The organism is Croceivirga lutea (genome assembly GCF_014235875.1).
GTDB lineage: Bacteria > Bacteroidota > Bacteroidia > Flavobacteriales > Flavobacteriaceae > Croceivirga > Croceivirga lutea.
Genome location: NZ_JACJUK010000004.1, coordinates 1 through 115343, shown reverse-complemented (window position 1 = coordinate 115343; position 115343 = coordinate 1). Strand labels below are relative to the sequence as shown.

General features: G+C 37.7%; 92 protein-coding genes, 1 tRNA gene and 1 pseudogene (1 of these 94 running past the window's edge). 35 read left to right on the top strand and 59 right to left on the bottom strand.

The window, feature by feature from the left end; translation table 11 throughout:
- Positions 1 to 268: the end of an outer membrane beta-barrel protein gene (locus tag H5V42_RS08875; protein ID WP_185782805.1), read on the top strand. Its footprint begins 767 nt before the window's first position; only the last 268 of its 1035 coding nucleotides appear in the window; the start codon falls outside the window, past its left edge; its stop codon occupies positions 266 to 268.
- Between the two features lie 60 nt (positions 269 to 328).
- Here the strand turns inward: H5V42_RS08875 and H5V42_RS08870 are convergent, their stop codons facing one another.
- The 3 genes from H5V42_RS08870 to H5V42_RS08860 all read right to left on the bottom strand — a co-directional run bounded on the left by H5V42_RS08870 (position 329) and on the right by H5V42_RS08860 (position 2933).
- Complete coding sequence (locus tag H5V42_RS08870; protein ID WP_185782804.1) at positions 329 to 970, bottom strand: DUF1684 domain-containing protein; 642 nt, start codon at positions 968 to 970, stop codon at positions 329 to 331.
- A gap of 64 nt (positions 971 to 1034) precedes the next feature.
- Positions 1035 to 2456, bottom strand: a complete 1422-nt coding sequence (locus tag H5V42_RS08865; RefSeq protein ID WP_185782803.1) for an alpha/beta hydrolase — start codon at positions 2454 to 2456, stop codon at positions 1035 to 1037.
- A gap of 36 nt (positions 2457 to 2492) precedes the next feature.
- Positions 2493 to 2933 carry an Lrp/AsnC family transcriptional regulator gene (locus H5V42_RS08860; protein WP_185782802.1) on the bottom strand — a complete coding sequence of 147 codons (441 nt, stop codon included), beginning with the start codon at positions 2931 to 2933 and terminating at the stop codon, positions 2493 to 2495.
- A 128-nt stretch (positions 2934 to 3061) separates the two neighbouring features.
- Here H5V42_RS08860 and H5V42_RS08855 point away from each other — a divergent pair, with 128 nt between their 5' ends.
- The 3 genes from H5V42_RS08855 to H5V42_RS08845 all read left to right on the top strand — a co-directional run bounded on the left by H5V42_RS08855 (position 3062) and on the right by H5V42_RS08845 (position 5115).
- Entirely contained in the window at positions 3062 to 3460 is a 399-nt protein-coding gene (locus H5V42_RS08855) for a hypothetical protein (protein WP_185782801.1), read from the top strand.
- Between the two features lie 88 nt (positions 3461 to 3548).
- Positions 3549 to 4397 carry a formyltetrahydrofolate deformylase gene (gene purU, locus H5V42_RS08850; protein WP_185782800.1) on the top strand — a complete coding sequence of 283 codons (849 nt, stop codon included), beginning with the start codon at positions 3549 to 3551 and terminating at the stop codon, positions 4395 to 4397.
- Between the two features lie 13 nt (positions 4398 to 4410).
- Positions 4411 to 5115, top strand: a complete 705-nt coding sequence (locus tag H5V42_RS08845; RefSeq protein WP_185782799.1) for a DUF4197 domain-containing protein — start codon at positions 4411 to 4413, stop codon at positions 5113 to 5115.
- Between the two features lie 171 nt (positions 5116 to 5286).
- Here the strand turns inward: H5V42_RS08845 and H5V42_RS08840 are convergent, their stop codons facing one another.
- Positions 5287 to 6069: an alpha/beta fold hydrolase gene (locus H5V42_RS08840; RefSeq protein ID WP_185782798.1), complete on the bottom strand. Its 783-nt coding sequence runs from the start codon at positions 6067 to 6069 to the stop codon at positions 5287 to 5289.
- A gap of 178 nt (positions 6070 to 6247) precedes the next feature.
- Here H5V42_RS08840 and H5V42_RS08835 point away from each other — a divergent pair, with 178 nt between their 5' ends.
- On the top strand, positions 6248 to 6436 hold the full coding sequence (locus H5V42_RS08835) for a hypothetical protein (protein WP_185782797.1): 189 nt from the start codon (positions 6248 to 6250) through the stop codon (positions 6434 to 6436).
- Here the strand turns inward: H5V42_RS08835 and pyrF are convergent.
- From pyrF to H5V42_RS08795, 8 genes are all read right to left on the bottom strand, one after another.
- Positions 6433 to 7245 carry an orotidine-5'-phosphate decarboxylase gene (gene pyrF, locus H5V42_RS08830; RefSeq protein WP_185782796.1) on the bottom strand — a complete coding sequence of 271 codons (813 nt, stop codon included), beginning with the start codon at positions 7243 to 7245 and terminating at the stop codon, positions 6433 to 6435. The genes H5V42_RS08835 and pyrF overlap by 4 nt on opposite strands.
- Entirely contained in the window at positions 7245 to 8321 is a 1077-nt protein-coding gene (gene prfA / locus H5V42_RS08825; protein ID WP_185782795.1) for a peptide chain release factor 1, read from the bottom strand. The genes pyrF and prfA overlap by 1 nt, the downstream gene beginning before the upstream one ends.
- Positions 8322 to 8380: 59 nt before the next feature.
- A complete protein-coding gene (locus tag H5V42_RS08820) occupies positions 8381 to 9640 on the bottom strand; it encodes a DUF3570 domain-containing protein (protein WP_229665664.1) in 1260 nt (419 codons plus the stop codon).
- Between the two features lie 128 nt (positions 9641 to 9768).
- A complete protein-coding gene (locus tag H5V42_RS08815) occupies positions 9769 to 9984 on the bottom strand; it encodes a DUF4266 domain-containing protein (RefSeq protein WP_185782794.1) in 216 nt (71 codons plus the stop codon).
- Positions 9981 to 10991, bottom strand: a complete 1011-nt coding sequence (locus H5V42_RS08810; RefSeq protein ID WP_185782793.1) for an FAD:protein FMN transferase — start codon at positions 10989 to 10991, stop codon at positions 9981 to 9983. The genes H5V42_RS08815 and H5V42_RS08810 overlap by 4 nt, the downstream gene beginning before the upstream one ends.
- Entirely contained in the window at positions 10988 to 11422 is a 435-nt protein-coding gene (locus H5V42_RS08805) for a thioredoxin family protein (RefSeq protein ID WP_185782792.1), read from the bottom strand. The genes H5V42_RS08810 and H5V42_RS08805 overlap by 4 nt, the downstream gene beginning before the upstream one ends.
- Before the next feature lie 6 nt (positions 11423 to 11428).
- Entirely contained in the window at positions 11429 to 11887 is a 459-nt protein-coding gene (locus H5V42_RS08800) for a Rieske 2Fe-2S domain-containing protein (protein ID WP_185782791.1), read from the bottom strand.
- A gap of 172 nt (positions 11888 to 12059) precedes the next feature.
- Positions 12060 to 13238 carry an AIR synthase related protein gene (locus tag H5V42_RS08795; protein WP_185782790.1) on the bottom strand — a complete coding sequence of 393 codons (1179 nt, stop codon included), beginning with the start codon at positions 13236 to 13238 and terminating at the stop codon, positions 12060 to 12062.
- Positions 13239 to 13419: 181 nt separating this feature from the next.
- On the opposite strand from H5V42_RS08795, the gene H5V42_RS08790 reads away from it, so the two are divergent.
- Both H5V42_RS08790 and H5V42_RS08785 read left to right on the top strand, forming a co-directional pair.
- Positions 13420 to 14007: a fasciclin domain-containing protein gene (locus H5V42_RS08790; protein WP_185782789.1), complete on the top strand. Its 588-nt coding sequence runs from the start codon at positions 13420 to 13422 to the stop codon at positions 14005 to 14007.
- A gap of 123 nt (positions 14008 to 14130) precedes the next feature.
- Complete coding sequence (locus H5V42_RS08785; protein ID WP_185782788.1) at positions 14131 to 14907, top strand: 3-keto-disaccharide hydrolase; 777 nt, start codon at positions 14131 to 14133, stop codon at positions 14905 to 14907.
- A 78-nt stretch (positions 14908 to 14985) separates the two neighbouring features.
- Here the strand turns inward: H5V42_RS08785 and H5V42_RS08780 are convergent, their stop codons facing one another.
- From H5V42_RS08780 to H5V42_RS08705, 16 genes are all read right to left on the bottom strand, one after another.
- Positions 14986 to 15663, bottom strand: coding sequence for a HupE/UreJ family protein (locus H5V42_RS08780; protein WP_185782787.1), 678 nt, complete (start codon positions 15661 to 15663; stop codon positions 14986 to 14988).
- Between the two features lie 2 nt (positions 15664 to 15665).
- A complete protein-coding gene (locus H5V42_RS08775) occupies positions 15666 to 16682 on the bottom strand; it encodes a DUF4198 domain-containing protein (protein ID WP_185782786.1) in 1017 nt (338 codons plus the stop codon).
- Between the two features lie 107 nt (positions 16683 to 16789).
- Positions 16790 to 18154, bottom strand: coding sequence for a Gfo/Idh/MocA family protein (locus H5V42_RS08770; RefSeq protein ID WP_185782785.1), 1365 nt, complete (start codon positions 18152 to 18154; stop codon positions 16790 to 16792).
- A 1-nt stretch (position 18155) separates the two neighbouring features.
- On the bottom strand, positions 18156 to 18749 hold the full coding sequence (locus tag H5V42_RS08765) for a gluconate 2-dehydrogenase subunit 3 family protein (protein WP_185782784.1): 594 nt from the start codon (positions 18747 to 18749) through the stop codon (positions 18156 to 18158).
- A 2-nt stretch (positions 18750 to 18751) separates the two neighbouring features.
- A complete protein-coding gene (locus tag H5V42_RS08760) occupies positions 18752 to 20452 on the bottom strand; it encodes a GMC oxidoreductase (protein ID WP_185782783.1) in 1701 nt (566 codons plus the stop codon).
- A gap of 71 nt (positions 20453 to 20523) precedes the next feature.
- A complete protein-coding gene (locus tag H5V42_RS08755) occupies positions 20524 to 20865 on the bottom strand; it encodes a zinc ribbon domain-containing protein YjdM (RefSeq protein ID WP_185782782.1) in 342 nt (113 codons plus the stop codon).
- 54 nt (positions 20866 to 20919) lie between these two features.
- Positions 20920 to 21477 carry a DUF1572 family protein gene (locus H5V42_RS08750; protein ID WP_185782781.1) on the bottom strand — a complete coding sequence of 186 codons (558 nt, stop codon included), beginning with the start codon at positions 21475 to 21477 and terminating at the stop codon, positions 20920 to 20922.
- A gap of 6 nt (positions 21478 to 21483) precedes the next feature.
- Entirely contained in the window at positions 21484 to 22086 is a 603-nt protein-coding gene (locus H5V42_RS08745; protein WP_185782780.1) for a sugar-binding protein, read from the bottom strand.
- Positions 22087 to 22098: 12 nt separating this feature from the next.
- On the bottom strand, positions 22099 to 23082 hold the full coding sequence (locus H5V42_RS08740; RefSeq protein WP_185782779.1) for a serine/threonine dehydratase: 984 nt from the start codon (positions 23080 to 23082) through the stop codon (positions 22099 to 22101).
- Between the two features lie 43 nt (positions 23083 to 23125).
- Positions 23126 to 24643 carry a carboxypeptidase-like regulatory domain-containing protein gene (locus H5V42_RS08735; RefSeq protein WP_185782778.1) on the bottom strand — a complete coding sequence of 506 codons (1518 nt, stop codon included), beginning with the start codon at positions 24641 to 24643 and terminating at the stop codon, positions 23126 to 23128.
- A gap of 17 nt (positions 24644 to 24660) precedes the next feature.
- A complete protein-coding gene (locus H5V42_RS08730) occupies positions 24661 to 26046 on the bottom strand; it encodes a CsgG/HfaB family protein (RefSeq protein ID WP_185782777.1) in 1386 nt (461 codons plus the stop codon).
- A 25-nt stretch (positions 26047 to 26071) separates the two neighbouring features.
- The gene (locus H5V42_RS08725; protein ID WP_185782776.1) at positions 26072 to 26473 is read right to left on the bottom strand and encodes a curli assembly protein CsgF; all 402 of its coding nucleotides are present in this window, start codon (positions 26471 to 26473) and stop codon (positions 26072 to 26074) included.
- A gap of 1 nt (position 26474) precedes the next feature.
- Positions 26475 to 27248, bottom strand: a complete 774-nt coding sequence (locus H5V42_RS08720) for a CsgE family curli-type amyloid fiber assembly protein (protein ID WP_185782775.1) — start codon at positions 27246 to 27248, stop codon at positions 26475 to 26477.
- Positions 27249 to 27254: 6 nt separating this feature from the next.
- Complete coding sequence (locus H5V42_RS08715) at positions 27255 to 27764, bottom strand: hypothetical protein (RefSeq protein WP_185782774.1); 510 nt, start codon at positions 27762 to 27764, stop codon at positions 27255 to 27257.
- Positions 27765 to 27848: 84 nt separating this feature from the next.
- Positions 27849 to 29066, bottom strand: a complete 1218-nt coding sequence (locus H5V42_RS08710; protein WP_185782773.1) for a hypothetical protein — start codon at positions 29064 to 29066, stop codon at positions 27849 to 27851.
- A gap of 557 nt (positions 29067 to 29623) precedes the next feature.
- Positions 29624 to 31768 carry a glutamine synthetase III family protein gene (locus tag H5V42_RS08705; RefSeq protein ID WP_185782772.1) on the bottom strand — a complete coding sequence of 715 codons (2145 nt, stop codon included), beginning with the start codon at positions 31766 to 31768 and terminating at the stop codon, positions 29624 to 29626.
- A 253-nt stretch (positions 31769 to 32021) separates the two neighbouring features.
- On the opposite strand from H5V42_RS08705, the gene H5V42_RS08700 reads away from it, so the two are divergent.
- Positions 32022 to 33032 carry a glutamine synthetase beta-grasp domain-containing protein gene (locus H5V42_RS08700; protein WP_185782771.1) on the top strand — a complete coding sequence of 337 codons (1011 nt, stop codon included), beginning with the start codon at positions 32022 to 32024 and terminating at the stop codon, positions 33030 to 33032.
- Between the two features lie 52 nt (positions 33033 to 33084).
- Here the strand turns inward: H5V42_RS08700 and H5V42_RS08695 are convergent, their stop codons facing one another.
- Positions 33085 to 34023 carry a calcium/sodium antiporter gene (locus H5V42_RS08695; protein ID WP_185782770.1) on the bottom strand — a complete coding sequence of 313 codons (939 nt, stop codon included), beginning with the start codon at positions 34021 to 34023 and terminating at the stop codon, positions 33085 to 33087.
- Positions 34024 to 34163: 140 nt separating this feature from the next.
- Here H5V42_RS08695 and H5V42_RS08690 point away from each other — a divergent pair, with 140 nt between their 5' ends.
- The 4 genes from H5V42_RS08690 (at position 34164) to H5V42_RS08675 (ending at position 38777) form a co-directional block, all read left to right on the top strand.
- Complete coding sequence (locus tag H5V42_RS08690) at positions 34164 to 34523, top strand: BlaI/MecI/CopY family transcriptional regulator (protein ID WP_185782769.1); 360 nt, start codon at positions 34164 to 34166, stop codon at positions 34521 to 34523.
- Positions 34523 to 36682, top strand: a complete 2160-nt coding sequence (locus tag H5V42_RS08685; protein WP_185782768.1) for a M56 family metallopeptidase — start codon at positions 34523 to 34525, stop codon at positions 36680 to 36682. The genes H5V42_RS08690 and H5V42_RS08685 overlap by 1 nt, the downstream gene beginning before the upstream one ends.
- A gap of 527 nt (positions 36683 to 37209) precedes the next feature.
- Positions 37210 to 38544, top strand: coding sequence for a cell envelope integrity protein TolA (locus H5V42_RS08680; protein ID WP_185782767.1), 1335 nt, complete (start codon positions 37210 to 37212; stop codon positions 38542 to 38544).
- Positions 38545 to 38627: 83 nt separating this feature from the next.
- Positions 38628 to 38777: an SsrA-binding protein gene (locus H5V42_RS08675; RefSeq protein WP_185782766.1), complete on the top strand. Its 150-nt coding sequence runs from the start codon at positions 38628 to 38630 to the stop codon at positions 38775 to 38777.
- On the opposite strand, the gene H5V42_RS08670 is transcribed toward H5V42_RS08675, so the two are convergent.
- A complete protein-coding gene (locus tag H5V42_RS08670; RefSeq protein WP_185782765.1) occupies positions 38774 to 39286 on the bottom strand; it encodes an adenine phosphoribosyltransferase in 513 nt (170 codons plus the stop codon). The two genes, H5V42_RS08675 and H5V42_RS08670, sit on opposite strands and share 4 nt — an antisense overlap.
- 65 nt (positions 39287 to 39351) lie before the next feature.
- Here H5V42_RS08670 and H5V42_RS08665 point away from each other — a divergent pair.
- Positions 39352 to 39425, top strand: a tRNA-Arg gene (locus tag H5V42_RS08665).
- 414 nt (positions 39426 to 39839) lie between these two features.
- Here the strand turns inward: H5V42_RS08665 and H5V42_RS08660 are convergent.
- The 4 genes from H5V42_RS08660 to H5V42_RS08645 all read right to left on the bottom strand — a co-directional run bounded on the left by H5V42_RS08660 (position 39840) and on the right by H5V42_RS08645 (position 46522).
- On the bottom strand, positions 39840 to 40559 hold the full coding sequence (locus tag H5V42_RS08660; protein WP_185782764.1) for a hypothetical protein: 720 nt from the start codon (positions 40557 to 40559) through the stop codon (positions 39840 to 39842).
- A gap of 16 nt (positions 40560 to 40575) precedes the next feature.
- Positions 40576 to 42147, bottom strand: a complete 1572-nt coding sequence (locus H5V42_RS08655; protein WP_185782763.1) for a RagB/SusD family nutrient uptake outer membrane protein — start codon at positions 42145 to 42147, stop codon at positions 40576 to 40578.
- Positions 42148 to 42158: 11 nt separating this feature from the next.
- Positions 42159 to 45263: a SusC/RagA family TonB-linked outer membrane protein gene (locus H5V42_RS08650; protein ID WP_185782762.1), complete on the bottom strand. Its 3105-nt coding sequence runs from the start codon at positions 45261 to 45263 to the stop codon at positions 42159 to 42161.
- 218 nt (positions 45264 to 45481) lie between these two features.
- Positions 45482 to 46522: a GntR family transcriptional regulator gene (locus H5V42_RS08645; protein ID WP_185782761.1), complete on the bottom strand. Its 1041-nt coding sequence runs from the start codon at positions 46520 to 46522 to the stop codon at positions 45482 to 45484.
- A 159-nt stretch (positions 46523 to 46681) separates the two neighbouring features.
- Here H5V42_RS08645 and H5V42_RS08640 point away from each other — a divergent pair, with 159 nt between their 5' ends.
- The 10 genes from H5V42_RS08640 to H5V42_RS08595 all read left to right on the top strand — a co-directional run bounded on the left by H5V42_RS08640 (position 46682) and on the right by H5V42_RS08595 (position 59641).
- Positions 46682 to 48781: a bifunctional aldolase/short-chain dehydrogenase gene (locus H5V42_RS08640; RefSeq protein WP_185782760.1), complete on the top strand. Its 2100-nt coding sequence runs from the start codon at positions 46682 to 46684 to the stop codon at positions 48779 to 48781.
- 71 nt (positions 48782 to 48852) lie between these two features.
- Positions 48853 to 50133, top strand: coding sequence for a sugar isomerase (locus tag H5V42_RS08635; RefSeq protein WP_185782759.1), 1281 nt, complete (start codon positions 48853 to 48855; stop codon positions 50131 to 50133).
- 8 nt (positions 50134 to 50141) lie between these two features.
- The gene (locus H5V42_RS08630) at positions 50142 to 51515 is read left to right on the top strand and encodes an FGGY-family carbohydrate kinase (RefSeq protein ID WP_185782758.1); all 1374 of its coding nucleotides are present in this window, start codon (positions 50142 to 50144) and stop codon (positions 51513 to 51515) included.
- Between the two features lie 6 nt (positions 51516 to 51521).
- On the top strand, positions 51522 to 52673 hold the full coding sequence (locus H5V42_RS08625) for an alpha-hydroxy acid oxidase (RefSeq protein ID WP_185782757.1): 1152 nt from the start codon (positions 51522 to 51524) through the stop codon (positions 52671 to 52673).
- Between the two features lie 10 nt (positions 52674 to 52683).
- On the top strand, positions 52684 to 54096 hold the full coding sequence (locus H5V42_RS08620) for a purine-cytosine permease family protein (protein ID WP_185782756.1): 1413 nt from the start codon (positions 52684 to 52686) through the stop codon (positions 54094 to 54096).
- 8 nt (positions 54097 to 54104) lie between these two features.
- Positions 54105 to 55391: a class II aldolase/adducin family protein gene (locus tag H5V42_RS08615; RefSeq protein WP_185782755.1), complete on the top strand. Its 1287-nt coding sequence runs from the start codon at positions 54105 to 54107 to the stop codon at positions 55389 to 55391.
- 138 nt (positions 55392 to 55529) lie between these two features.
- Positions 55530 to 56576, top strand: coding sequence for a sugar kinase (locus H5V42_RS08610; RefSeq protein ID WP_185782754.1), 1047 nt, complete (start codon positions 55530 to 55532; stop codon positions 56574 to 56576).
- A 7-nt stretch (positions 56577 to 56583) separates the two neighbouring features.
- Positions 56584 to 57249 (top strand): bifunctional 4-hydroxy-2-oxoglutarate aldolase/2-dehydro-3-deoxy-phosphogluconate aldolase, encoded by a 666-nt coding sequence (locus H5V42_RS08605; RefSeq protein ID WP_185782753.1) that lies wholly within the window; start codon positions 56584 to 56586, stop codon positions 57247 to 57249.
- Positions 57250 to 57262: 13 nt separating this feature from the next.
- Positions 57263 to 58660: a glucuronate isomerase gene (uxaC, locus tag H5V42_RS08600; RefSeq protein ID WP_185782752.1), complete on the top strand. Its 1398-nt coding sequence runs from the start codon at positions 57263 to 57265 to the stop codon at positions 58658 to 58660.
- Between the two features lie 12 nt (positions 58661 to 58672).
- Positions 58673 to 59641, top strand: a complete 969-nt coding sequence (locus H5V42_RS08595; protein ID WP_185782751.1) for a Gfo/Idh/MocA family protein — start codon at positions 58673 to 58675, stop codon at positions 59639 to 59641.
- A 14-nt stretch (positions 59642 to 59655) separates the two neighbouring features.
- Here the strand turns inward: H5V42_RS08595 and H5V42_RS08590 are convergent, their stop codons facing one another.
- The 8 genes from H5V42_RS08590 to H5V42_RS08555 all read right to left on the bottom strand — a co-directional run bounded on the left by H5V42_RS08590 (position 59656) and on the right by H5V42_RS08555 (position 67299).
- The gene (locus H5V42_RS08590) at positions 59656 to 60951 is read right to left on the bottom strand and encodes a TRAP transporter large permease (protein WP_185782750.1); all 1296 of its coding nucleotides are present in this window, start codon (positions 60949 to 60951) and stop codon (positions 59656 to 59658) included.
- A 3-nt stretch (positions 60952 to 60954) separates the two neighbouring features.
- The gene (locus H5V42_RS08585) at positions 60955 to 61416 is read right to left on the bottom strand and encodes a TRAP transporter small permease (RefSeq protein ID WP_185782749.1); all 462 of its coding nucleotides are present in this window, start codon (positions 61414 to 61416) and stop codon (positions 60955 to 60957) included.
- Positions 61417 to 61433: 17 nt separating this feature from the next.
- Positions 61434 to 62411 carry a TRAP transporter substrate-binding protein gene (locus tag H5V42_RS08580; RefSeq protein ID WP_185782748.1) on the bottom strand — a complete coding sequence of 326 codons (978 nt, stop codon included), beginning with the start codon at positions 62409 to 62411 and terminating at the stop codon, positions 61434 to 61436.
- Positions 62412 to 62417: 6 nt separating this feature from the next.
- Positions 62418 to 63494, bottom strand: a complete 1077-nt coding sequence (locus tag H5V42_RS08575) for a DUF4861 family protein (protein ID WP_241731869.1) — start codon at positions 63492 to 63494, stop codon at positions 62418 to 62420.
- A 108-nt stretch (positions 63495 to 63602) separates the two neighbouring features.
- Positions 63603 to 64397: a gluconate 5-dehydrogenase gene (locus H5V42_RS08570; RefSeq protein ID WP_185782746.1), complete on the bottom strand. Its 795-nt coding sequence runs from the start codon at positions 64395 to 64397 to the stop codon at positions 63603 to 63605.
- 4 nt (positions 64398 to 64401) lie between these two features.
- A complete protein-coding gene (gene kduI / locus H5V42_RS08565) occupies positions 64402 to 65241 on the bottom strand; it encodes a 5-dehydro-4-deoxy-D-glucuronate isomerase (RefSeq protein WP_185782745.1) in 840 nt (279 codons plus the stop codon).
- A 16-nt stretch (positions 65242 to 65257) separates the two neighbouring features.
- Positions 65258 to 66451 (bottom strand): mannonate dehydratase, encoded by a 1194-nt coding sequence (gene uxuA, locus H5V42_RS08560; protein ID WP_185782744.1) that lies wholly within the window; start codon positions 66449 to 66451, stop codon positions 65258 to 65260.
- Between the two features lie 17 nt (positions 66452 to 66468).
- Complete coding sequence (locus tag H5V42_RS08555) at positions 66469 to 67299, bottom strand: SDR family oxidoreductase (protein ID WP_185782743.1); 831 nt, start codon at positions 67297 to 67299, stop codon at positions 66469 to 66471.
- Positions 67300 to 67549: 250 nt separating this feature from the next.
- Between H5V42_RS08555 and H5V42_RS08550 the strand changes: the two genes are divergently transcribed.
- From H5V42_RS08550 to H5V42_RS08525, 6 genes are all read left to right on the top strand, one after another.
- The gene (locus tag H5V42_RS08550) at positions 67550 to 71656 is read left to right on the top strand and encodes a hybrid sensor histidine kinase/response regulator transcription factor (protein ID WP_206682541.1); all 4107 of its coding nucleotides are present in this window, start codon (positions 67550 to 67552) and stop codon (positions 71654 to 71656) included.
- Between the two features lie 188 nt (positions 71657 to 71844).
- Positions 71845 to 74859 carry a SusC/RagA family TonB-linked outer membrane protein gene (locus H5V42_RS08545; RefSeq protein ID WP_185782741.1) on the top strand — a complete coding sequence of 1005 codons (3015 nt, stop codon included), beginning with the start codon at positions 71845 to 71847 and terminating at the stop codon, positions 74857 to 74859.
- Positions 74860 to 74869: 10 nt separating this feature from the next.
- Positions 74870 to 76384: a RagB/SusD family nutrient uptake outer membrane protein gene (locus H5V42_RS08540; protein WP_185782740.1), complete on the top strand. Its 1515-nt coding sequence runs from the start codon at positions 74870 to 74872 to the stop codon at positions 76382 to 76384.
- Between the two features lie 199 nt (positions 76385 to 76583).
- Positions 76584 to 77630: a glycoside hydrolase family 88 protein gene (locus H5V42_RS08535; RefSeq protein ID WP_229665667.1), complete on the top strand. Its 1047-nt coding sequence runs from the start codon at positions 76584 to 76586 to the stop codon at positions 77628 to 77630.
- Positions 77631 to 77734: 104 nt separating this feature from the next.
- Positions 77735 to 80143 carry a glycoside hydrolase family 2 protein gene (locus H5V42_RS08530; protein WP_185782738.1) on the top strand — a complete coding sequence of 803 codons (2409 nt, stop codon included), beginning with the start codon at positions 77735 to 77737 and terminating at the stop codon, positions 80141 to 80143.
- 4 nt (positions 80144 to 80147) lie between these two features.
- Entirely contained in the window at positions 80148 to 81293 is a 1146-nt protein-coding gene (locus tag H5V42_RS08525) for a lactonase family protein (RefSeq protein WP_185782737.1), read from the top strand.
- A gap of 9 nt (positions 81294 to 81302) precedes the next feature.
- Here H5V42_RS08525 and H5V42_RS08520 read toward each other — a convergent pair whose 3' ends face one another.
- From H5V42_RS08520 to H5V42_RS08445, 16 genes are all read right to left on the bottom strand, one after another.
- On the bottom strand, positions 81303 to 82310 hold the full coding sequence (locus H5V42_RS08520) for a Kelch repeat-containing protein (RefSeq protein WP_185782736.1): 1008 nt from the start codon (positions 82308 to 82310) through the stop codon (positions 81303 to 81305).
- Positions 82311 to 82312: 2 nt separating this feature from the next.
- Positions 82313 to 83344: a Gfo/Idh/MocA family protein gene (locus H5V42_RS08515; RefSeq protein ID WP_185782735.1), complete on the bottom strand. Its 1032-nt coding sequence runs from the start codon at positions 83342 to 83344 to the stop codon at positions 82313 to 82315.
- Entirely contained in the window at positions 83345 to 84613 is a 1269-nt protein-coding gene (locus H5V42_RS08510; RefSeq protein WP_185782734.1) for an MFS transporter, read from the bottom strand. It lies immediately after the preceding gene.
- Positions 84610 to 85989 (bottom strand): four-carbon acid sugar kinase family protein, encoded by a 1380-nt coding sequence (locus H5V42_RS08505; protein WP_185782733.1) that lies wholly within the window; start codon positions 85987 to 85989, stop codon positions 84610 to 84612. The genes H5V42_RS08510 and H5V42_RS08505 overlap by 4 nt, the downstream gene beginning before the upstream one ends.
- Positions 85990 to 85995: 6 nt before the next feature.
- Positions 85996 to 86640 carry a cyclase family protein gene (locus H5V42_RS08500; RefSeq protein ID WP_185782732.1) on the bottom strand — a complete coding sequence of 215 codons (645 nt, stop codon included), beginning with the start codon at positions 86638 to 86640 and terminating at the stop codon, positions 85996 to 85998.
- 5 nt (positions 86641 to 86645) lie between these two features.
- Entirely contained in the window at positions 86646 to 87707 is a 1062-nt protein-coding gene (locus tag H5V42_RS08495) for an isocitrate/isopropylmalate dehydrogenase family protein (RefSeq protein WP_185782731.1), read from the bottom strand.
- Between the two features lie 123 nt (positions 87708 to 87830).
- A complete protein-coding gene (locus tag H5V42_RS08490) occupies positions 87831 to 89750 on the bottom strand; it encodes a hypothetical protein (RefSeq protein ID WP_185782730.1) in 1920 nt (639 codons plus the stop codon).
- Positions 89751 to 89884: 134 nt separating this feature from the next.
- Positions 89885 to 90199 (bottom strand): L-rhamnose mutarotase, encoded by a 315-nt coding sequence (rhaM, locus tag H5V42_RS08485; protein ID WP_185782729.1) that lies wholly within the window; start codon positions 90197 to 90199, stop codon positions 89885 to 89887.
- Positions 90200 to 90209: 10 nt separating this feature from the next.
- Positions 90210 to 91532 carry a Gfo/Idh/MocA family protein gene (locus tag H5V42_RS08480; protein ID WP_185782728.1) on the bottom strand — a complete coding sequence of 441 codons (1323 nt, stop codon included), beginning with the start codon at positions 91530 to 91532 and terminating at the stop codon, positions 90210 to 90212.
- 28 nt (positions 91533 to 91560) lie between these two features.
- Positions 91561 to 92769: an alginate lyase family protein gene (locus H5V42_RS08475; protein ID WP_185782727.1), complete on the bottom strand. Its 1209-nt coding sequence runs from the start codon at positions 92767 to 92769 to the stop codon at positions 91561 to 91563.
- Positions 92769 to 93866, bottom strand: coding sequence for a glycoside hydrolase family 88/105 protein (locus tag H5V42_RS08470; protein WP_229665669.1), 1098 nt, complete (start codon positions 93864 to 93866; stop codon positions 92769 to 92771). Before H5V42_RS08470 ends, H5V42_RS08475 begins: the two co-directional genes overlap by 1 nt.
- Before the next feature lie 50 nt (positions 93867 to 93916).
- Positions 93917 to 96172 (bottom strand): glycoside hydrolase family 3 N-terminal domain-containing protein, encoded by a 2256-nt coding sequence (locus H5V42_RS08465; protein ID WP_185782726.1) that lies wholly within the window; start codon positions 96170 to 96172, stop codon positions 93917 to 93919.
- Between the two features lie 24 nt (positions 96173 to 96196).
- The gene (locus tag H5V42_RS08460) at positions 96197 to 97504 is read right to left on the bottom strand and encodes a family 43 glycosylhydrolase (RefSeq protein ID WP_390809401.1); all 1308 of its coding nucleotides are present in this window, start codon (positions 97502 to 97504) and stop codon (positions 96197 to 96199) included.
- A gap of 72 nt (positions 97505 to 97576) precedes the next feature.
- Positions 97577 to 98296, bottom strand: coding sequence for a hypothetical protein (locus H5V42_RS08455; RefSeq protein ID WP_185782724.1), 720 nt, complete (start codon positions 98294 to 98296; stop codon positions 97577 to 97579).
- Positions 98297 to 98337: 41 nt separating this feature from the next.
- Complete coding sequence (locus tag H5V42_RS08450) at positions 98338 to 101205, bottom strand: alpha-L-rhamnosidase (RefSeq protein ID WP_229665670.1); 2868 nt, start codon at positions 101203 to 101205, stop codon at positions 98338 to 98340.
- Complete coding sequence (locus H5V42_RS08445) at positions 101202 to 104483, bottom strand: glycosyl hydrolase (protein ID WP_185782723.1); 3282 nt, start codon at positions 104481 to 104483, stop codon at positions 101202 to 101204. The genes H5V42_RS08450 and H5V42_RS08445 overlap by 4 nt, the downstream gene beginning before the upstream one ends.
- Positions 104484 to 104758: 275 nt before the next feature.
- Between H5V42_RS08445 and H5V42_RS08440 the strand changes: the two genes are divergently transcribed.
- Entirely contained in the window at positions 104759 to 106111 is a 1353-nt protein-coding gene (locus tag H5V42_RS08440) for a TrkH family potassium uptake protein (protein WP_185782722.1), read from the top strand.
- A gap of 13 nt (positions 106112 to 106124) precedes the next feature.
- Here H5V42_RS08440 and H5V42_RS08435 read toward each other — a convergent pair whose 3' ends face one another.
- Complete coding sequence (locus H5V42_RS08435) at positions 106125 to 109223, bottom strand: glycoside hydrolase family 2 TIM barrel-domain containing protein (protein ID WP_241731867.1); 3099 nt, start codon at positions 109221 to 109223, stop codon at positions 106125 to 106127.
- 159 nt (positions 109224 to 109382) lie between these two features.
- Between H5V42_RS08435 and H5V42_RS08430 the strand changes: the two genes are divergently transcribed.
- From H5V42_RS08430 to H5V42_RS15215, 5 genes and pseudogenes are all read left to right on the top strand, one after another.
- Entirely contained in the window at positions 109383 to 110309 is a 927-nt protein-coding gene (locus H5V42_RS08430; protein WP_185782721.1) for a hypothetical protein, read from the top strand.
- 57 nt (positions 110310 to 110366) lie between these two features.
- Positions 110367 to 111371, top strand: a complete 1005-nt coding sequence (gene yiaK, locus H5V42_RS08425) for a 3-dehydro-L-gulonate 2-dehydrogenase (RefSeq protein WP_185782720.1) — start codon at positions 110367 to 110369, stop codon at positions 111369 to 111371.
- 19 nt (positions 111372 to 111390) lie between these two features.
- On the top strand, positions 111391 to 112308 hold the full coding sequence (locus H5V42_RS08420; RefSeq protein WP_185782719.1) for a sugar phosphate isomerase/epimerase family protein: 918 nt from the start codon (positions 111391 to 111393) through the stop codon (positions 112306 to 112308).
- A gap of 720 nt (positions 112309 to 113028) precedes the next feature.
- Positions 113029 to 114066 (top strand): annotated as a pseudogene (locus H5V42_RS15380) (hypothetical protein); the annotation flags it as partial.
- A 45-nt stretch (positions 114067 to 114111) separates the two neighbouring features.
- Positions 114112 to 115343 (top strand): galactose-binding domain-containing protein (locus H5V42_RS15215; protein ID WP_241731866.1); only part of this gene is annotated, 1232 nt, incomplete at its 3' end.

The following is a 115343-nucleotide window of genomic DNA, read 5'->3' as shown; positions in this document are numbered from 1 at the left end:
CGGTTTAGCATTATACCCACAATTATCTACTTCTGATAGTTTTGCTATCGGACTTAGAGGTGAATATTTTGCAGCAACTGCTGATGGTGGCGATAATTATGATGATGTTTTAGCACTTACCCTAACAGGAAGCTTTACTAAAGACAACTTAATTATAAAACCAGAAATTAGATTAGATAGTGCTGATGGTGCCTTTTTAGATTCAGATGGATTGGCTTCAGACAGCTTATCATCTTTTGCAATAGCAGCAATTTATTCTTTTGATTAATTGAATTCCGTTTATAGATAGTTGCAAATGAAATCCCTCAGCAGTTTGTTGAGGGATTTTTTAGTTCTTTTTAAAGTCTCGTACTCCTGCCATCACTTTGGTTTCTAAATAATTTTGCCTTGGCACCAAGGGGCAGGAGTATTTTTTATTATAGACACAATAGGGATTGTAAGCCCTATTAAAGTCAATAACCATGGTATCCCCTTCTGGCAATTTTAAATCTATATACCTACCTCCACCATAAGTTTCATTACCATTTGTTTGATCTAAAAACGGCAAAAACAAATAATCTTCAAAACCCTCTTCTTCCAATAAATCTAAACTTTGATAAATTTCTAATTGATGTTGTTTTCCGTTTAAACTAAAACGAGCAATGGCATAAACTTTCTCCATACTCTTTCTATCTGTTGTTGTAGGCATAAAAAAAGGTTCGGAATCTGGCGTTTTTTCTAATTTAGCCGTTACCACATAATTGGTGTCTGGCTCAAAAAAATCTAAGGTTTCAAATTTTGCACGCAACCTGTCTGGTAACGGGGAAGTTTCTGGATTTTTGTATTCCTCATTCAACTCTTTTTGAAACTGAAGTATAGCTGCAATTGCAGCAGGTGTTTCTTGGGTTAGCACTGTATTCTCATCATGATATTTTTTACCATTATTACAGGCTAAAATCAACAGTAAAAAAAATACGAAATAGCTTTTCATTAGCAAGAAATTTATTGTTGAGCACTTCAAAAATACAACCTCTTATAATGATATTGGAAAGCTGTTATTCCTCCTTAATTTCATATCGAGCATCAGTTAAATACTCGGCAATTAAATCATTGTACTCAGGCATTATTCTAAGTAAGGCTGTATGCTCTAAATTATAAAGTTTATCCTTGTCTTTGAAACCATTTTTAAGCAATTCTTCTAAATAGAAAATTGCCGTGCCATATTCCTCATATTTTGAACTTAATGCTATTACATCTAAATAGTAGTTATAATCTTTAGGAGCAACAATAGTTTTTAACATGCTTAATAGAATAACTGCTTCATCATCAACCTCTGCATTTGCTTTAAAAAGGTCTATTTGGTCAGCAACAATGGCGTTAATAAAACCAATTAAGCGCTTACCCATTTGTTGTTCTGCCAAGGTTTTACCATTTACAAATTTTTGCAATTCTTTTATCTGGTAATTCCACCAGCCTAAATTATTGTAATTGTAAGTTAATATGTCATCCTCTAATGCAAACTGGTAATCCTCTTTTAGAAATTCTTCTTTGAAAAAAGCGGCTTCTTGGTTTCTGTTTAATTGTCTAAAGTCTTTATCTTTTTTCAATGCTTTTATTCTATTTTCAATAGAATCTATTGGTTTTAAATCTCGATATGCATTTTGCATCTCAATAAGTGCACGGTAGGCCATCAATTTTTTTCCTTCTCTTTCTAGGGATGCAACCGCATTAAAATCATTTAAAAAACTTGAGGATATAAAAGTGGAATCTTTGGTAGCAAAATCTCTAGCCATAGCTCTTAGCGTGAAATATTGAAAACCCTTAGATAACAACTCTAAACTAGGCCATTCTTTACCGCCATTAAAAGACAGAATATTATTATCAAATTTTAATCTATTCAACAATTTTTCGGTTTCTAAAATTTCGGTATAGGTAAAATCTTCTTTACCAACTATACCGATAAAATGAAAAGGATTTTTTCTAGTAATTAATTCCGTATTTGCAAAAGTAGCTCCACAAGCTAAAACACCAGAAACTGAATTATAAATTATAGGAATAACATTTGCCAACCTTGCACCTGCATCAAAACCACCTACATAAATTCTACTGCTATTGATATTGAATAGACCTGTTCCAGTATTTATTGCTCTACCAATTTTTTTGACATTTTCATCTAACCCTATGGTGTCTTTTAGTGTATTTGGGGCTATTAAAACATAATTATGCTCTTCTGCTGCAGCTCTGAATTTAGTAATTACTTCTGCTCCTTTTCCATTAACGTCTATTGCCACAAATAAGGGCCAAGTACCTTTATTTTCATAGTTTTTGGGTAAATACAAAGCAAAGGTTTCACCTTCAACATTTATAATGTTAAGACTATCAATGATTACTCCTTTTTTAAGCGTAATATCTTGGGCGTAATTATAGTGGCTAAAAAATAGTACAACTAGTGAGGTGAGCAGTAGTTTTGTTTTCATAATGCTGAATCATCAAAAATCTTACCAAAAACTTATTTACTTATTAACTTTTTTAACTTGAGCATTAGAAATCACATTTGATAAAATTATATGTGTTCTAGTTTCGCCATAAGTTATTAAGGTATCAATAAATTTTTCAAGATGCGATTGATTTTGCAAAACTACCTCCATAATTATGTTTTCGTTACCTGTAATTCGATAACAATTTAAGACTTCATCAAAGTTTTTTACATGCTCTAAGAAGGGCTTTAATTTACCCACGAAGGCTCTTAAAGTTATTATTGCCCGCAATTGAAACCCTAAATGTGTGTGGGATACTACGGTTTTAAAGTCTTGAATTATACCTGCGTCTTGCATTTTAGCAACTCGTTCTTTTACGGCTGGTGATGTGAGCCCAACCTTGCGCCCAATACTAGAAAAAGACTCTCTCGCATTGACCTGTAAACAGGCTAAAATTTTCCAATTCAATTCATCCATAGATTTTAAAGTATTTTACAAAAATAACTTAATAATTATATTCTATTATTTCATATTGCTTTAATATTTAAATTGATATTGCCTAAAATGAACGTAATTTTATAAGATAAATGCTATGAAATTTAATGATGAATAAGTCTAACCTTTCATCTTTGCCGGTTTATCAAAAGTCTTTAGAAGTTAACGATTTAAGTTTAGCTTTAGAGGCCTATTTTTCTTTGGAAAAATCTTCTCCACTTTTTAAACGAAGAAAAATAGCTTCTTTACGTTCAGAAATTGTCAGCGCTATTAAAGACGATGCCCAACTAATTTCGAGATTTATTTCAGAGACTGTGGATACAGACTGTGTTGAACTACGTTCGAAGCACCTTACCTTTATTAATACTATTACTAAAAATATTCTTTCTTATTGTAACGGTCTAGACAGAGATGGCGTTAGAGAAAAGGAGTATGTTAATTTATTACGACAAGAAATAAAGTTGTTTAGAAGACACTTTAAGTCTTGGAGAAAATCGTTGCTTGCTTAGTCACAAGCCATCCACTTTTTGTTTGCTTTTATGTTTTCATTGTTGGGCTTAGCGCTATGCTATACCTTTGAGCTTTAAATTTAAAGTCTTGAATCAAATAATCCTTATTAATTGCCCAGATACTGCTGGCATTATAAGTACCGTTACCAATTTTATCTTTAAAAAAAATGGTAACGTAGTGTATTTAGATCAACACGTTGACAAAGAATCTGGAGTTTTTTTCATGCGAGTTGAAGCTGAATTTGACAGTGATTTTAGCAAATCAGGGTTTTCTACCGCTTTTAAAAATGAATTAGCCGACAAGTATCAAATGGTTTGGCAGCTTTTTGAGCAAGAACATACCCCAAAAATGGCCTTGTTTGTTTCTAAATACAACCATTGCTTGTATGATTTGTTGAGTAGGTATAAATCAGGAGAATTAAGAGTTGAAATTCCTTTTATACTCAGCAATCATAGAGACTTAGCATATATTGCTGATCAGTTCAACCTACCTTTTCATCATATACCTGTTTCTAAAAACAATAAGTTAGCAGCTGAAGAAAAACAAATAGCACTTTTAAACCAACATCAGGTAGATTTTGTGGTTTTAGCTAGGTACATGCAAATTATAGGACCTAATTTAATTTCTCATTATCCCGATAGGATTATAAATATTCATCATTCTTTTTTACCAGCTTTCGCAGGGGCAAAACCCTACCATGCGGCCTTTGAACGTGGCGTAAAAATTATTGGAGCTACTAGCCATTACGTCACTGAAGAACTAGATGCCGGCCCAATTATTGAACAAGATGTTGTACCTGTATCTCATACTCATAGTATTAAAGATTTTATTGCTAAAGGAAGAGACTTAGAAAAAATAGTGCTTTCTAGAGCGGTGCAGCTTCATATTAGCCGAAAAACCATGGTATATAATAACAAAACTGTAATATTCACCTAAAACTTAATCCCCAATGAAAAAACATGTAGTAGTATTTATTTCACTATTTGCGCTGGTTTCCTGTGCAGAATTACAACAAGTTGTTAATCAATTACCACAAGGCACTTTGAGCAATGACCAAATTGCTACTGGTCTAAGACAAGCTTTAGATTTTGGGATAGATAAGCAGGTTAATAAACTTACCAAGGAAGACGGATTCTACAAAAACGAGCTGGTAAAAATTGTATTGCCAGAAGAACTTACCAAAGTTGACAATACCTTAAGAAAAATTGGGTTGAGTTCATTGGCGGATGAAGGACTCAAAATATTGAATAGAGCTGCAGAAGATGCTGTGAACGAAGCTATTCCGATTTTTGTAAGTGCCGTAGAGGATATCACTTTTGCTGATGCAAAGACTATTTTGTTGGGCGAAGATAACGCAGCAACTCAATATCTAGAGCAGCGCACACAAACTCAGTTGTATGATAAATTCAACCCGGTAATAGAAGCTTCATTTAAAAAGGTTGGTGCAGATGCTATTTGGAGTGAACTCATAACAAAATATAACAATCTTCCACTTACGAATGATGTTAATCCAGACCTAACTGATTACGTTACGCAAGAAGCTCTTAAAGGGGTTTTTACCATGATTGAACTTGAAGAAAAAGAAATCAGAAATAACTTAAATTCTAGAACTACAGACCTTCTAAAAAAGGTGTTTGCTTTACAAGACAACTAATTCAAAAAAAACTACAATAAAAGCAATAACCATTTTTATAAATCGTTATAACTATATAATAACAAGACAATTATAAATACTACATAGTTTTTATAAAAAGTTATTTGAGTTAGCATTTTTTGAGTTAGTTAGTTAAAAACCGGTTACCCAACCGGTTTTTTTGTTTACATTCTACCCTAACTCTTGTAAATAAGCTAATGTGGTCGTATTAAATACTTCAGGTTGCTCTACGTTTACTACATGGCCACAATTATCTATAACCACCAACGAAGATTGTAAGTGTTGCTCCGCAATTTTTCTAATTGTTGGTAAAAAAAGATAGTCTTCTTCTCCCATAATATATAAGGTAGGTATACCTACATCTGCTGATCTAAAAAAACGAAGTAAAGGATTTATCTCAGAAGCCAACTTAAACCAACGTATAAATTCTTGTTGGTAAAGCTTTCTTGCTTCATTTACAAATAACAATCGTGACTCCTTATGATTTTTGTTGGGCATAATTATAAAAGCAAAAAACTTATATAACCATAAGTAAGGTACTATGGATTTAAAAACCACTCCCAACTTCATTAATACTTGTGAACGCAAATTGAGTTTCATAATTGCGCCACCCATTATCATACTACTTACCTTTTCAGGATATTTCTCTGCCAAATTTCTAATTAGAATGGTTCCAAGAGATATTCCAATAAAATGAGACTTTTCAATTTTCTCATGATTAATTACTTCTATAATATCATCAGTAATACTATCAAAAGTGTATTTATCATTTAAAGCCTCCTTTAAATTCAATTTTGAATTTCCATGCCCTCTTAAGTCTAAGAGCAGAATATTGAAATGTTTTTTATAAGCTCGTAATTGCTTAAACCAAATGGAAGAACTACCTCCTGCACCGTGCACAAATGTAACCCATGGCGCGTTTGGCTGCGTGTCGTAAACCGTGTAATGAAGCAAAAGTTTTTCTTTTAAAAATAGGTTAAAAAATCTTGCTAAACCCACAAGATTTTTTCTCAGACTTATAAAACAACGTTAAATTTAGACAAACTGCCTGATTTTTAGGTGTATACCACATCTAAACAGCAACAACTTATCGTAATTACTTCTAAATTCGTAACAACAAACCTAAAGTCCCATGAACAATCAAAATTGCCGTATTGGAGCTGTGACTCCAGTTGAACAACTAAACGAAGCCGTAACAGCTTTAGAATATCACTATCACGGTTTTGTAGAAAAAGCTGCTTCAACCTTAGATTCAAGATTAGCTGACTTTTTTGAGGGTAAAGCAAATAGCTTCAAAAAGCTATTAGACCAAATGGCTTAAACCATAAGTTTAGCCATTTTTTCTTGTAATTGTTTGGCTTTGCTTGCCGCGGCTTCAGCGTAATCTTTTTGGTTAGAAGCATAAATAATACCTCTCGAGGAGTTTATTAGCAATCCTATATTGCTAGTCATGCCATACTTGCAAACCTCTTCTAAACTTCCGCCTTGTGCCCCTACTCCGGGAACCAATAAAAAGTTTTCAGGAATTATTTTACGAATATCTACTAAATATTCAGCCTTAGTGGCACCTACTACATACATTAAATTCTCACTATTTTCATAGGTTTTTGACGTTGTTAAAACTTGCTCATATAAAGTTTTGTCTTCTACTTTTTTTGTCTGAAAATCAAACGCACCTTTGTTAGAGGTTAACGCTAATAAAATGGTATGCTTGTTTTTAAAGGCTAAAAAGGGTTCTACAGAGTCTCTACCCATATAGGGCGCTATGGTAATACTATCAAAATTTAATTGTTCAAAAAAAGCCTTTGCATAGCGGGTAGAGGTATTTCCTATATCACCACGTTTGGCGTCAGCTATTGTAAACTGCTCTGGGTAATTAGTATTTAAATAGTTAATTGTTTTTTCTAGAGATTTCCATCCAGCAATACCATAAGCTTCGTAAAAAGCAATATTTGGTTTAAAGGCTACACAGAATTCGTGAGTAGCGTCTATAATTGCTTTGTTAAAACTAAAAATGGGATCTTCCTCTTCTAATAAATGAGAAGGAATCTTTTCTAAATCGGTATCTAAACCAATACATAGAAAAGATTGTTTTTTCCGAATTTGAACAACTAAATCTTCCAGCTTCATTATAGGGTTTCAGATGCTTCTTTTAATTTTTCAGTATTCTCAACTAACATTAGTTCATCTATAATTTTCTGAATATCTCCGTTGACAATATTTTGTAAATCGTACAATGTTAGTCCAATTCTATGGTCTGTAACTCTCCCTTGTGGATAGTTGTATGTTCTAATTTTAGCTGACCGGTCACCACTACTAACCTGTGAGTTTCTTTTGGCAGCATCTTCAGCCTGCTTCTTTGCCAATTCTAAATCGTATAACCTAGAACGTAATACTTTAAAGGCTTTTTCTTTGTTTTTGTGTTGTGATTTTTGGTCTTGACATTGGGCAACCAAGCCTGTTGGAATATGTGTTAATCTTACCGCAGAATACGTGGTATTAACTGATTGACCTCCTGGACCAGAAGAACAGAAAAAGTCTATTCGTACGTCTTTAGGGTCTATTTGCACATCAAATTCTTCTGCTTCCGGAATCACCATTACCGTTGCTGCCGAAGTGTGTACTCTACCTTGAGTTTCAGTCTGCGGTACGCGTTGTACTCGATGTACACCTGCTTCAAATTTAAGTGTACCGTAAACGTCTTCACCGGTAACTTCAAAATGTATTTCTTTATAACCACCTGCAGTACCTTCGCTTAGGTCGATAATATTGGTTCTCCAGCCTCTACCCTCGCAATACTTGGTGTACATACGAAACAAGTCGCCAGCAAATATACTAGCCTCATCACCACCTGTTCCCGCTCTTATTTCCATAACCACATCCTTAGCATCTTCTGGGTCTCTAGGAATTAGTAAGTATTTTATTTCTTCTTCTAACTTTGGTAATGCGCTTTTAGCTTCATCTAACTGCATTTTGGCCATTTCAACCATCTCTGCATCACTACCATCAGCAATTAGTTCTTCTGCTTCGGCTATATTATTTTGATATTCTATGTATTGCTCTCGCTTATCTACCAGTTCTTTTAAGTCTTTGTACTCTTTGTTTAGGGTAACGTATTTCTTCTGGTCTGCAATTATATCTGGTTGTATAATCAAGTCAGCAACCTCATCAAAGCGTTGCTTTATTATGTTCAATTTATCAAGCATATTTCCTCAGGTAATTCGGTTGCGAATTTACAATTTTTTAAGGCTTTCTATTTTATTCATTAATCGATTACAAACAAAGTTGCTAACGAGAAAATTGAAGCATCTAAACCCGTATTACGTTTGTAGTAAGAATATCTAAGATTAACAGATTTTAAACCAAAAACATAAATCTTAGTTTTTGTGAATATGTCTTTATACTGCAACTCAACACCATACATATTTGCAGAATAGGCTGCTAAATCAAAATCTGAGGTGTAAAATTCATATGAAGAAAGTGCTTCTTCTTTTTCATAAAAATAATCTACTTTAGTCTGATTGTAATATCTAAAGTTAGGAGAAAGGGTGAATTTATCTGATAATTTTAATGGAACTTCAAGACTTGCTGTATGGGCTTGTAAACCCCAATCATCTGTATAAAAACGATAATAACTACGTAAAATAGCCCAATCATTTGCATAATAATTAAGCCGAACTCCTAGGGGAATTTTAAATCTTGTTTCTGGCAAACGTTCTACATCATCTGCCAATTGAAATTCTTCTACCAAAACATCTTGTGCATCGTCAAAATAAACACGCTGAAAAGGTGTACTTAAAAGTCCAGATTGGTAAACAACATCAGCAGTAAACAAGGCTTGTAGCCTTTTACTCAATATTTGAGAAAAACCCAAAGTGGCTGAATACGAGTTTCGGTTTTCATTTTCAAAGGGTGTAAAAACCGGATTATAGCCTGGTTGATTCTCAAAACCTCCTCTAAATTCTATAGGGTATTGCGGATTCCAACTATCTAAATACACTTGACCAGATAAGGAAAGTTCAGTATTTTTTTCATTAAATAAATAAGAATAACTTCCTCCAAAGCCAATAGAAAAATAATCGTATTCCGAAGAAATATAGGCTCTTGCACTCCATATATGATTTCTGTCATTAGAATAATGGGTATAAGAAGGACTAAAGTAAGCCAACACATCTGACCTTGAAGCTCCTGACGAAGCACTAAAGGCATTAGCAGCGTTTCGACCATCAAATGGATTAACATTGCTAGACGAAGCTGAAGTATAGGCTGATAAACCAGTATCTATAGTTAAAATCTCATCTTGGCTTAACGGAATTTTTAATACCACGGTTGAAGTAGCATCTGTAAGTTCCTCTGTACCTTCACCGCCCGTAACTGCTGCATTACCACCATCTTGGGTATAATAACTAAATAAGGTTTCTATTTCACTCGCCTCAAGAACTCGTTTTTTATAGGCTACATCATCTTGCTGGGCAAAAATTATACCTGCAAATAACATAAGCGTATATACGATTAGCCTTTTCACTTAAATTTTATTTCTTTTTATTCTATACGCTGTAAAAATTGCATAGTAATTCGCACTACTTCAACAGGCTTTGTTCAGCTTAGCGTTAATTAAGTTGTTAATCCTTATAATTACATTTTAGACTTTACCTAATTACAACCGCAACCACCGCCTGTTTTACCGCCGTTAGCACCTGAAGCACCCTCTCTATATAATTGAAAATTGGTTTCAAAACGTTCAGTACTTTTTAACCCTAAAACCATTTCTTCATTGTTCAAATACACTTTTTCGTATTCTTTAACTACAACGCATGAAGAAACTGTTAAAAGTAAATACAAGACCACAATTAGTTTAACTATTCTCATTTCTTAAAATTAGTGGATTTGTCTAAAACTACACCTGAACTCTTGTGTATTTCATTTTCATCATCAACTACCAAAACCTCAACCCCATCTAATTGATTAATAAAATGTAGACCTGCGTCTACACCCATAACATAAACTGCTGTTGCTAAGGCATCACACAATTCGGCATCTTTTGCAAAAATGGTAACGCTTTTAACCCCCGTGGTAGGGTAACCTGTTCTTGGGTTAATAATATGAGTGTATTTTTTTCCTTTAAAATGAACAAATTTTTCATAGTTACCAGACGTTGCTACAGAAGATTCTACAATAGGTAGCCATGAAAAAACCTTGTCTTTATCTAACGGATTTGTAATACCCACCAACCATTTTTCACCGGTTTCTTTTGTTCCCCAAGAGGTTAAATCTCCTCCTGCATTTATAAGTCCAGCTTTGACTCCTTTCGAAATTAAAAGCTTTTTAGTTTTGTCGGCGGCATAACCTTTACCAATTGCACCAAAGCCAATCTTCATACCTTTTTCTGGAAGGTATACTGTTAATTCTGATTCATTTAATACTACCTTTTCAAAACCAACTTTAGCAATAGAATTCTTAATTCTTTCTTCTGATGGAAAAACCTTCATGCTACCATCAAACTTCCAAATCTTATCCATAGAAGCATAGGTAATGTCAAAGGCTCCGTCAGTAATTTTGGCAATATTTATTGCTCGTTTAATTAAATCGAATAATTCTTGAGAAACTTTAACAGGTCTCATACCTGCAAACCTATTTATCTCAGAAGTTTCTGAATTAATATTCCATGATGAAATAAGTTTTTCTATACGCTCTATTTCAGCTACCGCTTCATTAATATTGATGTAGCCTATTTCTTCATTGGCAGCTACAACGGTAATTTCAAAACGGGTGCCCATTAACTTAAGCACCTTATTTACAGATACAAATGGGTCGTTATCTTGAGCGTATACACCCAACGTTAAAAGGCTAACTATGACAACAAACCATTTTCTCATGGAGTAAATGTGGTTAGTTGTTCAATATAACTTTCTGGAGAAACATTTAAATAGCCCTTTTTATTACGAATTTGCAATTGATTATCAAAAAGAATAACTAATGGAAAAAAACCTTGTGGATTGTATTTTTCGGCAAGTGCTTTGTTGGCGTTAGCCAATTCTAAGGGGAGTTTATTCTTTTTTTTACTTGGGAAATCGGCCCTATACAATACTAAATTTTCCTCTGCATAGCTTTTAAAATAACTTGACTGCCAAAGCTGTTTATCTAGTTTTATACAGGGTGCACACCAATCTGAACCCGAAAACACAAGTAGTAGCAATTTATTTTCTGTTATTGAACGCTCATAAGCGCGTTCAAAATCGGTTTCCCATTGTTGAGAAAAACAAAAAAAACTTGTGACTAATAAAAGGGGAAAAAATACTCTTTTCAAGGTCTCTTATTCGTAAATTCTTAAAATATCACCGTTTAATTCTGTATTAAATACTTTTAAAGGATTACTGGTTGTGGATAAATTTAATGAAGTTCCATCTTGCGCGAATTTAGAACTATGTGTGGTACAAAAGAATACCCCACCATCTATTTCTCTAAAAATAACTTCTTCTGTTTGTTGATGACTACAAATTTTACTAGCTGCAATTAATTCACCCTCTAAATTACGCGCCACCACAATATCTAAATAATTTAATGCGGGATCAGATTTTATAGAGATAAATCCACCATTTTCAGTTAAAGGTGCAGCTTCTGAACTGGTAAGGTCGATGGTAAAATCGACTCCAGAAGGTTCTGGAAATTGCTCTAAATCTTCACCATCTTTTGAACATGCATTAACGCAAGGAAACATTAACGCAAATGCAGCGCCTGCTCCCAAGCTTTGCAGAAATTCTTTTCTTTCCATAGTAATTCTATATTGGGGTTGTAAAGCTAACGAGAATTACAAAGGGTTTCGTATGCTAAATCGTTGAATTACAGATTTTATAACATTTTGAAAAAATAACCCAAAAACCCAATTGAATATTTTAGCAAAGCTGTCAATTATTATGAAGTTATGCTAAGAACTACAAATGGTTTTAGTACTCAAATTTGCCATATGCACTGTTTATGGTAAGTTTTTTAGTTTCAGAAGCTTCAACCCTACCAATTATTTGCGCATCTACATTAAAGCTTTTTGAAATTTCTATAAGTGATTCGGCAATTTCTGGATTCACATAAAGCTCTAAACGATGACCACAGTTAAATACTTGATACATTTCTTTCCAATCTGTTCCAGATTGTTCTTGTATTAGTTTGAATAAAGGTGGTACTGCAAAAAGGTTATCTTTTATAACGTGCAAATTATCTACAAAATGTAAAATTTTGGTTTGAGCACCTCCGCTACAATGAACCATTCCATGAATATCGGCACTAGTATAGGTCGCTAATATTTTCTTCACAATTGGGGCATATGTACGGGTTGGAGAAAGTACAAGTTTACCAGCATTAATAGGTGAGCCTTCAACCTTATCTGTTAGTTTTTTTGTACCTGAATACACTAATTCTTTTGGAACCGATGGATCAAAACTCTCAGGATAGGTTTCTGCAATATAGTTTGAAAATACATCATGCCTTGCTGAAGTAAGACCGTTGCTTCCCATACCGCCATTATACTCTTTTTCATAAGTAGCTTGCCCAAAAGAAGCTAAACCAACGATTACATCTCCTGCTTTTATATTGGCGTTGTCAATTACACTACTTCGCTTTAAACGTGCGGTTACTGTTGAATCTACAATTATTGTTCTTACAAGGTCGCCGACATCAGCCGTTTCGCCACCTGTAGAATGTATCAAAATACCATGTTCAGCCAAATCTGAGATGAGCTCCTCAGTACCATTTATAATTGCAGATATAACTTCTCCCGGAATCAAGTTTTTATTTCTCCCTATGGTTGAAGATAACATTATATTATCAGTTGCTCCCACACAAATAAGGTCATCAATATTCATGATTAAAGCATCCTGAGCAATACCCTTCCAAACACTTAAATCTCCTGTTTCTTTCCAGTATAAATATGCTAACGAAGATTTTGTACCAGCACCATCTGCATGCATAACCAAACAATGGTCATTACTACCAGTTAGATAATCAGGCACAATCTTACAGAATGCCTTAGAAAATAAACCTTTATCAATATTTTTTATCGCGTTATGTACATCTTCTTTTGATGCCGAAACGCCTCTCTGCGCATACCGTTTACTAGTGTCTGAGGACATATAATGGTTTTGCGCAAAAATAGGTAATGTTAGTTTTAAATTATGAGGAACAAATCATCTTGTTTTCAACAAACTTTTTCAAAACAAAATCATAAATTATCATTTTGTTTAATTTTTTTATGTTTTTATTAAACATTTTTTGAAATCATTGTTGTAACCTTGAGAAATCAATAAAAATACTATGAAAAAGTTATTATTAAGTGCGCTTTTATTAGGAAGCGTTTTTGCCGTACAAGCATGTGGTGGTGAGCCAAAAAAAGAAAACACTAATGAACAAGAAAATGAAGTTGCAGCAGAAACAACTACTGTAGAAGCAGTAGAGGAAACCCCAACAATTGTTGGTGTGGCCGCTAGTAACGAAAATTTTTCTACTCTAGTTGCAGCAGTAAAAGCCGCAGGATTGGTAGACACTTTAAATGGTGATGGGCCATTTACGGTATTTGCACCAACGAACGACGCGTTTGCTAAATTGCCAGAAGGTACTGTAGATGGTTTATTACAACCAGAAAGTAAAGGTGACCTAACAGCAATTCTTACTTACCATGTTGTAGCAGGTGAATTTAAAGCCGCTGATGTTGTAAAAGCTATTCAAGACAATGATGGTGCATTTACAATTACAACGGTACAAGGAGCTCAGTTAACCGCTAGTATTGAAGGAGAAAACGTAATTCTTACTGATGCAAAAGGTGGAAAATCAACTGTAATTATGACTGATGTAGCTGCCTCTAATGGTGTAATACATGCTATTGATACTGTGGTTATGCCATAAAAATTTATCATTTACTAACTCAGACGAAAAGCAGCTCATTTTAGTGAGCTGTTTTTTTTATGTTTTTTGCCAACTACTTTACACTAAGAATTTAGTATTTTCCCAATTCTAACTAAACTAAACATGTTCAAAAAAGTAATTTTTCTATTAAGTTTTGCGCTAATGATTTTGAATTCTTCTTGCAAACAGGAAAAAAAATCTACTACTGGTGAATGGAATACCAAGAAAATTGCTGAACAAAATGAAGTTCACAATCAGTTATTAGCTATTGAAAAAGAACAAGGTTGGCAGTTACTTTTTGATGGTGAGACCTTAGATGGTTGGCATTTGTATAATAAGCCAGATTCCACACAATATTCTGCGTGGCAAGTTCAAGATGGCCTGTTATATTGCAACGCCACAGACGAGTCACGAACTAGGGGCGATTTAATTACAGATAATTCCTATGAAAATTATGAATTAACTTTTGATTGGAAAATTGCTGCTCGTGGTAATAGCGGGGTTTTTATTAATGTACAAGAAAAACCAGAAATATTACAGACTTTTCATTCTGGGCCAGAATACCAAATGTTAGATACTGATCATATGGACTATGCCGCAAAGGCAAAAAGCCCTGGGTGTTTGTATGGTTTTCAAGATCAAATTAATCCAGTGGAAGTAAAACCAACTGGTAAATGGAACACCTCTACTATTAAACAAAAAGATGGTAAAATTGAATTTTACTTGAATGGTGTTCTAACTGCAAAAGAAGATTTTAAATCACCGGAGTGGCTTAATAAAGTTAGTGGTTCTGGTTTTGCAGAAAGACCAGAGTTCGGAAAAAATACCCAAGGTAAAATTGCGCTTCAAAATTGGTATTTTGATGTTTGGTTCAGAAATATGAAGATTAGAGAATTGTAATAGATTTCTATTTTACATCCGTTACAATTGTTCTAATTAAAGAACTATTTTGCTTTAACACATAGCCTGCTTGCAATTTTAATGCCCCATAAAATACCCTTTCATTTGATAAAAAAACAAACCAATACCAGCAATTACTAAATACCAATTAACAGCTTTATAGAACGCTGAAAAATGTTTCGATTTTCTTGAATATTTAATAATGAAAATTATAGGTATTAAGGCGAGTACCTGCCCCACTTCAACTCCTAAATTAAAGCAAAGTATTTTAGCTAGAAACTGGTTTTCTCCCATATCAAAAGATTGCAACCGGGTTGACAATCCAAAACCATGTATCAAACCAAAAAGCGCAACCATTGCTAATAAATTTGGCGAGGTAATTTTTAATTTTTCAAAACCTCCGAGGTTCTCAAAGCCTTTATACAAGACACTTAACGCAATTACGGCATCTACTATATGTTCATTTGCAGTAACACCTAAATATGTTGCTCCAATTAATGTGATACAATGCCCAATGGTAAATATTGTTATAAACTTTAAAATATCTTTAAAGCTATTTAAATAAAAAACCACCCCAGCTAAAAATAATAAGTGGTCATAGCCTGTGAGCATATGCGTAGCACCTACCCTTACATAGGCCAACAGACCACCTGCTCGCAGTATTTCTTGGTCAGCACTACTAACATCATGTGCTAATGCTAGAAATGGAAAAAGAAGAAAAAAAAGAAAAGTTATGCTATGGTAAACTATTTTCACTACTAGCTCTTTTTTCTAAAAACAAAAAATAAGATTCCCACTAAAACTACACTTCCTAGAATAAAAATCCATTTGGGAAATGAAGATTCGTGATGATGGTCTTCATCATGAGTATGCGTATCTGAACCATGCTTATGCGTTACCTCAAAAGTTAGTGTAGCCCACTTAGACTCATGCGTAAGCTCCTCATGGTTATCTACAGAAGTCATATAAATTGTACGCACATAGTAAATTCCATCTTCTGGTAATTGTACTTCTACAATACCTTCTTCGTTAGTTCGTAATTGTTGTCCACTGGTATGTGAATGCTCTTCTTGTTTTGCATTATCATGAGAATGCGTAGATTCACCATGTTCATGAGAATGTGCTTCAGATTCATGGGAATGGCTATTTTTAGGTTGTAAATAGTCCGCATACACCAATTGATTAGGCAAGGGTTTACCATCTAAAAGCAATTGCAGCGCTAAACTTTCACCGCTATATTTTTCGTACGGATTTACTTTAGGAACAAATTCTATGGGATATCCAAGAACGGCACTCCAATCTTGTGTTTTAGCTTTTCCAACCTGATAAATTGCTTTAACGTGTTTTTGATAACTTTCTACAGCATCTTCTTCTAGTAAGTCTTGCCTTTTACGCGCTTCTAGCATATCTAAAACACCATCGTGCTCTAAGTAGCTATTGAATTTATCTGCTGATAACGCTATATTTCTTGGTTTAGTTGATACACCAGCTAAATAAGTTCCTTCTTTTTGGGGAGTAAAAACAAGTTGTGTGATAGTAGTATCCTTATCAATCCATTGGGTTGAATCAATAGCTTTTCTCTTACCATTTATTACAATTGATGCGTCTTGAATACGATTTCTTGTAATGATATTTTCACTTTTTTCAAATGTACCATTGTAAAGACTTACTACCGCTTCTTGATTGACGTCTAAAAAATAGGAATCCATTTTTAGATACAAATCGTGACTACACAAAAGGAAAATAGCAAATACAAGGAATAAGATTTTACGCATCATTATATGTTTAGTAATTCATTTACGAAGTAAATTTACCAAGGGTTCATTTACTTTTAATCTAAAAATCAATCATAGATTAAACCATTTCTAAGTTGTTATGGTAGTTAGGATGATGCGTACGGGTGTTGCCAAGGCCCTCGATATTCTCTTTTTAACAATGCAGTAGCTTCTTCATCGTCTACGACAATTTTATGCTCAAAATCATACGAAAGAGGTCTATTTAGCTTCATTGCCATATTTGCCAATATGCAACTAGCAGTGGAGATATGACCTTCCTTAACATCTGCAACTGGTAATTTATCTTGTTCTATAGCCGCCAATAAATCTAACATTTGTCCTCTTGTAGCGGGAGCAGTATGTAGTTCAATTCGCTTTTCTTTAAGGTCTTCAGGATATTTTTCGCGTTCATAAATAACATTTTTCTTAATGGTTTTACCTTCACCATTAGGTATAAACTCATATTTAAAAACGTCTGCTTTTAGCGTTCCATTTTCGCCATAAATAGTAAAGCCCCAAGGGTATTCTGGGTCAGCTGCTGTTCCCCATGAACGATGCTGCCAAACACAATTAAAATCATCATACTCAAAAACTGCATTTTGAGTGTCTGAAATATTGGCTATAGCATCTTTTTGCACATAAATACCTCCCGTTGAGCTAATTTTTTTAGGCCAGCCCAAACCCAACATCCACCTAACGGCATCGAACATATGAACACACATATCACCCACAATTCCGTTACCATATTCCATAAACGCTCTCCACCTTCCATGGGGTAACCCAACAAAAGGTAACTTTGGTGCGGGACCTGCCCACATTTCATAATCAAAATGGCTTGGCACTTCAATTACTGGTGGATTTGCATTCCAACGCATATGATAATAGCAAAATACCTCAGCATGAGAGATTTTACCCAATAGACCAGCTTCGATTATGGTTTTCTTTGCATCAATTAAATGTGGCGTACTTCTACGCTGGGTACCAATCTGTACTTTTTTACCAACAGCCCTTGCTTTTGCCAAAATTGCTTCTCCTTCCAAAACATCTACACTTATTGGTTTTTGAAGATATAAATGTGCACCCGCATCTAGCGCTTCAATTGCTTGCAGCGCATGCCAATGGTCTGGTGAGCCAATAAGCACAATATCCAAGTCTTTTTCTGCTAACATTTTACGATAGTCAGCATATAATCTAGGTTGCCTTCTAGATTTTTGACGTTCAGCAACTAGAATTGCTGCTTCATTTAAATGTTTTTGATCAACATCACAAAGTGAAACAACCTCAACATTGGCTACTTGAATTAATTTAAACAAATCACTCTTACCATACCACCCACAACCAATTAAGCCAACACGCCATATTTTTTGAGAATGCATCAAGTCTAGCCCATACGCTCCAAAAGAGGACAAGGCCATTGCAGCTGTAGCACTCTTTAAAAAATTACGCCTATTAATATAAAATGATGCTCCCATTTTATAATGTCCACTTATTACCAACAGCACTCACTGGTATACAACCATCATAGCCGCCTGGAACTGGGTCGTAATTCAACACATTTTTACCTATTTCTTCTGAGGAAGTATAGGCCCAAAGGGTCATACTTTTAAGTGACTTATAAAAACCAACAGGTTCTTGAGGACCTACCGCTGTGCCCCATACTCCTTGCCCAAATTGCCCTCCTTTGGCTTCTTCTTTTTCTAGTACTTTAATTCTATCAGCTTTATTTAGTTCGGCAAATTCTTTTCCAAAGTTAGCTTCACAGTCTGCGTTAAATTGAGCAATATTTGCTCTCATAGCTTTTTTGCCTGCATCATCATAAACATTTGCCATCACCTTATCCATAAACATATCTGCTTTTACATCTAATGCGCCAGGTGTATCTGTGGCTGGCAAAATCATATCTACAAATGTGCTTAAAAAAGAAGCCTCCTTTTGGATGAGAAATTCGGGCTGCCAATCTGCCCTAACCGTATTTTTACACGATTGAAATAATGATAATAATGATGGCCCAGCAACTGCTGCTACGGCCATATTTCCTGTAAATTTTAGTGCTTTTCTCCTATTCATAACTAGAGGTTCATTTTTTTAAGTTCTTCCACAGCATGATTTGCTGCTCTGGCTGTTAATGCCATATATGTTAATGACGGATTTACACAAGAGTTTGAAGTCATACATGCACCGTCTGTTACAAATACATTTTTTACTGCATGTATTTGATTTGTACCATTTAAAACTGAAGTCTTAGGGTCTTTACCCATACGGGCCGTACCCATTTCATGAATACCAAAACCAGGTTCGTGCTGCTTATCAAAACCTACAACATCTGTAAGACCGGCCTTCTCTAACATTTCTACAGCGTCTATTTGTATCTGCTTGTTTTGGGCCAACTCGTTTTCTTTGTATTCACAATCTATAGATAAGGTGGGTTGCCCCCATTTGTCTGTCACTTCTTTGTTGAGATACACCTTATTTTCGTGATAGGGCAAACACTCAGCAAAGCCAGTTATGAAAAATTCCCAAGGACCGGGTTTCATAGCTTTATCTTTAAATTCAGCACCAAAACCGTTAATATTAGCAGCATTACCACCTCTGTAGCCGGCTCCTTGAAAACCAAAACCTCTAAGGAATTTATCGGTATGGGTCTCGTTATCTAAATTATAATAGCGCGGAATATAAATTCCGTTTGGTCGTCGTCCTTTATAATATTTGTCATCAAAACCTTCAACTTTAGCAACTGCACCAACCCGATAGGTATGATCCATTAAATTATGACCTAATTCTCCACTATCATTACCCATACCCTCTGGGAATCTATCTGATGTTGAATTTAATAAGATTTGTGTAGTACTTAAGGTAGAGGCATTACAAAAAATGATTTTGGCTTTGTATTCAATATCTTTATTTGTTTCTGCATCTATTATTCTTACACCTGAGGCTTTTCCAGTGGTGTCATCATACATTATGGACTGTACAATAGAATAGGGTCTAAAAGTTAAATTGCCAGTTGCGTTTGCGGCGGGTAAAGTAACCGCATTACTACTAAAATAAGCTCCATAAGGGCAACCTCTACTGCATCGATTTCGATATTGACATTGCCCTCTGCCATTATGTGGCTGGGTTAAATGAGCAACCCTACCAATTATCATATGCCGGCCAGGAAAATCTCTTTCTACCCGTTTTTTTACATGCTTTTCAACACAATTTAATTCCATTGGAGGTAAAAAGTGACTGTCTGGTAGTTGTTTTAAACCCAATGCTTCACCACTTATACCTGCATATTTTTCAACGTAGGTATACCAAGGTTCTAAATCTTTATAGCGAATAGGCCAATCAACACCGTAACCATCACGAGCATTTTCTTCAAAATCTAGTTCGCTCCATCGGTAGGTTTGTTTTCCCCACAGTAGTGACCTACCACCCATTTGGTGACCACGAACCCATAAAAACGGTTTTACTTCTGTATATGGGTTTTCTTCATCATTAGCATAAAAATGTTCAGTGTCTTGACCAACAAAACCTGTTCTAATATTCTTATAATGTTTTTTGCGTTGTTCGGGAGTTAATGCTCCCCGATAATCCATATCCCATGGGTCCCAATTTGCTGTTTTATAATCTACAACGTGTTCTACTATTGGGCCTCTTTCCAGAACTAAAGTTTTGAGTCCTTTTTCACAGAGTTCTTTTGCCGCCCAACCCCCACTTATACCTGAGCCAATAACAATGGCATCATACGTATGCTGAGGGTCAGCATCAATATTAAATTTTGGCATGTTTTTTTATTCAGTTTAGTTGCCTTTAAGATAAAGAAAAAAATAATCACCTTTAACTGAATACTTAGGTCTTACGCTTTTCTCACAAATTGTGATTTTAAACCCATGGCTCCAAAACCGTCAATTTTACAACTGATGTCATGGTCACCTTCTACTAAACGAATGTTTTTAACTTTAGTCCCGGCTTTTACTGGCTTTGGCGCACCCTTTACTGGTAAATCTTTGATAACTATTATGGTGTCTCCATTAAATAACACATTACCATTACTATCTACAACTTGGTCTTTGGGATCTTCTATTTCCTCATTTGTATTCCATTCTTGACCACATTCTGGACAGGCATAGCGTACAGCTGATAAGGCATAACCATAAGGAGATTGACAAAATGGGCAAGGTTTCATTTCATCTGACATAGGTGAAATACTTTAATTTAAGGAAAACGAAGGTAACTTAGATTTTACAAATCACTATACTACATCATCTGTATGATGCCCTAAATGTTTGCCTTTTGCAAACTTAGCTTTATTAAACTCTGAAGATTTACCTTTAGGTATTGAAAGACTTTGCCAAGCTGAACCTTTTAGCATACGACCAATAAAAACTATTTGCCCTATGTGTGAAGCATAGTGTGGTAATTGTCTATGAATGGCGTCAATAATGGAGTGTTCTTGATTTCGAATATAAATTTTAGTAGTAAAATTATCTGGGTTTATACCATCTAGAGCGGTAAACAAACACTCCCAACCAAGGCTCCACTTTTTTAAAACTTCTTCTTTTGTTTTTAACGCAGATTCAAACTCTTGGTCTCTATTACGCCAAGATTTTTCTCCATCTGAGCTTAAAAAATCTGTCCATCTAGAAAGCATATTACCCGTTAAATGGTTAACTAGTATAGCAATTGAGTTTGATTCTGCGTTGTATTGCCAAAAAAAATCTGCTTCATCTAACTGGTCAAACGTCTTATCTCCTAAAGATTTATAATATTCGAATTGTTTACGGGCACTATCTAGAAATTCAATAGTCATAGCAATCTATTTTAAAACAAGTTTCCCAAAAGAAGAAGGTACATGAAAATCTGGTTCTGAAGTTTTACTATCAACCCAACTAATCCAATTTATGGTTGCGTTTTCTCCATTTAATTCAAGGCAATGACCTCGATAAAGACCTATCTCAATTATATTGTCTTGAAGTAAACCTAGTTTTGCTAAAGTAGCAAAACTCAACTTTCCCTGTAAACTATAGTATTCTTTAAAAACCTTTGTTTTTACATGTAATTTGTCTGGCCACTGCCACTGTCTATCAAACTTGCGGTAATAATCTGCCCTGTAATCCAAGACCCTACCTTTTGGGTCCATTTCTAAACAATAATAAGGTTGCATGTTATCATTACTTCTGAAAAAAATTTCTACCCGCTCAGATTTTGTGACTTCTATTTTATGATTAGTTTTTACATAAACCAAGGGTTTTGGTCCGTAGGCGATGAATTTAAAATGAATACACTCTTCATCATAAAAGGCTTTGAAAATAGTTTTTGGTGGAGTTGCATTTTGCCAAGGATAGTCAAAATCTTTAAGAGTTGCCGCTTGATTCCAACTTAGCTCAGATGTTAATTTTGAAATTCTGAATTCTTTCATCAATAAGCGTATTTATAGCACAGGCAAGGTTGTTAAACAATCTTTATCCCAAATTTTTTGTGTAGTAGGTTGGTCTACATTACCCCCCGTAATTATTACAACAACTCTTTGTTTTGTTTCTTGGGTTTTTAACCATTGCATTACCCCACCCATAGTCATAGCACAAGTTGGTTCTAGCCGTATTTTTAGTAAATGTGTTAACCATTGTGTCCAATACACTATTTCTTCTTCATCGACTTCAAAAAAACCATCTAACCGTTTTAAATATTCAAAAGTAATATCACCAATTGCCATGGTCATAGCACCATCAGCTAAGGTTTTTGGAATGCCCTTTAAACTTTGAATCACACCTGTTCTTAACGATTGTGCTGCGTCATTAGCCTGTAAAGGTTCAACGCCAAACATCTTTATTTTTGGAGAAATGCCTTTAGTTGCTACCAAAGAACCGGAGGTAAGACCGCCACCACCACAAGGTGTAAAAACGGCATCAATATTTTCAATTGCATTTAGAGCCTCTAGTGTGGCCGTACCTTGTCCGCAAATTACCTGTTCATGATTAAATGGTGGTATCCAATAAACACCGTTCTCTTTTGCAGCTTCTCGAACCAAACTATCTGTAATATCTCTTGTTTTGCTTAGAACAACTTCGGCTCCATAACCTTTGGTTGCTTGTATTTTGACTTTAGACGAATAGTCTGGCATAAATATGGTTACTGGTATACCAAATTGCTGACCCGCAAATGCTACGGCTTGTGCATGATTACCAGAACTATTTGCCACAATTTTAGCTGGTTTTTGACCAGTTTCTAGTAACCATGAAACGGTATTTAAAGCACCCCGAGCTTTAAAAGCACCTATTTTTTGAAAATTCTCGCACTTGAAAAACACTTCATGACCCAACCAACTGTTTAATAGTTTAGATGCTAGAATTGGCGTTTCATTAATGTATGGGGAAATGCGCTTCTGCGCAGCAACAATATCTTTTAATTCGAGCATAATTTTAGCTATGCTATCAAAGATAATTGGTTTTTACACCCTGTTAAAATTCTGGCATAAATGCGTTTGTAAAAATAACTTCTCGATCTATCTGGGTACTTCGTTTTACCCTTACAATTTGTTTTTCAGAAACACCATCGTTAGAAGTGGCTACAAAGAGTACAGCACCCTCATCTTCAATATAAATGGGGTCTAAATCATTTTGACCTGCTAATTTTTCAGTATCAAATTCTATTTGCTCAGTTGTTGCCAAATTATATTCGAAAATTCTTGAATCTAAACGACGGTAAAGGTCATTTTCTGTTCCACTAACATCCCTTGTAAATAACACTAAATTTCCATCAAATGAATAGTCAATTCCACCAATTGCACCAGGTAATCCTTCCAGAATTGCTAACGTTTCTAATCCGGTTGTAGCATCTACTAAAATTAATCTGGCGTTGTAGCCCGCAGCATCATTGGTTTTAACTACCAGGGTGGAATTAACACCGTTAGCCGCTACTTCTGAAATAAATGTTCCACTTGGTGCTTCATAAACTACTTCTAATCCACCACCATCATTATTTATAGCATATAACTTGTTTAAGCTCGGATAGAAAATTCTTGAGCCATCTGCACTCCAACAAAAATCAATTTCATTTTGTCTAAAGCCAGATACAGGTATTGTAGCTGTAATTTGCTGCATATTTTTTCCATCTAGGCCCATGGTAAATAAATGCGTTTCTGCCCCCACGTTTCTTAAAAATGCAATTTTTGATACCAACTCATTTTTTCTAGGACGATAGCTATTGGTTGCTTCACTTGTTAACTTAACCACATCTTGGTCTGGCTCTGTTCCACCGGCAATTACTCCAGGCTCGTTACCTGAATACACTACGTTGTTACCATTTACATTTTTAACAAAAACAAAACGATTCTGACCTATACCTTGGGTTTCAAAAGAACTAATTTTACTCTGTACGGGGTCGTTTACACCATCAACCGCTTGTACTTGCCAGAAATAATTGGAGCCGATTACCAAATCGTTTACTGTTACAACAGTGTCTTTTAGGTCATCGAAGGCTTCTAATACAGTTCCTTGTGCATCTCTTAATTCAAAATTATACAACACCTCATCATCATCATTATCACTCGACATCCAAGCAAAATTTACAGTAGTGGCAATATTTTTAGTTCCATCTTCTGGTGTCAATAATATAGGCTCTAAAGGAGATATATTTGTTGCATCTATCAATTCTAGAGAAATAGCTAGGTTTGATGTTCTATCTGGTGAAACACTTGCTGGTTCAAAAGATGTGATATACTCAGATAACTCGGCCTGTACAGAATACTCACCTACTTGTATTTCTGTTATTTCAAATTCGCCGTTAACATCTGTAAAAACCACAGTTGATACGGGGTTCGTAGATATTTGTACATTTTCTAAAGGTTCGTTAGTATCTTTTATAACTACTTTACCTGTAAGGGTTCCAAATTGAATTTGGTCTATGGTATCTTCTGAACAGGAGTTGAAAAGAAAACTTAATAAGACGATAAATATGGTTTGTTTGTAAAACTTCATGGCTTTTGTAGTTTGGCTTACTTAATTTTATTTTTTCCCACTTTGTATTTTAGTCCCACACCGAAATTGTAGAAATAATCATCTCTCTTACCGTTGGTATAACCGTCAATTCTATCATTGAATGTAAAATGATTTTCAGCAAAAAGTTGTAAACTCATTCGCTTAGATATGTTTAAGTCTAAACCTGCTCCAACTTGTAATTTTAAAGAACTTGCTGATTCTAGACTACTATCTTCTGAACGCAAATAGTCTATATAACCTACACCCCCATAAACAAAGGGACCAAAGTTATCGTAAGGAATAAAGTCATAATTTAAATTGGCTTCATAGCTTACATACTCTCTGGTAAATGTTTGAGGATTGTACAAATTATAATAGCCTAAGGTAAGACCAGCAGCAAAATGAGAACTTATTGCCTTTTGATACGTAAGAGAACCACTGAAACCTGGGTCTTTATCGTTAAAATCTGCATTCAAAAAAGGTAAACCAGCTCTAACAATAAATGCATTATCATGCGCTCTGTCTATTTTTGGTCTTTTAAAAAGGAGTGTATTTTCTACGTTATCTTTTTCCTTATTGTATCTATGTAGCAAACCCGAAATTTCAGCATCTGTTGCTTTAGGTTTCCAAATTTTTTCTTCTATACCTTCTATAATTAAAGCTTCTACAGATTTTTCTATGGCTTCTTTTAGGGCAAGTTGTATAGGTTCATTTCTTGTAAAACCAGTTTCTGCCTCCATTAAACGCTGAAAGCTTACAAATCGAAATAAACTAGCGTCTATACTTTGAGAAAGTATGGTTTTGCTAACATAAACTGTTTTTAAAATTTTACCTGTAGAGGTTGAAACTGCTCTTAAATAAACGGTAATTCTGTCTTGGCGATATTGAGATGAGCCACCAGCACCAAAATAACGAGCACCTATACCGCCTGTCATTGTATTAGTATCGTACGAAATAATACCCCCTTCTAACAATATGCCTGCAAACAATAGTGGAGGTAACGGTTTAACATCTTGCTGATTACTACGCCTATACTCTTCTCTTGTGGTTCTTATTATGTTTCTTTCATTTAAGAGATTGGCTAAGTTTTCTCTTTCTATTGGTGTAAACCATTCTGAATCTTCTAAAGCCTTAATCATCATTGTAGTAGCACCCTGCGGCACGGCTGTGCTGAATGTACTACCTGTTTCAACGGCTTTGTATTGCCCGGTCTGGTCTTTAAAATTATAAACACCTACAACTACAGGTTCGCTAGGTTTAGGTAGATTTTTAAACGGTTCACGGGTATTTATGGTTTCACCCAATCGAGGTTGTTGAAAATCATACGGTTGATTAAAATATGTACCACAGCCACTTAAAAAGCCGATACAAACAACCAATACTATAAATGGTCTTAATTTCATAAGTATCTCGTTTTAAAAGCTATGATTAATTTGGAATAATAATCTGAGTTTGCTCCCCTGTTCTCGTATCTAGAATATTAATTACAAGACCCTCTGGAGCGCTAAAAATTTCCAAAGACAAGTCTCCAACAGTAAAGGTGCCTTCTTGCAAACCATCACCCAATTGAGCACCAAGTACTGATCTCGTAATTTGGTCCAATAATTGTCTATTTAAGGCTTCTTGAAATTCTTCCAAATCCGATTCGTCTTCATCAGCCGCATTGGGGTCTGTGAATGAATTTTGTGCATCTGCTGCGGCTAATAATTGTTGATAATAAAAAGGATTGTTACCTCCTAAAAACGGATTTTTGGGGGTATAAACCAGTTGTTGTGAATAACTAAAACTGTAGGCTATTAAAAATAATGCGAGGGTACAAATCAGTTTCATATTAGTATCTTAAGGTTTGTTGTTTGGTTTTTTCTTTCATAAGAAAATAGCGTTGTACTCTTACAATTGAGGCTTCTGCCATCTGTCTTATAAAATCGTTTCTAGGATTTAAGAAGAACTCGGCCACAGCTTTATCACCCACCAAAACTTTCATTCTGGTCGTGTTTGCCATACCTAGTTCTTCTTTAATGGTTACAATTTCATTTCCATTAATATTTTTGTTTAAGTATTGTGAGTAGAAGTATTGATAAAAATCTCTTCCTGGTTTGGTTTTGGTGTCTTCTATAACCATACCACGTAGCTCAATACCATCTTTTTTAGAGTCTTGTATGTCTAAATCTTGATTATCCCTATCTGTTAGTATTTCTCTATCGTTTAAATCTCCTTTATCATTAAGGCCATGAAATACTTTTCTAGATTTACCAACTATTTTTTCATCTTCGTAGATAAGAAGCATTACTATAGTGGTATCTTTTGTTGAGAAGTTTATTGTTGATTGCGAGAGTACTTTTTTCTCGTTTGCAACGAGAACGGCTCTACCACTTTGTTCTGTAGTGGCTAGATTTCCGTTAGCTTTTTTTATAGTTGAAAATCGGTAAGATATTGTTCTGTTTATCTCGGTTTTATTAAAGGCCTCACAAGATATTGTAGTGGCTGTTTCAACCTCTCCTTCAAAGGTGATGTTTGCTTCAATTTCTGCATTATATATCTGAGACGATACTGGGGAAAGTACCATTACTAAAAGCAGTAATATGTAATATTTAATGGTAATCAATTTTGATTAATAACTTCTTATAATTAAGGTTTGGTCTCCAGACATATTGACTGTTATTTTTTCTGACAGACTGTTTCTACCATGAACAAATAGTGCATTATTATCACCTGTTTGATTGTATAATGCTTCAATATTCATACTTGGTGAATTGGTAAATTCAAAAATCTGATTGCTATTTCCGTTTTGTATAATTTGATGAAAAAAATTATTGGTGTTTAATGAAAGTAAAATTTGATTTTCACCTCCATTTTGATAAATCTGAGCTAAATTTCCATTGGTATTTGAGGTAATCTCAACCCAATTACCACTTCCGACTTGTTCTATGTAAACTTCATTGTAAGCTGTTGGACTACCTGAAGCTCCCGAACCTATAAATAAAACCTCTTCTAAACCAACCAATTCTTCCTCGGTTAGTACGCCTTCTTCATTTTCTACAGATACTTGGCCATTTACAAAACTGTAAACACCAAATATGAGCATACAAACACTTAAAATAATTTTTGTGCTAGGTTTCATTTTTTATCTATTGTTATAGAATGGCGCTGGGTGAACCCAGCGCCAATTCCATTATAAACTGTTTAGGTTGCTTTAGTTTATAAATTAATTTCCTTGGTTTACAGTGGCAATATTGTTGAAACCAACTTGGAAAATATTACTAGAATTGTAATCTCCAAGCTGAGTAACCCAAGCTTCATTATCTGAACCTAATCCTTGAATAATGTGGCTATTGTTGTAGTTACCTACTTGCCATACATCAGAATAGTTGTAAGAAGAATTAGCTGTTTGGAAAATTCTACTTTCGTTTCCTTCCCCATCTTGATAAACATAAGCATCATCTTCTAGTCCTGCTTGGTTTATTCTGCTATAGTTATCATAGCCATATTGTGTTACATAAGCATAGTTAAAGTCACCTGTTTGGTTAACTCTACTACCATTACCGTAACCCACTGAATACACATCAGCAGTATTTGCATACCCTGTTTGAGAAATTTCACTCCAGTTATAGCCACCGTCTTGGTATACAATAGCAGTGTTGAATTCGTTCTCTTGCTCAATTACACTAGAATTATCATCACCATATTGTTCAACGGTTGCAAAATTGTCTAAACCAGACTGCGTAATGTTACTTTGATTGTAGGATCCATCTTGATAAACAAGTGCAGTATTAAAAGCATCTACTTGATCAACATCTGAATTGTTACCATAACCAACTTGAATAACATCAGCATATAATAAATCTCCATCTTGAGTAACATCACTTGAATTGTATTCTCCTATTTGTGTTACCACGGCAGTATTACCCAAAATACCTGAAACTTGTTCTACTGAACTTGTATTACCCTCACCATCTTGATAAACATCTGCCCAGTTAAACACTCCGTTTTGTAGAATTGAAGAGGAATTCCACCAACCGTATTGTGTTACAATAGCTGTATTAGCTAATGCTCCCGCACCTTGAAAAATGTACGATTCGTTATAATCTCCTACTTGAAACACATCTGCATAGTTATCGGCTGCAGCTAATATTTGGTCTGTATGTGCATAGTTACCCACACCTTCTTGATCTATGATTGAATAGTTGAAGGCCGCAAAAATACCTTGGTGGGTTATTGCGGTATTATCAAACCCGTATTGATACACATCGGCAGTGTTTAACAAACCGTCTTGCAATACCTCAGAGTAGTTACCCCAGCCAAACTGGTTTACGTTGGCATCTAGGTCTACCCCTAATTGCTCAACATCACTGGTGTTGCCTTGAGCCATTACCATTGCTCCCCCGGCAAATAGCGCAATTGCGCTTAAATACAATTTTCTCATAATAAAATAAATTAAAAGGTTAATACATATTATCTGTGTAGATGACCATCATCTGAAACAGCTTTTACTAACCATTAACATTCGGCTAGGGGAACTAACCTCAACATTTGATTTGGGACATTAATCTTATGTTGTGGGGGAAACAAAAACAGGATATTCAAAAAACGTGTGAGGGAACGAAGGATGAAAATAGAAGTAAAAATGCAAGAACATTCTTTACTACATAAACATCAATAAACAAAGGGGTGGGGGAAATTTAAACTAGCTCAACTAGGTGAATCTTAAAAAGACATTTTATCCAGTGAAGTTTGGGGCTTTTTGGTTGTTTGTGTCTTTTGTTATTCACATCCATATCAAATATAGATTTTAATTACTATCAATTAAAACTATTACTTTATAGGATGTATGTTTTTCTGTATACTTTGCATTCTTAGACAAATAACCTGTAAAATCAGCAATTATTACCAGAATAGATTAGTGCATAAAATCACATTAATTTTATGTTAATCCAATGTTATTTACATGTTTTTTATCAATTCAATAATTTTTAAAAGCAATTATTTAATAAATAACAATTCTCTGTATTTTGTGATTGGCCAATATTCATGAGCAACAAGCTTCTCTAATTCATCAGTATTTGTTCTGATTTTATCAAAGAATGGTTTAATGGTATCACAATATGTTTTTGCTTTTTTTGCCACAGTAGCCATATTATCTGCTCTATGTTTTGCATCTAACATTGCATCTGTTGTTTTTTTCATTTCAGCAATATGTTGAGCAATCTGCTCTAAAATATTTAGCTGTGGTTCGGTAAAGTTTTTATGCGCGGCACCATATACTTCTTTCATGCCTTGAACATTTTTCAATAGCATATTCTGGTATTTAATTGCAGATGGTAAAATATAGTTGTAAACCAACTCACTTAAAATGCGCCCTTCAATTTGAATATTGAAAACGTAATTGTCTAATTCTACTTCTTGGTGTGCTTTAAGTTCAACCTCACTCATAACTTTTGTGCTAGAAAAAAGGTCTATACTTTCTTTAGACGTTAAAACTTGTAAAGCATCAGGTGTGTTTTTGTTATTACTTAGTTTTCTTCTTCTGGCTTCTTCTTGCCAGTCAAAACTATAACCATCACCATCAAATCGAATTCGTTTTGAATTTTTAATATATTCTCTAAGTACATTAAAAACAGCTTCGTCTTTTTTAAGGTTTTTCTTATTTATTAAAGCGTCAACTTCTTTCTTAAAGTCAATTAATTGCTTAGCAACGATAGTATTTAAAATGGTCATCGGCTTGGCACAATTCATTTTTGAGCCCACACCTCGTATTTCAAACTTATTACCTGTAAATGCAAATGGCGATGTTCTATTTCTATCTGTATTATCCAATAAAATTTCTGGAATCTTACCAACTACATTCAGCTTTAACTCAGTCTTTTCTTGGGGTGATAATTTTCCTTTAGACACCCCTTCTAATTCATCTAAAACATCACTTAATTGTTGGCCAATAAAAACAGACATTATGGCTGGCGGAGCCTCTTGACCGCCTAATCTATGATCATTACTTGCCGATGCAATTGAGGAACGCATCAACTCCTCATAGGTGTCAACTGCTTTTATAGTATTTACAAAAAAGGTTAAAAACTGAAGGTTTTTCATTGGTGTTTTACCCGGACTCAAAAGATTAGTTCCAGTGTCTGTTGCTAAAGACCAATTATTATGTTTACCAGAACCATTTACGCCAGCAAAGGGCTTTTCATGAAAAAGTACTTTAAACCCGTGTTTATCAGCTACCTCATCCATAATATCCATTAACAATAGATTGTGGTCTACAGCAAGATTGGCTTCTTCAAAAACAGGAGCTACTTCAAACTGGTTTGGTGCAACCTCATTATGTCTTGTTTTTACCGGTATACCTAAAAGTGTGCAATGTTGTTCTAACTCAGACATAAATTCTAGAACTCGAGAAGGTATAACACCAAAATAATGGTCATCTAATTGTTGCCCTTTTGCGGGAGCTCTACCTATTAATGTTCTACCCGTCATTAAAATATCTGGGCGAGATTGTGCAAGTTCTTTATCAATAAGAAAATACTCTTGCTCCCACCCTAAAGTTGCGTGTACTTTTCTCACATTTTTGTCAAAATACTGGGCTACGCTTGTAGCTGCTTCATCTACCGCATGTAAGGCTCTTAGCAATGGAGCTTTATTATCTAAGGCCTCACCAGTATACGCCACAAAAACTGTAGGTATACATAGGGTTGATTTATAAACAAAGGCAGGAGAAGTAGGGTCCCAAGCAGTATAACCTCTTGCCTCGAAGGTATTTCGAATTCCACCACTAGGAAAACTAGATGCATCTGGTTCTTGTTGTACCAATTGCGCGCCATCAAAGCGTTCCATTGGTTTACCATCACTCATTAAATCAAAAAATGCATCGTGCTTTTCTGCGGTTGCTCCTGTAAGTGGTTGAAACCAGTGCGTATAATGGGTTGCTCCAAGAGAAATTGCCCAGGCCTTTATACCTTCTGCAACTTGATCCGCAATTTTACGGTCAATCTTTTTTCCTGCAAAAATAGAAGCCTCTACTTTCTCAAATGCATCTTGAGATAAAAACTGAAGCATATTATCTCTATTGAATACATTCTTAGCAAAATATGATGAGCGTTTTTGTTGGATTTCTCCGGAATTGTTATACATATTACTTTTTTCTTATAAACCGTTAAAAAGCATTCGCAAATATGAAAATGCAAACGCCTACAAAATTAACAATTTGGTAATATCTAGCTATATAAATGTGATTTTATTAAACGAACCCCCCTCTTTAACGGGGTCATCATAAATTTAATCGAATTATATACAGTTCACCCATTAAAAAGTTGTGATTTAGACATAATCGTATACTTTTGTGGTTCGTTGATTTTAAAATATTTAAAGTTTAATAACCAAGATTATGAACAAGGCAAAATTAGAGTATTTATGGCTCGACGGTTATGAACCAACCGCCAACATTAGAAGTAAAACTAGAATTGAAGAAGATTTCAGTGGTAAGTTAGAAGACTGCCCAATGTGGTCTTTTGATGGTTCTTCAACCAAACAAGCAGAAGGTGGTTCTTCTGATTGTTTACTTAAACCAGTTGCAATCTATCCAGACCCTGCAAGAAGAAATGGTTTTTTAGTAATGACCGAAGTTTTAAATGCAGACGGTACCGCTCATGAATCTAATTCGAGAGCAACTATTGATGATGCTGATGACGATTTCTGGTTTGGTTTTGAGCAAGAGTACTTTATTATGGATACAGCTACGCAGTTACCTTTAGGTTTCCCTGTAGGTGGTTATCCTGGTCCACAAGGCTTATACTACTGTTCTGTTGGTGGTAGAAACACTTGGGGTAGAGACCTTGTTGAAGAACATGCAGATTTATGTTTAGAGGCTGGTTTAAACTTTGAAGGTATTAACCAAGAGGTTGCTGCTGGTCAGTGGGAATTTCAATTATTTGCTAAAGGTGCTAAAAAAGCCGGTGATGAAATCTGGGTTGCTAGATACTTATTACAAAGATTAACCGAAAGCTACGGTTACTATATAGAATACCATCCAAAACCTGTTAAAGGTGACTGGAATGGTTCTGGTATGCATGCAAACTTCTCTAATACTACTTTAAGAACTTGTGGTTCACAAGAAGTATATGAAAAAATTTGTGAAGCATTTAGACCGGTAACAAAAGAGCATATAGAGGTTTACGGTGAATACAACGACCAACGTTTAACTGGTTTACACGAAACCGCTTCAATTAAAGATTTTAGCTACGGTGTATCAGACCGTGGAGCTTCTATTCGTATTCCAATTATGACTGTTGAAAAAGGATGGAAAGGTTGGTTAGAAGATAGAAGACCTGCTTCTAATGCTGACCCATATAAAGTTGCTGCAAGAATTGTAAAGACTGTGAAGTCTGCAGACGTTTAAAATATCTTTAGTACATATTACCATAAAAGCCACTCAATTGAGTGGCTTTTTTTTATTGTATTGTTATGTAGACAAATGTAATGTATACTGCTAGTAGAATGATACCGTCTCGCCATCCTAAACGAAGCCCTTTAGGTATAAACACCAATGGTAATATTAGAAATGATATGCCCAACATCCACCAAATATCACTTGTTAATAAACCTTGATCCATAACTGAAATTGGGGTAATTATAGAAGTGATGCCCAATACAGCCAAGAGATTAAAAATATTAGAACCAATTAGATTACCTAAAGATATTGCCTTCTCTTTTTTGATAACGGCAATTATTGAAGCTGCTAGTTCTGGTATACTGGTACCTATAGATACAATGGTAATACCAATAACACGGTCACTAACACCTAAAGCAGCAGCTAAATTTTTAGCCCCCGTTATTAAAAGTTCAGACCCCCCCCATAATGCAACTCCACCAAGGCCTAGGAATAATACCGTTTTATAGAGTGGCAATAAGACATCATCTTCTGGCATCTCATCTTCCACAGCCTGTTTTTGAAAGCGTAATAGATAGACTAAAAACAGAAAAAGGAAAATCACCATAATAATGCCTTCATACCTGTTTAACACTCCGTCAAAAAAAATGAATCCAACAAATAATAATGAAGCAATCATCATTACTGGCCAATCTGTGGTATAAAAACTTCTTCGCACATCAATACTCCCTAAGATTACGGTTATAGCCAATACTAGTCCAAGGTTAGCAATGTTGGAACCTACCACATTGCCTAATGATAAATCTGGTAAACCATCTAACGCAGCTTTTATACTTACAATGAGTTCTGGTGCAGAAGTTGCAAAAGAAACAACGGTCATACCTATTACAATTTTTGGAATGTTTAATCGTAAAGACAGTGCAACTGCAGCTTTAAGTAACCAGTTACCGCCAAGAATTAGCAAGGCTAAACCAATAATTATAAATACAACATCTAACATAGGGGTACAAAATTTGGGCAAAGATAGTTGAAGTTTTATTCCTCAATTTATTATTAAAAACTATTTTTTTAGTTAATTAACTATTTTTATAGTTGTATAACTAAAATTTTAGTAATAAGTTTGATTGCAAATTAGAATCCATGCAAAAATTAACAAATAAAGAAGAAGAGGTAATGAAGATTCTTTGGCGTTTGCAAAAAGCCTTTGTCAAAGAAATATTAGAAGAAATTGAAGGTGAAAAACCACATTACAACACCTTATCAACTATCGTAAGAAATCTGCAAGAAAAAGGCTTTGTAGACCACGAAGCTTTTGGAAAGACACACCGATATTTTCCTAAAGTTTCTAAAGAAGCTTATCGTAAAAAGTTTGTAAATAATGCTCTCGCAGAATATTTTGATAACTCTTATAAAGGCTTGGTTTCTCATTTTGCCAAAGAAGAAAAAATTTCTATAACTGAATTAAAAGAGATAATTGCCTTAATTGAAAATAAAAAGTAATGGATGCTATTGTACTACATATACTAAAGTCTACAGCATTAGGAGCATTATTTTTAGCTTGTTATTGGTTGTACCTCCGCAAAGAAACTTTCTTTATTTTTAATAGAATCTATTTGGTCTTGGCTCTACTTACTGCCGGCCTTCTCCCCTTTTTAGAAATTACCAAAGTTGTTTGGGTAACCCCGGAACCTGTAAGCTATGTGGCCTTGACCACCACCAATTTTTCAGAAGTGCCCGTTAACGCTGTTTTTGATTGGTGGTTATTATTCAATTGTATTTATGGTTTAGGTGTACTTTATTTTATCATCGGCTTTGCATTACAACTTCATCAATTGCATGCACTAAAAAAAAAGAGTACTGTAGTGGATGAGGAAGGTTTTACTCATGTAAAAACACAGGAACATGTTTCTCCTTTTTCTTTTTTTAGACATCTATTTTACTGTCCGTTTCAATTTTCAACCAAAGAATTACAAGCCATTCTTGAGCATGAAAAAGCCCATGCACAACAATATCACACCTTAGATGTACTGTTTATTCAAATTTGTTGTATTCTTCTGTGGTTTAACCCCTTAGTATGGCTATTTCGCATTTTTATTAAGCAGAATTTGGAGTATTTGGCTGATGCTTCAGCGCTTTATAAAGTTGATGATAAAAAACAATATCAATACCTAATGCTTCAACAAGCAACGGGTACAACTATGCCGTTGGGCAACACTTTTTTCAATTCATTAATCAAAAAACGTATCGTAATGTTACATCAAAATCAATCAAACCGAGTTAAGCTATTTAAACTGCTCGTTCTAATTCCGTTCCTTGCCATTTTTTTACTGGCATTTAATACCAATACTACATACAAAGTTAAACCTGATTCTATTGTATCAGAAACCCAAGTAGACAGGTCTTTTCAGTATACCATAAAAAAAACTACTACAGATGCTGAACTGCTTCAACTAAAAAATGAGCTTAAAACATTGCAAACAGATTTCTCTTATACAACTGTTCGCAATACTAAAAATGAAATCATTGACATAACCTTACATTTAATTGGAGAGAATTCTTTAGGTAAACCGTTTAATGGTAATTACAGCAGTAATTCTCAGCGTCCTATTGCTATAATCTCTTTAGGTTATGATGATGTTAGCAACAGTCTTGTTATTAATGAGGTGGGTACTTCTACCCCAACTCTAAACACTCAAAAGAATTATACAACGGTAAATAAACAACTAACTGACATTACTATTACTGTTAACAAAGATTCAAAAGACGCTGACTTAAAAAATGATGCTGCTCTTTTAGCTTCTAAAGGTGTTAAAATTGATTTTAAGGGGATTAAGCGAAACAACCAAGGGGAAATCACCTCTATTAAAGTAAATTATGACGACGGCAAGGGTGATAAAGGCACTTACCAACAAAAGAAAAAGGGAAGTACCATTACGCCTTTTGCAGTGCATATAATTTTAGACAAAGACAATGTTACTTCAATCAATATTGAAGGCGCTAACCAAGTTCATGCACATGATGATAATGTAATAATATGGAACGCGTTAGATGAAATTGGTGAGCACAATGACATTAAAGTGATTAAAAAAGGTACGCATAAAACCATTGAACTTAAAAATATTGATGGTGAAGATGTAGTTCTTATTGATGGAGAACAACAAAAAATTGAAATTTTAAATGATTCAATGGCTACCAATAACCATGAGTTTATTACGTTACTTACCGAAGATTTTAAAAATGAAGACGGTAAAGAAGTAAAAATTACCACTCATAAAATAGAAGGTGACAACCATGTGTATATCATTAAAGAAGAAGATGGTAAAACCACTATTAACAGTAGCGAGGGTTCAAAAACCAAAAAAAGATTCAAAAAAATTAAAATTTCCTCTGAAGATGAAGAACAAAACAATTCACAAAATGTATTTATTATAGATACTGATGAGGCAGGTGATTTCTCAAATGATGTTGTTATTGTACCCGACGAAAAAGACGCTCTTATTTTAATAGATGGAAAAGAATCTACTTATGAGGAACTTAAAAAGCTATCCCCTGAAGCCATTCAAACTATTGATATTTCAAAAGGAAAAGCGGCCCACGAAAAATACGGTGATAAAGCCAGAAAAGGTGTTATTGAAGTAACAACTAAAAAAGAAGAATAAATTAATTATCATCAATCCAAAAACGGAGAAAACCGGTACAATTTTGTGTCGGTTTTTTTATGCTTCAAAAAATGAAAATGCCATTTTTATCACTTTTTTAAACGAAAAGCCCCTTGTATTTTAAAAAACCGTCCAAAAACACCCTTAAAATCTTACAGTTCATCCTATTTTATGTTTTTACTATTAATTTTTTTAATCGTACTGAAGCAGGTCACATAAATATCGAAGGCTAAAACATTATTTTACTTACATATTCGTATTCAATTTTAATAAAAAACTACGGTTTGGTTGCAAACATGACTTATCTCATTTTATATTGATTGGACAATCATCAAAAAACAAATTATTTATCAACCAAAAGCTGAGCTAGCTAAGCAATTAAATTCAACCAAAAATGATTACTGTAGTTAAATTTTTACTTTCTGTTCTCATAACCATTGTGGGAATATTACTCTAATCTTTTCGATTAGCGATTTCTATTTCAGAAATCAAAAAAAACCAATGTCCAACTTTAAATTTTTGAACCTATGTTAACACTCTTAGGAATACTCGTTATTGTCTTTGGCTTAGCCACTTTACTACTAAAATCCTTAGTTAAAAACTCTGCATTTTTAAATAAGTTTAGCTCTAAACGTAGCTTACAAATTGTTTTATTTGGTTTGCTACTAAGTATTGTAACTGGAACTTTCTTTTATGCAGAACCAGGAACGGCCTATGCGGTACAGTATCCTTGGGGCGGTCAAAAAGCTATTTTTAGGCAAGGTATACATAGTAAGATGTGGGGTAGATTAATTCCCATTCAGTTTGAACTGCCTATTAAATACGTAATCCCAAATTCAGAAGGTGATTTGGGTGAGCAAAGTGAATATGCCAATGTAGACAAAGCCAAATATTGGGCGTTTAGTGATGCGGTTAAGGCACGGATAGCAACTAGTGTAGTTATTAGTATCAACACCGAAGATGAAACTCAGTTTTTATCAGTTGCTGACCGTAATAAAACCGAAATGAACCTGATTCGTTCTCGTATTATACCTAACATTGACCAAAGTATTAAAAACACTTGTAAACTTATGGATGCGCAAGATTACATATCTGGTCAAGCATCAGATTTTGACAGGTATTTTAAAGACCAATTAGAAAACGGTATGTATGTTTTAGAAGAGTATAATGAAAATCAACCCAAAGAGATTATTGGAGATTCTTCTGTAGTACGAACCGTAGTTAATAAAGAATCTAAGCAAAAAAGATTTCGAATTAAATATGAAAATGGGTTACCTGTTCGTGAAAAAGGCAACTCTTTAAAAGCTTATGGTTTAACTGTTGTACAAGCCGTAGTAACTGAAATTGATTGGGAAGAAACTTTTGATAAGCGTTTGCAATTACAGAAAGAAGAGGTGGCACAGACCCAATTAGAAAAGCAGCAGGCTGAGCGTGAGTTTTACAGGGCTCAGAAAGAAAAAGCTCGTGGTGAAGCAGAAAAAGCTGCCGAGCGTGCTCGGTTAGAAAAAGAGCAAATTCAGAAAACCATTGCTGCTGAAACTGAAGCTAAAGTTGCTGAATTTAACCTTGTTAAAGAAAAAAAGCAGTTTGAAGTAGAAAAGTATAAAGCGCAAAGCAAGAAAGTTGCTGCAGACGCTGAAGCGTATCAGAACGCAAAACTTGTAGGTGCCGGTTTAACCCCACAAGAGCGTGCCGAGTGGGAATATAAAACCGCTGTAGGTGTTGCTGGGCAATTAAAAAGTCTAAACTTACCTGAAATTTATATTGATGGTAACAAAGGAAGTTCTGCCAATGGCAACCTTCTTGAGTCATTAATTGGTGCTGATTTGGCCAAAAAAATGATGGAAACAGACAACAAGTAACGACAACATATTTCAATCAACCTTTACTAAGCTCTGAAGCATTTTGCTTTCAGAGCTTTTTGTATTTTGGCAAAAACTAAATAATGAAAGGTTTCTATAAATTTTTAGCCAAGTTTAATAAGGCCATTTTACCTTCTATGACGAAAAAAGGTTTGGATATTGCCAAAGCCAAAAAGTGGCAATTAGCACTAATAGGTTACCGTGCTTTTGTAACCAAAAAAGCTTTGGATTAATACGTTAAAAGTGAAGCTATCTGGTAGGGTTTCAATTTATCTTGCCCATTTAAAAAAGATAAATGAATTAAGAAATTACATTGTACCACCTTACCTCCTAATTGTTCTACTAACTTGCATACCGCACCTGCCGTGCCTCCTGTAGCAAGAACATCATCATGCACCAAAACATGCTCACCAGGCTCTATAGCATCTAAATGAATTTCTAAGGTATCTGAACCGTATTCTAAATCGTAATTTTCAGCAGCCGTTATATAAGGTAACTTGCCAACTTTTCTAACGGGTACAAAACCTGCATTTAATTTAGAAGCCAGTAATGGTGCAAAAATAAATCCTCTACTATCTACCCCAACCACTTTATCAATTTTTAAGTCTTTCACCTTAGCAAGCAGCTCATTTGTAGCGGCAACCAAAGCTTCATTACTTTTTAAAAGTGGCGTTATATCTTTAAAAACCACACCTTTTTCAGGAAAATCGGGCACATCTCTAATATATTCAGCAAAATTCATAGAAAGTTTTTGAAGTGATTTTGTGGTAAAAGTAAAAAGAAATATATTTGCACCCCATTAAAAACGGCCTCGTGGCGCAACTGAATAGCGCATCTGATTACGGCTCAGAAGGTTGCAGGTTTGAATCCTGCCGAGGTCACGAATTAATAATTCGAAATAAAAAACGCCAAGCTAGCTTGAGCGTTTTTTTTTGTCCTATAAATGACCTTTGTTAAGTAGATTAAAAACAAGATGATAAACATTTTAAGAAGCCATAAAGAACGAGTTGAGGATAGAGTAAATTGTATTTTTAATTTTCAACTTTTGACGAAAATTCATCCTATTTTACCGAGTATCAATTTTAAAAATTCCTGATATTAGGTTAGGCGAATAATCACGAATAAATAGTACAAAATAGTCCATGTTACATAGCTATACTTCATTTTTACTGGTTAACCTTAATCGCCTTACATCTCTGTTTTAGTAACATAAGTATTATTAAAAAAATGCAATAGAAATCCCCATAACTAATTCAATAGTTATGGGGAAAACTAAACTAACTCAAAACTAATTCTTATATGTTAGGAGATGGATATGGTTGATTTCTAACGGGATCGTTTAGACTATGACCAATACCATTGCTAAAAACATAATTATAATTTCTGATACGTTCATTATTGCCACCACCTGTTGCTGTACTTGGCAAAGGAGCTGGAGACCTATTAACGTCAACTCTCAACCTATCATCTCTTCTTAAAACTATTAAACCCTCTTCACCTGGTATCAAGGTTTGAAATGTATAATTTACTCCAAATTCAACAAGAGGGTCATTTTGGGTTATGTAAGTTGATATTATATGATAACGTAATATAAGTCTAAGCACATCTAAATCTGCTCTCGCCATAACCTCTTCGGGAGTTTCACCCTCCTCTATATCGGGGCTACCCGTAACTAAAGCTATTACATCTCCATTACCAAGAAAGGCATTATTATTCAACATTAAAAATGTTCTGCCATCATTAGGAGTATTATATTCATCTATCAAACCTGCTGCTGCTATGGCAGCTGACATATAATCATAATTATCACCTATTAACGTACCATCTTCATTAAATTGATTATTAACTTGGCTAGAACTTAAAAACTGCCAAGCAGTAATGTCTTTGTAAGGGTCTTCTAAACTAACATCAGGTTTAAATACAAATCTATCCTGAAGCTCTAAATCACAACCGACCGTTGCTAACACTAAGGTTAACGCTGTTATCGCTTTTATTTTATTAATAAGATATTTCATTTTAATAGATTTTTAATTAGTAACCAGGTGTTTGTTCAAGTAATGGGTTTTCAACCAAATGTTCATCAAAAATTGGGAATAATAGTCGCTCTTGTGTAAGAGGTGTACCAGTTGACAGCGTATCTAAAATAGGATTCAATATCTCTAGTGCTCTGTTAGTTCGGCGTAAATCCCACCATCTTTGTGCTTCTCCAATTAGTTCCAAATGGCGCTCATCTAAAATAAACAACTCTCTTTCATCTTCAGTAGCTCCAAATTCTATTTCTGTTACTGAAGGTAATTGTCTTGCTGTTCTAAATTCATTAATTAATTCAAGTGATTGACCAGTATTGCCTAACCTATTTTCAATTTCTGCTAAGAACAATATAATGTGAGAGTATCTATATAATACAATATCTGAATCGTCTAAACTTACATTGTAATTAAACTTGTTGTATTTAGCAAGTCTGGCATTACCAACGCCTTTTAGTTCAAGGTTTGTAAAACCTTCTCTACATAAATAATAACGATAATCACCATAGACAAAACTTCCAGTTTCTGGATTGGTTAATACAGGATTTGTATCTGGATATTTTGTTACCCATAAAATAGAATCTATCGGAAATTTTTCTCTCCATTTATTCTCTAAAGCTGGTGATAAAGTAAAAGAAGGTATCCCTGCAAAAAACAATGAAAAAACACCTGATCTATTAGCATTACCTGTACCTTGACTTTCATCTAAACTAAATTTAATAGACATCATTAATTCTGGACCTTGCATTACTTTAAAAGGACCATCACTTTCGGAATCTGCATCAAACGGATTACCATTGTCATTTAAAAACATATCTTGCCATTCCTCAGGAGAATTTGCTAAACGAAACTGGTTGCTATTAATAATTTTTTCAAGCGCTTCTTTTGCGTTACCATCCTCTCCTAAAAACCCGTACACATCTGCTTGCAAAGCCCAAATACTAGTTAAAGAAAATCTGAAAGGGTCTGATATTCGACCAATATCCATGTTTGCCTCAGCCGCAAGCATATCTGGAATAATTAATTCATTAATAATTGTTGTTGCTGGTGTTCTTTCTTTTTGTAAATCTTCAGGAGATCTAGTAGGCTCAGTGAATACTGGTACTGAACCCCAAACTCTAACTGCCTGAAAGTACGCATATGCCCTTAAAGCATAGGCTTCAGCCAATAGGTTTGCGTCAAATCCATCAATTGTTGGAATATTTACAATTGCCTCATTTGCCCTATTTATCATGGTATAAAAATTATCCCATCTTAAAGCAGGCGAATTACCAGAAGTTACATCATTAGAAGTAAGTTCAATATTATTTGCATTTGCACCATCATTACCGTTGATGTAGCTATCTCCCCTAAACTCTCCCCATAAATAATGCTTAACTCTAAAGGCAGGTTGCATGGCATCATAAACACCAATTACAGCTGCAAGTGCATCATTGTTGTTATTAAAAAAGTTTTCTGGGTCAATTTCACTGATTGGGGATTCATCCACCAATTCTTCACAAGAAGTAACACCCATAAATAGAATGATTACCGCAAGAATATATTTTGTGTATTTTCTTATTTTAAAAGTTGTCATTGTAATACAGTTTAAAATTTAAGATTCATTCCAAATATTACTTCACGATCATTCGGAAATCTAAGATTATCCAAACCTGGCTGTAGTGGATTACCTCGTGTACCCAATTCAGGGTTATACCCTGGATAATTTGTCCATGTCAACAAATTATTTCCTGAAATAAAGAATGAACATTTCTTTAAAAAGCCTAATCTGTCTAATGCAGATTGTGGAACGTTATAACCTAGTCTTACAAACCTTAGCTTTATAAAGCTACCATCTGTTACATAAAAACTATTTGGTCTATCTCTATTTTGTGGAACTCTATTTAACCTAGGGTAAACCGTTATATCACCAGGATTTTGCCACGAACCTTCAATACGGTCGGGCCCAGGAGTTTCATTAGAAGAATTCAAATCGTTTCGTAATTCGTCCCAACGTCTCCAAGTGTCATTGCCCAAAGTAAAATCGAATAGAAAACTTAACGTGATATCCTTATAGGTAAAATCGTTGTTAAAGCCTCCAAAAGCGGTAGGCAAACCGTTACCAATAACTTGTCTGTCTTCATTAGTTATTACAAAATCACCGTCTACATCATCCCAGATAATATCGCCGCCTTGGGCTACTCTACCATCATTTCGTATTTGATTTACGTTACCTGTAAACTCCTGACCATTTAAAGTGTAATTGGTGAACTCGCCCTCTGTGTCAAAATTTGGGGTTAATTGTACCCCGTCATCTGTAAAGGCATTAGACTCATCATATTGAAAAACACCTAAATTCTTAAATCCAAAAATATTACCTATGGGCTGTCCTTCTTCTATAATATAATTTCCCGATTGAAAAGGCGTGCCACCAGCTAACTTAGTAACTTCATTCTCTTGAAAACTAATATTGAAATTACTATTCCACTGAAAGTTTGGTGCCTTAATAATAGTACCGCCAACATTTAAATCGATACCTTGGTTACGCACTGCTCCAACATTTTGTCTAATTGAACTAAATCCTGATTCTTCTGGCAATGGAACATTAGCCAAAAGATCTTCGGTATCTTTTCTCCAAACATCAAAATTGATTGTTAATCTATTTCTGAACATACCCAAATCAAAACCGATATTAGTTGCATTTGTACTTTCCCAGCTTAGATTAGGGTTACCTAATCTCGTAGGTTGTACTCCACTGATACCATCATAGATAGCACCTGGAACCAAAGCCGATGTAAATTCATAATCACCTATTCTGTCATTACCAGTTTCTCCATAACTGGCTCTAAGTAATAGGTTGTTTAATACAGTATTACCTTTTAGGAAAGATTCATTACTTACCCTCCAGCCTATTGATCCAGATGGGAAATAACCAAATTCGTTATTTTCTCCAAATCTTGAGGAACCATCTCTTCTAAGGGTTGCACTTATTAAATATCTATTATCAAAATCATAATTAAAACCGGTAAATAAAGAGTACAGATTACTTCTAGTATTAAAAGTCTGGCCTGAATTAATGCCTAATCCATCTGGATCAGCATTATTGAATGTTTGTATATCTTCAGAAACAAATAATGCATTAGAAATACCAAATTCTTCTCTATATCTCTTTAAAATTTGCATACCTGCAAAAGCAGAAACACTGTGTTTACCAAACTCGTTGGTGTAATTGACGAAATTTTCTTGTTGAATATCATAATCAATTCTATCTCTGAAACTTGCTAAAGGATTAGTGTTTCTTGGATTTAAAACTAGGAGTGGTTGAAAATCATTATTTCTACGTAATCTAAAGTTTAAACCAAGTGTCGACTTTAAAGTAAGTGAAGGTAATATCTCATATTGTGCAAAACTAAAACTTTGTCCTCTCCATGTTCGGAGTCTAAGTTCTCTTAGATTTGCTTCAGCTAAAGGATTTTGTCGACCTGCGATTTCTGGAGTAAAGTCTCCATTTGGCTCAAGCACAGGAAAATAAGCAATACGTTCTACAAGTTGTTGAAATACTTGATTTTCACTCAATCCATTAAATTCTTCAAATGACGCATTAAAATTAGTGCCAAAGGTTAGTTTTTTGCTTGGCATGAAATCAATTTTAAGACGTGTATTTATTCTTCTGAAATTGCTATTTACTACAATACCATCTTCGTTTAAAAAACCAGTATTCCAGTACGCTCTTGCTTTTTCATTTCCTGCACTAACAGCTACGTTAACCTGGTTTCTAAAACCGGCTCTTGTAATTAAGTCTTGAAGATCAAAAGAATTTCTGTAAAGCAAATTTAAAGAGTCTCTTTGTGCTCCGATTGGGTTTTGCCTTTGCGCATCTGTTCTTCTTACATCTTCGTAAAACAAACGTTGTCTGGTATTTGCAACCGGTATTGCTCCGTTTAAAGAATTTACACCGGTAACAACATTAACATCAACACTAACTTCTCCTTTTTTACCTGATTTTGTTGTGATTAAAACAACACCGTTAGCTCCCCTTGTACCATATATTGCTGTTGTTGCACCATCTTTTAACACTTCTAAAGAAGCAATATCGTTAGGATCAATATTATCTATATTATCCAATTGTTGACCGTCAACAACGTACAACGGACCGGTACCACCAGCACTAAAGGTAGAAGTACCCCTTACCCTGATATCAAATCCGGCACCTGGACCACCATTGGTTGCAATTTGCACCCCGGCTAATCGACCTTGAACACCTTCAAAAGCATTAGTTGGAGTTACTTCGGCAATTTTTTCTGACTTTACAGAAGATAATGCACCAAGTACTTTTTCTCTAGATACTTTTGCGTAACCTATGATTACAACTTCATCTAGACTTTGGGCATCTTCTTCAAGGGTGACATTAATTGTAGTAGAGTTTACAGTGATTTCTTGGGTATCAAAACCGATATAAGAAAACGCTAAAACACGTGAGCTCGGCACTAAGTTTAAGGTATAATTTCCATCAAAATCTGTGGAAACCCCGTTAGTAGTTCCTTTCTGCACCACGTTAACTCCTGGAATTGGTTCACCGTTTACATCAGTAACAGTCCCAGATACGGCTTGTATTTGAGCTTGAACTGTAAATGAGAAAAACAGCAAAACCAAACTAACACCAACTAACCGCCATTTGTTCAACCGAAAAATGTCGTTTTCATCTTTTTTCATTACAAGTTTAGTTTAATTAATAGTTCATTAAAAATTTCTACTATTCCTCAAGATTATTGTAATTAATAACCTAAAGTTTTTAGTAAATTGTAACAATGATATCAACTCCAAACTTGTCAAGTATCCTGTCCCATGGGGTAGCGTAGAAAATAAATTAGTGGTTAATAGTTCAAAACTAAAACTAATCAATTGTGGTTTTACTAGCCATATAGGCTTTTTCAAGCAGAAAAACGTTCAATAAAATTGAACTCGTTTTTTATTTCAGTTTTATTATTTTCAAGAATCATTATTGCTGCTGCTTCTCCCATTTTTTCAAAATTGGTGCTTACAACGGTAATTCCTAATAGTTCTTTCAAAGGAGTATCATTATACGATATAATACCAATATCTTCTCCCAATTTATATTCTTTTTCTCGAACCTGTTTTACTAAGTTAACTAAATCAGACTCTTCTATTATAATATATAAATCCTTTTGTTCAAGCTCCATACTATCATAGATTTCATCTAAAATTTCGAAATCAATTTCATATTGAATACAAAATCTTTTAAAACCAGTTACAATCCCCTTAGGATAAGGATAAACCGCTTTACTTGGATACACCAAAATAATCTTCTTATACTTTTTAAACTTATCAACACCTTTTTTAAGAGCTTTGTAAATATCCTCAGTAAAATCTTGATAAACCCTACCAGCTTCTAAAGAAAGACTCTTTAGATTACGATCCATAACAATTAGTTTACCATTTGGAATAGATAAAATAGCTTTTAAGATTTCATCAGTACATCCCATATGCTGCATATCATCATCTTTAAAATGAGGCATAATTACGTAATGATCATACATTAGTTTTTTACGTTCGAGAATTTTACTAAAAACCAATGGTTCACAATGGTAAATATCTAAATCAACTTTTGCGTTTGTACCTAATTTACTTACAAAGGCATTAAATATTTTCATTTTGTAAGTACTTAGCTTATTAATTAAAAACAAAACGTTTGTTTTAACTGCTAAATCTGTTTTGGAAATGTAATAACCTTTACCCTTAACAGATTCTATTATATTTTGCTTTTTTAAGATGCTATAGGCTTTTTCAACAGTATCTCTAGATAATAAATGTTCTTCGCTAAGCTCATTAATCGAAGGTATTTTCTCACCCATTGCCAAACTCCCATTATTGATATTTCTAATTATAGAATCCATAACTTGTTTATACTTGGGCACTCTAGAATCTATATTTATTTCAATATTTTCAATCATTTGTTTAAAATACAAATTAGCTGTTAGTTTTTGCCTGCAAAATAAGGTAAATACTGTTTTGATACTAAACTATTTCTTATCTTATCTAACAGCATAGTACAGGACGCCTTTCTTTTTTACTCAGTATATTTTCGTTAAAAAGTTATTAAAATACACAATATGCCAGTTAAGACTTTCAATCACGTGAATTATCTCTGGAATGAGAATAAAGCTTTAGAACTTGGTGATAACCAAGTGGAACTTTTTCTTTACCGATCTAATCTTCTTGGCTCTGATTTAAGAATTACCAATTACGGAGGCGGAAATACAAGTTGTAAAACCATCGAAAAAGACCCTTTAACAAATGAAGAGGTTGAAGTTATGTGGATAAAAGGCTCTGGAGGAGACATTGGAACTCTTACACGTTCTGGAATTGCTGGTTTATACACGGAAAGACTCAGAAATTTAAAAAACGTTTATCAAGGTTTGGATGATGAGGATAGAATGGTTGGATTATTCAACCATTGTATTTATGACCTTGATAGTAGAGCACCTTCTATAGATACACCATTACATGGTCTTTTACCATTTAAGCATATTGACCATTTACACCCTGATGCCTTAATCGCCGTTGCTGCAGCCAAGGATAGTGAAAAAATAACAAAGGAAATCTGGGGTGATGCCATGGGCTGGGTACCTTGGCAGAGACCTGGTTTTGATTTAGGCTTACAATTAGAAAAATGCTTAAATGACAACCCTGGAATTAGAGGTATTGTTCTTGGTAGTCATGGTTTATTTACATGGGGAGACACCTCTTATGAATGTTATATGAATAGTTTAGAAGTTATTGAAATGGCTTCTGAATATATTGCGAAGAAAATAGAAGAAAATGGAACCGTTTTTGGTGGTGAAAAAGTAAAAAGTTTACCTAAAGAAGAGCGATCTTCTAAAGCAGCTCAATTAATGCCATTATTAAGAGGCTTATGTTCTTCTGAAGCTCAAATGATTGGGCATTTCACAGACTCGGATGTTGTACTTCAATACATAAATAGTAATGACTTAGAGCGCCTTGCGCCTATGGGTACATCTTGCCCTGATCATTTTTTACGTACAAAAATTCAACCTCTGGTATTATCATTAGATACATCAGAGGACCTTACAAATTCTAATACGGTACTAGAAAAGCTAAAGCCAGAATTTGAACAATATCGTCAAGAATACAAGGAGTATTACGAGAAATGCAAAAGAGATAATAGTCCTGCAATGCGTGACCCTAATCCCGTAATAATTATTTATCCTGGTGTAGGTATGTTTAGTTTTGCTAAAAACAAGCAAACCACTAGAGTTGCGAGTGAATTTTATATTAATGCAATTAACGTAATGCGCGGTGCTGAAGCTATATCAGAATATACCTCACTGCCAAGGCAAGAAGCATTTGATATTGAATATTGGTTATTAGAAGAAGCCAAATTACAACGCATGCCAAAGGAAAAGCCACTTTCTAGGAGGGTTGCTTTCATAACTGGTGCTGGAGGTGGAATTGGAAAAGCAATAGCTGACAAACTAGCGGAAGAAGGTGCTAATGTTGTTTTAACAGATATTGCTGAAGATAGATTAAAAGAAGCAGTTGGCACCTACAAAAGAGATACAGCAAGCTACGCAGTTTGCGATGTTACAAATACTGCCTCAATAAAAGAAGCTTATAAAAAAGCATGTTTAGAATTTGGCGGTGTTGATATCGTTGTACATAGTGCAGGATTGGCAATCTCAAAACCTCTTGAAGAAACCTCTGAAAAAGATTGGGATTTATTACAGAATGTTCTAGTAAAAGGGCAATTTGAATTAGCAAAACAAGCTGTAGAAATTATGCGGAAACAAGGTTTTGGAGGTGACATAATAAGTATTGCTAGTAAAAACGGATTAGTTTCTGGACCAAATAATGTTGGTTATGGTACCTCCAAAGCGGCGCAACAACATATGTCAAGATTACTTGCAGCAGAATTAGGTAAAGACCAAATTAGAGTTAATGTGGTAAATCCTGATGGAGTTATAGTTGGCAGCAAGATTTGGGAAGGAGATTGGGCTGAAGGTCGCGCTAAAGCCTATGGTATCACCGTTGAAGAATTACCCGCACATTATGCAAAAAGAAACCTATTGAATCAGATAATATATCCTGAAGATATTGCTAATGGTGTTTTTGCCTGTGTAGGTATTCTTGATAAAACAACCGGAAATATAATTAATGTAGATGGCGGTATGGCCAATGCATTTGTAAGATAATAGTTTAGTTGTATTCAGTTAAAGCTTCTACGTTTTACTATATGTAGAAGCTTTTTTAATATTTCTCAAAAATGAAAATAGATTTAAATCAATTACTAGATAGTAACAAAAATACTAAAGCTTCTCACCAACATAGTTTTAATTATTTAAGTGAACAACTAACTCAAAAGGGAATAGATGTTAACCAATTAATACAAAAAATTCAAGATTTTCAAGTAGCCATACCAAGTTGGGCTTTGGGCGCTGGCGGAACTCGTTTTGGAAGATTTAGCTTTAAAGGAGAGCCAAGATCATTAGAAGAGAAAATTGAAGACATTGGTATAATACATAAACTAACCAATGCCGCCGGTGCAGTGTCTTTGCATATTCCATGGGATATTCCAACAGATTATCTTGCTATAAAAGAAATTGCCAAGACTGAAGGTATTCTTTTTGATGCAGTTAACTCCAATACTTTTCAAGATCAGCCTGGTTCTAAAGAATCTTATAAATATGGATCGCTCTCAAATACAAATAAAAATTCTAGGGATCAAGCAATTGCTCATAACATAGAAGTAATTAAAATTGGTGATAAATTGGGTTCAAAAAGTTTAACCGTATGGCTAGCAGACGGATCAAATTTTCCTGGACAAACTAATTTTCAACATGCCTTACAGCATACAGAAGATAGCTTAAAAACTATTTACAAAGCATTACCAGAAGATTGGAAGTTGTTTATTGAATATAAACCTTATGAACCTAATTTTTACAGTACCGTTATTCAAGATTGGGGTACTTCTTTCATGTTAGCAAATGCATGTGGAGATAAAGCATATACCTTAGTAGATTTAGGTCATCATCTTCCAAATTCCAATATTGAACAAATTGTATCAACCTTAATGTTAAAAGGTAAATTGGGAGGTTTTCATTTTAACGACAGTAAATATGGAGATGATGATTTAACAGTAGGCAGTATTAAACCCTACGCGCTATTTTTAATATTTAATTCTTTGGTATATGGAATGGAAAACAACCCTCAGAATCCCTACCCCGCTTGGATGATTGATGCTAGTCATAATATCAAAGATCCTCTAGAAGATTTAATTCAATCATTGGAGGCAATATTGGAGGCATATGCAAAATCCTTACTAATAGACCAAGATAAATTGAAAGTAGCTCAAAACAATCATGATATTGTTCAATGTCAAGAAATTTTACAAGAAGCCTTTAGAACAGATGTTAGACCACTTCTAGAAAAAGCAAGATTAAACGTTGGTGCTGCCATAAGACCTTTGGAAACCTATAGAAATTTAAATATCAGAAAAAATCTAATTTCTGAAAGAGGAGAAAACGCAGTAGCTACCGGACTATAATTTAAACTATGAGGGAGAAAGTAACAGCTGTTTTTGACATAGGTAAAACTAATAAGAAGTTTTTTCTTTTCGATAAAAACTATCAAGAAGTATACAGAGAATATACCCACCTTGATTTGGTTGTAGATGAAGATGGTCATCCAACCGAGAATATTCATAGCTTACAAAACTGGATTAAAGAGGTTTTTGATAGAATTTTATCGGAAGATAAATTTCACATAAAAGCAATAAACTTTTCCACTTACGGAGCAAGTTTTGTTCACATTGACAAAAATGGAAACATTCTCACGCCATTATACAATTACACTAAACCACTAAATGTCAATCTTACTGAAGAATTTTTTAAAAAATATGGCCCTAAAAAAGAGTTTTTTAAAGCAACAGGCTCTTCTGACGATGGTATGCTAAATTCTGGCTTACAACTATATTGGTTAAAACATTCCAAACCAGAAGTCTTTAAAAAAATAAAACATTCTTTACATCTTCCCCAATATCTCAGTTTCATTTTCACAGGCATTGCTCTTAGTGAATATACTAGTATTGGCTGCCATACCGCGCTATGGGATTACAGCAAAAAAGATTATCACACTTGGGTTTATCAAGAAAAAATTAACGAAATCTTACCTCCTATTGTTTCTACTGAAACAAGTATTAATATGAATTACAATGGCAATCGTATTAAAATAGGAGTTGGAATCCATGATAGTTCCGCTGCCTTATTACCTTACGTAAGAAGTATTAAGAAAAAGTTCATTTTAGTATCCACAGGTACATGGAGTATAGCTTTAAACCCTTTTACCGAAGAATTAATTAGTAGTTCAGAAATAGAAAAAGACTGTATTAATTACATGAGAATTAACGGTAAACCCGTAAAAGCGAGTCGACTATTTTTAGGCAATGAATACGGTTTGCAGGTAAAAAAATTATCAAAACTTTTTAATGTTTCATCAGATTATCACAAAACCGTAAAATTTAATTCAGATACTTTTTTCACTATAATCAAAGACTTTGAATATTGTTTTAAATGGGAAGGTTTTGAGCATCAAAATATGCCAGCAAACACAAATATTAGGTATGATAAATTTGAACATGCCTACCATCAATTAATGATTGAATTGGTCTTACTACAGGTTGAAAGTATAATTACTGTAACTGGTAAAGACAAAATTGAAAAGTTATATATCGATGGTGGTTTTAGTGATAATGATGTCTATATAAAACTAGTATCTCATTATCTAAGAAATATGGAGTTACGCACAACAGACTCCTCTCTAGGTTCAGCGCTTGGAGCTGCTATTGCAATATCTGACAATGAATTAAATTCAAAATTTTTAAGGAAGAATTATTCATTAAAAAAACATGTTCCATTTATAGTAAAATAATCACTTATGGCAGGGAAAATTAACTCCAAGTATCCTTCAATGGAAGATTTACGAAATAAAGCTCAAAAACGAATTCCAAAATTTGCTTTTGAATACCTAGATGGAGGATGTAATGAAGATGTAAATATTATTAGAAATACAAGTGAGATTAGAGATGTAAAACTAGAACCAAGATATCTTAGAAATAAAGGAGTTAGTTCAACTAAAACTAAAGTTTTAGGAATGGAGTTTGATGCTCCTTTTGGTATTGCACCAGTTGGTCTCCAAGGCTTAATGTGGCCAAATTCTCCAGAAATTTTAGCTAAAGCAGCTTATCGGCACAATATTCCGTTTATTCTTAGTACGGTAACTACTATGAATATTGAACGCGCCAGTGAACTAACCAACGGGAATGCTTGGTTTCAATTGTATAATCCGGCTGAAGATGCTATAAGAAACGATATTATCGATCGAGCGGCAGCGGCACAATGCCCTGTATTAGTTTTATTGTGCGATGTTCCCACCTTTGGGTATCGTCCAAGAGATATTAGAAATGGACTTGCTTTGCCTCCTAAAATGTCAATAGCTAATATTCTGCAAATATTAGGTAAGCCAACATGGGCTTTGAATACCTTAAGATATGGTCAACCAACATTTGAAACCTTAAAACCTTACACTCCGGAAGGTTTAAATCTTAGGCAACTTGGTCAATTTATGGATAGAACATTTTCTGGCAGACTTAATGAAGAACGTATCAAACCTATTAGAGATAAATGGAAAGGTAAACTAGTATTAAAAGGTGTGGCTTCTGCTCAAGATACAGAAGATGCCATTAGGCTTGGTTTTGATGGTATCATTGTTTCAAATCATGGGGGTAGACAGTTAGACGCAGCAGAATCAACAATAAATTCATTAGCAGAAATCGCCCCTAAATATGGTGATAAAATTGAAGTAATGATGGATAGTGGATTACGTTCTGGGCCAGATATTGCAAGAACAATAGCTTCTGGGGCGAAATTCACTTTTATGGGACGTTCTTTTCTTTACGGATGCGGAGCATTAGGAAACCAAGGTGGTGAGCATACTATTACTATGCTTAAAACACAATTTAAACAAGTAATGGACCAACTTTGTTGTGAACGTGTTGAAGATCTTCCAAAGCATTTAATTACCAACTAAATAACCAAACATGAGCCAATACAACATTGAAGAAGAAATCATTGAGAAAATTGCCGGAGGCGAATTTGAGAGACAACCCGTACCAACTTCTAAACTTAAAGGGTGGAAAAGTTTTCTAGGTATGTATGCCGGTGAACACGCTGCAGGAACAGAGTTTATGATTGGGCCCCTATTTTTAACCGCTGGTGTAAGTGCTTTCGATTTAATTATAGGTCTTCTAATAGGCAATTTACTCGCGGTTTTAAGTTGGCGCTATTTAACTGCAAAAATTGCTGTAGACAATAGGTTAACGCTCTACTATCAATTAGAAAAAATTTGTGGTAAAAATTTAGTTATTGGTTATAACCTCGCCAATGGTATACTTTTTTGTTTCCTTGCAGGAGCAATGATTACTGTATCTGCAACCGCAGTTGGTATACCCTTTAATATGGAGATGCCTAAACTTACAGACACCTTACCTAATGGACCTACATGGATAATTATTGTAATATGTATTGGTGCCGTAATTTCTTTGATTGCTTCAAAAGGTTATGATACGGTTTCCAAAGCAGCAAATTGGATGTCTCCTGTGATTGTTTTGGCCTTTGTGGCGTGTGGGTTTGTTGCCCTTAATCAGTTAGGTGTAGGTAGTTTTAAAGATTTTTGGAACATTTGGGGAGAAGGTTCAGAACCTTTTCCCGGTCAAATTAAATTTACTTTTTGGCACGTAGTAATTTGGTCATGGTTTGCCAATGCAGCCATGCATATAGGTATGTCTGATTTGTCTGTTTTTAGATTTGCAAAAAAATCAAGTGCAGGATGGACTACTGCCGCTGGTATGTATGTGGGGCATTACATGGCATGGATAGCAGCAGCTTTATTATACGCTGTATATCTTAAATCTCCAGAAGCCCAAGCTTTTCTTTCTAACGGTGAAGCCCCACCTGTTGCGCCCGGACCATTAGCACATAATGCTATTGGCGTCTTTGGAATTATTGCAGTTGTGCTTGCAGGATGGACAACAGCCAACCCTACAATTTATAGAGCAGGTCTAGCTTTCCAAGCTATTACACCTAAGATCTCAACGTTTTGGGTCACTATTATTGCAGGTACAATAGCTACAATAGCTGGTTTATTTCCGGCATTTGCAATGAAATTATTGGGTTTTGTGGCATTGTATGGATTTATCTTAGCACCATTCGGAGCTGTTATCGTATTTGAACACTTTTATCATACCAAAGCAGGAATTGAAAAAAACTATGCAGAAAAAGCTGGAATAAAATTTAATAAGGCCGTATTTCTTGCTTGGGTAGTTAGCTTTGGACTGTTTTACTTTATTTCTATCCAATTTGATGTATTTCTGTCTTTTGTTACCCTGCCCGCTTGGATTTTATGTGGTATACTGTTTTTAGTTTTTAGCAAACAATTGCAAAAGAATAAATAATAAAACCAATGAGGATTCATGAACTTTTGCATCCAAGGGAACAGATTATCATCATAATAGATAGAATTTACAAAAGAGGTATGACGACTACCTCTGGCGGTAATATTTCTATTAAGGATGAGGATGGTAACATTTGGATAACACCCTCAGCAATTGATAAAGGAACCCTCAGGGCCTCCGATATTATTTGCGTTAAACTAGATGGAACTATCGTAGGCAAACATAAACCTTCTTCAGAGTTCCCATTTCATAAAGCAATCTATGATATTAGGCCAGATATAAAGTCAGTAATACATGCGCATCCGCCTGCATTAGTATCTTTTAGTATTGTTCATAAAATTCCAAATACCAATGTAATTCCGCAAGCAAAAACTATTTGTGGGCCTATAGGTTATGCAGCATATAAGCTGCCGGGAAGTCAAGATTTAGGAAGTGTAATCGCCGAAGAATTCAAAAAGGGCTTTAAAGCCGTAATTATGGAAAATCACGGTATTGTTCTAGGCGGTTCGAATATTGATGATGCTTATCAAAGATTCGAAACCTTAGAATTTTGTGCTAGTACCTTACTTTATGGTCAAATGTTAGGAACGCCGAACTACCTCAAAAACGAACAAATACAAGCATTTTATAATCAAATTACTGAGCTAACAGAAACAAAAAATAATCCTAAGTACACTTCTGAAGAGAGAGAAAAAAGAGCTAAAATATGCACCATTGTTAAAAGGGCGTGCCAACAAGGGTTAATGATAAGTTCCTATGGAACAGTTTCTGTTAGATGGAAAGAAAATGATTTTTTGATTACTCCAAGAGATTTTTCTAGATGGGAAATCCAACTTGATGATATAGTTCAAATAAAAAACGGAACAAGAGAAAAAGGTAAATATCCAAGTAGGGCCACAGCCATCCATCAAGAAATATATCGTAATAATCCGAATGTAAATTCAATTATTATGACTCAATCTCCATATTTAATGGCATTTAGTATTACTGATGTTCATTTAGATGTAAGAACTATTCCCGAGAGTTGGATTTTTTTACAAGACTTGTTAGCATATCCCTTTGGTGACCATTTTACTAGTAATAAAGAAAATAAGCTTTGGACAGATTCCAAACCTGCAGTACTTATAAAAAATGACTGTGTTTTGATTACCGGAGATGAATTATTACAAACATTTGACCGCTTAGAAGTTGCAGAATTTAGTGCTAAATCCCTTGTAATGGGGGCTTCTCTTGGTAATTTAAAACCAATTAATGATCAACAGATTAAGGAATTAAAAGAGACTTTTTTAGGGTGATCTTTATTATTTTAAGAACCAATGTACAATATCACTCCAATAATGAACCTGAGAATGCTTTGTGGTTAGTACTTTGGCGCCTTAAATAGATTTCTATAAATAATTAATAATTCAATAAACAACTTAGAAAAACAAATAATGAAAAAAGTAGTAACCTTCGGAGAGATAATGCTTCGTTTGGCACCTCAAGGATTTTTAAGATTTTCACAGGCCAACAGTTTTGATGTAGTGTATGGCGGTGGTGAATCTAATGTTGCTGTTTCTTTAGCTAATTATGGTGTACCCGTAGATTTTGTAACTCGTTTACCTAAGAATGATATTGGTCAATGTGCTCTTATGGAAATGCGTAAGCGTGGTGTGGGTACAGATAAGATTGTTTACGGTGGTGACCGTTTGGGTATCTATTTTTTAGAAACGGGAGCTGTATCTAGAGGTAGCAAAGTGGTATATGACCGTGCACATTCTGCCATGGCAGAAATAGAAAAAGGCATGGTTGATTGGAAATCGGTCTTTGAAGGTGTTGAATGGTTTCATTGGACTGGTATTACCCCAGCTATTTCTCAAGGTGCAGCAGATGCATGTTTAGAAGCGGTAAAAGCAGCTAGTGAAATGGGTGTTACCATTTCTACAGATTTAAATTATAGAGCTAAACTTTGGAAGTATTGTGATGATGCTAAACGCGAAGAAATTATGTCTGAGCTTACATCGTATTGCGATATTGTTTTGGGTAACGAAGAAGATGCTGAAAAGCATTTTGGTATTAAACCAGAAGGTTTAGATATTACAACTCAAGGAGAGCATGTAAAGGCAGAAGCCTTTTTATCAGTATGTCAACAAATGATGAAGCGTTTTCCTCGTGCTAAAAAAGTAATTACAACCTTAAGAGGTTCACTTTCTGCGAGCCATAATACTTGGGCTGGTGTGTTATACGATGGTAAGACTATGTACAAATCACCAGAATACCAAATTACACATATTGTTGACCGTGTAGGTGGTGGCGATTCTTTTATGGGTGGCTTAATCTACGGATTGTTAAAATACCCAGAAGACGACCAAAACGCATTGAATTTTGCGGTTGCAGCGTCTTGTTTAAAACATACCATTAAAGGTGATGCTAACTTAGCAACAGTAGAAGAAGTAGAAAAATTAATGAGTGGCGATGCTTCCGGTAGGGTAGCTAGATAAAAATAGTATGGCACAATATTCAAAATTAGAAGTATTACAAGCAATGCAGGGCACTGGAATGGTGCCCCTGTTTTACCACCCCGATGTAGAGTTGGGCAAAAAGGTTTTAAAGGCGTGTTATGATGGTGGCGCTCGTTTACTAGAATTTACCGCCAGAGGAGACTTTGCCTATGAAGTATTCTCTGAATTAAATAAATATGCGGTTAAAGAATTACCAGGTATGATTATGGGTGTAGGTTCCATAACAGACGCTGCTGCAGCAAGTTTATTTATGCAAATGGGAGCGAACTTTATTGTAACCCCATCGTTGAGAGAAGACATAGCTAAAGTATGTAATCGTAGAAAAGTACTATGGTCACCGGGTTGTGGTAGCTTAACAGAAATCAACGCAGCAGAAGAGTTAGGTTGTGATTTGGTTAAACTGTTCCCTGGGTCTACATACGGTCCAGGCTTTGTAAAAGCAATTAAAGGCCCACAACCATGGACAAGTGTAATGCCAACTGGTGGTGTAAGTACAGATGCCGATAACCTAAAAGGATGGTTTGATGCTGGAGTAACTTGTGTAGGTATGGGGTCAAAGCTTATTAGTAAAGAGCTATTAAAAAATGAAGATTACGAAAGTTTGCAAAAGTTGGTAAAAGGTACCTTAGAGCTTATTGCATCGTTACGCTAATAAACTGTTTTTTATGAGTTTTATAAATGATAACTTTTTATTGCAAAATTCTTTTAGCGAAAAACTCTATCATGAATATGTAAGAGATTTACCAATAATAGATTATCACAATCATCTACCACCAAAGGATATTGCTGAAAATCGTATTTTTCAAAACCTTTCTCAAGTCTGGTTAGAAGGTGATCATTATAAATGGCGTGCATTACGTGCTCAAGGGGTGGATGAAAAATATATTACGGGTGATGCCTCTGATAAAGAGAAATTTTTAAAGTGGGCAGAAACAGTACCTTACACAGTAAGAAATCCGCTTTACCATTGGACACATCTTGAGCTTAAAAGATATTTTAATATAGATGATTTACTCACCCTAGAAAATGCGGAGGAAGTATATAGAGAATGTTCTAATAGACTACAAGAGACCCCTTACCATACAATAGGGCTACTAACTCAACGCAAAGTAGAATTTTTGGGTACCACAGATGATCCTGTAGACACTTTGATTTACCATAAAATCATAGATGAAAATAATGATGCACCTAAAACTTTGCCTACATTTAGACCTGATAAGGCTTATGCGGTTGAAAATATTTCTACTTATCTAGATTATTTGGATTTACTCTCAAATGTATCGCAAATAGAAATTAAAACTTATGATGATTTAATTTCTGCTTTAGATAATAGAATAACGTATTTTCACGATGTTGGGTGCAGAATTGCCGATCATGGATTGGAACAGCTATATGAAGTTGATAAAAAAAGTGGAGATTGCAATGTAATTTTTAATAAAATAAAATCTAGAAAAAACCTAAGCAAAGAAGAAGTAAAAACATTTAAATCAACAACCTTATTACTTCTTTGCAGAAGGTATCATGCAAAAGGATGGGTTCAACAATTCCATTTAGGCGCTATTAGAAATAATAATACGAGGCTTTTAGATAAATTGGGATCAGATACTGGTTTTGATTCTATGGGTGACTTTTCGCAAGCCAAAGCACTTAGTAGCTTTTTAAATAATCTTGACAGTACTAATCAATTAAGTAAAACTATTCTTTACAATTTAAATCCTGCCTATAATGAGGTATTTGCAACAATGGCTGGAAATTTTAATGATGGTACTGTAAAAGGAAAAGTGCAATATGGTTCTGCTTGGTGGTTTCTCGACCAAAAAGACGGAATGGAAAAACAAATCAACACCCTGTCCAATATGGGTTTGTTGAGTAGTTTTGTTGGTATGCTTACAGATTCAAGAAGTTTCTTATCTTTTCCAAGGCATGAATACTTTAGACGTATCCTTTGTAACCTAATAGGCCAAGATGTTGAAAATGGAGAACTACCAGCTGATGAAAAATGGCTTGGTAAAATTGTAAGTGATATCTGTTATTACAATGCAAAAGCATACTTCGGACTATAAAAAATTGAACTTATGGAAACAGTAAAATGGGGCATTATTGGTTGTGGTGATGTTGCCGAAGTTAAAAGTGGTCCTGCGTTTCAAAAAATTGCAGGCTCCGAACTTCTTGGGGTTATGCGACGTAATGGGAAAAAAGCCCAAGATTTTGCGCAAAGGCATCAAGTTCCTATTTGGACAGATAATGCAGACGAGTTATTGGACAATGATGAGATCAATGCGATTTATGTGGCCACCCCGCCATCCACACATTTAAAGTATACAATGGATGCCCTTACGGCGGGTAAAAACGTGTATTTAGAAAAACCTATGGCACTTACATCGGAGGAAGCACGGGAATTAGTAACTGCCGTAAACAATAGTGACAACAAGTTATCCGTTGCCCATTACCGCAGAAAGCTGCCTGCCTTTGAAAAGGTAAAGGCATTGCTTGACAACAAGGCGATTGGCTCGGTTCTTTTTGCGGACATACAAATTCTACAGCCTAAAAATTCTGATATCGTAGCCAATTCTGAAGAAAACTGGCGGTTGAACCCTGCTATTTCGGGCGGGGGCTATTTTTATGATTTGGCCCCGCATCAAATAGATTTGATGTACCATTACTTCGGAGAATTCGAAGACGTATCAGGTTTTTCTACCGGAGAAGTAATTGGTGTGGCGGATACCGTAAACGGAATCATCCTTTTCAAAAATGACATCCAGTTTCGAGGCCTTTGGAATTTCACGGCTTCCGAAACCTACAAAAAAGAAGAATGTGTCATTTACGGTACCAAAGGAAGCATTTATTTTACTTTTTATGGTGATAATGTCATCCTAAACAACCAAGATAGGGAAACCGTTTTCGAATTCAAAAATCCTAAACACATTCAGCAGCCTATGATTGAAGCCGTTGTTTCCTATTTCCTAGGAAATGAAGAAAACCCCTGTTCAGCTGAGGAGGGACTTACCATAATGAAGGCTATGGAAAAACTTTCTGGGCGATAATCAGCCTATTCTTCTTAAAGCCCAAACTGCCTTGGTAGCCACAAACTTAACTCAGGAAAATAGGTTACCAAAAACAAGGCTATAATCATTGCTATAAAAAGCGGTAGCAAAGGTTTGACTACCTTTTCTATAGATGTCTTTGCGATACCAACCCCAACAAACAGCACCGAACCTACGGGCGGGGTGCACAATCCAATACAAAGGTTCAACACCATTATAATTCCGAAATGAACTGGGTCAAGGCCTAAGGCCGTCACTACTGGTAAAAAAATCGGGGTAAATATGAGTACTGCCGGAGTCATATCCATAAAAATCCCAACAAAAAGCAATAGTAAATTGATTATCAACAAAATGACTATAGGATTATCACTTAAGGCTAATAATGCGGTACTAATATCTTGTGGAATGTTCTCATAGCTCAATGCCCATGACATACTCATAGAGGCTCCAATCAACAACATCACAATGGCCGTAGTTGCTGACGAATCCAATAAAATCTGTGGCATTTTAGATAAGCTGATTTCTTTATATAACAATCCCAATAAAAAACTGTACAACACCGCTATGGCCGATGCTTCGGTAGCTGTAAAGATTCCCGTAACAATACCGCCGATAACCACGACTAACATAAAAAGACTTGGCAGAGCATCAATAAAAGTTCTGAACACCTGTTTGAAGGTACTGCGTTTTCCTACTTTATAGCCCTTCTTTTTTGCCCAGACCGATGCAACTATCATTAGGAACAAACCTGTTAAAATTCCAGGGATATATCCCGCCAAAAACAACGCCGCAATAGATGCACCACCGCTGGCCAAAGAATATACAATTAATACATTACTTGGTGGTATGACCAAACCTGTTGTGGCCGCGGTAATGTTAACAGCTGCACCGAACTCTTTGGAATAGCCTTCTTTTTCCATTTCGGGACCCAAAATACTACCCATTGCAGATGCTGCGGCCATAGCCGAACCTGCAATGGCCCCCATGAGCATGGCTGATATGATATTTATCAATGCCAATCCACCTGGGAGTGCGCCCACCATAGTCTTGGCAAAGGCAATGAGCCGATGCGCTATGCCTCCCTTGTTCATCAATTCCCCTGACAGAATAAATAAGGGTATCGCCAAGAGCGCAAAACTATCTAGGCCCGTTCCAATACGTTGGGAAACGGTCGTTGCTGCCGGCAATATTGGGATGCTGACCATTAAGGTCAGTAAAGAGGATATGGCAATACTCCACGCAACAGGAGTTCCTATGGCTAATAGACAAACAAAACTGAGTACAAGTACGAGAATAGGAATGTATTCCATAGTCTATTGTTTTTTTAGGATATCGGACAGTTTATAATAAATAATCAATACACCACTAATAGGTATGACGGCGTAGACCACAGCCAAAGGCACTTGCAAGGCAGGGGAATTTTGACCGAGCACATAGGTAATGTACACCAATCTGGAACCGCCAATGACCATCGCGACCAAGCAGAACAGAATAATCAACAAACGAACCACCAACATCAGACGTTTTTGGGTAGGAGGATTGAACCTTCTTGGAAGCACATCAATAGCCACGTGCATATTTCTACCAGAAACGTATGCGGCACCTAAAATACCGATCCATATCATTAAGTACCGTGCGAGTTCATCGGTAAAAGAGCTTGGTGAACCAATAATAAACCTACTAGCCACTTGCCAAAGGACATTGATGACCATAATGGCCATGATAATAACCAAAAAATTGGCCAGTATTTTGTCTATAGTTTTTCGTAGTTGCATGGTTTGAATTTTTGGTATTATTCGGTTGCCTGAATTTCTTTAATGAGCTGATACATCACCTCATCATCTTTATATTTATCAAAACTATCTTTTATCTTATCGGCAAAAAGGGTTTTATCGGGTCGAATAATTTCAACACCCGCTTTTTTTACGGCCTCCAAAGCTTCATTCTCCGCTTCTAGCCACAGCTCCCGTTGGTATACTACGGATTTTTCAACAGCTTCTTTTAACCAACCTTGTTCTTCTTGGGTGAGTTTTTCCCACGTTTGGGTACCTGCAAGTAAAACATCAGGCAGCACAGTATGTTCATCCAATGTGTAGTATTTACAGACCTCGTAATGTCTAGAAAGGTAAAAACTGGGCGGATTGTTCTCTGCACCATCTACAACCCCTTGTTGCAATGCCGTGTAGAGTTCGCCCCATGATATGGGTGTGGGAGAGCCTCCAAGCCCGCGCACCATATCCATGGCGGTAACGCTCTCCATTACCCTGATTTTTTGCCCTTTTAAATCTTCTGGAGCATTTACCGGTTTATTTTTGGTGTAGAAACTACGACTACCCGCATCGTAATAGCCCAATCCCTTTAACCAGTATTGTTCGCCATCGTTCAACAATTGTTGCCCAATGGAACCATCTAACACACTAAAGGCATGTTCACGGCCGCGAAACAAAAAAGGCAAGCCCAATACTTTCATTTTTGGAGCGAAATTTTCCAAAACACCTACTGATACCTTGGTCATATCCAAACTTCCTATTTGCAGTAATTCCAGACATTGCCGTTCGGTACCCAATTGCTGACTGGGATAAATTTCAAGTTTTAGCTTTCCATCGGACAAGGCTTCAAGGTCCTCTCCCATCTTGACCATGGCCTTGTGCACCGAATGGCTGACATCCAATCCGTGACCTAAGCGCAATGTTTTAAAATTCTCTGATTCTGAGCAGGAGTTGTTACAGAATACCAAAATTAGAATGATAGAAAAATATTTGAATCTCATAACTCTTTATATTACAGTTACCTGTAGTGGATTTTGCAATTTATGAGCGAATTCTTCCAAATAAGCTTCCCATTCGGTCTGGGTCGAAAATTGACCACTTTTTTTCCAACCAAAACCAGCGTAATACACTACTTTTTGGTCGTTCGTCTTGATATGAGCATATAGGTTGCTATCGTCTTTTTTATTCGTCACATAATGGTCATGGCCTGTCATCATATCATCAGGAATAACAATACCAGTACCCAGTTCTGAGTCTTCATGGGGTTCCCAGTAGCTTACCCAGCCATTCTCTTGATTTATCCCAATTTCTCCATCTTTTTCATGAAGGGTCAATCCGGCAGAAATGGTATCTGTTCCCTTTAGGGTTATTTCAAATCGGGACAGATTTTGGCCATAATCCAAAGAAATCTTTTTCTCCTCAGAAATTGTTTTTCCATTGGCATCCCAATCCGCATATCTTAAAATAAAACTCGTGCGAATTGGACCTGTACTTAAGGTTTTCCAACTGGTAAAATTTTTTGAGATGTGGTATGAAGTATCCACCTTTTTAGCAATACCGCCAACACCACGACTGATGCCCACGTGGAAATTATCCAATCCTTCGCCATCATCTTTGTGGTAGCTGCCATCGGTCTCCAATTCTTTTTTGTACCATTTATTAATAATAGGATAGTCGACACGCTTTAACCACGCATCCATTCCGCTAGATAAGGTACCGCCTTTGACTCCGTCTTCTTTCATTTTCTGTGCAACGGGACCATAAGTCCTAAACGCTACACGATTATTTTCCCACGCGTAATCATCGGTGCGTTCGGGTACAAATCGCGAATAACAAGCAGGGTCACCTTCGGTTTCCGCTTCGGTATTACCGAAATGAACCTCATAAGTTTTGATTTCATTCGCCCCAATTTCAGGTTGAAAAAGCAAGGCGTCAACAAGACCATCACCATCGGTATCTACTTCTTGGGTGGTCATGACTTCACCCGTTTCAGATTCCTTTAAAACAATAGCAGCAGAATTAGTATCGGTTTTAATGACTGAAAGGTCAACTGAAACGGTTTCAAAAGCACGTTCGACATTCATGGTATTCTCAACCAATATCTTTTGTGTAACTGTTTTTTCTTGACAGGAAATAGTAAAAACTGTTATCAGCACCACTAGAATTGAAGAAAAGGATTTCATAGGATATGTTTAGTTTTCATTAGATGGTTTTCCGATAGTGGCCAAAATTCCCCCATCAACATAAAGCACATGGCCGTTTACAAAGTCACTGGCTTTAGAGGCCAAAAATATCGCAGCTCCTCCCAATTCATCTGGATCACCCCATTTGGCGGCCGGAGTTCGGTTGACAATGAATTCATTGAAGGGATGTCCATCTACCCGAATGGGAGCCGTCTGTGAAGTGGCAAAATACCCTGGGCCAATTCCGTTAATCTGAATATTATGTTTGGCCCATTCGGTGGCCATGTTCTGGGTGAGCATTTTTAATCCACCCTTGGCGGCGGCATAGGCACCAACCGTGTTTCTCCCCAGCTCGCTCATCATCGAACAAATATTAATGATTTTACCTTCTTTACGCGCAATCATTCCTTTTACCACATGTTTTGACATGATAAACGGACTTACCAAATCGATATCGATGACTTGCTTAAAATCGGCTACTTCCATTTCTTCCAAAGGAGTTCGCTTAATGATTCCGGCGTTGTTAACCAAAATATCAATGGGACCGACCTCGCTTTCTATCTTAGCGATGGCCTCTATCACTTGGGCCTCATTAGCCACATTGAATTTATATCCGACCGCATGAATACCTTCCCCTTTATATACTTCAAGCGCCTTGTCTATTTTTTCTTGGGAAGAATTTCCGTTGACAACAAGTGACGCCCCGGCTTTGCCCATCGCTTTGGCCATGGCCATCCCCAAACCGTGGGTACTGCCCGTTACCAAGGCGATTTTACCTTTAAGATTGAATAGTTCTATACTCATTGAATTATCTTAAATCAGTTATTTTGGCCACATCCATATCACCATAATCTAAATTCTCACCAGCCATGCCCCAAATGAAAGTATAGTTTGAGGTGCCCGAACCGCAGTGGATGGACCATGGTGGGGAAATGACCGCTTCGTGGTTCTGCATCCAGATATGGCGTGTTTCATGGGGTTGTCCCATAAAATGGCAAACAGATTGCCCTTCGGGGACATCCAAATAAAAATAGACTTCCATACGTCTATCATGCACGTGGGCAGGCATGGTATTCCATACGCTTCCTGTCTTCAGCTCGGTCATTCCCATTTGCAATTGGCAGGTAGTTACAATGCCACCAATAATCATTTGGCTTACCGTTCTGTGATTTGCGGTTTCCAAAGAACCCAATTCCAATTTATTGGCTTCGGCAAGACTTACTTTTTTGGTAGGATACGAGGTATGTGCTGGGGCAGAGTTCAAATAGAACTTCGCTGGAGCCGAGGAATCGTCACTTTTAAAAATGACCGATTTAGCCCCTTGACCAATATATAGGGCGTCTTTGTGCGCTAGGCTAAAGGTTTCCCCATCAACTTCTACACTTCCGGAACCACCAACGTTGATAATGCCCAACTCTCTTCTTTCTAGAAAATATTGCGCTTTCAACGGGTCTATGGTTTCTAACTTCAGTGGGCTATCTGGTACGGCCGAGCCTGCGATATACCGGTCGTAATGGGTATAGGTGAGATTGATTTTCCCTTTTTCCATCAGGTTATCAATCAAGAATTCATCTCTAAGTTCGGTAGTGTCGTATTTTTTAACCGCTTCAGGACTTGAAGCATATCGTGTTTCGTAGGATACTGACATTATAATTTTTTTATGTTTAGTTAACTATTGATTTTCTGATTCCCAATTCTAGGCCACGTAATTCGGCTAGTCCGCGTAAGCGCCCAATACCGGAATAACCTGGATTGGTCTTTTTCTTGAGGTCATCGAGCATCTTATGCCCGTGATCGGGTCTCATTGGCATTCTGGTATCTTCACGGCCGGCAGCTTTTCTTTTTTCTTGTTCATTGACCAAAGCTTTCATGACACCGTACATATCCACATCGCCCTCTAAATGGTTGGCCTCGTGAAAATTACCGTATTCATCCCTTTTTGTGCTTCTTAAATGTATAAAATGGATGCGATGCCCCAAACGTTCAATCATACCCGCCAAGTCATTATCGGCACGAACCCCAAAAGAGCCCGTACAAAAGGTGAGTCCATTATTTGGACTATCGACCGCTTGATACAGGTCTACAATATCTTGTTCGGTACTGACTACTCTGGGCAACCCTAAGATAGGATATGGCGGATCATCAGGATGAATGCATAGTAACACCCCAGCCCGTTCGGCGGCAGGAATAATATGGCCCAAAAACTCAAAAAGATGCTTCTTTAATTCTTTGGGACCTATGTCTTTATACGTATTCAACACGTTGTTAAAAGCCTCAAGGGTATAGCCTTCCTCAGCACCTGGTAAACCGGCAATGATATTGTTGCTCAGTTGTTTTTTTTCTACCTCCTTCAATTGATCAAAATAGGCTTTGGCCGCTTTCTTTTCTTCTTCGGAGTAACTTTCATTAGCCCCAGGTCTTTTCAAAAGAAACAATTCAAAAGCGGCGAAAGCTGCTGCTTCGAAACGAAGTGCTGTCGAACCATCTTCCACTTCATAATCTAAGTTGGTACGCGTCCAGTCCAAAACAGGCATAAAATTGTAGCAAACGATATCGATGCCGCATTCGCCCAAGTTGCGCAGCGTTTGTTTATAGTTTTCAACATAGTTCATGTAGCCATCAGCCTGGGTTTTGATAGCCTCGTGAATAGGGACACTTTCTACCACCGACCATGAGAGCCTGGCGTTTTCTATTTCTTTTTTTCGTTTTTGAATTTCCTCAATCGGCCAAACTTCGCCATTGGGTATATAATGCAGGGCACTTACAATTCCCGTTGCCCCGGCTTGTTTTATATCCGAAAGCGATACCGGGTCGTTCGGACCGTACCATCGCCATGTATTTTCTAAACCGTTTGTCATTTTAATCTTTCCTATAATTATACACCACTAAATGCGCTAAATCCGCCATCAACAGGAACCACCACTCCAGTAACAAACGAAGCGCCTTCTCCGCATAGCCAAAGTGTAGTGCCTATTAAATCTTCAGGTTCACCAAATCGCCCCATGGGGGTTTGGCCAATAATAGTATTTCCCCTTGGGGTCAACGAACCATCGCTTTCTGTTAATAAAGCACGGTTTTGGTCGGTAAGAAAAAAGCCAGGTGCCAGGGCATTGACCCGTATTCCTACTTTTGAAAAATGTACCGCCAGCCATTGCGTAAAATTCGATACAGCAGCTTTTGCACCACTGTATGCAGGAATTTTGGTCAAGGGCGTAAAAGCGTTCATTGACGAGATATTTAAAATACTGCATCCCTCTTTTCCCACCATATCAGCTGCAAATACCTGGGTTGGCAACAGGGTTCCAATGAAATTCAAGTTAAAGGTGAACTGTATACCATCGGCATCCAAATCAAAAAAAGTCTTGAACCCTTCCGTAGTGTTTTTCAAATCATCCATTTCAAAAAATGGATTGGAAGTGGTCCCCAGCGGGTGGTTTCCTCCGGCTCCGTTTATCAATATGTCACAAGGCCCCAATTCTGAATGAACTATTGTTCTTGCTTTCTCGAGGGAATCTTTTTGCAACACATTGGCCTCAACACCAAGTGCCGTGCCCCCATCATCTATGATTTCTACTGCAACCTTGTCGGCAGCTTCTTTATTAAGGTCCAACACAGCTATTTTATGGCCTTCTTTTGCTAATGCCTTTGCCAAAGTGCTACACAATACACCTCCGGCACCAGTTAAAATAATGGTTTTGGTTGTCATTTATTTTACTAAATATTTGTTTTGGTAATATTAATTTATTTGTTCGAAACATTTTTTTTTAGGAGGTATAAAAACGTACACAATACCCCTAATCTAGTCCATTTTAATAGATTAAAATTAGGTAGTGAATAAAGTTTACCCATCCTGTTGTATCTTGTTTTAAATGTGATACGTTTTTATAGAATTATCAATTTTATATTAGAAATAGCTACTTGAATGTTTCAGAATAGCTTATTAGTTTTTACACCTTATGAAATCTCTGTTCATCTTTTTGAATTTATTAATTGTAATTACCACTTTTTCACAAGAAAATTATAACCCATATATATTTAATCATCTTAGTACTTCTGACGGACTTTCTCAAAGTTCGGTAATTACCATGGAGCAAGATAAATTGAATAGAATGTGGTTAGGTACACGTGATGGGTTAAACCTATATAATGGTAGTAGTTTTAGAATATTTAGGAATAATCCATCTGACAGTACTACAATCAGCAACAGTGATATTTTAAGTATAAAAGAAGATTCTCAAGGTTATATTTGGATTGGAACCTACAACGGCCTAAATAAATATGACCCTAAAAAAGATTCATTTACAAGATACTATCACTATGCAGATAAAAATTCTTTATGTGACAATTCTGTTTGGGCAATAGAAGAAACAGCAGATGGCAAACTCTGGATTGGCACAGCAAATGGTTTAAGTATTTACAATAAAAAAACAAATCATTTTACTAATTATCAGCTCAAAGAATTTGTAAAAGATGATCAACTTTCATCTAATTTTATTTTGAGTATAAAGCAAGCAAAAAATGGTACAATATGGATAGGAACTTCTAAGGGCTTATTTAAAGCAAGTAAAAAGGATAATCATTCTTATAATTTCAAGTCAATTTCGCCATTACATAGTAAAGATTATCCATACGTTCAAAATATGTCTCTTTGCGATGACAACACCATTTGTATTGGTACAAAAAACTTAGGATTGTTGCAGTTTGATTTGATATCCGAATCATTTATACAAAATAAACTATTAGAACAATCCGAAGATGTAAGAGCTATAATTTCAGGCAATAATGGAGAATTATGGGTAGGCACCTCTATAGGTATTGCTATTATTAGTCCAGAAAAACACGTGAAACGACTTGAGTATGACCCAAATGATGATAATGGCTTAAGCCATAACTATATTAAGTCTGTTTTTAAAGATCGTAAAGGTTCAATTTGGATTGGCTCATACTATGGAGGAATTGACATTTGGGATGAATCTAACACTAATTTTATTAATCTTACAGAATCTGATAGTAAAACAAGACTTTCTCATAAAGTAGTTAGTTCAATAGTAGAAGACAGCTATAACAACTTATATTTTGGAACCGAAGGTGGTGGAATTACTATCTTAAATACCAATTATAACGAAACCAAATTTCTGAATACCTCCAATACCAATTTTTTAGAAAGCAACAATATAAAATCACTTCTAATTGAACAAGATATACTCTGGATTGGAACGTTTGACAAGGGTATTGAAACATTCAATCTAAAAAAGAACAAGCAAGAACCAAATTTAGTTTCTAAAGAACTTAATTCACTTTTAGAGAACACTGGAATATATGCAATAACTAAAGGTATTAATAATGAAATTTGGATAGGCACCTTTGGTAAAGGTATTTGGCGATATAATCTTAAAGACAAATCAATCTTCAATTACAGAAACAAAACCAATTCTGAAAAGAGTCTATCTAGTAACAGAGTTCGTTGTTTAATGGTAGATAAAAACTCTAACGTTTGGGTGGGAACCCAAAGCGGTTTAAATCTATTGACAATTTCTGATTCTGCAAACAATAGAGTTCAAATAAAGCGCTTTTTTTACGATATAAACACAAGTTCTGGAGAGGATGTTTTAACCCTTTTCCAAGATACAAAAGGTGTTATCTGGGTCGGCACAAGGGCAAAGGGGCTGTTTAGATTTAATGGAAACACCTTTAAAAAGGTTACCATAAACACCGCAAGTGATATCACTTCAATATATGCTATGCTTCAAGGTAATGATAATACTATGTGGTTGAGCAGTAATGAAGGATTAATTAAATATGATATAAACAACAGAACATTCCAAAATTATTCTGAAAAAGATGGTTTGGTCGGTAATGAATTCAGCAGTGGAGCAGCTTTAAAGCAAGGGCAATCAAAGTTTCTATTTGGAGGGCCAAATGGTGTATCAATCTTCGACGAAAACAAGCTAACTACAAATTCTTATAGCCCACAAGTAATTTTAACCGATTTTAAACTCAAAAACCAAACCGTAAAAGTTAATCAAAACAATGGTGTTTTAACGCAGAATATTTCGTTTACCAAAACCATTAACCTTGACCATAAAAACACAAACTTTTCTATTGATTTTTCCATTCCAAATTACATCAACTCAAATAGTAATTACTATAAGTATCGTATGCTTGGCTTAGAGGATAATTGGATTCTTACCAATACACCTAGTGCCAATTTTATAATACAAAGACCGGGTAATTACATATTCGAAGTAAAAGGAGCGAATAATGATGGGGTATGGAACAACAATCCAACATCCTTAAAAATAAATGTTGACCCATCACCCTGGTTAACCAATTGGGCAATTACCCTATATTTCTTGACCGTTCTAGCCATATTATTTTGGCTAACCGGTATTATACGTTCAAGAACAAAACTGAAACACCGTTTAGAATTGGAACATGTTGAAAACGAAAAAAACAGAGTTCTAAATGACGCAAAGTTGCAATTTTTCACAAATATTTCTCATGAATTTAGAACACCCTTAACCCTTATTACTGGCCCTTTGCAGCAGTTATTAACTGATTATAAGGGCAGTAGTGTAGTCTATAAAAAATTATTGGTGATAGAAAGCAATGCAAATAGACTTTTACAATTGATTAATAGATTAATGGACTTTAGAAAACTTGAACACCAAAAATATACCTTAGAGGCGGCCGAAGGCAATATTGTAAAGTTTTTAAAAGAAATTTATTTATCATTTTCAGAATATGCAAGATGCAACGGTTTTTCCTATAAATTTTATTCCGAAGAAGAAGAAATCCTGGTCTATTATGATAGGCCCAAGTTAGAACAGGTTTTCTACAACTTAATTTCCAATGCCTTTAAATACACGCCAGCCGGAGGTGATATACAAATTGAAGTACAAAAAGACCAAGAGAATATTGTAATTTGTATAACTGACTCCGGGACAGGAATACCTGACGATTACAAGGAAAAAATCTTTGACCGATTTTTTGAAATACCAGAATTTCAAAAACCTGCAAATGCAAAAGGTTCTGGGACAGGTATAGGGTTATCTATAGCTAAAAGTATAGTAGACCTGCATAAAGGAGATATCAGTGTAAGCAATGCTCAAAATAGTGGTGCAATATTCAAGGTCCGCTTAAAATTAGGGAAAAATCACATTGAGCTAAATGAAATCAACCATGAATACAAATTCAGTGATGATTTAGGTTTGTATAAGTCTCAACTTATTAAGAGTGATTTTGATGCTTTAATTGGTACTGAAGATTTATTACAAGAAAAACAAAAAGACACAATTCTTTTGGTTGAAGATAACGTGCCTTTGAGGAATTTTATAAAAGATTTTCTTAAAGACAAGTACAATATTTTAGAAGCTGGTGATGGTAAAGAAGCATTGTCGAAAGCTCTAAAACATGACCTAAACCTGGTAATATCTGATGTTATTATGCCAGAAATGGTTGGCACTGAATTATGTGCTAAATTAAAATCAAATTTAAAAACCAGTCACATACCCGTTGTCCTTTTAACCTCTAGAACAGCTCTGCTATATAAGTTTGAAGGTCTTGAAAATGGGGCCGATGATTACATAAGTAAACCATTTAACATAACAGAATTTAAACTGCGAATTAGAAACCTAATTGATTCGTCTAAACGAATGCGCACCAAATTTTCTGAAAAACAAAGCTTACTTGCTAATGAAATTGTGGCATCGTCAATGGATGAAAATCTTTTGAAAAAAGCATTAGAAATTGTAGAAAGTAACATCTCCAATGCCAATTTTGATATTATCACATTTGCCACAGAATTGGGTGTAAGCAGAACTTTGTTGTTTACAAAAATTAAAGCTTGGACAAATTGCACACCCAACGAATTTATACAAGAACTAAGATTGAAAAGGGCCGCTGAACTATTGGAACAGGGGAACTTAAATATTTCGGAAATAAGCTATCTAGTTGGTTTTAATAACCCCAAGTATTTTAGTAAATGTTTTCAAAAAAAATATAATCTAAGTCCAACAGCTTATATTCAGAAATTTTCTGAAAACTTCTTCGATTTAAATTAAAATCATAATCATATCCCCCAAATTTTTAGGTTTTTGTATTATTTAACCCCTATTTCTGAACTTTTAAAAACCTCTATTATGATAGTTTTGAAAAGGTTTTAATTGCCTATGCTGCGGTATTATTTCATACATACAAGACAGGCAAATTTAAAACTGATTTTAAGTTACTAACTAAATAAACTAAACTTATGTATGAAAGTGAAATTTTTAAAAAACTAAAGAATTCACTCTTTGGGGTTTTCCTTCTTTTAACCTTATCAGCATTTGGTCAACAGCAAGAAATATTTGGTACGGTTGTATCCAGTGATGATGGTCTAGGTATTCCAGGAGTTAATGTAATCGAAAAAGGAACAACTAATGGTACATCTACCGATTTTGACGGTAATTATTCCATTACTGTATCTAATAAAGATGCTATTTTAATATTCAGTTACATTGGATTTGTAGCTCAAGAACAACCTCTAAATGGAAATAGCACCTTAAATGTTACACTTAGAGAAGATGTAAGTGCCTTAGATGAGGTAGTGGTTGTTGGGTACGGTACATCTAAAAAATCAGATATTACAGGTTCTGTGTCATCAGTTAAAGCTGAAGAGCTTGCTGCATTTCCAGTACTTACTGCAGAGCAATCTTTACAAGGTAGAGCTGCGGGTGTTGCCGTACAATCAAACAACGGTGGTGAACCGGGAGCGCCAATATCTATAAGTATTAGAGGTAACACTTCAATTGGTGCCAGTAGTGAGGCTTTAGTTGTAGTTGATGGTTTCGTCGGTGGTACATTACCCCAACCATCGGACATTGAGTCTATAGAAATCCTAAAAGATGCTTCAGCTACAGCCATTTATGGTTCAAGAGGTGCAAATGGTGTTATTTTAGTTACCACTAAAAAAGGAAGTAAGGGTAGAATGGCTATAGAATTAAACTCTTCTTACTCATCTCAAAGTGTATCTGAACGCTTAGAATTATTAAATGCCTCTGAATTTGCCACTTACAGACAAGCTATAAATCCTACATATGAGCAAGGTACAGCAAATATTGATTGGCAAGATTTAATCTATACAACAGGTAGTGTAGCTAATCATCAACTTTCTTTCTCTGGAGGTTCAGAAAAGATTAATTATTACGTGTCTGGTAATTATTTTAATCAAGAAGGAGTAGTTATTAATTCAGGTTTTGAACGCTTTTCATTCTTAAGTAATATTGATGTTCAAGCAACAGACAAATTAAAATTAGGATTCAATGCATTTGCAAATGTAGGCAATAGAGACGGCGTTCAAAGTCAGGCTACTAGTGGTGGTAGCGGTGGAGGTGATGTTATCTCAACGGCTTATCGTTTTGCACCTGATACACCCGTACAAGATGCAAACGGGGTAAATACCACCAATCCTGTTGGGGATCAGTTTGACAACCCTTTTGCTATTGCCACTGAATCTATAGACGAAACTAAAACAGATGATTACAGAGCTAATTTTTATGCCGATTATCAAATTATAGATGGTTTATCTTTTAAAACAACTTTTGGTTACGGGACCACAAACAGCACACGTGGACGTTTTCAACCCTCAACACTTATAGGTCAAGCAAGTAATCAAGGGGGTATTGGTAGTATACAAGCAATTAAAAGAAAAGATATTCTTTCAGAAAATTATCTTACCTACACTAAAGAAATTGGAAAAGGAAATCTAACAGCTTTGTTGGGGTATTCCTATCAAAAAACCAGAACTGAATCTTTTGGTGCAGCAGCTCAAAACTTTATTAGCAATAGCCTTTCTTACTTTAATTTAGGAGCAGGATCAGATATACAAACCCCTTTTTCCAGTCTCGTTGAACGTGAAATAGTATCACAGTTTGGGCGACTTAATTATGAATATGATGATAGATATTTAGTAACGTTCACTGCAAGAAGAGATGGATCGTCTAACTTTTCCAGAAATAACAAATATGCCTTTTTTCCTTCAGGTGCAATCGGATGGAGAATTTCAAATGAAGAATTTCTAAGAAACAATACTACCATTTCTAATTTAAAATTTAGAGCTAGTTATGGTCTAACCGGTAATCCAGCTATTTCTCCTTACCAATCATTAGCGAGCTTTAGTAGAATTTATTCAAATGTTGGCGATCAGGCTGTCAATGCCGTGGTGCCTGAACAATTGGCAAATCCAGACCTAAAATGGGAAACCTCATACCAAACCAATATTGGATTTGATTTAGGGTTATTAGACAATAAAATAGTCATGACCTTCGACTATTATACCATAGACACCAAAGATTTAATTCTTGGAGATTCTTCTGCACCAGAATATATAGGTTTTGCAAACTTAACATCTCTTCGTAACATTGGTGAAATTAATAATAGAGGGTTAGAAATAACTTTAAATACAAAAAACATCACTAACGAAAACTTCAGCTGGAGTACGGATTTTAACTGGTCAAGAAATCGTAATGAGGTAATAAAATTAGTAGATGGCCAAGATATATTTCTAGATTCTTCTCCAGGGTCTTTTTTACAAGACGAAACACATCTTTTAAGAGAGGGTGAAGCTGTAGGTGTATTTTGGGGTTACGAGTATCGAGGAGTTAACCAAGGAACACCAGAAACCGGGACTGCAGGCTTTGCAGAAACAGGAGCTGGTGATGAACTATTTACAGATATTGATGGAGATGGTGTAATTACTGGAGCAGACAGAAAAATAATTGGTGATCCTAATCCAGACTGGATTGCCGGTTTTAATAATAATTTAAGGTATAAAGATTTTGATTTAAATATCTTTTTCCAGGCATCAGTGGGTGGTGATATTTTCAGTTATACTTTTCTTGAATTAGCTTCAGGAGAATCAAACGCCACCCCAGAGGTGCTAAATGCTTGGACACCGTCAAATACTAATACTAATATACCATCTGCAGCAGTACGGGAAAAAAGAATAACTGACAGATTTGTTTACGACGGCAGCTATATTCGTCTTAAGAACCTTGCATTAGGCTACAATATCCCACAAGATATCGTATCAAAGTTTGGTATGCAATCAGTTAGATTAGGGGTAAGCGGCCAGAACTTATTAACATTTACAGACTTTCCTGGTACTGATCCAGAAGCAAGCTACCAAAGTCAAGGAAATCTAAATAGTAATGTTAATAGAGGTTTCGATTACGGTAGTTACCCTAACATAAGGGCGTACACAGTATCATTGAATTTAAAATTTTAAAAAGAATAATATGAAAAGGTTACAATATATCGGACTATTACTTTCTGTCATATTTTTTGGGTGTTCAGATTTAGAAGAAGTACCCGTAGGACAACTTTCTCCTGACGGCTTGATTAATTCCCCTGAAGACGTTCAAACTCTAGTAAATGGTGCCATAGGCAATATGGCTACCGAAGCCTATTGGGGAAGAAAATTATCATTACCAATTATGTTACGGAGTGATATGGTTTCTATAGGCGATCAAGGAACTCCTGGTCGTAGGCAAGATGTTGACAGGTTTTCGATGGCCTCAGATAACGGAATGGTTACCGCTTTATGGCCTAGAGCTTATCAAGTTATCGCAGGTACCAATGAGGCTATTGCAGCGGCAGCTACTTTAGATTCACCAGCCGAGCAATTAAATCCAGTAGTGGGTCAAGCCTATTTTTTTAGAGCATATACTTACTATCACCTAGTGCGCTTATTTGGTGACATACCTTATTTAGATGCACCTGTAGAAAACATCGATGATGCTAAAACCATTTCTAAGACATCTGCAGACCAAGTTTATTCCAGTATTATTGCAGATTTAGAAATGGCAAAAGAAATGTTACCAAACACACAATCTGTTAGGGCGTTACCCAGTAAAGCTACAGCTGCAGCATTCTTAGCTTCGGTATACTTAACATTAGGAGAATTTCAAAATTCTTATAATGAAGCAAAATTTGTTATAGATGGTGAAGCTGAATTTAATCTTGGCTTAGCGAGTGACTTTCAAGATTTATTTGACCATAGTAAACAGGCCGGTTTAAATGAATTTTTGTTAAGTCTAGATTTTAATGGATTTAGTGAAGGTAATGATGGAAGAGACTATACCCCTGCACTTACTGGAATTAGAGCTAACGAACGTGGTAATATTGGTGGCGGCTGGTCGGTTGCTGTTCCTACTATAGAAGTGTATAACACATGGGACGGTAGGGATTACAGAAAAGCGGTGAGTTTAGATACCACTGGTATCTTCGGAGGTGAAGAATTACGTTTCGATAGATTCCCTGAGTTTGATTCAAGAAACATTCAGAGTGCTTATATCGCAAAATATACTCGCGCCATCGGACCCACAGGAACAGGTAATGGTAGAGCCTCTAGTCTTAATTATGCACTTATGCGGTATGCTGAAGTGCTTTTGATTGCGGCAGAAGCTTTAAATGAAATAAGTCCGGGTTCAGGCGAGGCTGTTGGGTATATAAATCGCGTAAGAGCAAGAGCAAGATCGGGTAATGGTTCTGATTTTCCTGCGGATGTAGTTAGTGGGCTTTCCCAAGAAGAATTTAGAGATTTAGTACTTGAGGAACGTAAATGGGAACTTGCTTTTGAGTTCAAGCGGTGGTATGATATTAAGAGAAGACAACTGGGGTCAGAGCTTTTTGGTCCAAATGGCTTAGAACCACAACCCAATTTTGACCCATCAAGAGATTATTTGTTCCCCCTTCCTTTTGACGAGTTGGATCGTAATCCAAATTTGGCACCTAACAATCCAGGTTATTAATTTCCCCGAAGGAGGTGGTCTTTATTTAAAGGACACCTCCTTTTTTACACTTCATGTTATGATTGCAAAAATTAAGTATTTAGTTTTTGTCCTACCCTTTGTGGTGCTATTTTTAGCGTGCAAAAGTGAGACAAAAGAACCTAAGGAAACACCTGCGATGACTGCTGATTCCCTATTATCGGTCAGATTCGAAAACCTTTTGAAACATCCCTTAGACTCTATTGGTTTTCCAAGAAGTTATTCCTTGGCTAAAGCCGAAGTGAATAAAGTGCCCTCTAGAGATTGGACCAGTGGCTTTTTTCCTGGCAATCTTTGGCATGTATACCAACTTACTGGCAACCCTGACTTTAAGAATCGTGCAGCCCAGTGGACTTCGTTCATTGAAAAGGAGAAATTCAATGATGGCACGCATGATATGGGGTTTAAAGTCTATTGTAGTTTTGGCCAAGGCACCAAAGTAGAACAGACCGAAACTTACGAAAAAATCATAGTAGAAAGTGCTAAAACCTTAAGTACGCGTTTTAATAAAAACGTTGGCAGTCTACGATCTTGGGATTTTAATAAAGATATCTGGGAATTCCCTGTCATCATTGATAATATGATGAATTTAGAATTGCTTTTTGAAGCCACTAGAATATCAGGTGACAGTACTTTTCACGACATAGCGGTCTCACATGCAAATACCACCCTTAAAAACCACTTTAGAAAAAATAATAGTAGTTACCATGTCGTCGTTTACGATACCATAAACGGAGCGGTAAAAGATAAGGTAACCCATCAAGGTTTTGATGCCTCGTCTGCTTGGGCAAGAGGTCAAGCATGGGGTATTTATGGGTATACGATGTCTTATAGATACACAAATGACATCGCCTATTTAAACCAAGCTAAAGCAAGCTTGGCTTTTTACCTAGATCATCCTAATATGCGAGAAGATGGAATTCCATTTTGGGATTTTAACGATCCTGCCATACCTATGGCTGTAAGAGACGTTTCAGCAGCGACCATTGTCGCATCGGCTTGTTATGAACTCTACGGTTACGATAAAAATCCAGAGTATAAAACCTATGCAGATAAGGTGTTAAAAACATTGATGTCTAAAAAATATCTATTAGAACCAGAGGTCGAGGCACCGTTCATCTTAAAACACAGTACGGGCAACTGGCCTAAAAAAGATGAGATAGACGAACCCATTGTTTATGGGGATTATTACTTTTTAGAGGCACTGCTTCGGCAAAAAAACCTATAAGCTCGTAACCAATGGTTTTAATTGATAGCTAGATAGTACAGGATAGGAACCAATACACCAAACCCTAGCTTTAGCCAACTAACATTTACACCACAAAATTCCCTATGAGAGTACTTCCAATTGTTCTTTTTCTGTTCGTTTTTATCTCAGGATGCCAAAATGAAAGCGCTGACAAAGCCTTGAGAGTCAAGACAAATATCAATCAAGAATGGTCATATCTTGAAAATGATTCAAAAACTATCGCTGATGTACAAAGAGCAGAAAGCTGGGAAAGTATCGACCTACCGCATACATGGAATACCGAAGACCCGACCGATAATCAGGCAGGATACCGAAGAAGCGGCAGTTGGTACAAAAAAGTACTATCATTTGATGAAATTGATTCGAACGCTGACTACAGCCTCTACTTCGAAGGAGCCAACATCACTACGGCGGTTTATGTAAACGGGCAGAAAGCTGGTGGCCATATTGGCGGCTATATTGGTTTTGAGGTTGCTATGTCGCCTTACTTGAAGAAAGGAGAAAATACCATTTTGGTTCGTGTAGACAATGGTTACAATCGCGATGTTATTCCTTCACAAAAAAGTGACTTTTTTATTTATGGCGGTATTACAAGAGACGTTTGGTTGGTTACCAAACCTAAAGTATTCATAGGAAAAGTGAAATTGACCACGCCCGAAGTTTCTCGTGAAAATGCTAGCTTGAAAATAAACGTTCCTGTTGCGGGACTGGAAAACGGCAAGAGTTTCAAGCTTAAGGCTGAATTGAAGAATCCGAATGGTGAGGTGGTTAAAACGATGGAACAAAATCTCGACGGCGAGCGCGCCAGTATTGAAGTATTCAATATTGAAAAACCGTTATTGTGGGATATCGATGCCCCTAATCTCTATGAGATAGCCCTTTCATTATTTGAAAACGACATCCTAATCGACCAGATTACCGAAAAAGTAGGTTTTCGCTGGTTTGAGTTTAAGAAGAATGGCCCTTTTTACCTCAACGGAAAACGGGTATTGCTACGGGGTACCCATCGGCATGAAGAACACGCCGGCGTTGGCGCTGCGATGAGCAATGCCCAACACCGAAAAGACATCGAACAAATTAAGGAAATGGGTGCCAATTTTATCCGCTTGGCACACTACCCGCAAGACCCCGAAATTTATCAGGCCTGTGATGAATTGGGAATTCTGGTTTGGGATGAATTGCCGTGGTGCCGTGGAGGCTTAGGTGAAGAAGTATGGCAGACGAACACAAAAAACATGCTTCGCGAAATTATTGACCAAAACTACAACCACCCAAGTATTATTATCTGGTCTTTGGGCAACGAAATGTATTGGCTGCCTGATTTTGAGAATGGTGATGATACCGATAGAATGAATGCATTTCTGACCGAGTTAAATGATATTGCCCATGAATTGGACCCTACCAGAAAAACCGCTATCCGCAAGTATTATGAGGGCGCGGATATCGTAGATGTCTTTTCACCATCGATATGGTCAGGGTGGTATTCGGGCAGTTACAAAAGCTACCAAAAAGCCATTGATACCTACAAACCGCAATACAATCATTTTTTACATACCGAATACGGTGGTTCGAGCCATGTGGGGCGACATACAGAGAACCCGATTACGGGTGAGGGTGTTATTAATTCTGATGGATGGGAAGAGGCCATCGTACAGACTAAAGTGACGAATATTGCCCAAATTGGGGATTGGAGTGAAAATTATATTGTTGACCTTTTTGATTGGCACCTTCGCATTACAGAACAAGATTCCACTTTTGTAGGCAATGCCCAATGGGCCTTCAAAGATTTTGGTACGCCACTGCGCCCAGAAAATGATATTCCGTACATGAACCAAAAGGGGTTGGTAGACCGCAATGGAAAACCAAAGGATGCGTACTACGTGTTTAAAAGTTACTGGAGCAACGACCCTTTTGTATATATCGAATCCAAAACATGGACAGAACGTCAAGGGCCTGCAGACAAATCTCGTGAGATTAGTGTATTTAGTAATTGCAATGAAGTTAAACTTACCCATAATGGTATCGATTTAGGCACGAAAACAAAGGATATTTCCAAATTTCCAGCATCTGGACTGGTCTGGGAAATAGATTTCAAAGAAGGGGCAAATGAACTTATAGCTATCGGAAAAACACAACAGGGAACCGTAAAAGATACCCTAGAAGTGAATTATCGCTACCAAAAAAATGGTGCTGCTAAAGCACTACAGTTATCTTATGAACCTTTAGAAAACGGAAGTTTTTTAATGACTGCAACCGCTGTTGACAAAGATGGTTTGCGTTGTCTAGATTATGAAGACAAGGTCTATTTTCAGTGTTTGGAAGGTGGCACCCTTCTTAAAGACCAAGGCACCCCAACGGGCAGCTCCATTATTGGCATGGCCAATGGCAGGGCCTCGGTAGAAATCATTCCCGATGGTACTGAAAGGGCCATAAAAGCAACTGTTCTCAATCAAAGTTTCAAAGGCACTTTTCTGAACATAGCAAAAGAATGAACCGATGAAAGCACCCAACTTTCTTTTCGGCCTAGCCTGCCTAGTGCTCCTACTCTCTTGTAAAGGCACAAAAGAGAGACACGTGCTCTTTGTTGGCAGTTTTACCCAGGGCCAACCAGCTAGTGGCATTCGGGTGTATGAATTTGATGATACTACCGGAGCGGTAGAATTGCTGTACGAACAACCACAGACCACTAATCCCTCTTTTTTAAAAATTTCTGATGATGGGCGCTATCTCTATTCGGTTATGGAGAGTCAATTACCAACTCATGGCAAGGTTGCCGCTTTTTCGGTGGATTCCCTGACAGGTAAGTTACAGTTATTGAATATGCAGGACTCGGGAGGTAGAAATCCAGCGCATCTTGCCCTACATCCGTCAGGAATGTATTTGGTAAATTCCAATTATACGGATGCTGGTATTTCTATTTTCAATATAAATTCAGGTGGAAGTCTAGACCCCCATTATCAACTGTTGGAATTTAAGGATAGTAGTGTCATTAAAGGCCGACAGGATGCCGCCCATTTGCATTCCACCAATTTTTCGCCTGATGGCCAGTTTTTATTCGGACAGGATTTAGGGGCCGATAAAATACGTGCCTTTGAAGTAATTGATACAGAGACCGGTTCTTTACGATTACAAGCATCAAAAGAAATCTCCTTAAAACCAGGTAGTGGTCCAAGACATTTTACATTTCATCCCAATGGAAAATTTGGATATGGGATTTCTGAGTTGAGTGGAAAAGTTACGGCCTACCACTATTCAGATGGTGATTTGGTGTTCTTGGAAGATTATGCTTCCTATGCAACCAAACAGGACCTCTATCGCGCAGCGGATATCCATATTTCACCTGATGGGCGCTATTTATACACTTCTAATCGCGGCCCAAAAGAAGATTCCATAGCCATTTTTTCCATTGATAGCGATTCTGGAAAATTGAGTTTGGTTGGTCATGAACCAACTTATGGCAAACATCCCAGAAATTTTTGCCTCAGTCCTTCCAGCAAACATTTGATCGTTGCCAATCAATTTAGCAATACGATAATGATTTTTGAACGCAATGAGACAACGGGAATATTGACCAAACTTCCCCAAGAAATTAAAATGGATAACCCTTCTACCTTACAAATGCATACTTACCAATTGCGATAAGGTGCCACCTCATTCCAAAACTAATATTTCCATGGAATCCAATTCTGGTCTCCCACCACGTTTACCGCTACCAGCAGCGATGTAAATGTTTCCATTATGCAGAATGGCTTGGGTACCATGTCGACCCCTATTCAAAGGTTTCCATGCTTTCCATTGCATGGTTTCCAAATTAAGGGCTTCCACCTGATTGTGGGCCAATTCTAGGGCCACACTTTCCCCGCCTAATACAACAAGATTGTTATTGTAGTATACAGCCGAACAGCCCGCTCTTTCGGTGGGCAGATTGTGCGCTTTCTCCAAGGTAGACCACGTATCCGTTTTAACATCGTAGACATCAATGGGCGCTATGGTAAGTTCAAAGGTCTGCTTGGTTGCATAGGACGAATTTCTTCCGCCAGCTGCATAAATTTTACCGTTTCCTAGGGCGGCATGAAAATGGTCACGCGCTCTTGGCGCATCGTGCAAAACAGTCCACTTCTGAGTCTTGAAATCAAAACGGTCCGTCCATGGTACATGGGTACTATTATGCCCATCAACGATACCACTAATCAGAAAAGCACTATCCCCATCTATGACAACTCCACAGGAACCCCTACGTCGCTCTTTGGGAATCTCCGCGCCCATTTCCCAATTATCTTCTTTTGGATCATATATCAGTATGTTGGGTACTGGGGTTTCATACGGATACTTTCCGGTCATCGCCCCAATAACATATATCTTACCGTTGTAGGCCACGCCCTGAAAATGATGAATTTCCATAGGCGGTTCTTTACCTGTTCCGCAAGAATTTGTTAGGGTGTCGTAGATAGCCAAGGGTTTGATACCCCTTCCTCCGATTAGATAAAAATTATCCCCTAGGGCTACAAAACTGTTCTCATGCCGTGCTACAGCCTCAATAGTGGCATGGGAAATCTTCCAGTCGATACTAACCGTTTCCTGAGCCCATAAATCATGATGATAACCGATAAAAAGAACAATCACAACAATCCCACACAACCTTTGTTTTATGCTGGCCATAACTACGAATTAATCTGTTGGGGAAGGTTCTTCTTATTTGATTCGTAGATTTTATCAATGATTTTAATATTGGTCAGGTAGTCGTGAACATCAGTTTCAAATGGCGCTCCTGATTGCAATTGTTCAATAAAGTGTTTTTGTGTAGCGTACACACAATCACCAGCAAAATTCTTGTCCTCAAAGGTATAAGGATGCACGGTTTCCGGCTGCCCTAAACGTTTAATGGTAATTGTACCATCTTCAAGAAGGTGAATAACACCTCTATTTCCTTCAATTCTTACCTCCCCAAAGGTCAATCTTGGATTTGAACAGGTGCTCTCATGATAACGACCTGCATCTATAATTGCAGTACCACCTTTTGAAAAATCGCACAGTACTAGGGCCGTGTCTTCCCCTTTAATATTGGTGTTAAAGCGTTTTAATTTCGCAAGTACTTGGTTAATATCTCCCCCAAAATAACGCAGCACGTCAATAAGATGCACTCCTGTTTCGTACATTAAAAGTTGCTTCATTTCCCTGAAATAGGGTTGACGGTTCATATAAGCGTCTTCCTGCCAACCATCGCCCATACGCATACGCCATTGCAGTGCAAGCAGTTGGTCACCAATTATATTTTGGTTCAGTAATTTTTTAATTTCCCGATGCCATGGTTGAAACCTAAAGTTTTCATGTACCATAATGCGCACCCCATATTCCGTAGTCAATGCTGCAATTTTTTCTGCTTCCTCAAAGGTTGGCGCTATTGGTTTTTGGCAAATACTATGTACGCCCTTTTGGGCCGCCAATCTACAGAACTCCAAATGAGTTTCAGGCGGGGTAATAATGTCAATGAAATCGGGCTTTTCTTGCTCTAGCATTTCGTTGACATCGATATACGCATTTGGCACACCATAGTTGGCCGCAAAGGCTTTTGTCCTCCCTAAATCCCTACCGCAAATGGCAGTTAATTCTACCTCATCCAACCTTGACCAAGCTTCATACTGAAACCGGCTAAAGTACCCTATGCCTACGGCAACCGCTCTTAGTTTTTTCATTTAGTATTCAGTAAAGTGATATTGGGGCCGCATTTTTGACCACAAGAAAATCGCAATAATATTCAAAATCGCCCCTACAACAAAAAATAAGGTTGTAGAGCCTGTCCAATCCAAAAGATACGGAAATAATAGGGCCGTTATAAATGCGCCTATGTTTCCGGCCATGTTCATCGTACCCGATATGGCTCCTGAATTTTGTTTGCCAATATCCACACAAAAGGCCCAGGAGGGCGGTAAGGTCATATCGGCACCAAAAATGGCGATGCTCAACATGATAATGGCACCTATGGCAGAATCCATATAAATACTGCCAATCAGCCCAATAGCGGCCAAGGCAAAACCCAAGGATGCTGGTAAAATTCGAGACTTGTCCCAATTGCCTTTAGAAAAAATCCTATCGATCAACCAACCTGCAAACCAGTTGCCAAAAGCTCCGAATATTAAGGGTACCGCCGTATACAATCCCGCCTCAACAGTTTCAAGACCATATTCTTTCTTGATATGGGGAAACAACCACGTCAACGCAAAAAAGAAGGTGAAATTACTGCAGAAATATTGCCCCATGGCCAACCACATGTTTTTGGATTTTGACAGTTGGCGAAAACTTATTTTCTCTTTAGCGGCAGACACTTTTTTATCTTGCCTAGTGGCCAATATGTATTCTTTTTCGCCGTCTGAAATACCCTTATGTTCTTCGGGCCTATCCCTGAACAAAAAATACCAGCCCAAAGCCCAAACTACTCCAATCACTCCCAAAACCAAGAATGTAGTTCTCCATCCAAAATCCTCAATCATCCAAGCTACTAAGGGCAACGCAAATGCCGCACCCAATCTTGAACCCGAAAAATTGATACCTGTTACGATACCTCGTTCTTGTAACGGAAACCAATTGTAAATGGCCCGCGACATGCCAGGAAATGCGCCTGCTTCGCCCGCACCAAAAAGAAAACGGACCACCAATAGTGAACTGAAATTCCAAGCGGCGGCCGTTAATGCGGTAAACGTGGACCACAAGGTGACAATACCTGCCAGTATTTTTCTAGGACCGTATTTGTCGGCCATGAGTCCCGATGGGGTTTGAAAGAACGCATACCCCAAGGAAAACGCAGCCAATACCCAGCCCATTTGCTTATCGTTTAGATCTAAACTTGCAGAAATCGGCTCTTTCGCCACTGAGATGCAGATTCGGTCAATATATAGCAACAGGGCCAGTAAAAATGTGCCGGCCACCATAAAGTAGCGCTTCGGAAAATGGTTCTTTGTGCTCATTCCAACTTTTTTAATGCGTTATACAAATCGTAGTCGCTACCTACATTTCCAGGAAAAACGATGTAGGGAATCGCCGGGAACTTTGATTTTTCATTGGCCTGCCAAACGGGCACCCCTTTTATGAGTTGCCCCAACACCCTTGCGCGTTGTATGTTCAATGATTTTACGGCAATATCACTTGAGGTAATGCCCCCTTTTGCCAAAATAAATCGGGGTTGTACCCCAATCATTTCAACCAGCTTGGTCAAGGCTTGGGATACTACATTGACAATGGCAAGACTTTCTTCTTTGCTGCTTCCCGTTTTTACTTTTCGGCTGGTATAAACCACTATATTTTTTCCATTTTCTAAAGCATCATCTAACAGCCTTGCTTTTTTTGCTAAAGTATCTTCTAAATGGGCATCTGTGAAAAGCGCGTTGACATCCAACTCCACATATTCAGCGTCATAATGGTTTTTTAGGATGTTCAATTGGGCCGTAGTTTTCGGAACGTATGAACCAATGACAATCAATCCACCCGTGCTTTCTTGATGGACAATATCCGTTTTATCCAATAAGTTAGCAGGCCGTTGCCCCAGAATGGCATTTACAAAAGAAGCTGCGGTTCTGAATACGATATCCTGACCGGATCGTAAGGCCGCCAATGCGAAATTTTCGAGGTCGGCATGGACAGTGGCATTGACAACAATACAATACTGGGTTCGAATCTTTTCTGAAAGTTCCTTTGAAACTCCCCCCGAACGTAAGGTATCAATACTTGCTGAAACAATTTTATCTGTGGTCAAATCACCCTGATATTTTTCCAAAACATAATCATGTAAATTCGAGTTGTTATATCCAAAAGTGCTGTCCTTGGCAAAAGGGGTCTCCGCTGCAGGCACAAAGTGGTCTTCTTCGCGGACATAATGAATGTCTTTATAAGTGAACCGTCCTCCCTCAAAAAAAGCGGGAATCAGGGCATGTTTTCCGTCTTGATGACCCAATGCTTTTGCCAAAACCTCGACCTCATCAGGATAATGACCGCGCAATGTCGAATCTCCGCGGCTGATGACAATCAATTTTTTATCGTGTGTCGTTGCTAGTTTTTTTAGACGCTTACCCAAAGTCTCGGCCAATTCGACCGCTTCACTTTTTTGTAATGCACGGGAATTCGTCAACACAAAAAATACACTACTGTGCTGCATTTCTAGCGCTAAGATTTCTTCGGACCAATTGGTTATTACCGGAATATTTTGAACGGTTTGGGTGCCTGTAGGGTCGTCGTCCAAAATCACGATGGTACGCGGATTTTTATTTAAAAATTCACACACCTCCCTTTGACGCCCTTTTAAACGTTCACCCTCTTTAATGGATGCTAAGATGGTCTGGTCGTTCATAATTTCTTATTCCAAGGCCAAAACCCTAGCGGGGGCTCCGTCTCCCCTCATTATTTTTAAAGGTGTGGCAATCAAGATGACTTGATTCTTTGTGAGCGCATCTAGGTTGGTTAGTCCCTCAACAATGATAATATCATGTTCCATCAATATGGTATGGATTTTGGTCACCTCTTCCAAATTATTGACATCAGCTACCGAAGGCGGTTCTATAGCCAATAGACCCACACCTTTTTGTCCCAGCCATTGGGCCAGCTCTTCACTTATTCTGGGCAGTTCATCACGATAGCTTTTTGTGCCCAACTTTTTGCTCCAATCCGTTCGTATTATGAGGCTTTCCCCTTTTTGGATGTTATCGGCAATCGGAGCCATATCGGCAACGGTAATCATTGCACTAGGAGAAATATCAGAGAGGTCAACGACCCAAGCTTGTCTAATAAAGCGTTCTACGGCAATTTCATCAATACTCTGTTGGTTGACCTCAAAATGTAAAGGGGCATCCATATGGGTGCCAATGTGGGAATACAGTTCCAACGTACTGGCGTTCCATCCATCTTTGGTCAAATTCCTAGCCTCCGTGATGGACACCCCCTTCATCTCATTGGTCAAGGTCAGTGTTAAATCAATGATTTTTTTGTCCCCAAAGCCTTCCATAAAAACTAGCTATTGATGAAGGAACTGATGCGTTCTGCAATTTCAGACGTAGACGCGTTTCCTTTTAAATCCTTGGTCAAATCGCCCCCTGCTGTGGCATGTTCTATGGCCTCAACGATATTATCCGCAGCGGCTTTTTCCCCTAAATGCTCCAACATAATGGCTGCAGACCAAATTTGGCCTATGGGGTTGGCAATATTTTGCCCAGCAATGTCAGGTGCTGAACCGTGGATGGGTTCAAACATGGACGGAAATTCCTTTTCCGGATTGATATTTCCGCTTCCTCCCAAACCTAGACTACCCATAATGGCCCCTCCCAAATCAGAAAGGATATCCCCAATCATGTTCGTGGTCACAATCACATCAAAAACTTCAGGTTTTAAAACAAAACTGGCCGAAGCATTATCCACATACATCTTACTGTATTCCACATCTGGGTATTGGTCCGCCACCTCTTGCATGACCTTGTCCCAATAGCCCAAGGAATAAATCAGTGTATTTGATTTGGTCACATTGGTTACTTTTTTTCTCCGGGTTCGTGCGAGTTTAAAAGAGTAATGCGCAATGCGCTCAACGCCCAAACGGGTCACCATACTGGTATCTACCGCACAGCCATTGGGTGTATCTGGATAAAAAATCTTACCGTTCTGAACAAATTCGCCCTCGTTGTTTTCCCTAATGATGACGAAGTCAATGTCTTTTTCGGTTTTATCCCGCAACGGACTTTTAACTCCCGAAAACAATTTAACCGGACGGTAGTTGACATATTGCTGCAGGTCGGTTCTTACCTTAAATGTATAGTCTTTAGCGGGTAAGGTATCATCAACTTCCGGTAATCCAACTGCACCAAAATAAATGGCATCGAATTGTTTAAGTGTCTCGATGCCGTTTTCCGGCATAAACTCTCCGTGCTTCAGGTAATGTCCTGCACCCCAAGAAAAGTCTTCGGTCTCCACCTCGAAATTGTATTTTTTGGCCACCTCATTAATGATGGAAACGCCTGCTGGCACTATCTCATTACCGATGCCATCCCCATTGACTACTGCTATCTTATAGGTTTTGCTCATGCTTTGATTTTCTTATTTGTTATTATTTATAATACTTAGGTCTATAGCCACGATGGCATTGTAGTCAATTTTACAATTAATTCACTGGTGAACCGTCCTGCACTAACGGGCAATGAAACTCACTTACACCACCTTGATGCTACATTCAATTGAATCCATGCCTTCTTCAAAATCAATTTGTAGCGGAATGGCTTCCATACCCGGCACCATATTGAATACCCTACTCTTTTTGGTCTTCATTAGGGTAATCGGTGCATTGGCTGAAATCACTACTCTTCCTCCTTTTTTATGCACCTCGATTTCTTGCTTGGAAACTTGTACGACTTTTTCATGATTGGGCGATATCAAAGGCAACACCAAAGAAGCAACACCAGAGGTTGGGTTCCAAGTTTTAGTCATAGCCGTGATTTTTGTCAACTCATCCTCAAAACTATAGGTGAGATAGAACTGAGCATCATCCAATACTTTTTGCTCGTTATCGGTCAGCTGTGTTTTTACACTTACAACAGATTTTCCTGGGGCCTGACTTGTTAAAACATCCGCTTTTCTATCATACAAATTGGTGAACCAACGCTCGTCATTTTTTACCTCAATTCTTGGGGTTAAGGCGATATCTTCATCGTCGGGTTGTGGCTGTTGGTTATAGGGTTCTACCAAAAGATATTCGGCCATACTTGCGGTAAACAAAGGCCCTACTTTTTCATGCCAAAGCACCGCAAGCGAACCTCCAGTAGCAGCTTGAGATAGTGGTTTTTTAAAGACAACATCATTTGATGAAACCGTAGCCCGCCATGGCCCCGTAGAAACTAACCAAACATCAAGGTCAGAAAAGTGTTTAATGCCGTACGTTCCACTTCTGGGCAAGGGTTCACTTTTGGTAATCGCGGGAAGTTCTTTGCTATTATCCAACACAAAGGCCAGTGATTTGGCATGTGCAAAACTATGATGCAGACAGGGCAAAACACCGTGCGACCCATAATGTAGCCCTCCTGCCAAAAGTCCGTCAACAGTGCAACGCTGCAACAGTTCAGTACTTAAATAAGCGGTGGTACCAAAGGCTTTATTTCTATCCGCCATCAGGGCAAAGGCGGGTTGACATCCGTCGGTAGTGCGACTGCCCCAATAGCTCCATTTGTTTTGTCGGGTTCCCCAACTATTGTCCCACGCACCATCGGGCAACATAAACTCTAAATGGCCTTCCATCGATTTTTCCAACAAGGCTAAAAGTTCATCATTTTTTACTGCTACGGCATACAGGGCAATACCATTTAAGGTTTCCTCCACATTGTATCCCAAATCAACGGGAAGAAGACCTTTTTCACTAGGCTCAGTGGCTGGTTTGTTCTCCCCGAAAATGATATGGTTGGGTTGGGTAAGCCTTCCAGGAAATTCATTAGCAAGTTCTCTTGCATGATTTAAATATGCTGCATTGTCAAACATTTCACCCCACAAATGAAGACCATAAACCGCGGTAATCGGATAGTTGGTATGGCTGTAATCTATATTGAACGTTTTATGTACAAAATCAGCGGCCTTCTTCAGTCGTTCGGTCCATTCTAGTTTAATTTCCTCAGGTAGAATATGACCATGATGATGTAATGCTTCTGCCAATGCAATGGCCCCAAAAACGGTAATCCCAGACCATGATTCTGGATTAGGAACCACTGTCCAACTTCCATCGGGTTTTGAAACATTTTCTGACCATTTCATAACATTGATTGCAGCATCCAAATATTTTTGTTCCCCTGTGGTGTCGGCCATATATAGAAACGGATAGACCGCATCCATACAACGGCCGTGTATTCTATCGCAGGCTTCGCAGTACAATGCCCCATGCAGTTCCGGATTTTCTGGGTCATTGATTTGGGTGGCCAACATCCCATCGCACCACGTGGTCAGTAGTTCGGCTGACAAGGTTTCAAAAGGGATTTCCTCCGATAGGTTTTCGGTGGTCTCTTTTTCGTTGTCCTTGCAGGCATGTAAGGGTACCAAGAGCCCCATGCTGGCCAGAAGTGAAAGTTGGGTAAAGCTGCGTCTTTCCATAAAAATTGGTGTTCGGTTTTACTTGAATAGTATCAATAATAAAAAGACTTGAACATTTTGATATCCTGTACCGTACTGTATCGCCATCATAAGAATAGACGTCGTGATGGCTTTGGTGAAAAACTTTCGGGAAATCACTCCATAAAAAACACCTCTTCAAGCGGTTTAGAGATAGGGGAATTATCTGGATTTGTCTCCATAATATCCGCCATAAAGGCCCACCATTTTTGAACAATAGGGTTACTCGCCAAATCTTGTGAACCGCCATCACCAGAAACTTTTTGAAAGGCAAAAAGCGTATCGGTATCTTCATCTATGAATATGGAGTATTCACTAACTCCTGCATCTTTCAATAATTTTTTTAGCTCGGGCCATAATTCGTTGTGACGTTTCGTATAGTCTTCCTTTTGCCCAGGATTCAATTTCATTTTAAAAGCGAGTCGTTGCATGCTGTTCTTTCTATTGATGTTTTGCGTATTTGCGTTTCTTCCGTTTCCTCATTTTATTGGCTTCGGAATCCCCTTTGAATTTTTCCTTAACCGGATTCCATTCCAACGACCTTCCTAGTTCGTAAGCGATATTCGCTACGTTGCAAATGGTTGCGGAGCGGTGTCCTGTTTCTACGCTACAAATAGGTTCTTGCCTGGTTTTAATGGCGTCCAACCAATTTTGGTAGTGGTTTCCTTGGTCTTTGAACATGCCCTTGGGGTCTCCTCCATTGGGGAGAAGAATGGTTTCCGGTCGTGTTTCCAAAAACCCACGGCTTACATCCAATTCTCCCTCGGTTCCAATAAAGCGTACGGCACATCCACGACCAAAATCTTCGTGCACCATTTTAATTCCGTTTTTATAGAACATACGAAGTCCTCGTACTGCCTTAGGATCTTTTGGTGGAATAAAGGAAATGGGGCCGGTTTTGTCCATTCCCAGGCACCATTGTGCAATATCGAACATGTGTGTGCCCCAATCTGCGATTCGCCCGCCACCGGTTTCCTTGAAATCGCGCCACGCCGGGTAGGTTTTTACCACTTCTGGGGCGATGGTGTCATGATAACTGATCAAAGGCGCAGGACCGCACCAAAGATTCCAATCTACACCCGTGGGAGTTTCTTGAAAAGGAAGGTCATAAGGACGGTAGGGGTCGCCCACATTGACCAAAACTTTTTTGATTTCCCCAAGTTTTCCTGAGCTTACTATTTCCTGTGCCTTTCTGAATTTTTCCCAAGACCGTTGCATGCTACCAATTTGAACGATACGGCTGTATTTTTCTTTGGCATCCACCATTTTCCGTCCGTCATCGATAGTATTGGTCATTGGTTTTTCGCAGTATACATCTTTGCCCGATTTCATGGCGTCTATAGCTTGTATGGCATGCCAATGGTCCGGGGTGGCGATGACTACGGCATCAATATCATTTCGTTCCAATAGTTCTCCGTATTCCAAATAGGTAGTGACTCCGTTATAGTTAGAAACGTTTCTTTTTTCGGCATAATAGCCTTCTACAAGTCGTTTGAACCATGTTTGTTTTGAAGTCCAAACTTCTGCGCCTGCTACGATTTGGGCCTCCGTATTACTCAGAAATTTGTTGGCTAGGATACCACCTTGCTTACCCAAACCTATATAACCAAGATTTATTTTATCGCTTGGAGGCATAAACCCCCTACCCAAAACGTGTCTTGGGACAATGCTTATTAAACCTGTGGCAAGGGCGGTATTGCGAATAAATTTCCTTCTGGAAACTCCAGTTGTTCTTTGGTTTTTTTCTGTGGTATCTTTTTTCATTCTTCGGTACTCTTTTTAAATAGCAATGTTATTCTCCTATGCAGGGATACATTAATTGTTGGGTATCATCTAAATCTTTTAATTGCGCTGCGATGTTGCAGTACCTCGGTATTTCCAGCATGCTCCCTGAATTTACGAACAATCTTCGTAATCGTTCCAAGGCCTTTTCCATACTTCCGAGTTGCTCATGGGGCCAGTTATTCTTTTCGTCCAAATAGGGATATAAAAAATTGTAGGCCTTCTGCATATCCCCTTCTGCTGAAACACGGCCCCAAATATCGACACCCACTTTTTTGCCATAAAAGGCTAATCGGTTCAAGGCAGATAAATTTAAAATGCTGTATGTTAATCCCTTGGTTCGTTTTAATTCGTGGGGTTGGCTACCATCTGATTCTATTTGTGGTGCTATACGTTCCTTAAAAACCGAATTCAACACTGATTTTGCCTCTTCTTTCCTATCAAAAAAAAGCAATAAGGAGACCAGTTGTGCATCATAGAGGGAACCATGGTTGTTAGACCTTGTTTTTTCAAAAATGCCAAATTCACTGGTCTGCAACCAAGTTAGGTAATCACTTAACCATAGTCGCAATCCTGTGCCCAGCTCTTTTGGGAGCTTGTATTTCAACTCCAAGAATTCTATGGCATTGATAATATGTACCACGCCAGAAAACTCAATAATACCAAAACCCCTTCCCGTGTTTTTACCGGGTATGCCCTGCGCATAGTTCAGATTGGGGTTCATTCGGGTAGCTTCATCTAAAAACCAAACCTTTAAAAGCTCGTTAACCTTGCGGGCATAGCGTTTTTTACCTGTAAAAAAATAGGCCAGTGAAAGTACCTTAACATTATTGACCATTTTGTCTTTTGCAAGGTCGTCCACGTTATCGCCCTTGGTCATGGGATTTACAATTCCATCTTTACGAATCCAAGGCAGGCCGTCCTCTTTTTCCAGATCTGGCCACCAATAGGGTGCCAAACTTAAATAATCATGTTTGTCACCACTGGCCGCAACCAATTTTTTTTGCAGTACAGAAAAAGGACCTTCATCCAAAGCTTCATCCGCTTGGCTAATGAGCTTCTTGTAGGCCGACACATAACGAACATCCCCATTTTTAATGGCATTTTTGACCCTTACCAACTTATCATAATCCAAATTGGTCAATTGGGCATTGCTTTGCATAAAAAAGCATATGCCCAATAGTAAAGGGATTCTATAAACGGACGTTCTGCTTCGCACTAGTCCATTTTTAGCAATTCACTGCCTGCCAATAAAAAGGCTCCTGTGCCATAATTCTGCCAGCTATCTGCTGTTGCCGGCTGTGGGTCGGCACCAATGTCCTGTACCCAACCTACCATGCCGTTTTCATGTTGACAGGCAATCAGAGCGTTCCACGCTTTCTTTACGGCTGGGCCGTACTCCGCTTTGTTCAAAAGTCCGTTATTGACACCCCAAGCTAGGGCGAAAGTATAAAAGCCACTGGCACTCACTTCACCGTGATTCCAGGATTCCGGTGAAAGTAAACTGGTTCTCCAGAGTCCGTCCTCATGCTGTATCTCTTTAATTCTTGCCGCCATTTCCTTGTACAGGTTAACGTAGAAATCACGGTGTTTATAATCTTCGGGAAGGTCTGTCAATACTAGGGCAAGTCCGCCCAAAACCCATCCGTTTCCACGTGCCCAAAATATTTTTTTACCATTGGGTTCTTTGAGGTCTTTTTCGTTGACACCCCATTGGTAACGGGTATCCCTGGCGAAAAGATGTTCTTCTTTGTCGTATAACAAGTTATAGGTTTCCATGTAATATTTGTGCATGGCATCGAGGTACTTTTGTTCCCCGGTTTGCTTAGCGTATTCCGTGATTACGGGCGGCGCCATAAAGAGGGCATCACACCACCACCATAATATCTTTTTTTCCTTATTGGGGTCGGTGCCATCTTTCCATTTGTTGGGTTCGTACAAATGGGTATCCAAGAATGCTTTTGTCGGCCCTAAATCCACCAAGTTTTTTCTAGTGGAATTGGCGTATAAATAGGCATACGAAATGGCCACATCATCGGCATGGTAGGTTCTGTACAGCGGTTTCCATTCATTGCGATAGCCAGCCGTTTTCAAAGCTGCCAAGAATATAGGATTCTTGGTCGTTTGGTGTGCTCTGGTGACACCCACATAATAGGCACCATTGGTCCAATCGGTAGGAGCAAGTGCAAAAATAGGATGGGCTTCTTGCCATTCCATCGCCCGCACCATTGCCTTTTCAATGTTTTCTTTATTTATGGTGTTCTGGGCATTTAGCCCGAGGCACGCTAAGAAAAACAGTAGTATGCTTTTGCTCATTGGTTTATGTAATCGCTTCATATTTGTTGTATTGATTTCTATGTTCTTGTTTATTTTTCCAATCTAAATCTTGCGGTCAGTCCTTCTTTTGAGGAAGTACCTACCATAACGGTGTAATCGCCTGCTTCCAATATTTTCTCCATGGTCAAGCCCGTAAATTCCAACATTTTGGGAGTAATCGTAAAACTGACGGTCTTGGATTCCCCGGGATTCAAGGTGATTTTTTCAAAGCCTTTCAATTCCTTGTCCGGTCGGGTAACGGAGCCAATTTCATCTTTTATATAGAGTTGTACCACTTCTTTGGCTTTCATTTTACCGGTGTTGGTCACTTTGACGCTTACTGTAATTTCTGAGCTAGGTGTTATTTCTGTAGATGAAAGTATGACATCTTCATAAGAAAATGGACTGTAGCTTAATCCGAAACCGAAAGGGTATAAAGGCCCATCTTCCAAAAAGAGATAGCCTTTCTTGTTATTGATTTCTTTCATGCTGTAATGGAATGGTAACTGACCAATGGAACGTGGCACGGTAACCGGTAGTTTCCCGGAAGGCGAAACTTCGCCAAAAATGACTTTAGCCATGGCCGTGTCGCCCATTTCGCTTAAGTCCCAGGCATCAAGAATAGCATCGGCTTGTTCTGCCATAATATTTATGGCCAAGGTTCTGCGGTGTTTTAAGACGATAATTACGGGTTTCTCCAACGCTTTAATACGCTTGACCAACTCATCTTGTGGCCCAACAGGCTCAATAGTGGCGCGGTCGCCCAAAGCGTTATTGAAATAAGCTTCTTTAGCCGTAAATTCATCTCCACCTAAAAATAAGATAGTAACATCTGCCTCTTTTGCCAGATTGGTGAGTCGCTCTAAGGCTTTTTCATCGGTGGGTAATACAGCGGGCACGCCTTTGTTACCATCTGTCAATTCAAAACCTTTATCCGTGACATACCTCACTTGACTTCCGGTGACAGATTCAAATGCTTTTTGAGTTCCTTCATCCAATAAAGGCCCTAAAAGTGCTATTTTTTGTGTTTTCTTAGCCAATGGAAGGGTGTTTTTCTCGTTTTTCAATAGAATGATGGACTCCAAATCGGCCTCTTCTGCCAAAGCTAAGGACGATGCCGAACGTACTTCTTTCTCTACTTTTTTTACATCGATAAACGGATTGTCGAAAAGCCCCAAAATCATTTTTGTCCGTAACACACGTCGCACGGAACGGTCTATCATTTTTTCTATGGAGGGGTCTTTCTTGACCATCTCGGGTAGGTAGGCATACGAATCCTCAGCATATAAATCGATGTCAATTCCGGCAACCAAGCCCATTAAAGCTGCAGCTTCCGGACTTTCGGCTACTTTCATAAAATAATAGAGTCTTGCAATGTCATTGGAATCGGAAACGACATAGCCATCAAATCCCCATTGGTCACGCAACACGCCGGTTAACAACTCAGGATTACCATGACTGGCAATGCCATTGATATCGCCGTGAGATGCCATCACCCCAAGCGTTCTAGCTTCTTTTACCGCCGCTTCAAAAGGAGGATAAATTTCATCGATCAATGTTCTTGGCGAAATCTCAATAGCTGCAAAATTGGAACCACCCAATACTTGTCCATACCCTGCAAAGTGTTTGGCCACGGCACCAATATGGGTGCCATTACCCAAGCCTTCATAATCACCTTGTACGCCTTTAATGGCATTCAATACCATTTGTGTGGTTAAATAGGTGTCCTCGCCAAACGCTTCGGACATTCTACCAAAACGTGGGTCACGAACTAAATCTGCCTCCGGAGAGTGGCACATGTGCATGCCCCTAAGCCTTGCCTCACGACCTACAACATCCCAAATACGATTGACCAGTTCTGGATTAAAGGTTGCGGCCGAATTAATGGGTCGTCCAAATTTGGTGCAACCTGCAGCATCGACCCCATTATAGGATTCGGTTACGAACAGTGCCGGAATGCCCCAACGATTGCTTTTCATGATGTACTTCTGCAACTCGTTATTGAGTTTTGCCGCTGCGAGCGGAGAAATATGTTCTCCGGGATTCTTGATGCCCGCAATCCCCAATTTTAATTTTTCAATGACCCTTTCGGATAATTCCATCTTGCCCTTCTCATCGGATTTCACGCCGATATTGGCGTGAAAAATCCGCATTTGCGCCACTTTTTCCTCCAATGACATTCTGGGCAGCAAATCTTCAACACGTTCCTCAATCGAGAGGGAGGCATCTTTGTACGCCATTTTCTTGTTCTGCGCATTAAGACAAAAGCCTAGACTGACAAAAAGAAATAGAATCGTTTTTTTCATAAGTGTTCGTTGTTTTATTCCTGTTTAGTTGTAAAATTTTAAGTTATCCAATTCAAGTGCTGTGCCACTTTTTCGGGCGAACAACAGATATAGGTCTTCAGTTTCTTGCAAATCGGTAATCGGTACTTTTAAAGTAGTAAAACCACCAGTTGCCGAAATAGCATTGATGGTAATGGTATTCAAAATGTCCCCCGCAAGAACGCCCCTTCTGACTTCGAGTTCGTATGTGGTGTCAAACGGAATTTTTATTTGTATCTCAATTCCCTTAAATGCAGCCGCTCCTCTAATATTCGGAAAATTCAGATAGCTTTTTTGCGCATTGGTGATAACCGAAAAACCGTTGCCTTCCAGTTCCTTTTTTTCAAAACCTTCAGCTTTGAAATAATCTTCGGCTTCGATTCTTGACTGACTGGCGTGGTAATTTCCAACTCCAGTACCATCTACCCGAATCGGAGCCATTTCACCGTTATCCTTAAAATGTACGTAACTGATAAAGGTATCCCTAAACCATCGATTTCCGGTTTGGCTGATGTCGCAATACGCATAATACCATTGGTTGTGCCATTCGAAAAAGGAACCGTGACGCCCCTGCAGAAATCCATTGGGCCAGGTTGGGGCATCATACCCCTGGGCAAAACTGTTTTCATTGATAACACTTCCTTTATAATCATAGGGTCCATATAAATTGTCTGACATGGCATAAAAACACCCCCATGAGAGGTAGTATTTTCCGTTATATTGATGTACAAAGGGTTTGTCATCTGTTGGTTTTTCGCTGTTGCTTCCGTCTTGGTTATACGGTCCCCTAGGATGAGAGATTTCTATTTTTCTGGGTGCCTCGGCCAAGCTTATCATGTCATAATTGAGCTTTGCGATGTAATAGTCCCACACTCCAAAAATGATATAGTGTTCCCCATCCTCTTCAAAAATTGCCATGTCATATTCATCAGTTGGAGTAAGTTCTTCGCTTAGCAAGGGTTCACCCAAAGGGTCTGACCATGGTCCAATGGGCGAATCACCCACCATTACCCCGGATTGTTGGTTTTTTTCAGAGAAATACCAGTAGTATTTTCCTTTTTTGTAGGCCACATCGGTGGCCCAGCATCCTTCAAAAGGTTTGCCGATATAGGTCTCTTGTGGGGTTAAGGTGTTTCTATACGTCCAATTGACCAAATCGGGAGACGACCAGACCCACCAATCTTCCATAATAAATCGTTTGTTTTCTAGGGATTTATCATGGGAGGCATACACATAGGCCGTATCATTAAAAATATGCACATGGGGATCATTAAGCCCTTTATTGGGCACGATAGGGTTTTGTCCCCATGCCACAATAGGAAGGATTCCGTAGACCAATAACCATATTTTTTTTACCTGCGTTGCGTGCATAGTACTAGTTACAATTTAAGGCTGAACGATTTCACTGCGTTCCGCATTTTGGGCATCGGTCAAGGTGGCCGACCCCGTAAACAATACAAATCGGTCCAACCCATGAAATTGGGAACGACCAGAAACCTCCATCGTGTAAATACCCGATGATTCAAATGTCACAAAAATGTCATGGGGGTTATTGTCGCTGGTATTTGACCTCCAAAACCATTCGCCTACACGGTTCATATATATTTTGAACCATCCGTCAGCACTGCTACCTTCGGGGTTGGGTGTTTTTCCACTTCCCCTAGGATATACAATACTGTTTTCACGTTGCCCAAAAAAGTCAGCGGCATCATTGAACCGTAACCATGAATCATTGGCTTCAGATTGGGTATCGCCTTCGGTAATTCGCGACCGCCAAACAAATTGGTAAGTGCCTGGTGTAGCAATGTTCAATTTGTAGGTCAATATTCCATTACCGGGTGTCTGGAAACTATCAGCTTGGTTCCAAACCAAATATCCCTCGCCATCAAAACCGCTAAGTTGGTTACCGCGCTCCCATTCAATTTCGCCTGCCACTGTTTCAAACTCAACACTGACTATGCCGTTTCTCTCTAGATAAGTTAGGGCGTCGGGAGTATTGTCTACGGTGGTATCTTCGGTTTCGTCGACTGCTTCCTCCATTTCTTCTTGCTGTTCTTCTACGGGTTCTTCTGAAACAGCATCAGAACTGCATGCGGAGGTTATCACATAAAGCAATGCAATAACGAATGGTCTCAGACAAGTTCTTTTCATGATTTTGTGTAGGTTATTTTATACTCCCCTGAGCCTAATTGCACAGAAGAACTTGTGGAATCGGCAGTACCATAAGCTTCCGGATTTTCATTATTGATACGCAAGGTTTTCTTCTCATCTTCGGTCAATGGCAGTATAGCAGTAGTATTGAACGGTACGCTCAGTTCCATTTCAAAACTAGTGCCGTTTATTTTCCATTTGTTTGTAATATCTCCATACGGGGTAGGAACAGAAACATCCGTACTTGTAATCTGACTGGGAAATTTCGGATTGACCACAAATTTTTTATACCCCGGATTTTCTTTGGAAGATTTAATTCCCCCTAAAGATTCATAAAAATAGGTGGCAAAACCCGTATGCATCGGGTGGTTTAATGAATTGGTCGGGCCCACCATTTCTTCCCAGATAAATTGACGTTCTGGCCAAGTGGTAAAGCCCGAATTCATCACATAGGTCTGACTCGGAAATTCGGGTGTTGTCAATATCTCATGGGCCAAATCGGCTTTTCCGTAGGCGGCAAGTACGGTGTAGATATAGCGATTGCCATGGATACCCGTAGCGTGGTGCCCTCCTTTTACTTCAACGATATTGTGGGCCAAACCATTGACCACATTTTCAATTTCGTTTTCAGGAACCAATCCAAACTGTAAGGCTTGTACCGTTGCCGTTTGACTTAAATACCATTTGTATTGAGTATTAGGAATGGGCCGTAAATATTCACTATTAAAGGCTTCTTTCAACGTCTCTTTTTCCGTCTTCATTTGGGCGACATAGTCAAGATCATCATTCATTTCAGCAAACTTTTCCATAATACCCAAAACATCGTAGAAATACGCGTTGGCCGAGATGATAGGGTCGGTCTCCATCGCGCTTGGGTTTTTTCTGCGATCCCATAAGGGCGGACACCAATCGCCCATACCGTCTTGCATTATGCCGTTTTCACCCTTGAAATTCAGGTAGAAATCCGTCAGGTTTTTCATTTCGTCATAGTACTCCATAATGATGGAATCATCACCATAATACACGTAATTGTACCATGGTAAATACATAGTAGCCACGCCCCAATCAATTTTTGCGTAGGTAGAGGTACGTTTGCCCGGAGCAATCATAGTAGGTACTTGAAATGAGATATCTGGGTCGTTGGTTCCTTTGGTCGGCCGCATTTGTGTACGGATGTCCTCCATATATTTTTTGTAGAAATCGTACATGTCATAATTGTACAGCGCATACTCGGCAAAAGCATGGGCATCACCCAACCAACCGCATTTTTCACGATGCGGGCAGTCTTCGGGTATACCATGAAGGTTGTCCTGAATCGTCCATTTGCTGATGATGTGCATTTTGTTGAACAGTTCTTCCGAAGAAGTAAAACTTCCTGTTTCTTCAACATCTGTCGCTACCAAGACCGCCTTTATCATTTCAGCATCGGGTTGTTTAGAAACTCCCTTTACCTTGGCGTATCGAAAACCATGGTAACTGAATTTGGGTTCCCAAGATTCGGATCCTTCACCCTTACAGATGTATTTATATATTTGGGGCATGCCATTGGCCCCACCGCCCGTTGACCCTTGAAAGATATCACTACCATCAGTAAGCAAAGCTTCGGTTGTTGTAATTTGTATCAATTGTCCCTCTTTTTCGGAAACGTTCAATTTTACCCATCCCGCTATGTTTTGGCCGAAATCAACAATCCATTCCCCATCAGCCCCTTTGAACACTTTTTGTGGTTCAAGTTCCTGTAATTTTTTAATCGGGGGAATTTGTTGTGCGCTGAGTTTGCCGACTACGGGCGTTACCTCTTTCGGATTCCCCCAAGTCGTATCCTCATATCCTACGTTGTTCCAGCCATTGATTTCGTAACTGGCGTCATAGGTGTCCCCACCGTAAATGTTGTTAAACACGATAGGGCCTGTGGATTCCTTCCACGTATTATCTGTATAAAAATCTTCTTTAGAACCATCGGTATAGGTGATTTTGACCGCTAGTTTTACTGTTGGTGGTCCGTAGGCCAAATCGCGTTCAGATTCCGGGTCGTTTTTCCAAGAAATGTTCTGCCCGTAAAAGCCATTGCCCATGATAATGCCTAAGGCATTTTCTCCTGATTCAATCGCTTCCGTAATATCATATTTCACGTAGTAGGCTTGTTTATCGTAATTGGAGGGTGCGGGATCCAACACCTGGTCTCCTACTTTTTCTCCATTTAGGTATAGTTCATAATAGCCCAAACCACAGATATAGGCTTCCGCATTTTTCACCTCTTTATTTAGATTGACTTCCTTTCTAAAATAACTGGCCGCAAAACCTTCTACGGGCGTTGGCTTATCCATTTTCCCCGTTTTATAATCCCGAAAACGATGTGGCGATGTTCTGTTGTCTTGGTTCAAGGTTATCCATTTGGCCGCTCCCCAATTGGCTTCGTTCATCAAGCCCATGGTAAACTGTTGCACTTCAGACCAATCCGAAGGCTTTCCGTTCTCATCCCAAATCTTGACTTTCCAATAATAAGTTTGCGTGGGTTGTAAGGTTGAACCTGCGTAATCCACAAAGGTGGATGATGCACTCTGCACTTTATTTGAATTCCAACTATCCACTTCGTTTTCATTCAATAGTTCCTCAGCGGTGGCCACCAAAATATGATAGGCCGTTTGCGAGCGATTGAACCCATCGGCATTGACCACCCATGAGAATTGCGGTTTTTCATTTTCGATGGCTATCGGATTCTCCTTGTAATCAGTGGTAGCTTTTACAAAAGTTAGGGAACTAATTTCTTGTTTGCTTTCACAGCCAGCCAACACCATCATAACCAAAAAGGTCAGAAGCATTTTATGGACAGGAATAGGTCTATTTTTTATTTGGTGAATCATTGGTTGTACGATATAATTTTGGAAAAGTTAATTGTTACTGGGCCAATTAATCCAGAAGGCATTAGCGGGTCATCTTTTTTATAAAATGGTGCCGTAGTAAAGGTGGTCCGTTCTCCCTTTGGCCTTGGCTCATTATTGGTATACCATGCGGGCATGGTTAAATTGGTTGCTCTATGTGGCCCTAATTGATATTCTCCATCATTGGCCGGATAACGTTCATCACCTATCAATCGATTGCTCCATTGATTGGTTATTAGTAGTTCTATGGTGTTCGTTCCTTCCTTTACGAATTTTGTAATATCCAACGTAAAAGGTGGCATCCACGAGACAGCTACATTTTGGCCATTAATGAGAACCTCAGCAACGATATAAACCGTACCCAAATCCAAGGAAATATTGGTGTTATGGCCCAATTGATTTTTAGACAGTTCAAATTGTTTTTGGTATCTGGCTGTACCGCTATAATAGTTGATGGAATCCAATGGATGTTTGCTCCAATCGATAAGGGAATCAAAGTGTACTGTGCCGCCATAACCACTTTTTTCTTCAAAAGTAACTTGCCAATTTTTGGAGATATCCACTGCAGGAGGTATTTCCGTCACCGAAAAATTCCAAGTATCGCCATTTGACAATGGTACTTCATAAAAGCCTGTTGCCGTGGTTCTAGCTCGTATTTGATTATCTTCCGATAAGTGCAACGAAAGATTTCCTTCAGAATCTTTAACTGAAACGATACCGTCTGTAGCTTCTCGAAACACCACGAAAACCGATTCACCAACCTCTAATGGAATATTGGTAACCGTATTTTCGTGGTTACTTTTAAATTGGGCCAATTTGGTCACCTCACCCGTCATAGGGTTCCATAATTCAGGAATTTTATCAACCACCCGAAAGGAAGCTTCAAAGGTTTTGGCAATACTATCCGCATTAAAAAAGAAATAAATATCCTCATTGTCCGTTTTTCGGTGCGCATAATCCACCGCCTCACCATTTAAAATATTCATGTCTGGGAGTAGCTTGGCCTTTTGCATCAGTTTTTGCCAATCTGTAGTTGCACCGATATAACTTATAAGCTCTGTAACTGTTTTATTAAAACTTGCTATATCCTCTTTTTCAGGATGATATCCGGATAATCTTTCCGGTTTTTCACCTACAATGGGTACGCCTGCCTTGGCAATTTCCAATAACCTTTTCAGCGTTTTTAAAGAGAGCGTTTCTGTATTTTTTAGTACCAGAATACGGTAGGTATTGCCTTCCGGAAGCTTTAGTTTATTCCCATCAATTTGTAATCGGTTCAATAATACATCGGTATTGACATTATCAAAATTGAGTTGCTTGGGAATAGCAGGTTTAAAATCGTTCCGATAATAGGATGAATTTGGAGTGCCCTCCCCAATATAGACCAGCATGTCAGCCACTGGAACTCCTTGACGTAACATATGGGAACCTCGTGCAATATAATTGAACCAGTCCTTTCCGGCATTCTTCCACCAAGTTTGGGTGCGGTCAAAGTGAAATCCCCAACGGTTCATGGTCATTCCCGGTTCGGCATGAATATTGGCCTGGTGCGCAAAACGATGGAACATAAACTCATTGATTCCATAAGTCCAAGCCAAATCACCAGACGTCTTTGCCATGGCCGGATGCCCTTTCCAATTGATTTGCGGTGTAGAGGTGAACGATTCCGCAGAAATCACAGGTTTACCGTAAATATGCGCTGAAGAGACTGCAGAGGCCGTTTGGGTAATAGGACGGCTCATCCAAAATTCTCCCATGGGAATATCAGTGACCCCACCTACGTCCAAATCGTTTAAAGGACCAAAACCATAGGGTTCAATATAACTTTGAATGCCATGGGCATTACAGAGTTCCGTAAAATATTGAAAGTAATTTTTGGTCATCAAATTGGTAATGACGTCCCTATAGTCATAAAGCACGGCTTCTGAAGCTGCTGCACTTTCCACAAAACGCCCAGCCACTAAAGGCAACATTTTGATAAGGTCATAACCCTTTTCGCTTTTAAAAATACTGTCTAAACCAACTGTCCAGTTCTGGCCTCCCATTTCATAACTGTCAATCTCAGCATACTGTAGTGCATTTGGGGCTAGTTCTTTTGTGTTTTCAACAACCTGCCCTAAAAAGGCATCATAGTGTTTTTTAAACGCGGGGCGACTCAACTTGTCGACTTCCAATCCGCGTCCTTCATCTGAGGCCGGATTGTTGAAGGCTCCCGTTGAGGTATATCCAAAACGAAGAATGGTCCAATCGCCTTCGGGGAGTTCTGTTTTTAAAACTCCATCGGCGTTCATAATCCCGCTTAAATCTTTGATGGCCCCCTTGTCAATAACCATAATTTCCTCAGGATGACCAATGGGTGCCAAGACATGGTCTTCCGTTCTGGCAATGGAAGTTCTACCCAGAGGATTATTAAGGTAGTAAGTGCTTGTCAATTCTACCTCCTTAAGCGTCGTTGTTTGGTTGAACTGCAAGCGAAAAATCTTTGAAGTAATGCCTTCAAAATGGTCGTTTATGGCCCATTCTCCTTTACCAGTGCGGACTTTGAACAACTCGCGTTCATCCTTAAAGGTGATGCCATCTTTACTGGTCTGCAGTATCGCAGTAGCCCTTCTATCATTGAAAACAGCTTTTACGGAACGAATGGTTTTATCCTGGTCATAATTGAATTGCAACCACGGATTGGCATTCTTTTGTTTGTGTAGTATGGATTCGGCATCCACCTTTCCATCGGTAATCAATCGAATATCCGTCGTTCTATCCGAAGCTTTTACGGTAGGACGGTTTTTGGCATCATCCAATTCGCCCTCCAAACTTGGGTAGGCGAGAACGGCGATATCCTTGTAAAAACCTTTTCGTTTTGTTGGGACGGACAATTGTATATCCACTTCACCTCCTGAAACTTGTGATTCACTCCAAACCACCATTTTCATAGACTCTTCTGGGGTAACCCATGGCCCACCACTTGACGACCAACCATCACAATTATGCACCCCAAAGCTCAACCCCAGTCGTTCCGCTTCCTTTGCGGCATGGGCTATCATTTCGTGATGTTCTTCAGAATCATAAATAATGGGTCCGTTCGGAATGCCCTGCGTAACATTGAACAGTAAAAAGCCACCTATACCAACTTCTGCCATAGCTTCTAAGTCTTTGGTTATACCATCTTTGGACATATTGCCACTCATGGCATGCATCCACGTTCTGGGCTGTGCTTCTTTTGGTGGGTTTTTAAATGCTAATTCTAAGTCTTGATTAGACATGTTGCCTCCAACACATGAAATTAAAAGAAAAAAAAATAAATACCTTATACCAAAAACAGGGTTTTTCATAAAACAACTGAAAGTGAACCAATGTACTTTAAGGTGTATTAAATTGTATCCTGTACTGTTTGGCAAGGTGATATAGTTTTAGCATTAAAAAATTGATTATCTGAATTTTACAGCGTATCATTCTATAATTTTTTTAGAATAAATATAATGGCTCTAGTTTCGTTACTAAATCTATCTACTTTTGTTTAGATGAACGTTTTAGCCATATGGATTTTTTAAAAAGAATATTTAATCGATATAGAAGATTTAAATTAAGTAAGACACCGCAACAAAATCTATTTTATGGCTTTCTTACCTATGTAGTTGCTGGAACTTTATTACTTTCATTACCGTGGTTACAAAAAGAAAGCGCTCCATTTATTGACCACTTGTTTATCGCTACATCAGCAGTTTCAACTACAGGTTTGGTTACGGTAAGTGTTTTTGATACTTATAATCTATTTGGGCAATTTGTGGTTATGATTCTATTTCAACTTGGTGGTATTGGCTACTTAACATTCACCACATTTATGCTTTTATCCACCACAAGAAAAATTACCCATTGGCACCAGAGATTATTAAAAACAGAATTTACTTTACCTATTACTATAAAAATCAATGATTTTTTAAAATCCGTAATACTATTCACAACTATTATGGAATTAGTAGGAGCCATTCTTTTCTTTATCGCTTTTAAAATTGAAGGTATGGAAACAGGGACAGCTTTGTGGAATGCTATTTTTCATAGCATTAGTGCATTTTGTACTGCGGGTTTTAGTTTATTTAATACTGGATTTACGGCTTATATAGACAATGGCCTTGTTAACTTTATTATAGCGTTTTTAGCCATTGCCGGGTCTTTAGGCTTTATTGTGGTTACAGATTTTACCTTGTTATTGAGAAAGAAAGAACATAAGCTAAGTTTTACTACCAAAATTATTATCTACGGCTTCATAGTTCTTTTAGGTTTAGGATATCTGTTCTTTTACTTTTATGAGCCTAGTATTCAAATCCTAGAAGGTTCATCTAAAGGCTATGCAGCTTTTTTTCAAGCTATGACCGCAATGACTACTGTGGGTTTTAATACCGTAAATTTTGGTGCATTTAATCTCTCTATGTTGGTAGTTACCGTTTTTTTAATGTATATCGGTGCGTCTCCTTCTGGTACCGCAGGAGGTATGAAGATAACAACATTAACTGCCGTATTAGCAATTATTAAAAGCAGATTAAGAGGGAGTGATAAAATTACTTTTTTGGGCAGAGTAATTCCATTTGAGCGACTTTACATAGCAACATCTTCTTTTATATTTTATACTATTTTGGTCTTTTTAGGAACCTTTATATTGACATTTTCTGAATCTTTTGCTTTAGAAGATATTATTTTTGAAGTAGCCTCTGCTCTCGGAACTGTTGGATTAAGTACAGGAGTAACTGTAGACTTAACAAACATCGGTAAAGTAACCATCATAGTGCTGATGTTTATTGGCAGACTTGGTGTACTCACTTTTGGTTTGGCCATTTGGATGAAGTCTAAAAATAATGAGGAGAAGCACATTCTTGAGGGTGATATTGCCGTGTAGATAAGTTCTTTTTTTAATCAATAAATAATTCGTCTATGTAAGGAGCGCTCTCTCCTATTGTCTCTAATTTAATAGTGTTGGCTCCTGATTTTAAAGTAATTATAGTAGGTGAAAACTTCCATTCTTTGTCCCAGCCTCCAGTAGGTTTAAATTCAATTTTCCTTACAAATTCGTCATTAACATACAATTTCATAGGATGTAACTTTTCCTCATTATTGTGCATATACCTAAAACGAATGCTGTAATCTCCAGGTTCTCCATCATTTTCTTGGTACCAAGTTATTGAACCTTCTCCTTTTTTAAAATCTACAAAACCTGATCCTTTAAAACGATGTGCATTCCTACTTGGAACAGCGGCTCCTGTCAAAATACCATCTTCGGCGGCAATGTTTATACCTCTACCAATCCACATATCAGCAGAGTGTTCATCTCCCCAAAACAAGCCCTCGTTTTTTCCAAAACTTTCTTCCATATTCAAAATAATTTCACCTTTCTGGATAACAACTGCTCTAACAGTTGTAATCTTAGTCTCATTTTTTATTTCAAAGGGAAAGGTGTAAGGTATACCATCTGTTACGGGATTTTTACCATTTAGGGTATATAAAATCTTAAAGTCTGCTGGCTTTTGTTTACCTGATGTGCTAAGTGTTTGTACATCTATGGATATCCTATTAGAAGTGTATAAAGCCTTATCACCCAAAATAGCACCTGTTGTTATAGCTATTTCTCGTGTTTTTTGAACTTCTTTTAAAAACAATCTAGTTTTACCAAAAAACATACTTCTAAAGTTAGCTTTTGTTCTACTAGTAGGGTCAATAGGATTTCCATTTTCCATGGATATTTTTTGAATATCACCAGCTATGTGATAATACACTCTATTTTCGGCATAAGGAAAAAGTTTTACGTATTTGTCTACGCCTTCTGAAGTTAATATATAACTAGCCAAAAAACCATCTTCTGCCTTTAATTTATTAAGGGTATTCTTCAGTCTAACAGGTTGCTTCGCTGTGGAAAATGAAGTTCGATTAACTTCCTTACCATCAATATAACCAACAGCTTCTATAGTGCCATCTTCATAGGGCACTATCCACTCACATTGCATTTCTTTCCAGATGGTTCCGGGTGAATCTTTACCCAAGGATTTTCCATTTAGAAAAAGTTCCACTTCATCTGTGTTAGAATAAACCCAAACCGGAATTTTTGTTCCTTTTTTCATTCTAGGATGTGTCCAATGTGGTAACATGTGTATCATGGGCTCCTTAGTCCATTGGCTTCGATAAAAATGATATAGGTCTTTTTTAAAACCTGCAACATCAATGGCACCACCCATAAAGAGGTTGAATGGTAGTCCGCCATGAACCAGTCCAGCCTCGCCGTAGTAATCAAAACCTGTCCATCTAAAATGACCGCTGTGCCAGGGGGTATCTCGCATAACCTCCCAATATTTTCTTGCAGAAACCCGCACCGTGGCATTATCATAGGAGGAATTGAAGCGCTGTTTTCTGTTTTTCCAATCCTTTGGATTTAAACCTTCATAAAAGAAAATTTCCTTTTCTGTAAGATTGGGGAGTTCATAGGTTCCTGGCAACTCATTATCTCTCCACCACGTTTGTGTTCTATAATACCCTCTAGTTTGCCAGGTATGAGGAGCTTCTGTAGAAATAAATGGTTTGTCTAAGATTTTACTTTCAATAAAAGATTTGGTCTCAGAACCACCGTTTACACCTTGTATGTCCATGTCTTCCGGATTACCGGCCCCCGAGGTAAACAGTCTTGTTGAATCCAGTGATTTACCAAATTTTACAAGCTGAGCAGCAATATCGCTATGGGTTTCATTGCCTAAACTCCATACAAAAATACTGGGGTGGTTCTGGTCTCGGGTAATCCATTCCGTCACATCACGCTGCCACCATTCATTAAAGGCTTGTTTACCGTAGTCTTCCGGGGCTTTTTTATGCCATCCATCAAAAATTTCATCTATCACTAAAAGGCCAATTTCATCACAAATGTCATAGAACATTGGAGGTGTAGGATTGTGCGATGGGCGTATGGCATTGATGCCCATATCTTTCAACAACTGCAATTTCCAACGTAACATTGGCTTGGTCCAAGCGCCACCTACCGGGCCGCCTTCCCAATGTTCACAAACTCCCTTTAGCTTTATGTTTTCACCATTGAGCCAAAAGCCACTCTCAGTTTTCCATTCCACAGTTCTAAAACCAAATTTGGTGATTTTTTCATCAAGCAAGTTTCCGTTTCTCCTTATTCTGCTAATCAGTGTGTAAAGTGTGGGTGTTTCCGGACTCCATAATTTTGGTTTGGCGACCGTCATTTCACTTAGAACAGATTCTTGACCGAAGGATATTACTTCAATGCCGCTGGCCACTTCGCTTCCATCAGGTGATTGTATAGTTTGTTCCACCTGGATTTCTTGAGTAACGTTTGTTAAGGATAAATCTACCAAGACGGAACCTGAGGCCATATCAATTTTAGGAGTGGTAACAAAAATTCCATTAGGACTTATATGGGTTGGATTCACTTCTATAAGGCGAACTGGTGCATAAATCCCACAAGGATGATACCAACGGGCCGAAGGTTCTAAACTATTGTCCACCCTTACCGCAACTGTATTTTTACCTTGTTTTAAATGTTTGGAAATGTCATATCGAAAACTGATATATCCATAGGGTCGTTTACCCAAATAATGGCTGTTTATCCACACCTCACTATTCATATATACCCCATCAAATTCAATATAAACAGTATTGTTTAAGGTCTGTTCCTCTATGTTGAATGTTTTCCGATACCAACCTATACCGCCATCATGGTAACCACCACCTTGGCCCTGGTCACCACCTTTACGAACGCCTTTTTCAAAAGACCAGTCATGGGGAATATTCAATTCATCCCACGATGAATCATCCAATAATAAAGTAGAAAATTCAGAATCATCCTCTAAAACAAACTTCCAGTCTTTATTGAAATTGATTTCGGTTCGTTGGGAATAAGTGGTACAAATGAGAAGACATCCCACCAAAAACATCCAAAACTTAATTCGCATAATGTAAAAATTAAAGCGTTCATCACAAGAACCAAACTTATGGAAGCACATGCTTCTATTTATCCTGTAGTGTGATGGGAGGATGAATTCCTAGTACTAAAAACCGGTTTCTGTATTCTTGAAAGCTCTAAACCTAATTCCGTTTCAGTATGGTACAGGACACGTCAAGATTGAAATTAGAATATTTTAGTTTTCTAATTTCTGTTTACCATGCGATTTTTTAAGTCAAGAATTATTGATATATCGTCGGTTTTAGCACTAGTAAATATTTCCCTGATTTCTTGCGGTACCGAAGAAGAAATTACATCTGAAGATATCATTGTCGAAGACACTCCTACAATTGAAGTAGCTGAAATCGTGGATGAAGAAACGGGCCCGATAGTTGCCTGTACCCAAGAAGGCACCAATCCAGAACGAGCAACAGACATAGCTAATCCGGCTAATGTAGGTGCCATCGATGATAGAAGTTGTTATGCTAATTATAAAGAAATAACAATTGATGGCACGGTGTGGGGCATTTATAATATTACCACCGGGTCTAACCATATGGATGCCCCAAATACCTTACAGCCTAGAATTGAACGTTCTTTATCAAGATCCCAGACCACAGGTGTGGGTAGTTTTGCCAAGTTTACCGGTACCGTGCGCATACTCGAAGTTGGTAAAACCGATAATGATGGTAGTGATGGCACCTACATCATGCAAGCAAAAGGAAAGCATACGGGTGGCGGTGGACCCAATGACCCTGCCATTTGTCTCTATTTAGCAAAACCGGTTTATGGTGATGATGGCAATGGAAATCAAGTACAACAATCGTTTGATATTTTTAGGGAACAAATCAACTTCAGGGGTGGTTCAGGAGCTGACGGCCGAGATATTGTCTTCCTAACCAATATTGAGAAAAATGTACCTATCGAAATTGAATTGGAAGTTGGTTTTGCTGAGGACCCAATTGATGCTACTAAAAAAATACATTATGCCAATGCCGTTATTGGTGGAGTTGCCTATGATTGGAACATTCCAGAACCTGATCGCGGCACCCAGTCTGGAATTAGATATGGGGCTTATCGTGTCAAAGGTGGCCGCGCCCAGATTCGATGGGCGAATACTACCTATGAAAAAGCAGAAAATGATTAAATTCCATTATTCTTGGAATATCCGCTTTTAACCTAACCCAATTCTAAAAAAGTACAAATGACCCGAACTATTCAAGCGAAAGAAATGCGTGCTGAGCTGCTTACACTTTTTCGAAAACACGGTTTTGCGGAAGAAAAGGCAAAACTCTTGGCCCAAGTACATACAGAAAATACCCTTCACGGGGTAAATTCTCACGGTATTAATCGGGTGCCTTTTTTTATTGAACAGTTGCAACTTGGTCTTGTCGTCAAAGATGCTGAGGCTGAAAAGATTGAGAGCTTTGGTAATCTAGAACGCTGGGATGGTAATTTAGGCCCTGGCGTAATCAACGCTGTGAAATGCACCAACCGGGCCATTGCAATGGCCAAAGAAAACGGTATGGGACTGGTGGCTTTGCGCAATACCAACCATTGGATGCGCGCCGGATATTATGGTTGGATGGCAGCGGAACACAGTTGTATCGGCATCTTGTTTACCAATACCGAACCCAACATGCCTGCATGGGGCGGTAAAGAGGCACGATTGGGAAACAACCCCTTGGTTATTGCCCTACCCAGAAAAAAAGGCCATGTGGTTTTGGATATGGCCATGACCCAATTCTCTTTTGGTAAAATCAATCAGTATAAATTAAGTGGAGAACAATTGCCCTACGATGGGGGATTTGACGAGGACGGAAAACTTACGAAAAATCCGCAGGATATTTTGCAAACTAAAAGTGGACTGCCCATTGGCTATTGGAAGGGGTCGGCACTTTCCATGGTTTTGGATATGTTGGCAACGCTGTTGTCGGCTGGAAAATCAACCTATAAATTAGGTTTGGAGCCGCACGAATATGGGGTGTCACAAATTTTTCTCTGTATTGATTCATCAACCTTTCAAGATGGTGACCTTCAAGAAAAACTTATGGAAGAAATTATTTCATATACCAAGGAAGTTACCCCAACACGATTAGATGGAAAAACATACTATCCCGGTGAAAAATCACTTGCTAATAAAATCTATAATCAAAAAAATGGAATGAAGGTAAGCGAAGAAATTTGGAATAAAGTAATCAACTTATAAAAAGACAAAAGTTAAGGCCATGAAAAACAGCAGAAGAGACGCCCTTCGTAAACTAGCCGCGGTACCTGCACTTGCTGCTACTCCAGCCCTATTGAGCGCCACAGCTACTAAAACGGTAAAGCCAAATCCAATGCTAAAACGCGTGCAATATAGCGTTAACGCATATTCGTTCAATGAAGAATTCAAAAGTGGAGAGATGGACTTGTTCGATATGATGGAGTTTGCTTCGGATATCGGCCTGAATGCAGTTGATTTGACCTCCTATTATTTTTCGTCCTATCCTAATCTTCCTGCTAAATCGGAGATTTTTGCTTTAAAAAAACGGGCATTGGAGCTCGGTTTGAATATCTCATGGACTGGCGTTAGAAATAACTTTGTAACGGCAGATGTGGAGGCCCGAAAAAGGGACCGTAAAATGATCAAAGATTGGCTGCACATATCTTCTGCGATAGGATCATCCATTTTACGGATTTTCACGGGGCGAAACATTCCTGAGGGCTATACCAAAGAAGAGGTCAAAACATGGCTGGTGGAAGAATATAAATTATGCGCACAATACAGTGCCCAGGCAGGTGTTATCGCGGCCTTGCAGAACCATAATGAGTTTTTGTTTACGGCCGATGAAGTTATTGATATCCTAAAGCGAGTTGACTCGGAATGGTTCGGACTTATTTTGGATATTTCCGGTTTGCGTACCACAGACGACCCCTATGCCGAGGCAGAAAAATTGGCGCCGTATGCCAATTATTGGTTTATCAAAGAGCATATCTACCATAATCAAGAGAAAAAACCAACCGATATGGCCAAGATGGCGGCAATGATTAAAAAACAGGGATTTCAAGGTTATGTTTCCTTTGAGAGCCTATCGGATGGTGACCCTAAAGCGATTATTAAAGCAATGGTTGATGCGTTTAAACGGGAGTTTCATAAAGGGTAGTTTGAAAAGCTTTGGTCTCGCAATCCACCCAATTTAGTAGATTTGACGTTCTTTGAACCCAAATGTACCACTTCGGTCTTCTGGTCCTTTTGTGAATATCTTTCACCCTATGGATAATTAACACTGTCCAACAAACCTAAATATAACTTAATGCAATATTCTGGCTGTAGAGTGCTTAATTCCTCAAGTTAAAAAGCAAACGTAGATAATTTCTAAGATGCTGTTAATTTAAATAAATTAAAAATTCAAAACCTAGTATACTTTTACATTAAATTCCACTGGATAGCTCCATAGTTTCAAAATCAAGCAAAAGTATCGTTCCCTGTTATCTTAATTATGTGACTGGTTCTTACTATGAATCAATTACCATAGGTATGACAACAGGTTTACAAAGTTATCTTAATTATGTGACCGGTTCTTACTATGAATCAATTACCACAGGTATGTCAATAGGTTTACAAATTCTAGCTAACATTGTAAATTTCAGGTAATGATTCGAGTGCAATGTATCAACCAATAGCGTTTATCAGCAATACCAATCCTTTGATATGTAATCTTATTTAAATGAACAACGGCTGTTGTTTTACAGTGGATATAAATTGGATGTTGCAATTCGTTATCAATAAATATGTCGTTAAAAGATAAAAAGGGTCAGATTATCGGTCTTCGATTCAATTACAGGGGTTAATCGTTTAAATTTAACGAAAATTTAGACTTTCTATGAAACAGAATTATTCTACTGTAAAAATATTTACACCAGTTATTTTAATTTTCTTTTATTGCTCAACTCTTTTCTCACAGAGTTCAAACGAGGTAGGAGCATGGAGTGATCCTATTCCTTTTGGTCTGGTACCGGTTGCCGTGGCCAATCTGCCTGACGGTAAGTTAATTACCTGGTCCTCTAAGTTTAGGGGTAATTTTGGTGGGGGCGATGGGTTTACCTACTATGAACTTTTTGATCCTTTTGAGGGTGAAAGTGGTGAAGCTTTGGGCTTTAAGCAGACAACCACTAACCACGATATGTTCTGTCCCGGAATCAATAATCTGCCAGATGGCCGTCTCTTGGTTGCTGGTGGTTCATCCAATCCTAAAACGACTATTTACGACTACGAAACTGATTCGTGGTTATCTGCTGAAAATATGAACGTGGGGAGAGGTTATCAGGGCAATGTGACCCTAGCTGATGGAAGTGCATTTACCATTGGTGGTTCGTGGAGCGGTGGCCTAGGTGGTAAAATAGCCGAGGTATGGACACCCGATTCAGGTTGGCGTAATTTACCAGGAATACCCGGTGATGTCACGTTCAACCAAAATGATTCCAATTTAGAACCTGAAGGGGTTTTTCGATTGGATAATCATGTGTGGCTATGGCCAGCACCAAATGGAAAACTATTTCATGCGGGCCCAGGTGAGGATATGCACTGGTTGGACACATCAGGTTCCGGATCATTTGAATTTGCCGGTAAAAGGGCTGACGACACCTATTCCATGAAAGGCACTACGGTCATGTTCGATGTGGGTAAGCTCTTGAAAGTCGGCGGTTCTGAAACTTACGCTGGTAGGTCACCCGCTAAAGATAATAGCTTTGTGATAGACATCAACGATGAAAACAATGTGACGGTCTTGCCTACCGAAAACAACTTAAGTTTTTCGCGAACGATGCATAACAGCACCGTATTGCCCAATGGCGAAGTATTGGTTACGGGAGGGCTCAGTAGTGCCTTTACTTTTTCAGATCAGGGGGCGAGATTGACCGCCGAGATTTACAATCCCGAAACTAACCGCTGGCGTAATGTCGCCGGCATGCAAGTGCCCCGAACCTACCATAGTGTAGCCATCTTACAGACCGATGCTCGCGTTTTCGTTGGTGGAGGGGGTTTGTGCGGTGGATGTAGTGTTAACCATATGGATGCTGAAATCTATAGTCCACCTTATTTGTTTGATATAGACGGTGACTTAGCGGTACGACCAACTTTAAATGCTCCGGAGACGGCTCCTTTTAACAGTACGATTTCGGCAACAGGTTCTGAAAATATAACCCAGTTTGCATTTATTAGAATGTCTTCCGCAACCCACAGTACCAATAACGAACAGAGAAGAATCCCTACTTCGTTTACCAGGAATGGTGATCAATATCGGATAGCGGTTCCAGGATCCAATTTACTTCCGCCAGGATACTATATGTTGTTTGGCTTAGATAATCAAGGCGTGCCAAGTATAGCGGAGGTTTTACGGATAGATACTGTTGGAAACCTTCAAAACACCGACGCGCCTAAAGCGAATATTGCTTTAAACAAACCCACCGTGCAGTCTTCTACAGATTTTGACGGGCCCTCGTCCAGGGCCGTAGATGGTAATTTGTCAGGCAACAAAAGAGGTCAGAATTCGGTAACGCATACAGGTTTTGATACTAATCCCTGGTGGCGCGTAGACCTTGGTGATACCTATGATATTTCCGATATTGGAGTATTCAATAGAACGGACTGTTGTTCCGGGCGTTTGCAGGGTGCGAAACTTTACGTGGGAAATAGCGAAAGCAATGATCCAAACGATTTTACAGAGGTAGCTACGTTGACCGGTAGTGGAAATTTGCAAAATTTTAATAACCTCGATGTCAGCGGGCGTTATGTGATGGTTCGTCACGTACGGCAAGAGTTCCTGAGTTTGGCCGAGGTGCAGGTGTTCGGAGAGTTAAGCACCGACGCGCCTAAAGCGAATATTGCTTTAAACAAACCCACGGTGCAGTCTTCTACAGATTTTGACGGGCCCTCGTCCAGGGCCGTAGATGGTAATTTGTCAGGCAACAAAAGAGGTCAGAATTCGGTAACGCATACAGGTTTTGATACTAATCCCTGGTGGCGCGTAGACCTTGGTGATACCTATGATATTTCCGATATTGGAGTATTCAATAGAACGGACTGTTGTTCCGGGCGTTTGCAGGGTGCGAAACTTTACGTGGGAAATAGCGAAAGCAATGATCCAAACGATTTTACAGAGGTAGCTACGTTGACCGGTAGTGGAAATTTGCAAAATTT

Bases quoted from the DNA above. Each gene is read 5' to 3' on its own strand.
- H5V42_RS08625 (WP_185782757.1), top strand. From the start codon at position 51,522: ATGGCAGGGAAAATTAACTCCAAGTATCCTTCAATGGAAGATTTACGA.
- H5V42_RS08775 (WP_185782786.1), bottom strand. From the start codon at position 16,682: ATGCGTAAAATCTTATTCCTTGTATTTGCTATTTTCCTTTTGTGTAGT.
- H5V42_RS08755 (WP_185782782.1), bottom strand. From the start codon at position 20,865: ATGTCAGATGAAATGAAACCTTGCCCATTTTGTCAATCTCCTTATGGT.
- H5V42_RS08670 (WP_185782765.1), bottom strand. From the start codon at position 39,286: ATGAATTTTGCTGAATATATTAGAGATGTGCCCGATTTTCCTGAAAAA.
- H5V42_RS08690 (WP_185782769.1), top strand. From the start codon at position 34,164: ATGCAAAAATTAACAAATAAAGAAGAAGAGGTAATGAAGATTCTTTGG.
- H5V42_RS08430 (WP_185782721.1), top strand. From the start codon at position 109,383: ATGCGATTTTTTAAGTCAAGAATTATTGATATATCGTCGGTTTTAGCA.
- H5V42_RS08620 (WP_185782756.1), top strand. From the start codon at position 52,684: ATGAGCCAATACAACATTGAAGAAGAAATCATTGAGAAAATTGCCGGA.
- H5V42_RS08540 (WP_185782740.1), top strand. From the start codon at position 74,870: ATGAAAAGGTTACAATATATCGGACTATTACTTTCTGTCATATTTTTT.
- rhaM (WP_185782729.1), bottom strand. From the start codon at position 90,199: ATGCAACGACTCGCTTTTAAAATGAAATTGAATCCTGGGCAAAAGGAA.
- H5V42_RS08435 (WP_241731867.1), bottom strand. From the start codon at position 109,223: ATGTGCTTCCATAAGTTTGGTTCTTGTGATGAACGCTTTAATTTTTAC.
- H5V42_RS08575 (WP_241731869.1), bottom strand. From the start codon at position 63,494: ATGAATGTCGAACGTGCTTTTGAAACCGTTTCAGTTGACCTTTCAGTC.
- H5V42_RS08865 (WP_185782803.1), bottom strand. From the start codon at position 2,456: ATGAAAACAAAACTACTGCTCACCTCACTAGTTGTACTATTTTTTAGC.
- H5V42_RS08765 (WP_185782784.1), bottom strand. From the start codon at position 18,749: ATGAATAGGAGAAAAGCACTAAAATTTACAGGAAATATGGCCGTAGCA.
- H5V42_RS08510 (WP_185782734.1), bottom strand. From the start codon at position 84,613: ATGAGCACAAAGAACCATTTTCCGAAGCGCTACTTTATGGTGGCCGGC.
- H5V42_RS08785 (WP_185782788.1), top strand. From the start codon at position 14,131: ATGTTCAAAAAAGTAATTTTTCTATTAAGTTTTGCGCTAATGATTTTG.
- H5V42_RS08640 (WP_185782760.1), top strand. From the start codon at position 46,682: ATGCCAGTTAAGACTTTCAATCACGTGAATTATCTCTGGAATGAGAAT.
- H5V42_RS08505 (WP_185782733.1), bottom strand. From the start codon at position 85,989: ATGAACGACCAGACCATCTTAGCATCCATTAAAGAGGGTGAACGTTTA.
- H5V42_RS08735 (WP_185782778.1), bottom strand. From the start codon at position 24,643: ATGAAGTTTTACAAACAAACCATATTTATCGTCTTATTAAGTTTTCTT.
- H5V42_RS08610 (WP_185782754.1), top strand. From the start codon at position 55,530: ATGAAAAAAGTAGTAACCTTCGGAGAGATAATGCTTCGTTTGGCACCT.
- H5V42_RS08740 (WP_185782779.1), bottom strand. From the start codon at position 23,082: ATGCTCGAATTAAAAGATATTGTTGCTGCGCAGAAGCGCATTTCCCCA.
- H5V42_RS08855 (WP_185782801.1), top strand. From the start codon at position 3,062: ATGAATAAGTCTAACCTTTCATCTTTGCCGGTTTATCAAAAGTCTTTA.
- H5V42_RS08715 (WP_185782774.1), bottom strand. From the start codon at position 27,764: ATGAAACCTAGCACAAAAATTATTTTAAGTGTTTGTATGCTCATATTT.
- H5V42_RS08835 (WP_185782797.1), top strand. From the start codon at position 6,248: ATGAACAATCAAAATTGCCGTATTGGAGCTGTGACTCCAGTTGAACAA.
- H5V42_RS08590 (WP_185782750.1), bottom strand. From the start codon at position 60,951: ATGGAATACATTCCTATTCTCGTACTTGTACTCAGTTTTGTTTGTCTA.
- H5V42_RS08815 (WP_185782794.1), bottom strand. From the start codon at position 9,984: ATGAGAATAGTTAAACTAATTGTGGTCTTGTATTTACTTTTAACAGTT.
- H5V42_RS08465 (WP_185782726.1), bottom strand. From the start codon at position 96,172: ATGAAAAAAACGATTCTATTTCTTTTTGTCAGTCTAGGCTTTTGTCTT.
- H5V42_RS08555 (WP_185782743.1), bottom strand. From the start codon at position 67,299: ATGACAACCAAAACCATTATTTTAACTGGTGCCGGAGGTGTATTGTGT.
- H5V42_RS08420 (WP_185782719.1), top strand. From the start codon at position 111,391: ATGAAAAACAGCAGAAGAGACGCCCTTCGTAAACTAGCCGCGGTACCT.
- H5V42_RS08580 (WP_185782748.1), bottom strand. From the start codon at position 62,411: ATGAGATTCAAATATTTTTCTATCATTCTAATTTTGGTATTCTGTAAC.
- H5V42_RS08725 (WP_185782776.1), bottom strand. From the start codon at position 26,473: ATGAAACTGATTTGTACCCTCGCATTATTTTTAATAGCCTACAGTTTT.
- kduI (WP_185782745.1), bottom strand. From the start codon at position 65,241: ATGTCAGTATCCTACGAAACACGATATGCTTCAAGTCCTGAAGCGGTT.
- H5V42_RS08440 (WP_185782722.1), top strand. From the start codon at position 104,759: ATGGATTTTTTAAAAAGAATATTTAATCGATATAGAAGATTTAAATTA.
- H5V42_RS08660 (WP_185782764.1), bottom strand. From the start codon at position 40,559: ATGAAATATCTTATTAATAAAATAAAAGCGATAACAGCGTTAACCTTA.
- H5V42_RS08630 (WP_185782758.1), top strand. From the start codon at position 50,142: ATGAGGGAGAAAGTAACAGCTGTTTTTGACATAGGTAAAACTAATAAG.
- H5V42_RS08650 (WP_185782762.1), bottom strand. From the start codon at position 45,263: ATGAAAAAAGATGAAAACGACATTTTTCGGTTGAACAAATGGCGGTTA.
- H5V42_RS08730 (WP_185782777.1), bottom strand. From the start codon at position 26,046: ATGAAATTAAGACCATTTATAGTATTGGTTGTTTGTATCGGCTTTTTA.
- H5V42_RS08760 (WP_185782783.1), bottom strand. From the start codon at position 20,452: ATGCCAAAATTTAATATTGATGCTGACCCTCAGCATACGTATGATGCC.
- H5V42_RS08470 (WP_229665669.1), bottom strand. From the start codon at position 93,866: ATGAGCAAAAGCATACTACTGTTTTTCTTAGCGTGCCTCGGGCTAAAT.
- H5V42_RS08495 (WP_185782731.1), bottom strand. From the start codon at position 87,707: ATGAGCAAAACCTATAAGATAGCAGTAGTCAATGGGGATGGCATCGGT.
- H5V42_RS08700 (WP_185782771.1), top strand. From the start codon at position 32,022: ATGAACAAGGCAAAATTAGAGTATTTATGGCTCGACGGTTATGAACCA.
- H5V42_RS08450 (WP_229665670.1), bottom strand. From the start codon at position 101,205: ATGATTCACCAAATAAAAAATAGACCTATTCCTGTCCATAAAATGCTT.
- uxaC (WP_185782752.1), top strand. From the start codon at position 57,263: ATGAGTTTTATAAATGATAACTTTTTATTGCAAAATTCTTTTAGCGAA.
- H5V42_RS08585 (WP_185782749.1), bottom strand. From the start codon at position 61,416: ATGCAACTACGAAAAACTATAGACAAAATACTGGCCAATTTTTTGGTT.
- H5V42_RS08500 (WP_185782732.1), bottom strand. From the start codon at position 86,640: ATGGAAGGCTTTGGGGACAAAAAAATCATTGATTTAACACTGACCTTG.
- H5V42_RS08545 (WP_185782741.1), top strand. From the start codon at position 71,845: ATGTATGAAAGTGAAATTTTTAAAAAACTAAAGAATTCACTCTTTGGG.
- H5V42_RS08635 (WP_185782759.1), top strand. From the start codon at position 48,853: ATGAAAATAGATTTAAATCAATTACTAGATAGTAACAAAAATACTAAA.
- H5V42_RS08800 (WP_185782791.1), bottom strand. From the start codon at position 11,887: ATGGAAAGAAAAGAATTTCTGCAAAGCTTGGGAGCAGGCGCTGCATTT.
- H5V42_RS08770 (WP_185782785.1), bottom strand. From the start codon at position 18,154: ATGGGAGCATCATTTTATATTAATAGGCGTAATTTTTTAAAGAGTGCT.
- H5V42_RS08615 (WP_185782755.1), top strand. From the start codon at position 54,105: ATGAGGATTCATGAACTTTTGCATCCAAGGGAACAGATTATCATCATA.
- H5V42_RS08480 (WP_185782728.1), bottom strand. From the start codon at position 91,532: ATGAAAAAAGATACCACAGAAAAAAACCAAAGAACAACTGGAGTTTCC.
- H5V42_RS08810 (WP_185782793.1), bottom strand. From the start codon at position 10,991: ATGAGAAAATGGTTTGTTGTCATAGTTAGCCTTTTAACGTTGGGTGTA.
- H5V42_RS08860 (WP_185782802.1), bottom strand. From the start codon at position 2,933: ATGGATGAATTGAATTGGAAAATTTTAGCCTGTTTACAGGTCAATGCG.
- H5V42_RS08870 (WP_185782804.1), bottom strand. From the start codon at position 970: ATGAAAAGCTATTTCGTATTTTTTTTACTGTTGATTTTAGCCTGTAAT.
- H5V42_RS08710 (WP_185782773.1), bottom strand. From the start codon at position 29,066: ATGAGAAAATTGTATTTAAGCGCAATTGCGCTATTTGCCGGGGGAGCA.
- H5V42_RS08750 (WP_185782781.1), bottom strand. From the start codon at position 21,477: ATGACTATTGAATTTCTAGATAGTGCCCGTAAACAATTCGAATATTAT.
- pyrF (WP_185782796.1), bottom strand. From the start codon at position 7,245: ATGAAGCTGGAAGATTTAGTTGTTCAAATTCGGAAAAAACAATCTTTT.
- H5V42_RS08515 (WP_185782735.1), bottom strand. From the start codon at position 83,344: ATGAAAAAACTAAGAGCGGTTGCCGTAGGCATAGGGTACTTTAGCCGG.
- H5V42_RS08680 (WP_185782767.1), top strand. From the start codon at position 37,210: ATGTTAACACTCTTAGGAATACTCGTTATTGTCTTTGGCTTAGCCACT.
- H5V42_RS08595 (WP_185782751.1), top strand. From the start codon at position 58,673: ATGGAAACAGTAAAATGGGGCATTATTGGTTGTGGTGATGTTGCCGAA.
- H5V42_RS08445 (WP_185782723.1), bottom strand. From the start codon at position 104,483: ATGTCTAATCAAGACTTAGAATTAGCATTTAAAAACCCACCAAAAGAA.
- uxuA (WP_185782744.1), bottom strand. From the start codon at position 66,451: ATGACAAACGGTTTAGAAAATACATGGCGATGGTACGGTCCGAACGAC.
- H5V42_RS08685 (WP_185782768.1), top strand. From the start codon at position 34,523: ATGGATGCTATTGTACTACATATACTAAAGTCTACAGCATTAGGAGCA.
- H5V42_RS08550 (WP_206682541.1), top strand. From the start codon at position 67,550: ATGAAATCTCTGTTCATCTTTTTGAATTTATTAATTGTAATTACCACT.
- H5V42_RS08695 (WP_185782770.1), bottom strand. From the start codon at position 34,023: ATGTTAGATGTTGTATTTATAATTATTGGTTTAGCCTTGCTAATTCTT.
- prfA (WP_185782795.1), bottom strand. From the start codon at position 8,321: ATGCTTGATAAATTGAACATAATAAAGCAACGCTTTGATGAGGTTGCT.
- H5V42_RS08520 (WP_185782736.1), bottom strand. From the start codon at position 82,310: ATGGCCAGCATAAAACAAAGGTTGTGTGGGATTGTTGTGATTGTTCTT.
- H5V42_RS08790 (WP_185782789.1), top strand. From the start codon at position 13,420: ATGAAAAAGTTATTATTAAGTGCGCTTTTATTAGGAAGCGTTTTTGCC.
- H5V42_RS08530 (WP_185782738.1), top strand. From the start codon at position 77,735: ATGAGAGTACTTCCAATTGTTCTTTTTCTGTTCGTTTTTATCTCAGGA.
- H5V42_RS08570 (WP_185782746.1), bottom strand. From the start codon at position 64,397: ATGAGTATAGAACTATTCAATCTTAAAGGTAAAATCGCCTTGGTAACG.
- H5V42_RS08490 (WP_185782730.1), bottom strand. From the start codon at position 89,750: ATGGAAAGACGCAGCTTTACCCAACTTTCACTTCTGGCCAGCATGGGG.
- H5V42_RS08655 (WP_185782763.1), bottom strand. From the start codon at position 42,147: ATGACAACTTTTAAAATAAGAAAATACACAAAATATATTCTTGCGGTA.
- H5V42_RS08705 (WP_185782772.1), bottom strand. From the start codon at position 31,768: ATGTATAACAATTCCGGAGAAATCCAACAAAAACGCTCATCATATTTT.
- H5V42_RS08645 (WP_185782761.1), bottom strand. From the start codon at position 46,522: ATGATTGAAAATATTGAAATAAATATAGATTCTAGAGTGCCCAAGTAT.
- H5V42_RS08745 (WP_185782780.1), bottom strand. From the start codon at position 22,086: ATGAAAGAATTCAGAATTTCAAAATTAACATCTGAGCTAAGTTGGAAT.
- H5V42_RS08845 (WP_185782799.1), top strand. From the start codon at position 4,411: ATGAAAAAACATGTAGTAGTATTTATTTCACTATTTGCGCTGGTTTCC.
- H5V42_RS08525 (WP_185782737.1), top strand. From the start codon at position 80,148: ATGAAAGCACCCAACTTTCTTTTCGGCCTAGCCTGCCTAGTGCTCCTA.
- H5V42_RS08675 (WP_185782766.1), top strand. From the start codon at position 38,628: ATGAAAGGTTTCTATAAATTTTTAGCCAAGTTTAATAAGGCCATTTTA.
- yiaK (WP_185782720.1), top strand. From the start codon at position 110,367: ATGACCCGAACTATTCAAGCGAAAGAAATGCGTGCTGAGCTGCTTACA.
- H5V42_RS08605 (WP_185782753.1), top strand. From the start codon at position 56,584: ATGGCACAATATTCAAAATTAGAAGTATTACAAGCAATGCAGGGCACT.
- H5V42_RS08795 (WP_185782790.1), bottom strand. From the start codon at position 13,238: ATGTCCTCAGACACTAGTAAACGGTATGCGCAGAGAGGCGTTTCGGCA.